The following is a 112,278-nucleotide window of genomic DNA, read 5'->3' as shown; positions in this document are numbered from 1 at the left end:
AAAGCGGGAAGCCGGCGTAGCTGTCGACGCCGAACGCCCTCAGCACCTCGTCATTGGGATAGGAGCACTGCAGGTCGCGGGGCACGAAATGGAAGCTGCGGCCGAAGACCTCGGCGCAGGGCGTGCCCTTGAGCCCATAGGTGGCGTTCGGGTGGAGCTTGCCGTCGTAGTAGAGCGCCAGGGTGGTCAGGCAGTGCGGCCCCTCGTCGCTGATGCGGCTGACGAAGGCGAAATCGGCGTTCAGCGAACGCACCATGTACCGCGCGATGGCCTCGAACACCTCGTTGCCGGTGGCCGCGGACACCCCCAGGGCGACGAAGCGCAACACCTCTTCCAGGGTCTTGCGCGAGCTGATGTCGGTGGAAATGCCACAGATGGCGCTGACCCGGCCATCACTGTCGAAAAGCGGGAACTTGCTCGACAGGTAAGTGCGGATGCCGCCCGCCATGGGCACCTGCTCCTCGAACTCCAGTTCATGGCCGAGCTGGGCCACGCGCAGGTCGTTGGCACGCAGCACATCGGCCATTTCCTTGGGGAAGAAGTCATGGTCGGTGCGCCCCAGCACCTGCTCGGCGCGCACCTTGAACAGCCGCTCGAACGCACGGTTGACCAGGCGCAGGCGGCCGTCGAGGTCCTTCACGTAGATTACCGCGCTGCTGTTGTCGACTATCTGGCGCAGGCGGTGCTCTTCGATACTGACGGCTTTGAGGCGGCTGGTCAGGGGCTGGCTCACCGATAGGCCCTCCGGGGGCTGGGCGGACAGCCTGAGTATAGAGACAGCCAGCCCCCGGCCGGAGGGGCTTGGCGGCGATTGAAACAATTGAAACAAAGCGCTGCCTTTGTGGGGGCGAATTCATTCGCCAAGGGCGGCGCAGTTGCCCCATCGCCGCCACGGGGCAGTCCTTCGGACTGCTTGGCGAATGAATTCGCCCCTACACCGGTCCTCAGCCCGGCACGAACATATAGCCCACGCCGCGCACGGTGCGGATGATCTGTGGCTTGTCCGGGTCCTGCTCCAGCTTGCGCCGCAGGCGGGCGATGCGGATGTCGATGGAGCGGTCGAAGGGGTTCCAGTCGCGGTGCTGGGTAAGGTTCAGCAACTGATCCCGGGACAAAGGCCGGTTGGGGCGTTGGGCGAAGGCCTGGAGCAGGTCGAACTCCATGGCGGTGAGGGGAATTTCCTCGCCCGCGGCGTCGAACAGCTGGCGGCTCTGCAGATCGAGGCGGCAGAGTCCGAGCTGCAGGCAGGCACTGGCGGGTTCCGGTTCCGGCTGGGCGGCGCTGGCCGGCGCACGGCGGTAGCGCCGCAGCACGGTCTTGACCCGCGCCAGCAGCTCGCGCGGGTCGAATGGCTTGGCCAGGTAGTCGTCGGCGCCCACCTCCAGGCCGACGATGCGGTCCAGCGGCGTACCGGCGCCGGAGACCATGATCACCGGCAGGTCGTGATGCTCGCGAAGGAACCGCGCCAGGCTGAGGCCGTCCTCGCCGGGCAGGCCGACATCCAGCAATACCAGGTCGGGCAGTGCCTCGGCGAGCCGCGCCCGCAGCTGGACGCTGTCGGCCACGGCCTGGACCTGGTAGCCCTGGCCGCCGAGGTAGTCCAGCAGCAGTTCGCGGATCGCCTCGTCGTCATCCACGACCAGGATGCTGATCAGTTCGGCCATGGGCCTGTGCCTCTCGCCAGTTTCAGACCCAGCGAATATAGCGCGCCACGGCGACGCGCGGGATCAGCGGACGGTGAAGCGTTGCTCGGTCAGCAGGCGATCACCCTGAAAGACCATGAAGTGCCACTCGCCCGGCACCACTTCGTAGTGCTCGGTGAACTCGAAGGCCATCACGTCCAGCGGCGCGCCGGGCGCCATTTTCTGCTCCACCACGAACTTGTCGTGGCGCTTGCCATCGGGGGTGACGACGCCGGGGGTGAGGTACAGCAGGGTCAGCGGCGTGTCCTTATCCTGCTTGCCGAGCAGCGTGTAGCGCATGCCGAACTTGGTGCCCAGCTTGGCCGGGATCTCGTCGGTGGGCTGGATCGCCTGGTCGCTGCGGGTCAGCACGCGCTCGCCGGGCTGGTAATCCTTGTACTGGGTTTCGAAGATGCCGTACTCCACCGGCCCGTCCACCCGCACATCGGCCAGGGCAACACCGGATACCAGGCCGAGGGCCATGAGTGCTGTCATTCGAAAGGGGATCATGTCGCGCTCCTTGTTTACGGTGGCGCGAGGTTATGACGCGGCCATGACAACCTCGTGACAGACTTGCTGCGCTCCCCGGCCCGCACGGGCGCACTCAGATGAAACTCAGGGCACCGCCCACGATGACCAACTGGGCCGTCAGGGCAAAGGCCAGAATCAGCGGTTTGAGACCAGCCTTGCGCAGGTCGGCGAGACGGGTACTGAAGCCGAGCGCGCCCATGGCTGCTGCCAGCAGCAGGTCGTCCAGGCCGACCATTGCCTGGTGCAGGCCTTGCGGCAGGGGCAGCCAGGAATTGCACAGCATGCAGACCACGAAACCGATGACGAAGAGCGGAACCCGAACCGGAACGACAGCGCGGCCAGGCTCGGACCGTCGCGCCAGCCAGAAACCCAGGCCAAGCAGGAAAGGCGCCAGCAACAGGACACGAATGAGCTTGGCCACTATCGCCGCCTCGGCGGCCTGCGGGTCCATGGCCTGGCCGGCAGCGACCACCTGGGCGACTTCGTGCAGCGTCGCGCCGGCGAACACACCGAAGCCGTGGCTGTCGCCGAAGAGCGTCGGCATGAGCGTGAATAACCAGGGATAGAGCAGCATGCCGAGGGTGCCGAACAGCACCACGCAGGCAATGGCGATGGCCACCTGGTCATTGCGCCCTTTAACCACGCCGGCACTGGCAAGGATCGCCGCTGCGCCGCAGATGGCATGGCCGGCGCCGATCAGGATCGCGGTCTCGCGCTCCAGGCGCAGGACCCGGGTACCCAACCAGATCGCCAGGCGCATGGTGGAGAGAATCAGCAGTGCATCGATGACGAAGGCCTGCACGCCCAGCGCCTGAACCTGCTGGACTGTCAGGCGCAGGCCGTAGAGCGCGACACCGAAGCGCAGTACCGGCTGCTTGCAGAACTGCAGGCCAGCCCCGAGCAGGTCGTGGATGCGCTCAGACGTCAGGTTCCCTGCCAGCAAACCCAGCAGCATGGCCAAAGTCAGCGCACCGATTCCCGTTCCCTGCAACGTCGCAGAGGTCGATAGCCAGAGCGACAATCCGGCCAGCAGAAAGCTGGTCCCGACTCCGGCAAGCAGGAAGAAAGGCGAACGTTCGGAGCGACTCAGGACTAGCATGGCGATACCTCGCTTGTGGTAGCGCAAGCTTGCCGTCGCATATAACCTAAACGAAGCAACCTATTCTTATTGGTCATATCAGGAATGCTGATATGCAATGCCGCATCACGCTCCGCCAGCTCGCCACCTTCATCGCCATCGCCGACCTGGGCAGCGTCACCCGCGCCAGCAAGGAACTCAGCCTCACCCAGTCGGCGGCCAGCATGTCCCTGCAGGACCTGGAACATCAGCTCGGTACGCGGTTGTTCGATCGCCATGGCAAGCGCCTGGTCCTGAACGAACACGGTCGTCGCCTTTATCCCCATGCCCAGGCCACCCTGGAAGGCGCCCAAGAGGTGGAGTCGCTGTTCCAGCGGCAGCTCACCTGCCACCTGCGCATCGGCGCCAGTACCACCATTGGCGGCTATCTGCTGCCGGAAAAACTGGCAGCCTTTCTCGAGGCGGAGCCGGACAGCCGGCTCGAACTGAAGGTGGAGAACACCGAGCGCATCGTCGAGTCGCTGTGCAACTTCACGGTCGACGTGGCCTTCGTGGAAGGGCCGGTGCAGCACCCGGACATCGATGTGCGGCCGTGGCTGGAAGACGAGCTGGTACTGATCGCCGCGCCGAGCCATCCGCTATCCCGGCAGCCCAAGCCGACCGCGGAGGAATTGGCGAAGGCTCGCTGGATCATGCGCGAACCGGGCTCCGGCACCCGGAACATGCTGGAACACCTGATCGGCCCTTGGCTGGGAAGCCCGCGCCAGCTGCTGGAGGTTTCCGACGGCGAGGCGATCAAGCGCTGCGTGATCGCCGGGGCGGGCATCGCCTGCGTGTCGCGCATGATGGTGCGCAGCGAACTCGCCCTCGGGCAGCTGTGCACCCTGCCCTCCCCCAGCGGCCCGCTGAAGCGCGTGTTCTATCGCGCCATTCACCAGGACAAGCAGCCGACCCGTGGGCTGAAGCGCTTCCTGGACTTCCTGTAGGGGTGACGCTCGGGCTCACCTTCGGCACAGTCCTGTAGGGGCGAATTCACAGGAGCCCAGGCGGCCCTCCCCGCCTGGCCTCCGATTCCTATTGAAGCGCCTGGTGCCGGCGGGGCAGCACCGCGAGGAAGTTGTCCCGCGCCACCTTGCGCGCCACCGCTTGCGGCAGGGCGTCGAGGAAGGGGTCATAGGCGGTCAGGTAGTCGCCCAGGCCGTCGAAGCGTCCCACCACATCGGAACCCAGCATGAAGCGCTCGGGGTAGCGCTCCACCAATTCCAGCCACTGGCGGTCGGGCTTGCCGTCCTTGTCCAGCAGATAGGGCCGCAGCACGCTCCAGGACAAATCGATGTAGAGGTTCGGGTAAGCCTCCAGCAGGCGCCCCAGGGTGGGCAGGAGAAAGTCCAGCCTCTTCTGGTGGCGGTGGATTTCCATGCTGGTGCCGGCATGGGCCCAGATGAAGCGGACGTGGGGGTGATTGCGCAGCGGCTCTTCCACTTCCTGCAGGTAGAGCGGGTTGCGTTCGCGCTGGCTGGTGATGTTGGAGTGCACCAGCACCGGCAGGTCGTATTCGGCCGCCAGGTGGTAGATGCGGCTCATGGCTTCGTTGTTGGCTCGGGGCGTGTCACCGTCGATCAGCGCAGTGAGGTCGTCGTGGCGGGTGAACACCTCGCCTATACCTTGCCAGAGCCCCGGGTCCAGCTCCAGCATGCGGCGGATATGGGCGTCGGAATTCTTGTCGTTGGGGTTGAAGCCGCTGAGAAAGGGGTGGAAGCGTCCACGCTGCTCGGCCGGCAACTGCCGCACCGCGGCGGCCACCAGCACATCGGTGGCGCTGTACCAGTACGCACCGGCATCGTCGCCGGCGTAGTAACGCGGGCGCTTGGGCTCGTCCTCGTGCCACTTTTTAGCGACCGGGACGCCGGAGATCATCACGTGATCGATGCGTCCCTTCTCCATGGCCTCCAGCAGGGGCCGCATGCCATCGCTTTCCTGGAAGAAGTCCACGTAATGCAGATGGGCGTCGCTGTAGCGGTAGTCGCGGGCTTCACCGGGCATGGTCGCAGCCAGTAGCAGTGCGGCGAGACAGGTCCTCAGTGGATTCAAGGCAACTCCTCCCGGGATGGGCTGGGGGACTGTAGACCGCCATTCACCTCTCGGCGTTCAGCCTGGCAATCGCCTGCCCGGCAACCTCCCTTTGCGCTAGCCTAGCTGGGATTTCCCCCCACCCTTCGGCCAGGAGGCCATTCATGACCATCCGTCTCACCCGTGATTCCGCCAACGGCACCCGGCAGCGCATCGAGCTTGCCGGCAAGGCCCCGCTGTTCACCGACCTGCCGCTGGATCTGGGCGGCGCCGGCGCGGACCCGGAGCCCCATGACTACTTCGACGCCGCGCTGGGCAGTTGCAAAGCCCTGACCGTGACCTACTACGCCCAGAAGAATGGCATCCCGCTGACCGGCGTAGACGTCGACGTCACTCGCGACGATAGCGAGGAGCGCAAGGGGCACTACCGCCTGGACGTCAAGCTGACCCTGCGCGGCGCCCTGACCGACGAGCAGCGCGCCACCCTGCTGCGAATCGCCGACAAGTGCCCGCTGCACAAGCTGATGACCCAAGTGGAGGTGAGCATCGAAACCCGCCTCGCAGAAGGCGACTTCAGCCAGTGAGCCAGGCTGGGCTTCCGGCGCGGAAGGGTTATGCTTCTGCAAACCCCGCGCAGGAAGCTCCAGCATGACCATCCTCACCATCCGCCCACGCGCCGAAGAGGTCGCCGGGCAACCCATCCTTCGCCCGTTGCCCTCAGCCCAGTGCCGCAGCGTCGGGCCCTTCGTGTTCTTCGACCACATGCTGGAGGCGGACTACGCCCCCGGCAGCGGCATGGACGTGCGCCAGCATCCGCATATAGGCCTCTCCACCCTCACCTACCTGTTCGAGGGCGAATTGCAGCACAAGGACAGCCTGGGCTCGGACCAGCGGGTCAGGCCCGGTGACGTCAGCTGGATGACCGCCGGCCGCGGCGTCGCCCACGTCGAGCGAACCCCCGCCGACCTGGTCGCCAGCGGCTCCCGCGCCCACGGCCTGCAGGTCTGGCTGGCGCTGCCGCGCGAACTGGAGGGCTGCGAACCCAGCTACAACCACTATTCGGCGGCCAGCCTGCCGCAGCAGGAATCCCTCGGCGTACGCATTCGCCTGATTGCTGGCAACGGCTTCTGCCTGGAGTCGCCGGTGCCGGTTCTCTCCCCTACCCTCTACGCGGACCTGCAGCTGGAGACCGGCGCCACGCTGACCATCCCCAGCGAGCACCCGCAGCGGGCCCTTTACCTGGTCGACGGCGAGGCGCTGCTGGACGACCAGCCGCTGGAGCCGCGCAGCATGGTGGTGCTGCCGGAGGGCGTGGAATACGTCCTCTCGGCCTGCAGCGGCTGCCAGCTGGTGATGATCGGCGGCGCGCCCCTGGACGGCCCGCGACGGATGAACTGGAATTTCGTCGCCAGCAGCCCGGACCTGATCGAGCAGGCGCGCAGCCGCTGGGGCGCCGGCGACTGGCCGGTGGTGCCGGGGGAGACCAGCCGCATCGAGCTACCGGCCTAGCCCCTCGGCATCGCGCGTGACCTCGCGCTCATTGGCTGGTGAAGACTTCGTCGAACAGGCCGTTCATGGCCTGATAGGCCCGTGCGGCAACCTTGGGATGGTATTCGTTGCGCCCCGCCACATTGGCCCCGCGCTCGGTAAAGGAATGCACCGCGCCGCCGTAACTGACCAGCTGCCAGTCGACCTTGGCGGCGGTCATCTCGGCGCTGAAGGCGTCCACCTGGGCCTTGGGCACGGCCGGATCGTCGGCGCCGTGCAACACCAGGATCGGCGCGCGGATATTGCGGGCATCGGCCGGATTGGGGGTGTCCAGGTTGCCGTGGAAAGACACGAAACCTTTCAGCGGCGCCCCGGACCGAGCCAGTTCGAGGACGCTGCCACCGCCGAAGCAGAAGCCGATGGCGCCCAGGCTGGCCAGGTCCAGCGGAACCTTCTGGCCCTGAGCCTTGAGCACCTCCACCCCAGCCTGGGCGCGTTTGCGCATCAGCGGCCGGTCGGCGCGTACGGCGGTAGCGGCGGCCTTGGCCTCATCCGGATTGGCCGGGCGGATGTCCTTGCCGTACATGTCGGCGATGAAGATCACATAGCGCTGACCGGCAATTTCCTTCGCCTGCTCGGCGGCAGCCGGCGTGACACCGAGCCAGTTGGGCACCATCAGCAGACCGGGGCGCGGAGTCTTCACCGAATCGTCATAGACCAGGGTGCCTTCGAAGGCCTTGCCGTCGATCTCGTAGGGCACGGCCTGGACGACCATCACGGCCGAGGCCGGCCCGGCGAGGGAAATGAGCAGCGGAGGCAGCAGCCATCTGTTCATGGGAAAGTCTCCTGTGCCTGTGGGGAGAGGTAAGGTTAGACCCGATGAGGGATTCACCTTCTCCCACTGTTAGTTGCAGGGAATTTCCGGGTCGGGCGCGTTGCTCATGGGCGAATTCATTCGCCAACCGGACCGCAGGTTCGGCCTGCAATGCTGCTGGGGCAGCTACGCAGCCCTTGGCGATTGAAATCGCCCCTACAAGTGAATCCGCAGACCATCAGGGCACGCCAAAGAAAAAGGCCCGCACATGCGGGCCTTTTTCGTTACAGCCAGCCGTTAGGCGGAGAGCTCCACCAACAGCTTGTTCAGCCGGCGCACATAGTCGGCCGGATCCTTCAGGCTGTCGCCGGCGGCCAGGGCGGCCTGGTCGAAGAGGATGTGGGACAGTTCGCCGAAGCGGTCTTGGTCCTGCTCGCCATCCAGTTTCTCGATCAGCGGGTGGGCCGGGTTGATCTCGAAGATCGGCTTGGAGTCCGGAACCTTCTGGCCGCTGGCCTCGAGGATCTGGCGCATCTGCAGACCCAGGTCCTGCTCGCCGATGGCGAGGATGGCCGGCGAGTCGGTGAGGCGGTGCGACACGCGTACTTCCGAAACTTCGTCACCCAGGGCGGACTTCAGACGCTCGATCAGGCCTTCCTTGGTCTTGGCGACTTCCTCCTGGGCCTTCTTGTCCTCTTCCGAGTCCAGCTTGCCGAGGTCGAGGTCGCCTCGAGCGACGTCCACGAAGCCCTTGCCATCGAAGTCGCTGAGGTAGCTCATCAGCCACTCGTCGATGCGGTCGGTGAGCAGCAGCACTTCGATGCCTTTCTTGCGGAAGACTTCCAGGTGCGGGCTGTTCTTCACCTGCGAATAGCTCTCGCCGGTGAGGTAGTAGATCTTGTCCTGGCCTTCCTTCATGCGACCGATGTAGTCGGCCAGAGACACGCTCTGCTCGCCGGCGTCGTCGCTGGTGGAGGCGAAGCGCAGCAGGCCGGCGATCTTCTCCTTGTTGGCGAAGTCTTCGGCCGGGCCTTCCTTCAGCACCTGGCCGAAGTTCTTCCAGAAACCCTTGTACTGCTCGGGTTCGTTCTTCGCCAGCTTCTCCAGCATGTCCAGCACGCGCTTGGTCAGGGCCGACTTCATCGAGTCGATCATCGGGCCCGATTGCAGGATCTCGCGGGAAACGTTCAGGGACAGGTCGTTGGAGTCCACCACGCCCTTGATGAAGCGCAGGTAGAGCGGCAGGAACTGGTCGGCCTGGTCCATGATGAACACGCGCTGCACGTACAGCTTCAGGCCGCGCGGGGCCTCGCGGTGGTACAGGTCGAACGGCGCGCGGGCCGGGACGTAGAGCAGCGAGCTGTACTCGAGCTTGCCTTCGACCTTGTTGTGGCTCCAGGACAGCGGGTTCTCGAAGTCGTGGGCAACGTGCTTGTAGAACTCCTGGTATTCCTCGTCCTTGATCTCGCTGCGCGGGCGGGTCCACAGCGCGCTGGCGCGGTTGACGGTTTCCCACTCCTGCTCGGCCGGAGCCTCTTCGCCGTGGTGTTCTTTCGGCAGCTCGATCGGCAGGGCGATATGGTCGGAGTACTTCTTGATCACGTTGCGCAGGCGCCAGCCGTCGGCGAATTCCTCTTCGCCGCTCTTCAGGTGCACGACGATGCGGGTGCCGCGCTCCGGCTTGTCGAGGGTGGCGACTTCGAACTCTCCCTCGCCCTTCGAGGACCAGTGCACGCCTTCAGCGGCCGAGAGGCCGGCGCGGCGGGTGAAGACGTCCACCTTGTCGGCGACGATGAAGGCGGAATAGAAGCCCACGCCGAACTGGCCAATCAGGTGGGAATCCTTCTTCTGGTCGCCGGAGAGGTTCTTCAGGAAGTCGGCGGTGCCGGACTTGGCGATGGTGCCCAGGTGTGCGATCACCTCGTCACGGCTCATGCCGATGCCGTTGTCCTCGAGGGTGACGGTGCGAGCGTCCTTGTCGAAGCTGACGCGGATCTTCAGCTCGGAGCCGCCTTCCAGCAGTGCAGGCGCCGCCAGCGCTTCGAAACGCAGCTTGTCGGCGGCGTCGGAGGCGTTGGAAATCAGTTCGCGGAGGAAGATTTCCTTGTTCGAATACAGGGAATGGATCATCAGGTGAAGCAACTGCTTCACTTCGGTCTGGAAGCCCAGGGTTTCTTTTTGAGTCTCCACACTCATGGTCTTCTAACTCCACGTCGATGGCTTGGGCCGCGCAAGGCGGCGGATGTCATCCAGATGGGGCCTTCGACAAGGATTTCAAGTGCTTAGAATGAATCGGCCAGGCTCGGCCCGACGAAGGAGTCAGGGTTCCAGCAGTTCGACTCGTTCGATTTCGTTCACTGCCAGGCTGAAGCTGGCCGTCCCTGCTCCACCCAGGCTGCGGTGGATCAGCAAGCGGCCGTCGCGATCGAGGCCGGCGAAGCGGCCTTCGGCGGTGCTGCCGCGCACCGTGAACACGCGCATGGCGAGGCCCTGGTAGTGATTGGGGTTGCTCAACAGGTGCTGCAGGGAGAATCGCTCGTGGCGGTCCACCGAGCGGGCGGGCTCGGCTGCGGGCGCCGTCTCCGGGCTCGCCTCGCTTTGCGCCACGGGCGCGGCGCCGGAAGCGGCCAGGGGCGGGAAGCTGTCGCGCTGCACCCGCCAGCCGCGGCCCTCGTTCTTGGAGAGTTGCAGCGGCAACCGCTGGACCTGGCCGTCGATCCGCGCCTCCACCTCCAACTCCAGTTCACGGGCCGGCAGGCTGAAGGCCGGCAACCGGGCCAGCTCCACATCGCGGGTGGCGAAACGGCGCTGCAGGTAGTCGCGGACCACGTAGGCCAGGGTGTCGCGGGAGTCGTAGGCGGTGTCGATCTGGCCATCGCGGTAGCGCAGGCGGTCGGTGAAGACTTCAAGATGCCCGGACAGGGTGGTGGCGAACTGGGGCGACAGCACCAGGTGGAAGTCGCCGGCAAGCCGGTTCGGCGCCACCGGCTGCAGGTCCAGGTGCAAGGTGTAGCCGCGGGGGATGCGTCGGGCCTCCGGCAGTTCCTGTTCCGGGAGCAACCAGCTGATCTCAACTTCAGGGTGCGGGCCTGCGTCCTGGGGGAGCACATCGAGGCGCAGCGCCCCCTCGGGCTGGCGCCCGAGGCGGATGCTCAGCTCGCGGCGGGCGTAGAAGTCCTGGCCCTCTCGCAGGCTGAGGATACCGTCCACCAATTCGGCCTCCAGCGGCACGAAACGCTGGCCGTTGAGCTCGCCGTTGAGGCGGATGTCCAGTTCGGACGCGACCTTTTCCCCCGCGCCTACCCAGCGCAGGCTGAGGATCGACTGCAGGCGCTCGGGCTCCTGGGCGGCCATCATGGTCAGGCCCACCACCAGCGGGATGAAACCCATGGCGCCGAGGGTCACGGCCTTGCGCGCGGTGCGCCAGTGGCAGAGCACATAGGCCAGGGTGACCGGCGGCAGCAGGCTACCGAAGCCCCAGAGCAGGCTGGTACCGAACGCGAGCATCACCAGCCAGACCAGGCCGGTAAAGATCAGCAGCAGGCCGCCGAGTATGAGTAACGCAACCATCGAGCATTCCTTGTGAGCGACCGCTCGCGGCGGATGCCGCGCCTCAGGGTTCGTCGACCTTGAAGTGGGCGCGGGCCGTGGCTATGGGTTCGGTCTGGGTGGTCTGCCAGGCGGTGATGGCGACGTTGGCGACGCGGCGGCCTTGCCGCCAGACCTGGCACTGGACGTAGGTGTCACGATAGTGTCCGGCGCGCAGGTAATCTATCGAGAAGTCGATGATTTTGGGCATATGTGGCGTGCCCATGAACATCAGCAGATGGAGCATGGCCGCATGCTCCATGAAGCCGGCGATCACCCCACCATGAATGGCCGGCAGGGTCGGGTTGCCGATGTTGTCCTTGTTCGCCGGCAGGCGGAAGACCATGTCGTCCCCCAGGCGCAGGCATTCGATGCCGAGCAGCTTGGCGTAGGGAATCAGACACACCAGCGGGTCGTAGTCGTTCTTCTCGTGGGCTTCGCGGACCAGGGCGTTGAGGTCGAGGCTCATGCCGCACCTCCCTGCATGAGCTGGCCGGGCTTGCCCATGCGCATGAAGGCGCCGACCACGTGGGCGATGGGCTGGGCCGGATCGTCCTGGTAGGCGTAGCCGCGGGTGAAGATGATGTTCGGGGTCACTCGGTAGCATTCGGCGAAACCGAACACGTCCTTGTGCGGCTCGGCCGGGTGCATGTAGTCGATGCGCAGATCCAGGGTCGGGCAAATCTCGAATTCCGGCAGTACACAGACGGTGGAGATGCCGCAGGTTGTGTCCATCAGGGTGGTGATGGCGCCGCCGTGGATCACGCCGGTTTCCGGGTTGCCGATGATCTGGGCGCTGTAGGGCAGCTTCAGGGTCAGGCCCGCGGGCGTTGCGTCGTGCACACGCATACCGAGCACCTGGCAATGGCGCAGCGCGGAAAGAAAGCGCTGGGCCCGTTCAATAAGAGAGTTGTCCGTCATGACTACGACCTTGGCGGAGAGTGGCGAGGGCCGGAATCATACCCTGCCGGAGGGGTCTTCCGCGCCGTAGACAAGCGCTCAGCGACGGGCTTTTTCGGCTGCCGATGGCCCTGCTGGAGCTGACATCAGGAATTAACGCTTTTTTCGCGCGAAAACATTGAACTTCGAATAAGCTCACACGTTCAAACGGCTATCGATGAGGAAAGCCACACATGGAGGCTCTATTTATGAAGAAAACCCTGTCTCTCGCCCTGCTGCTGGCCGCCAGCCTTGGTCTCGCTGCCTGCGACAAGAAGGAAGAGGCCCAGGCCCCGGCTGCACCGGCAACTGAATCCCAGCCGAGCGCACCCGCTACCGAGCCGACCCCGACTCCGGCTCCGGAGGCCACCCCGGCTCCGAGCGCGCCCGCCCCGGCCGCTCCGGAGACTGCACCGACCGAGGAGAAGAGCCAGTAAGCTCCCGGCAGCAGGAACAACAAGGCCCGCATTTTTGCGGGCCTTGTCTTTTGCGTGGCGGTCAGAGCGCCGGGCTGAGCATCAGCAGCAGGCAACAGACCAGACCAATGACCCAGACCGAGCTGCGCAAGGTGGCCTTGTCGTTCCAGTAGAGGAACAAGTAAAGGACCCGCGAGACGATGAAGAGAATCGCCAGCAGGTCGACGAACCAACCCTGGGTCTGGGTGACCTGAGCCACCAGCACGCCCGCGGCGAACAACGGAAAGATCTCGATGCTGTTCTGGTGCGCCGCGACCGCCCGTGCGCCGAAGCCGGTCAGCCGTGCCTGCTGCGCCCGCGGATTGCGGTTGTCGTAACCCCTGCCCTCCTCCCGCATAGCCTTGGCCACAGGGGCCTTGGCCAGGTAGATGAGCAAGGCCGCGAAGAACAGGCACCAGAACGGAATACTCATTCGACTTTCTCCTTGGGCGCCTCCAGCGCCTGGGTCGGGGTGTAGACCATTACATCCAGCACATCGGAATGGAATTCGCGGCGATACAGCACCAGCACCACGCCGGTGGTGACGATCATGAAGAACCAGGGATTGATGAACCAGGCCAGCATCGCCAGACCGAAATAGTAGCTGCGCAGGCCGAAGTTGAACTGGTTGGCCGCTAGGGAGATTACCCGCGCGGTGCGCTCGGCGAAGGCCTTGCGCTCCTGCTCGCTGATGTGTTTCTCGCCGATCATGGGCGCCGAGCCCACCAGGATGGCGGCGAAGTTGTACTGGCGCATGCACCAGCTGAAAGTGAAGAAGGCGTAGACAAAGACCACCGCCAGGCCCAGCAGCTTCAGCTCGGAGATGCCGGTGCTGGCGGGCTGCACGAATGGCAGGTCGGCCAGCACCGACACCGCGCGGTCGGTGGAGCCGAGCACGGTGAGGATACCGGCCAGGATGATCAGGGTACTGGAGGCGAAGAACGACGCGTTGCGCTCCAGGTTGCCGATCACGCTGGCGTCGGCGATGCGGTTGTCGCGCAGCAGCAGCCGGCGCATCCAGTCTTCCCGGTAGAGGTGCAGGACCGAAGCCAGGCACGCGGTGTCCCGGCCTTTCCAGATGGCGTAGCGGGTGTAGCCCAACCAGCAGCCGATGAACCAGATGATGGCCAGCAGATGCGGCCAATTGCGCAGAATGATCGACATGCGAATTCCTTGTAAGAACGCAGCGGATTATAGCGAACCGGCAACAACCCCCTATAGGCACGAATCGATTCGCGAAGAGGAGGATCCGCGAAGAACCATAAAAAAGGCCGCCCGAAGGCGGCCCTTTTTTGGCCTGAAGATATCAGGCGGCAACTTCCGCCGACTTGCCCAGCAGGCGGTCGCAAAGGCTGGCCACGGCCAGTGTTGCGACGGCCGGTAGCAACCAGGCCAGCCCCTGCTCGGACAGGGGCAGGTGGGCCAGCCACTCGGGCATCCAGCCGCCCAGTCCGGCGCCCTTCACGGCATCCACCAGACCGAACAGCAAGGACACCAGCATCACCGGTGCCACCACGCGGCCCGGGGAATGCCAGAGGCCCCAGCAGAAGCTCAACGCGACCAGCACGATGCAGGGCGGGTAGATGGCGGTTAGCACCGGCACCGAAACCTGGATCAGTTTGGTCAGGCCCAGGTTGGACACCAGCAGGCTGAAGGCGGCGAGGATGACCACCAGGCTGCGGTAGGACAGCGGCAGCAGGCGGCTGAAGTACTCGGCGCAGGCGCAGGTCAGGCCGACGGCGGTAACCAGGCAGGCCAGGGAAATCAGCGCAGCGAGGAAGCCGCTGCCGAGATTGCCGAAGGTGTGCTGCACGTAGGCGTGCAGGACCGCCGCACCGTTGGTGGCCTCCCCCGCGATGTCATGGCTGTTGGCGCCAAGACGGAACAGGCTGATGTAGACCAGTGCCAGGCCGACGCCGGCGATCAGGCCGGCGATGATGGCGTAACGGGTGATCAGCCGTGGCGATTCGACGCCACGGGAGCGGATGGCGTTGACGATGACGATGCCGAACACCAGGGCGCCCAGGGTATCCATGGTCAGGTAACCATTGATGAAACCCTGGGAGAAGGGCGCGGCCTGGTAGGCCGGCGTGGCGTCGCCGATCTCGCCCAGGGGCAGCATGAAGGCGGCGATCCCGAGCACCAGCAGCGCGACTATCTTCATCGGCGCCAGCACGCGGCCGACAGTGTCCAGCAGGCGGCCCGGGTAAAGGGAAACCGCGAGGACCACCAGGAAGTACACCAGGCTGTAGGCGAACAGGGCCAGCGGGGTATCGCCGGTCAGGGGCGCCAGGCCCACCTCGAAGGACACGGTCGCGGTGCGCGGGGTGGCGAACAGCGGGCCCACCGAGAGGTAGCAGACCGCCGCCAGCAGCACGCCGGCAGTCTTGCCGATCGGGCTGCTGAGGGAATCCATGGCGCCGCCGACCTTGGCCAGGGCGACCACGGTCACCACCGGCAGGCCGACGGCCGTGATCAGGAAGCCCAGGGCAGCCATCCAGACGTGGGGACCGGACTGCAGGCCGACTATGGGCGGGAAGATGATGTTGCCGGCCCCGACGAACAGGGCAAAGGTCATAAAGCCAAGCGCCAGGATGTCCTGGCCTTTCAAGGATTTCATCTGGGAATTACCACATCGCTGAAACAGGGTTTGCCGAAGGGGTTTCCCGTGGGGTCGGGGGAAACGTCATCCATCCGTTTGGGATTGATCGCTGATGCCCGACCTCTGCCCTTGTGGGGCCTGGCGAGCGGGGTAGTTGCAAGGCTACCGATTTTACCGGGGGAAGCACCTGACGTGGATCAGGCTGTCGGAGTAGCAACCATTTCTGTCGCTTAATCGACAAGCGGTTGCGCCATCGATGAAAAAGGTTGCACCCGAAACAACAAAGGCCACCCCGAGGGGTGGCCTTTGCGTGGGTCAGGAAGCCTTAGGCGTTCTTGACTTCCCAGCCGGTCAGCTCGGCCAGGGCCTTGCCGATATCAGCCAGGGAACGCACGGTTTTCACACCAGCGTCCTGCAGGGCAGCGAACTTCTCGTCCGCGGTGCCTTTGCCACCGGAGATGATGGCGCCGGCGTGGCCCATGCGCTTGCCCGGAGGGGCAGTCACACCAGCGATGTAGGACACCACCGGCTTGGTCACGTTGGCCTTGATGAAGGCAGCGGCTTCTTCTTCAGCGGAACCGCCGATTTCGCCGATCATGACGATGGCTTCGGTCTGCGGGTCTTCCTGGAACAGCTTCAGGATGTCGATGAAGTTGGAGCCCGGGATCGGGTCACCGCCGATGCCCACGCAGGTGGACTGGCCGAAGCCGGCGTCGGTGGTCTGCTTCACGGCTTCATAGGTCAGGGTGCCGGAACGCGACACGATGCCTACCTTGCCCGGCAGGTGGATGTGACCCGGCATGATGCCGATCTTGCACTCGCCGGGAGTGATCACGCCCGGGCAGTTCGGGCCGATCAGGCGCACGCCCAGCTCGTCGCACTTGACCTTGGCGTCCAGCATGTCGAGGGTCGGGATGCCTTCGGTGATGCAGACGATCAGCTTGATGCCGCCGTTGGCCGCTTCCAGGATGGAGTCCTTGCAGAAGGGAGCCGGAACGTAGATCACCGAAGCTTCGGCGCCGGTAGCTTCCACGGCTTCCTTGACGGTGTTGAACACCGGCAGGCCCAGGTGGGTGGTGCCGCCCTTGCCGGGGGTCACGCCGCCGACCATCTTGGTGCCGTAGGCGATGGCTTGTTCGGAGTGGAAAGTACCCTGGCTACCGGTGAAGCCTTGGCAGATGACTTTGGTGTCTTTGTTGATCAGGACGCTCATTACTTGCCCTCCGCGGCCTTGACGACTTGCTGTGCAGCGTCGGTCAGGCTGGTCGCCGCGATGATGTTCAGACCGCTCTCGGCCAGTACCTTGGCGCCGAGGTCAGCATTGTTGCCTTCCAGACGGACGACCACCGGGATCTTCACGCCAACTTCCTTCACCGCGCCGATGATGCCTTCGGCAATCATGTCGCAGCGAACGATGCCGCCGAAGATGTTCACCAGAACGGCAGCGACGTTGCTGTCGGAGAGGATGATCTTGAACGCTTCGGTCACGCGCTCCTTGGTCGCACCGCCGCCAACGTCGAGGAAGTTGGCCGGCTTGCCGCCGTGGAGGTTGACGATGTCCATGGTACCCATGGCCAGGCCGGCACCGTTGACCATGCAGCCAATGTTGCCTTCCAGGGCCACGTAGTTCAGTTCCCACTTCTGCGCATGGGCTTCACGAGCGTCGTCCTGGGACGGGTCGTGCATGGCGCGCAGCTTGGGCTGACGGTACATGGCGTTGCTGTCGATGTTGATCTTGGCGTCCAGGCAGTGCAGGTTGCCGTCGGCCTTGATCACCAGCGGGTTCACTTCCAGCAGGGCCAGGTCGTAGTCCTGGAACAGCTTGGCCAGGTTCACGAAGATGTGGGTGAACTGCTTGACCTGATCGCCTTCCAGGCCCAGCTGGAATGCCAGCTCACGGCCCTGGTAGGGCTGAGCGCCGACCAGCGGGTCAACGGTGGCCTTGAGGATTTTCTCGGGAGTGTCGTGGGCGACCTTCTCGATGTCCACGCCACCTTCGGTGGAGGCCATGAACACGATACGGCGGCTGGAACGATCTACCACGGCGCCCAGGTACAGTTCCTTGGCGATGTCGGTGCAGGATTCGACCAGGATTTTGCTGACCGGCTGACCATTGGCGTCAGTCTGATAGGTCACCAGGCGCTTGCCCAGCCAGTTGGCGGCGAAGGCCTTGGCATCTTCCTTGCTCTTGACCAGCTTCACGCCGCCCGCTTTACCGCGGCCGCCAGCGTGGACCTGGGCTTTGACAACCCATTCGCTGCCGCCGATCTTTTCGCAGGCTTCTGCGGCGTCTTCCGGGGTGTCTACGGCAAAGCCCTTGGATACGGGCAGGCCGTATTCAGCGAACAGCTGCTTACCCTGATACTCGTGGAGATTCATGCTTGTCTACCGTCTTCGTTTAGGTATTGCGCATTCGGCGCTGCATTCGTGGTGCCGCGCCACCTGTGACTGCTTGGAGGCAGTCCGGCGGGCTTTCCGCGGTGAGCCCCGAGAGGCTCACGGCACGGGCAGTCCGCCGTGGTTCTTCTTTGCTCTTAGCGCTTCTTGCGGTTGGCGATGTGGATGGCGTGGCCATTCACAGCGAGTGCCGCTTCGTGCAGTGCTTCGGACAGGGTCGGGTGCGAGAAGACCATCATGCCCAGGTCTTCGGCGCTGGTGCCGAATTCCATGCCGATGGCACCCTGCTGTACCAGTTCGGCAGCGCTCGGGCCGATCACGTGGACGCCCAGGACGCGGTCGGTCTTGGCATCGGCGATCACCTTGACGAAACCGGCGGTGTCGTTGGCAGCCATGGCACGGCCGCTGGCGGCGAAGGGGAAGGTGCCGACGTTGATCTCAACGCCTTCGGCCTTCAGGGACTGCTCGGTCTTGCCGACCCACGCGATTTCCGGGTGGGTATAGATGACCGACGGGATCAGGTCATAGTTCATCTGGGCTTTGTGGCCGGCGATGCGCTCGGCGACCATGATGCCCTCTTCCGATGCCTTGTGGGCCAGCATGGCGCCACGAACCACGTCACCGATGGCGTAGACGCCCGGAACGCTGGTCTTGCACTGGTCGTCGACGTAGATGAAGCCGCGCTCGTCCAGGGTCACGCCGCTGTCGGCTGCCAGCAGATCGGTGGTCACCGGGCGACGGCCCACGGCCACGATCAGCTTGTCAAAGGTCAGCTTCTGCTCGCCTTCGGCGTCGGTGAAGTTCACAGTCACCTGCTTCTTCTTCACTTCGGAACCGGTCACGCGGGCGCCCAGACGGATTTTCAGGCCCTGCTTGGTGAGGACCTTCATGGCTTCCTTGGCAACCTGCTCATCGGCGGCCGGGAGGAATTTTTCCAGGGCTTCGATGACGGTGACTTCAGCACCCAGACGGGCCCAGACGGAGCCCAGCTCGAGGCCGATCACGCCGGCGCCGATCACGCCCAGCGTCTTCGGCACGGCCTGGAAGTCCAGGGCGCCGGTGGAGTCGACGATAACGTCCTGGTCGACCGGGGCCGGCGGGATGTCGACCGGCTTGGAGCCGGAGGCGAGGATCACATTCTCGGCTTCGACGATCTGCACCTTGCCGTCGGAACCGGTGACTTCGACATGCTTGTTGGCCAGCAGCTTGCCGTGGCCTTCCAGCAGGGTCACGCCGTTGGCCTTGAACAGGGTGGCCACACCGCCGGTCAGGTTCTTGACGATGGTGTTCTTGCGGCCAACCATCGCCGGTACGTCGATGCTGACGCCCTTGGCTTCGATGCCGTGGATTTTGAAGCCTTCGTGGGCCTCATGGTACTTGTAGGAGCTGTCCAGCAGCGCCTTCGACGGAATGCAGCCGACGTTCAGGCAGGTGCCGCCCAGAGCGGTCTTGCCTTCCTTGTCCTGGTACTTCTCGATGCAGGCGGTCTTGAGACCGAGCTGGGCTGCCTTGATGGCGGCAACGTAGCCCCCGGGGCCCGCACCAATCACTACCACGTCGAATTTCTGGGTCATAACTCATTCCTTCTCGTATGAAACCGGACGGCCCCTGTATGGGGGGCCGCCGTTAAGAGAGACTGCCGATCAGATGTCGAGCAGCAGACGAGCCGGGTCTTCCAGCAGGTCCTTGATGGTGACCAGGAAGCTTACTGCTTCCTTGCCATCGATCAGGCGGTGGTCGTAGGACAGCGCCAGGTACATCATCGGCAGGATGACGACCTGGCCGTTAACGGCCATGGGGCGCTCCTGGATCTTGTGCATACCCAGGATGGCGGTCTGCGGCGGGTTGACGATCGGGCTGGAGAGCAGCGAACCGAACACACCGCCGTTGGAGATGGTGAAGGTGCCACCAGTCATTTCTTCGATGGTCAGCTTGCCGGCCTTGGCCTTCTTACCGAACTCGGCGATGCCGCCTTCGATTTCAGCCAGGCTCATGAACTCGGCGTTACGCAGCACCGGTACCACCAGGCCACGGTCGCTGGATACGGCAACGCCGATGTCCTGGTAACCGTGGTAGACGATGTCGCTGCCGTCGATCGAGGCGTTGACGCCCGGGAAGCGCTTGAGCGCCTCGGTGGCGGCCTTGACGAAGAAGGACATGAAGCCCAGGCGAACGCCGTTGTGCTTCTTCTCGAACAGGTCCTTGTACTTGGCGCGCAGGTCCATGATCGGCTTCATGTTGACTTCGTTGTACGTCGTCAGCATGGCCATGGTGGACTGGGCTTCGACCAGGCGCTCGGCGACCTTGGCACGCAGGCGGGTCATCGGGACGCGCTTCTCGACGCGATCGCCGATCGAGAAGATCGGCGCCTCGCCGGCCGGGGCTGCCGGCTTGGCGGCGGCTGGAGCGGCAGCCGGGGCGGATTTCTTGGCTTCAACGGCGGCGACCACGTCTTCCTTGGTCACGCGACCGCCCTTGCCGGTGCCGGCGATGCTGTTCGGGTCGATGCCGTTCTCTTCGGCCAGCTTGCGGGCGGCCGGAGAGAGTATGGCGTCGTCGCCGGCAGCGGCCGGAGCGGCAGCCTGGGCAGCGGGAGCTGCGGCCGGGGCGGCAGCAGCAGGAGCAGCGGCGGCGGCAGCACCACCGGCGTTCAGTTTGCCGAGCAGTTCGCCACTGAGGACGGTGTCGCCCTCGTTCTTGACGATTTCAGCCAGCACACCGTCGCTTTCGGCGAGGACTTCCATGACCACTTTATCGGTCTCGATGTCGACGATCAGCTCGTCGCGCTTGACCGCATCGCCAGGCTTCTTGTGCCAGGTGGCCACGGTGCCGTCGGCAACCGATTCCGGGAAGGTGGGGGCTTTGATCTCGATAGCCATTGTGTCGGGTTCCTATCTAATTCGGTTTCTTCTGCGCGAAGGCGTTAAACGGTAAAGGCATCTTGCAGCAGTTTTTCCTGCTGCTCGGCGTGCATGGAGGCGTAACCACAGGCCGGGGCCGCCGAACCTTCACGACCGGCGTACTCGAGGAACAGACCCTTCTTGTGGGCCGCCGCGACACGACGCATGTGGTGCTGGCTGCAGTACCAGGCACCCTGGTTCATCGGCTCTTCCTGGCACCAGACGATGTGTTTGAGGTTCTTGTACGGGGCAAGCGCCTCAGCCAGGTCGTCCTCGGGGAACGGATACAGCTGCTCGATACGCAGGATGGCGATGTCTTCGCGGCCTTCGGCACGACGCTTCTCCAGCAGGTCGTAGTAGACCTTGCCGCTGCACAGGACCAGGCGATCGACCTTCTTCGGATCGATCTGGTCGATCTCGCCGATGACGGTCTGGAAGGAGCCTTCGGCCAGGTCTTCCAGGGTCGAGATGGCCAGCTTGTGGCGCAGCAGCGACTTCGGCGTCAGGGCCACCATCGGTTTGCGCAGCGGACGGATCACCTGGCGGCGCAGCATGTGGTAGACCTGGGCCGGCGTGGTCGGCACGCAAACCTGAATGTTGTGCTCGGCGCACAGTTGCAGGTAACGCTCCAGGCGCGCGGAGGAGTGCTCCGGGCCCTGCCCTTCGTAGCCGTGCGGCAGCAGCATGGTCAGGCCGCAGAGACGCCCCCACTTGTGCTCGCCACTGGTGATGAACTGATCGACCACCACCTGGGCGCCGTTGGCGAAGTCACCGAACTGGGCCTCCCAGATCACCAGCGCATTCGGCATGGTGGTGGAATAACCGTATTCAAAGGCCAGTACGGCCTCTTCCGACAGGTAGGAGTCGTACAGGTCGAAATTCGGCTGGTCGGCGAACAGGTGCTGCAGCGGCAGGTAGGTGCCGGCGTCCTTCTGGTTGTGCAGTGCCGCATGGCGGTGCGAGAAGGTGCCGCGACCGACGTCCTGGCCGGTGATGCGCACCGGGTGGCCTTCGAACAGCAGGGTCGCGTAGGCCATGGTCTCGGCATAACCCCAGTTGATCGGCAGCGCACCGGCGCCCATCTTCTGGCGGTCTTCGAGGATCTTGGCGACCTGGCGCTGAACCACGAAGCCTTCCGGGATCTCCAGCAGCTTGGCGGAGAGTTCCTGCAGGGTCTTCAGCTCGAAGCTGGTGTCGTGACGCGCGGTCCAGGCGTGGCCCAGATAGGGGCGCCAGTCGACGAAGAGCTCCTTGTTGGGCTCCTTGACCAGGCTCTTGACCACGTGCTGGCCGTTGTCCAGCGCGGTGCGGTAATCGTCGATCTTGGCCTGGACCTTGGCGCTTTCGAGGGCGCCGGTCTGGATCAGGGCGTCGGCGTATAGCTCGCGGGTGGTGCGCTGCTTGGCGATCTGCTGGTACATCAGCGGCTGAGTGCCGCTCGGCTCGTCGGCCTCGTTGTGGCCGCGACGGCGGTAGCAGACCAGGTCGATGACCACGTCACGCTTGAACTGCATGCGGTAATCGACGGCCAGCTGGGTGACGAAGAGCACGGCTTCCGGATCGTCGCCGTTCACGTGCAGGATCGGCGCCTGGATCATTTTGGCGACGTCGGTGCAGTACTCGGTGGAGCGCGAGTCTTCCGGACGGCTTGTGGTGAAGCCCACCTGGTTGTTGATCACCAGATGAATGGTGCCGCCCGTCTTGTAGCCACGGGTCTGCGACATCTGGAAGGTTTCCATGACCACGCCTTGGCCGGCGAAAGCTGCGTCGCCGTGGATGGAGATCGGCAGTACCTTGTCGCCGGTCTTGTCCAGGCGGCGGTCCTGACGGGCGCGCACGGAACCTTCGACCACCGGGGAAACGATTTCCAGGTGGGACGGGTTGAACGCCAGCGCCAGGTGCACTTCGCCACCCGGGGTCATGACGTTGGAGGAGAAGCCCTGGTGGTACTTCACGTCACCGGAGGACAGGCCCTCGGTCTTCTTGCCTTCGAACTCGTCGAACAGGTCGCGCGGGTTCTTGCCGAAGGTGTTGACCAGGACGTTCAGACGGCCGCGGTGGGCCATGCCGATGACGATTTCCTTGAGGCCGTAGGAGCCGGAGCGCTGGATGATCTCGTCCAGCAGCGGAATCAGGCTCTCGCCGCCTTCCAGGCCGAAACGCTTGGTGCCGGGGTACTTGGTGCCCAGGTACTTTTCCAGGCCTTCGGCAGCGGTCAGGCGCTCGAGCAGGTGGCTCTGCACTTCCGGGGAGAACGCCGGACGGCCGCGCACGCTTTCCAGGCGCTGCTGGAACCACTTGCGCTGCTCGGAATCGACGATGTGGGTGAACTCGGCGCCAATGGTGCGGCAATACGTCTCGTTGAGGGTCTGCTGAATCTCGCGCAGAGTAGCCTCTTCCTTGCCGATGTAGAGTTCACCCGTGCGGAAGGTGGTATCGAGGTCGGCGTCGGTCAGTCCGTAGTGACGGATCGACAGATCGGCCGGAGCCGGACGCTGCCACAGACCAAGCGGATCGAGCTTGGAAGCCTGGTGGCCGCGCATGCGGAATGCCTGGATCATGCGCAGGACTTCAACCTGCTTCTTCTCATGCTCACTGCTTACAGCGCCAGCGGACACCGGCTGGGCGCGGCGCTGGTTCTTGGCGAGCAGAACGAAATGATCACGGATGGTGGAGTGCGAAACGTCGGTGGCAAGATTGCCGTCGGTCGGCAGCTTCTGGAAGTAGGTGCGCCACTCTTCGGGCACAGCGTTGGGATCGTGCAGGTAGAGCTCATAGAGCTCTTCCACATATGCAGCGTTGCCACCGGATAGGTGGGCGCTGTTCCACATGCGCTGCATTTCGCTTTCTTGCATGCTTTGTCACCCTCGATAAGGGGACGCCATCGGCGTGGACGCCACAGGGCTTCAAAGTCCTGGCACAGCGACTGAAGCCACCAAGGATCCCGCAGATAGTCCGGGCACCAGCCCGGTTGCCCCTGCTGGTCATCTATATATTTTTCAAATAAGGAACACGACTTTGTGAGCTGCGTTCCTGGTTTACTGCGGCACCGACAAAGCCGGCGCCGCAGGTGTTACGGGTACAGCAATCGAATCAGGTACCGCTCTGCAGCAGCATGTTGCGTACGTGGCCGATCGCCCTGGTCGGGTTCAGACCCTTGGGGCAGACGCTCACGCAGTTCATGATGCTGCGGCAACGGAACACGCTGAACGGGTCGTCCAGCGCGGCCAGCCGCTCTTCGGTCTTGGTGTCACGGCTGTCGGCCAGGAAACGGTAGGCCTGCAGCAGCGCGGCGGGACCGAGGAACTTGTCCGGGTTCCACCAGAAGGACGGGCAGGAGGTCGAGCAGCAGGCGCACAGGATGCACTCGTACAGACCGTCCAGCTTCTCGCGCTCTTCCGGGGACTGCAGACGCTCGATGGCCGGAGCCGGCGTGTCGTTCTGCAGGAAGGGTTTCACCTTCTCGTACTGCTTGTAGAAGATGCTCATATCAACGACCAGGTCACGGATGACCGGCAGGCCCGGCAGCGGGCGAATCACCAGCTTGCCACCCTTCAGGCCGGCGGCGGACAGCGGAGTGATGCACGCCAGGCCGTTCTTGCCGTTGATGTTCATACCATCGGAACCGCACACGCCTTCACGGCAGGAGCGACGGTAGGAGAAGCCCTCGTCCTGTTCCTTGATCAGCGCCAGCACGTCGAGGACCATCACGTCCTTGCCGCCGGTGTCGACCTGGAAATCCTGCATGAACGGAGCGCTGTCCTGGTCCGGGTTGTAGCGATAGACGCTGACAGTGAGAGTTTTGGCTTGCGACATATCGGCCACCCTTAATAAGTACGTACTTTGGGTTCGAACGCCGGAACGGTCTTCGGCGCGAAGTTGACGGCGCGCTTGGTAACGCGCTTCTCACCCGGGAAGTACAGGGTGTGGCACAGCCAGTTCTCGTCGTCGCGGTCTTCGAAGTCTTCGCGGGCGTGGGCGCCACGGGATTCCTTGCGAACTTCCGCGGCGATCGCGGTGGCCTCGGCCACTTCCAGCAGGTTCTGCAGCTCCAGCGCTTCGATGCGCGCGGTGTTGAAGGCCTGGGACTTGTCGGCGATCTTCACCTGGGCGATGCGCTCGCGCAGATCGGCCAGCTGGGCGATACCCTTCTGCATGTATTCGCCGGTACGGAATACACCGAAGTAGTTCTGCATGCACTGCTGCAGCTCTTTACGCAGCGGCGCCACGTCTTCGCCGCTCTTGCGCTCGTTTACACCGGACAGGCGCTTGAGGGACAGCTCCAGGTCGGTATCGGACGCAGCACGCTGGTCGATGCCTTCCTTGAGGGCCTTTTCCAGGTGCAGGCCGGCGGCGCGACCGAATACCACCAGGTCGAGCAGCGAGTTGCCGCCCAGGCGGTTGGCACCGTGGACCGATACGCAAGCCACTTCGCCCACGGCGAACAGGCCTTCGACGATCTTGTCGTTGCCGTTGGCGTCCTGGGTGATGGCCTGGCCATGAATGTTGGTGGCAACGCCGCCCATCATGTAGTGGCAGGTCGGGATGACCGGGATCGGCGCGACGACCGGGTCGACGTGCGCGAAGGTCTTGGACAGCTCGCAGATGCCGGGCAGGCGGCTGTGCAGCACTTCCTCGCCGAGGTGATCGAGCTTCAGCAGTACGTGGTCCTTGTCCGGGCCCACGCCGTTGCCGGCGATGACTTCCTTGACCATGGAACGGGCGACCACATCGCGGCCGGCCAGGTCCTTGGCGTTCGGTGCGTAACGCTCCATGAAGCGCTCGCCATGGGCGTTGATCAGGTAACCACCCTCACCACGGCAACCCTCGGTGACCAGCACACCGGCGCCGGCGATGCCGGTCGGGTGGAACTGCCACATCTCGATGTCCTGGACCGGTACGCCGGCACGCAGGGCCATGCCGACGCCGTCGCCGGTGTTGATCAGGGCGTTGGTGGTGGAGGCATAGATGCGGCCCGCACCGCCGGTGGCCAGGACCACGGCCTTGGAGCGGATGTAGACGGTTTCGCCGGTCTCGATGCAGATGGCGATGATGCCGACGATGGCGCCATCCTGGTTCTTCACCAGATCGACCGCGTACCACTCGTTGAGGAACGAGGTGCCGCTCTTCAGGTTGGCCTGGTACAGGGTGTGCAGCAGGGCGTGACCGGTACGGTCAGCCGCGGCGCAGGTACGGGCGGCCTGGCCACCCTTGCCGAAGTCCTTGGACTGGCCACCGAACGGACGCTGGTAGATGCGGCCCTGCTCGGTACGGGAGAACGGCAGACCCATGTGCTCGAGCTCGAACACGGCTTCCGGACCCACGGAGCACATGTATTCGATGGCATCCTGGTCACCGATGTAGTCGGAGCCCTTGACGGTGTCGTACATGTGCCAGCGCCAATCGTCGTTCGGGTCGGCCGAAGCGATGGCGCAAGTGATGCCGCCCTGGGCGGAAACGGTATGGGAACGGGTCGGGAAGACCTTGGTCACCACAGCGGTCTTGTGGCCGCCCTGGGCCAGTTGCAGCGCGGCGCGCATGCCGGCGCCGCCGCCACCTACGATGATGGCGTCGAAAGAAAGAGTACGAATGCTAGACATGGATCACACACCCCAGAGAATCTGCACGCCCCAGACGAAGAACGCGAACATCGCAATGCCGCATACCGCCTGGAACAGGAAACGCACGACAGTCGCCGACTTGCCCAGCGCCATGGGCGTCAGGTAGTCGGTGGAGATGGTCCACATGCCGACCCAGGCGTGAACGCTCAGGGCAACCAGGGCCAGCAGGCTGAAGATACGCATCGCGGTGTGGGAGAACAGACCGTGCCACTCGGCATAGGTCAGACCCGGATTGAACAGCAGGTAGCCCAGCAGGAAAAGGAAATAAGCCGCGAGAACGACCGCAGAAACGCGCTGGGCCATCCAGTCATAGAGACCCGAACGCGAGAAGTTCGTGACGTTGGTTACCATATCCACACCCCCAGCAGCACGATCAGCACCGCAGAAACTACGATGACGATTTTCGAGCCCAGCTTGCCGCCCTCGAGCGTCTCGCCGACGCCCGCATCCATTACCAGGTGGCGCACACCGGCGACCAGATGGTAAAGCAGCGCGGACAGGAGGCCCCAAACCACCAGCTTGGCCAGCGGACTGGTCAGGTACGCCTTAACCTGCTCGAAGCCTTCCTCTGAGCTCAGCGACTTGTCGAGTGCGAACAGCAGCACGGCAATGCCGAAAAAGAGGATGACGCCGGAGATACGGTGCAGGATGGACGTGTAAGCAGTGACGGGGAGTTGGATGGTCCTGAGATCTAGGTTTACAGGTCGTTGGCTATTCACGGCTTTTTTTTCACACTGAGGCCCCTAACAAACAGGGCAAGTTGTCGGGAAGTGCACTGATCAGGTACCCCTCACCAAAGGGAGTGCCGACCTCCAGAATACGGGCCCAAGGCCCCTGGCGATCGGGCGCTGAGTATAGACAGTTAGCTGACTAATGACAATGCGGACCCCTGCCCCTAAGGGTGGATTGCGCTACCTATATAAAAGGCGTAAATGGCCCCCCTTTTTCCGCCGAAAACCCCACGCAAACCCCGCTGGCACATGGGTTTCTTCAAATTGACTTTCGAATTTATAGCTCTATAGTGTCCCGGGCCCTGCGTGGGGGGCTGTCTGATGATTTCAAGCATAACTAGGAGGCCGCTATGGCTGACAAAAAAGCGCAGTTGATCATCGAGGGCGCAGCCCCCGTAGAGCTGCCCGTTCTGTCCGGAACCATGGGACCCGATGTAGTCGATGTGCGGGGCCTGACCTCCACGGGCTGCTTCACCTTTGATCCTGGCTTTATGTCGACCGCCTCTTGCGAGTCGAAGATCACCTACATCGACGGCGACAAGGGCGTACTGCTGCACCGCGGCTACCCGATCGAGCAACTGGCAGAGAAATCCGACTACCTGGAAACCTGCTATCTGCTGCTGAACGGCGAGCTGCCGAACGCTGAAGAGAAGGCCAAGTTCGTTGGCACCATCAAGAACCACACCATGGTTCACGAGCAGCTGAAGAGCTTCTTCAACGGCTTCCGTCGCGACGCCCACCCCATGGCGATCATGTGCGGCGTGGTCGGCGCTCTCTCTGCCTTCTACCACGACTCCCTGGACATCAATAACCCGCAGCACCGCGAAGTCTCGGCGATGCGCCTGGTCGCCAAGATGCCGACCATTGCGGCGATGGCCTACAAGTACTCCATGGGCCAGCCCATGATGTACCCGCGTAACGACCTGAACTACGCGGAAAACTTCCTGCACATGATGTTCAACACCCCGGCCGAGATCAAACCGATCAGCCCGGTGCTGGCCAAGGCAATGGATCGCATCTTCATCCTGCATGCCGACCATGAGCAGAACGCCTCCACCTCCACCGTGCGTCTGGCCGGTTCTTCGGGCGCCAACCCCTTCGCCTGTATCGCGGCCGGTATCGCTGCCCTCTGGGGCCCGGCTCACGGCGGCGCCAACGAAGCCGTGCTGAGCATGCTGGACGAGATCGGCGACGTATCGAACATCGACAAGTTCATCGCCAAGGCGAAGGACAAGAACGATCCGTTCAAGCTGATGGGCTTCGGCCACCGCGTGTACAAGAACTTCGACCCGCGCGCCAAGGTCATGAAGCAGACCTGCGACGAGGTTCTGGCCGAGCTGGGTATCAACGACCCGCAGCTGGAACTGGCCATGAAGCTCGATGAGATCGCGCGCAGCGATCCGTACTTCAAGGAGCGCAACCTCTACCCGAACGTCGACTTCTACTCGGGGATCATCCTCAAGGCAATCGGCATTCCGACCAGCATGTTCACCGTGATCTTCGCCCTGGCGCGCACCGTCGGCTGGATCTCGCACTGGAAAGAAATGCTCTCCAGCCCGTACAAGATCGGCCGTCCGCGCCAGCTGTACACCGGCTACGAGCAGCGTGACTTCGTGTCGCTGGAAAACCGCGACTGAAGCCGGTTGCAAAACGAAAAAGGCTGCCGATGGCAGCCTTTTTTATTTCCACTCGGTCTAGCGCTTCTCCGCGCGTGCGCGCATGGCCTTCAGAGTATTGAAGGGCGCGTCGACGACGAAGCTGTTCGCCAGCCACGACGGCACGCTGCCGCCCGGCTCGGTGTGCACCTGGTAGGTCACTTCCACCTCCCCTGCCCCCTTCGGCACCAGCTTCCAGAGCCCGTCCACCTCGGTGACCCGCACATAGCCCTCGGCCTCGGGCAGGTAGTCCGGTACCCCTTCGAGAATCCGCGTCACGCTGCCGTCCGCGCCCAACTGCGAGGTGACGTGCAGCACCGAATCCCGCGGCGTCACCGGCCAGGGCGTATTGAAACGGGTGTAGGTCCAACTCTGCGGCCCCTCGCTCTTGATCAGCTTCTGCTCCTTGCATTCGTGGATCCACACGCACGAACCCGCGACATCCTCCTGCAGCGCGCGTAGCGTGGCGATATCGGCCTTGATGGTGGTGATGCCGCGATAGGCCTTGTACTGGGAACCCGGCACCTCGCTCAGGTACACCCTGATGCCGTCTTCGTCCTTGGCCAGCTTCCACTCCTCGGCACGGGCGGCGGTCACCGCCAACAGACCCAGGGCGCAAAGCGCCACGACCTTGGTTCTCATGATCTCTCCTTGTTCAGCCAGGACCAGCCAAGGGGCTGGACAATGTGTTAGGCCACCGAGGTCGCCTGCTCCAGCCAGCCGAGCAGCCGTATCGCCTCCTCCCGGCTGTCGCCACAGACCTCGGGATCGGCGTCGAAGGCACCACAAACCGCCGGCCGACGCGGGTCACCGAACAGCAGGCAGAGGTTTTCAGCGGACAGGTGCAGGCATCGCTCCCCCGCAGCCTTGCCAGTCGGCATGCCGGGTATGGGGGAGCTTATGGATGGCGCTATGCAGCAGGCACCGCAGCCGGCGCGGCAGAGCATGGTGATGGACCTCGAACGATAGGGGCAGGGCAATGGAAAGGCGCATTTTACTTGGGCCCGGGCGCCGTTGGCAGAGTCCCGACCACTGAAGCCTGGCGCGCCAGCAGCACATCCTGGCTGTCGCCATTGTAGATGCGCGCCATTAACCGCCCCTCGTGGACCTCCAGCCCCACACGCTGCCCATCCCGCAGGTCGAACACCTGATAGGCGGCGGACTGGCTGTAGAAGGCGCGCAAACGGGAGGTGAAGTAGAAGCCGAGGGTCGCTCCGCCGCTCCCGCCGCCCTCCTCCACCGCGGCCGACTGCTGACTGCCGGCCCCGGCAATGGCAAGGCGGCGGCCGGACAGGTCGTAGGTGCCGGACCGCTCGCCAAAGCCGAAGAAATGCTCATCCGGATCCCGATGCCAGGCCAGGTAGAGGCGATTCAGCCGCGGTTCGCCCAGCGTGACGGAAAGCACCAGACCCCGCTCGCCATCGTCCTGCAGGGCCAGCGCATAGCTGCTCAGGCTGCCGTCGGCGCAGCGCAGGTGGCCCTTGAGCAGCAGCTGTAAACCGAGCCGCTCGAAGGCTTCCAGGCTCTGCTCGCGACAGAGCAGCTCGCGCCGGTCGCGCAACTCCCCCGCGCGCCAGCGACTGCCACCCTCGGCACGACCGACGCCCGCCGCCAGGAAGCCGCCCGTCGCGCCCCAAAGTGCTTTCTCCGGACGTCCCTGAGGATGCACGCGGAACCCCTGCCCGAGCCAGGACAGCCGGTAACGCCCGAAGTCGAAATCGCGCGCCACCGCGAAGGCCGGCGGCAGGTGCAGTTCCGCGATCACCGGCCTCAGGTGCCTGGCCTCCATGGTGCGCAGGGCCGCAACCAGCACCCCGAGCAGCACCAGAGCCGCGAAACCCAACCCACGCCAGACCGCCATGGCTCGCCCCTTTCCTTGAGAATCAGCCCCCGACCAGGCTTGTGCACCGCTCAGCACAGAGCCCCTCGTTCATGCCGGGGGTCGCCTGTTTCACCTTCCGGAGCTAGCCGGGTCTTTTCAGTCGGGCGATGAGGCTGGAAGTATCCCAGCGCCCGCCACCCATCGCCTGGACCTCGGCATAGAACTGATCCACCAGCGCCGTCACCGGCAACTGCGCGCCGTTGCGCGCTGCCTCGTCCAGGACGATGGACAGGTCCTTGCGCATCCAGTCCACGGCGAAGCCGAAATCGAAGGCGCCCTCCAGCATGGTCTGATGGCGATGCTCCTGCTGCCAGGACTGCGCGGCGCCCTTGCTGATCACCTCCATCGCCGCTGTGGCGTCGAGCCCAGCGCACTGGGCGAAATGCAGGGCTTCGGCGAGCCCCTGCAACAGCCCGCCCACGCAGATCTGGTTGACCATCTTGGTCAGCTGGCCGCTGCCCACCGGACCCATCCGGCGGACCATCTTGGCGTAGCTTTCGATCACCGGCGCCGCGCGGTCGTAGAAGGCCTGCTCGCCACCCACCATCACCGACAGCATGCCCGCCTCGGCCCCCGCCTGGCCGCCGGAAACCGGCGCATCGAGAAAGCCCAGTTCGCGCTCGGCGGCTAGGACCGCCATTTCCCGCGCCACATCCGCCGATGCCGTGGTGTGATCCACGAGCACCGCGCCGGGCGCCATGCCGGCGAAGGCGCCATCCGCGCCCAGGAGTACCGCGCGCAGGTCGTCGTCGTTGCCGACGCAGACCATCACGAACTCCGCCCCCTCTGCCGCCTCGCGCGGCGTGGCGAAGGCATCCCCGGCGAACTCGTCGCTCCACAGCTCGGCCTTGGCCGGAGAGCGGTTGTAGACCCGCACCGAATGACCTTCGCAGGCCAGGTGCCCAGCCATGTGGAAGCCCATCACCCCCAACCCGATGAACGCTACTTCAGCCATTGTTGTTCTCCTTCGTCGACTTGCCGGAAAGCCTAACACGCAGTTTGCCGACCCGCGAAAGCGCCACCATACTCGCTCCAGGCCGGCCAACCGTCCGCCCCCAAGGAGACCCGCATGCCGCACTGGCTGGTGATAGACCTGGAAGCCACTACCGAAGAAGGTGGCTGGCCTCTGGAAGAAATGGAGATTATCGAGATCGGCGCCACCCTGGTTCGCGCCGACGGCCATGAGGTGGACCATTTCCAGCGCTTCGTGCGGCCTTTGCGGCGCCCCTGTCTGACCGGTTTCTGCCGCCAGCTCACCCATATCAACCAGGCTGACGTGGATGGCGCGGCGAACCTGCCCCAGGTCTGGCCGGCCTTTGAACGCTGGCTCGGCCACCACGGGCCGCGCCTGGCGGGCTGGGCGAGCTGGGGCGACTACGACCGCCGCCAACTGGAGCAGGAATGGCACCTGCACGGCCTGGACAGCCTGCTGGCCGCGGTGCCCCACCTCAACCTCAAGCAGCGCTTCGCCGAAGTGCGCCAGCTCAAGCGCGCCGTTGGCCTGCATGCAGCGCTGCAACTGGCCGGCCTGAGCTTCCAGGGTCAGCAGCACCGCGCCCTGGAGGACGCGCGCAACACCGCTCGCCTGCTGCCCTTGGTGCTGCCGGCCTGAACCCTTGGCAACTAGTGACGCTGACACCCGCCTTGGGCATACTGTCGGGCCCTTTCAGACCCCATCCAGGAGCCCAGCATGTTCAAGGTCAACGAATACTTTGACGGCACCGTCAAATCCATCGCCTTCGCAATGAACGAAGGCCCGGCCACCATCGGCGTGATGGCCGCCGGTGAGTACGAGTTCGGCACCAGCCAGCTGGAAGTGATGCACGTCATCGCCGGCGCCCTGACCGTGAAGCTGCCGGGCAGCGATAGCTGGGAAACCTTCGCCGCCGGCAGCAAGTTCACTGTTCCGGCCAACAGCAAGTTCCAGCTGAAAGTGGCCCAGGATACCGCTTACCTCTGCGAATACCGCTGAGTCTCGGCAGCCCTGAAGAAGCCCCGCGATGCGGGGCTTTTTTTGTGGGAAAGGGGCGAACTGCTTTTCAGTAGGGGCGAATTCATTCGCCAAGCAGGCCGAAGGTCTGCCATCGGGAGACTGCAGGGGGCAGCTTCGCCGCCCTTGGCGAATGAATTCGCCCCTACAACGAAGGCCCCGCCCCCAACCGGCCACCATCAAAAAAACCGGCCATCAGGCCGGCTCTTTCGTCCCCTGTCGAATCCCGATCAAATCAGATTCGGCTCCATCTCCAGTTCCACCCCGAACTTCGCCACGATATCCGCACGAATGCGCTGGGCGAGCGCATGGAGCTGGTTACCGGTGGCGGCGCCGTAGTTCACCAGCACCAAGGCCTGCAGCCGATGCACGCCGGCATCGCCGTCACGGAAGCCTTTCCAGCCGGCGCGCTCGATCAGCCAACCGGCGGCCAGCTTCACCAGGCCATCGCCCTGGGGATAGGCCACCAGGTCGGGATGTTGGGACTTGAGCCGCTCCGCCAGCCCAGCGCTGACCAGGGGGTTCTTGAAGAAGCTGCCGGCATTGCCCAGCTCCATGGGATCCGGCAGCTTCTCGCTGCGAATGGCGCAGACGGCGCGACTGACATCCTTGGCAGTAGGTGCGGCAGTCCCTTCGGCTTCCAGGCGTTGGCGCACCGGGCCGTAGTCCAGGTGCAGTTGCGGCGCGCGGCTGAGGTTGAAACGCACGCGCAGGATCAGCCAGCGGCCCGGCTCGCGCTTGAACAGGCTATCGCGGTAGGCGAACTGGCAGTCGGCCAGGCCGAATTCCCGTAGCTCGCCGGTTTCGCGGTCCAGCGCGGTGAGCCCGCCAAACACATCCTTCAGTTCGACGCCGTAGGCGCCGATGTTCTGCATCGGCGCGGCACCGACGGTGCCGGGAATCAGACTGAGGTTTTCCAGACCGCCCAGCCCCTGCTCCAGGCTCCAGAGCACCAAGGGATGCCAGGGCTCTCCCGCCTCGGCTTCCAGCAGCACATCCACCCCATCATCGCTGAGCATGCGGATACCGCGGCTGGCCATGCGCAGCACCAGGGCATCGACATCACGGGTCAGCAGCAAGTTGCTGCCGCCACCAATGGGCAGCAGCGGCAGACCACGCTCGACAGCCAGGACCAGGGCCTCTCGCACCTGGTCGTCGTTGCCGGCTTCGGCGAACAGCCGCGCCTTCACGTCGACGCCGAAGGTGTTGTAGGGCTTGAGGGAAAGGTTCTCGTGCAGGACCAGGCTCACAGGCGCCCCTTTATTTCCAGGATCAGCGAGTCACAGGCCTGCTCCACCAGGTCGAGCACCGCCTCGAAGCCTTCCTCGCCGCCGTAATAGGGATCGGGGACCTCGTCCAGCGCCAACTGGTAACGGCGCAGGAAGAGATCCAGCTCAGCGCCGGCGCCGGCGGGCCGCAGACCACGCAGGTTGGCCAGGTTGTTTTCGTCCATCGCCAGGATCAGGTCGAAACGGCCGAAATCCTCGGCGGCCACCTGGCGCGCGCGCAGCTGCGAAAGGTCATATCCGCGACGCTGGGCAGCCACGCGGGTCCGGGCATCCGGCGCCTTGCCCACATGCCAGTCGCCGGTGCCGGCCGAGTCCACCTGCACCGCTGCGGCCAGGCCCGCTTCACGCAGTTTGTGCAGCAGCACGCCTTCGGCGGTGGGCGAACGGCAGATATTGCCAAGGCAAACGAAGAGAACGCGCATCAGGCCCCCAGCAGGCGCCGGACGCGCTCCAGGTCTTCCGGGGTATCGACACCGGCGGGCGGGGCGTCCTGGGCGTCGGCCACATGGATTCTTACGCCGTGCCAGAGCGCACGCAGCTGCTCCAGACACTCGGTGTTCTCCAGCCAGCAAGGCCCCCAGGCGACGAAGTCATGGAGGAAGCCGGCGCGATAGGCATAGATACCGATGTGACGGCGATAGGGCACGTCGGCGGGCAGTTGGTCGCGGCTGGCGGCGAAGGCGTCGCGGGCCCAGGGCAAGGGCGCGCGACTGAAGGTCAGGGCCAGGCCATCGAGGTCGGCGGCCACCTTGACCACATTGGGATTGAACAGCGCCTGGACGTCCCGGATCGGCTCGGCCAGGGTGGCAATGCCGGCTTCCGGATGGGCCGCCAGATTGGCCGCCACCTGGTCGATGATGGCCGGCGGGATCAGCGGCTCGTCGCCCTGCACGTTGACCACAATGGCATCGGCGGGCAGGCCCAACTGGCCGGCCACTTCGGCCAGGCGGTCGGTGCCGGAGTTGTGGTCGACACGGGTCAGCAGCACCTCGGCGCCGAAGGCCAGGCAAGCTTCGACTATGCGCGCATCGTCGGTTGCTACCACCACTCGCTGGGCGGTGCTGCGCCGCGCCTGTTCCCAGACGTGCTGGATCATCGGCTTGCCGGCGATGTCCTGCAGCGGCTTGCCCGGCAGGCGGGTGGACGCGTAGCGGGCGGGGATGACGACGGTAAAGGCCTGGGTCATTTGTCCAGCCGCTCGTCGACGTTGAGCGTGCGGGCCTCACCTTCCAGCATCACCGGGATGCCATCACGCACCGGGAAAGCCAGGGCATCGGCCTTGCAGATGAGTTCGCTCTTGTCGTCGGCCAGCTTCAGCGGGCCCTTGCACAGGGGGCAGGCGAGGATATCGAGGAGTTTCGGGTCCATGGGGCAATCCTTGAGGCGGCAGCCCGAGGGCTACCTGTAGTTAGAAGCGGTCCGGCAGCAGGCGGGCCAATTGCCCGTCGAACCAGGCGACGAATGCCGTCGAGGGGGCGGCATCGACCGCCAGGTACCACCAGTCGGCGGCGGCGAAGGCCCGGCACTTCACCGCATCCTTCTCGGTCATCAGCACTGGCAGCGGAGGCGCGAAATCCAGGGCGGCGGGGCTGTAGACAGCGTGATCGGCGAAGGCGTGCGGAATCGGCCGCCAGTTTAGCGCCTCCAGGGTCCTGAAGAAACGCCGGGGATTGCCGATCCCAGCGACCGCATGGACGGCCTGCCCGGGGGCGAAGTGATCCAGGCCGACGCGCTCGCCGCTGCGCAGATTGACCAACTCGGCTGGGTGCAATTGAAATGAGAAACCCTCGGCGGAATCGGCCTCGGCACCATTGCGCAGCACCGCATCCACCGACTCCAGTCGCTCCGGCGGCTCACGCAGCGGCCCGGCCGGCAGGCAGCGGCCATTGCCCAGGCCACGGGCAGCGTCGATCAGCACCAGTTCCAGGTCGCGGCCCATGCGGTAGTGCTGCAGGCCGTCGTCGCTGAGGACCAGGTCCAGCTCTTCCTGCTCGAGCAGGGCCTGCACCGCGCGGGAGCGATCCGGGTCAATCACCAACGGCACGCCACTGCGCCGCACGATAAGCAAGGGTTCGTCACCGGCCAGCTTGGCGCCCTGCTCGGCACGCACCCGCCAGGGCAGTTGCGGCGGCTTGGCGCCATAGCCGCGGCTGACCACGCCGACGCGCAGCCCGCGGGCCCGGCAGTGTTCGATCAGCCAGAGGATCATGGGCGTCTTGCCGGTGCCGCCGACGGTGATATTACCGACCACTATCAGCGGCACCGGCGGCCGGTAACCGCCCTGCCCCGCCAGGAAGGTGGCGCGCTTGCGTTGCGCCACCCGGCGATAGAGCCATTCCAATGGCCGAAGCAGGCCAAGGGCCGGATGGCCCTGGTACCAGGCATCCAGCAGACGGTCGGAGAGCGCCATCAGGGCTTGGCCGCGTCGTTCTCTATGGTGGTCATGCGCAGGTGGCTGAAGCCCAGCTTGCCGGCGGCATCCATTGCGGTTACCACCGACTGGTGCGTAGTGCGGGCATCGGCAGTGATGACCAGCGGCAGGCTGTTGTCACCCTCGGATTCGCGGCCCAGGGCGGCGATCAGGGTGGCCAGGTCGCTATTGACCAGGTTCTGGCCGTTGAGCGCGTACTGGCCATCGGCGGCGATGCTCAGCTCCAGGGTCTTCAGTTCGGTTTCCTGGGGCGGCGTGCCGCTGACGGCTTCAGGCAGCTCGATCTTCAGTTGGCTGGGCTTGCTGAAGGTAGTGGTCACCACGAAGAACAGCAGCAACACGAAGATCACATCGATCAACGAAGTCAGGTTGAGGAACACCTCTTCGCGGGCGACATTGCCCGCCCGGCGGCGGAACTTCACGCTTTGGCTTCCTCTGCGAAGTCGACTTCGCGGTCACCTTGGACCACTTCCACCAGCTTGATCGCCTCCTGCTCCATGGCCACCACCAGTTCGTCTACGCGGCGCAGCAGGTAGCGATGGAAGAAGACCGCCGGGATAGCGACTATCAGGCCCGCGGCGGTGGTCACCAGGGCCTTGGCGATACCGCCGGCCAGCACCGGGGCATTGGCCATGCCGTTTTCCATGAAGCCGCCGAAGATATCGATCATGCCGAACACCGTGCCCAGCAGACCCAGCAGCGGCGCCATGGCGGCGATGGTACCCAGGGCGTTGAGGTAGCGCTCCAGTTCATGGATGACCCGGCTGGCCGCCTCTTCGATGCACTCCTTCATGATCTCGCGACCATGCTTGGAGTTGGCCAGGCCGGCGGCCAGGACTTCGCCCAGAGGCGAGGAAGCGCGCAGCTCCTTGAGCTTCTGGCCGTTTAGTTGCTTGTCCTTGATCTGGCGCCAGACCTGGCCCAGCAGGTGCGGCGGCGAAACCCGGCTGATGCGCAGCGTCCACAGCCGTTCGGCAACGATCGCGGTGGCGGCGATGGAACACAGAATGATCGGCAGCATCATCCAGCCACCGGCTTTGACCAACTCCCACACGGTAGGAAATCCCCTTCGGAAAAGTGGCGCCACTCTAGCATAGGGTCGTGCCCGCGCCGACCGCCGCCGTTCTCATTTTTCCCTCCAGAACACAGACTTTTCTCGCTCGTTTTCAATCTCGCCATGGGCGCCCAGGCGCAGCAGCAGGGCCCCCTCAGCCGCCGTATCGTGGATTACTGCCGGCAAGGCGCGGATGCGTGAAACGACCAACGGATGGGGATGCCCGAAAGCATTCTGATGGCCGCGTGAGATCAGGACCTTTTGCGGCGCCACGGCACGCAGGAAGAAGCTGGAGGAGGATGTGCGGCTGCCGTGGTGACCCGCGACCAGCCAGCGCGCCGCGAGTGGCTGGCCACTGGCGATCCAGGCCGCCTCACCACGGGCGCCGATATCACCGCTGAGCAGGATGCGTTCGTCGTTGGCCTCGATGGCCAGCACACAGGAGCTTTCGTTGCTGTCACCGAACCAGGGCTGGTGCCAGACGCGGAACGACACCCCATCCCAGGTCCAGGCGTCCCCGGCCGTGCATGGCGTGGCGCCGAGTCCTTCCGGCAAGCGCCCGGCCTCGCCACTGAGCACCCTATCGACGACCAGCCCCCGCCTTACCGCCAGGGCACCGCCGGCGTGATCGAGATGGGCGTGGCTTATCAGCATCAGGTCCAGCCGGGTCACCCCCAGGCCGCGCAGGGCCGGCACCACCACCCGCTCGCCGATATCGAAGTCACCCTGGCGCGGCCCCGCGTCGTAGAGGAGCGCGTGCTCGCGGGTCCGCACCAGCACCGACAATCCCTGCCCTACATCCAGCACACGGACCTCCGCCTGGCCGGGCTCGGGACGGGCCAGCGGCGGGAATAGCATGGGCAACAGCAAGGCCAGGCCAAGGGTGCGCAGTGGCAAGCCGGCCGGCGCGATCACCAGCAGGGTGCCCAATGCTCCCAGCAACCACGCCCAGAGCGGCACCTGGGCCGGTATCCAGGCCGGCAGGCGCGCCGCCGCCCAGGCGAGCACCTGGAACTGCAGTTCCAGTGCACCCCCGGCCAGCCAGAGCAAGGCTTCGCCCACCAGCGGAATGGGCAGCAACGCCGTACCCAGGAGGGCCGGCGGCAGCACCACCAGGCTGACCCAGGGCACTGCCAGGAGATTGGCCAGGGGCCCGCTGAGACTGATGGGAAGGGCCAGGGCCAGCAGCAGGGGCATCAGCCCCAGCCCCATGACCCACTGGGCGCGCCACCAGGTCCACCACCAGCGCCAGGCGCCGAGGCGGCCGGCGAAGGTCAGGATCATCAGACCCACCGCACCGAAGGACAACCAGAAGCCCGGCTGCAGCACCACCAGGGGCTCGTCCAACAGCACGATGCAGAGTGCGGCGAGCAAGGGCGTGAGCAGGCCCAGATGGCGAAAACGCAGGCGCCAGAGCAGGACCACCGCGATCATCACGCAAGCCCGGCGGACCGGTACATCGAAGCCCGCCAGCAGCCCGTACCCGAGGGCGCCGGCCAGGCCCAGGGCACAGGCGCAGGGCAACCAGGGCAGGCGCCGCGGCCAGAGGCCGAATCGCGCCAAGGCGGCCACCAGGCCATAGAGCACGCCGGCGAACAGGGTGATGTGCTGGCCGGAGATCACCATCAGGTGGGTGGTTCCGGTGTCCTGCAACAGGCGCCAATCCCGGTCCTGCAGCCCGGAGCCATCCCCCAGCACCAGAGCGGCGAGCCCTCCCGCCCGACCATGGGGGTCCACCTGCAACAGGCGCTGGCGCAGGCCATCGCGCCAGGCGGCGGCGCCGCTGGCGGGCTGCAGCAGCTGGCCGGCCTTGACCGAGCCGCTAGCGCCTATCCGCCGCGCCAGCAGCCAGGCCTCATGGTCGAAAGTCGCCGGATTCACCAGCCCGCGTGGACGCTTGAGCCTGACCGCCAGGCGCCAGCGCTCGCCGGCCAGCAATGGCGGACCATCGCGCCAGGACAGTCGCAGGCGCGTCGGCAGCCGTGCCCTCGCGGACTCGATTTCCTCCAGTTCGAAGCGCACCACGCCATCAACTGCGCCGGGCAGGCCCACCACTCTGCCCTCCAGCCAGCGCACCTGGCCGTCCAGCGCCGGGTCCAGCCGGTCGTCGAGCGCCCACTGGGCGCTCAGGCAGGCCCAGCCGAGCCCGAGCAGGAAAAACCCCAGGCGCCAGGCGCGCCCCATGAGCAGCAGGAGACCGAGAAGCAACTGCAGATACAGCCACCAGACCGGCGGCAGGCTGGGCAACCAGCGCAATAGAAGAAGGCCGGCGGCAAGCGCGACCAGGCCCGAAACCATGGGCATTTCATTCCCCCTTCCCTGGGACGGGCGCCGTGGCAATTTCCTGCTCCACGGTGCGCCAAGCAATCCGGCTGGCGCTTCACCCTGTTAATCCGCCGACACAAAGTGACCCGGCGATGTCATATCTTTGCGTGCATAATACCCGGCGCTTTCGTCCGCCAGAGACCGCCCATGCCGCGTCGTATCTTCAAACGCTACATGCCGAATCCGGACACCATCAGGGAACACAAGTCCCTGCGTTTTCTCGGCAACCTGATCCACGACCCGAACCTCTGGCACCTCAATCGCCATTCGGTCGCGCGTGCCATGGCCATGGGCCTGTTCGCGGCCTTCGTGCCGATTCCCATGCAGATGCTGCTGGCCGCCGGCCTGGCCATCCTGGTCCGTGCCAACCTGCCGATCTCCGTCGGCCTGGTCTGGCTGACCAACCCCATCACCATGCCGCCGGTCTTCTACTGCACCTACAAGATGGGTGCCTGGATCATGCAGATTTCTCCCCGCGCCCTACCGGACCAACTGACGTGGGACTGGATCACCCAGGAGCTTTCCTCTCTCTGGCAGCCCTTTCTCCTAGGTTCCCTGGTCTGCGGCGTACTGGTCGGCGCCCTGGGCTACATGCTGACCATGCTTTATTGGCGCTGGTGGGTCGGACACAGCTGGCGCAAGCGCCAGAAAGCGCGACGGGAAGCCAGCCGCTGAAATGAAAAACGCCGCATCGAATGCGGCGTTTTTCGTTGCGTGCGCCAGCCCCTATTCGTAGCGAAGGGCCTCGGCGGGCTGGGTCTGGGCTGCGCGCCAGGCCGGGTAGAGAGTGGCGAGGAAACTCAGCACCAGTGCTGCGACGCAGATCAGCACCACGTCGCTCACCTGCAGCTCGGACGGCAGGTAGCTGACGAAGTAGACGTCGGAGCTGAAGATCTGCCGGCCGCTGGCGCGTTCCAGGGCGGCTATCCACTGGCTGACGTTGAGGGCGGTGATGATGCCCAGTACGGTGCCGATCAGGGTGCCGACGGTGCCAATTACGCTGCCCTGGACCATGAATACGGCCATGATCTGCCGCGGCGTAGCCCCCAAGGTGCGGAGGATGGCGATGTCCGCGCGCTTGTCGGCGACGACCATGATCAGGGTGGCGATGATGTTGAAGGCGGCGACGGCCACGATCAGCAGCAGGAGCAGGCCGATCATGGTCTTCTCCATCTTCATGGCGCTGAACAGGCTGCCCTGGGTGTGGGTCCAGTCGTCGGCGCGATAGCCCAGGCCCAGTTCGGCGACTATCTGCTGCGAGACCTCAGGGGCCAGGTAGAGATCCTTCAGGGCGATGCGCACGCTCTGCACCTGGCCCTCCTTCAGGCGCTGGATGGCCGAGGCGTCGGTGACGTTGATCAGCGCCAGGGAACTGTCCAGCTCGGCACCGACCTTGAACACGCCCACCACGTTGAGGCGCTGCATGCGCGGGGTGATGCCACCCGGTGCGCTGCTCACCTCGGGGACGATGAGGGTCAACTTGTCGCCGACATTGAGGCGGAAGCGCCGCGCGGTTATCTCGCCGATGACGATGCCGGACTCGCCCGGCTTCAGATCATCCAGGTCGCCTTGCACCATGTGCTGGCCGATGATGGAAACCTTGGTTTCCTGCTGGGGATCGATGCCGTTGATCTGCACCGGCTGCATCATGCCCTTGAACGAAAGCATGCCCTCCAGCTCGGCGAAGGGCACCGCGCCCACCACTTCCGGATGCTTCATGGCGGCATCGGCCACCCGCCGCCAGTCGTCCAGGGGCCGCTCGGCACTCAGCGTGGCATGGGAGACCATACCGAGGATGCGCGAACTCATTTCCTTCTGGAAACCGTTCATGACCGAGAGCACCACGATCATGGCCAGTACACCCAAGGCCAGGCCGATCATCGAGGTCAGCGAGATGAAGGAGATGTAGTGGTTACGGCGCTTGGCGCGGGTATAGCGCGTGCCGATGAAAATCGAGAGAGGTCTGAACATCTCAGGCAGCCACCAGTCGGCCTTCTTCCAGGCGCAGCACCCGGTCCATCTGGTGGGCCAGCTGCAGGTCATGGGTCACCACCAGGAAGGCGGTCTGCAAGGAGCGGTTCAGCTCCAGCATCAGCTCCTGGATGCCGTGAGCGGTGTGCTGGTCGAGGTTGCCGGTGGGCTCGTCGAGCAGCACCAGCGCCGGCCGGTTGACCAGGGCACGGGCAATGGCCACACGCTGGCGCTCGCCGCCGGACAGCTCGGCCGGCTTGTGCGACAGGCGATGGCCCAGGCCCACGCGCTCCAGTAGCGCCGTGGCCCGCTGGCGCGCTTCGCTGATGGCAGTGCGGCCGATCAGCAGCGGCATGCAGACGTTCTCCAGGGCGGTGAACTCCGGCAGCAAGTGGTGGAACTGGTAGACGAAACCCAGGGCGCGGTTGCGCAGCAGGCCGCGGGCGGTTTCGCTGAGGGAGGACAACTCCTCGCCGGCCAGCCAGACGCTGCCTTTGCTCGGGGTATCCAGGCCACCCAGCATGTTCAACAGGGTGCTCTTGCCGGAGCCGGAACTGCCAACGATGGCCACCCGCTCTCCCGGATGCAACTCCAGCTCGACGCCGGACAGCACCTCCACGGACTGCGGGCCTTCGTCGTAGCTCTTGCCCAGGTTGCGGCAACTCAGGACTGCCTTGTTACTCATAGCGCAAAGCCTCTGCTGGCTGGGTGCGCGCGGCACGCCAGGCGGGGTAAAGGGTGGCGAAGAAGCTCAGGACCAGTGCGGCCGAGCAGACCAGCACCACATCCTCGGCCATCAGTTGGGATGGCAGGTAATCGATGAAGTAGACGTCGGCGTTGAGGAACTTGTGCCCCAGCAGCCGCTCCAGCAGGGCGATGGCGTCGCTCACGTTCAGCGCCGCGAGGATGCCCAGCACGGCGCCAATCAGGGTGCCGACCACACCGATGACGGTGCCCTGGACCATGAACACACCCATGATCTGCCGCGGCGTGGCGCCCAGGGTGCGGAGGATGGCGATGTCACCGCGTTTGTCGGTCACCACCATCACCAGGGTGGAAATGATGTTGAAGGCGGCCACCGCGACTATCAGCAGCAGCAGCAGGCCGATCATGGCCTTCTCCATCTTGATCGCCTGGTAGAGGTTGCCGTGGGTACGGGTCCAGTCGCGGGCGTAGAAATCCTCGCCCCGGAGTTCGCCGGCAATCTGCCAGGCCACCTGGGGCGCTTGGAACAGGTCGCCGAGCTTCAGGCGCAGGCCCTGCGCCTGGTCAGGCTTCCAGCGCTTGAGGCGGGCGACGTCGGAGAGGTTGGCGATGGCCAGGTAGCCATCCAGCTCACCGGCGCCGACATGGAAGATGCCGACCACGGTGAAGCGCTTCATGCGCGGGAATACGCCGGCGGGGGTCACGGCCACCTCCGGCAGTACGAAGGTGACCTTGTCGCCCAGTCCGACCCCCAGCTTGGTGGCGGCCTTGTCGCCGATGACGATGCCGAACTCGCCGGCCTTGAGCTCCGCCAGGCTGCCCTGGCGGAAGAAGTCGCCAATGATGGAGACCTTGGCCTCTTCCTGCGGGTCGACGGCGTTGACCAGCACCTTCTGCACCTTGCCGTCGGCGGTCAGCAGGCCCTGGACCTGGGTGTAGGGCGCCACCGCCTTCACCTCGGAGTGGCGGGCGACGCCTTCGGCCAGCTTGCGCCAGTCATTGATGGGTACGGCGGACTCCACGGTGGCGTGGGGCACCATGCCCAGGACGCGGGTACGCATCTCGTGGTCGAAGCCGTTCATGACCGAAAGCACCAGGATCATCACCAGTACGCCCAGGGCGAGGCCGATCATCGAAGTGAGGGAAATGAAGGAGACGAAGTAGTTGCGGCGCTTGGCGCGCGTGTAGCGGGCGCCTATGTACAGGGACAGCGGTCTGAACATGGGAGTGAGGTTCGCTGGCGAAAGAAGAGACGTCCTTGTGGCGGGCCTTGGCGAGCAGCGTTTACACTCAAATTCTGTTCATGATCTGCTACGTCGCTGGGCGGCGCTGCAAACGGGCTCGCGAGATACTGAACAGCTCTTCGACCACCACTGCTGCCATGGGTTCGCCATGTCGACACGAGACGCGGATGACCGCCGCGAATACTACCGCATCGAAGATTCGATCGCACTGGAATTTCGCCCATTGCAACAGGGTGAAACAGCTGGGGAAGGCAGCGCCGACAACGCCTCGACGCTGTTCAGCCTGCTCAGCGATCTGCACGTGATGGACTTCGAATCCCAGCACCTGCTGCGGCATATCCACGAACGCGATCGCACCCTGGCCAGTTACCTCAAGGTGATCAACAAGCGCATCGACCTGCTCGGCCAGGCTCTGGCGCAGAGTCTGTTGCGCGACATCGGCCCGGCGCGTCAGGTGACCCTGTCCGAAGGCGGTGTCAGCTTCACCAGTCCGGAACCCATCGAACCCGGCACCCGGCTGGCGCTCAAGATGGTGCTGATGCCCCAGGCACTCGGCCTGCTGATGCAGGCCGTGGTGATCCACAGCCAGGTGCGCGCCGACGGCCAGTTCGACATAGGCACCGAGTTCGAAACCCAGACAGACGCCCAGCGCCAGCTGCTGGCGCGACACATATTGCAGAAGCAGGCCCAGCAGAGACGCGAGGCCCGCGAGCGCTCCTCCCCGCCCGCCTGAGACCTCGCATGACGCGCCCCGGCCTTTTGCTGAGCTGCCTCCTCCTCGCGTTGCCCGCCGCCGCCGGGACCATCGAGATCCCTGTCGGCGACCAGGGCGACCCGGGGCTTTCCCTGCCCGCCCGTGGTGAAAGCCAGCGCACCGTGCTGGAGCGTTTCGGCCTGCCCGACCAGGAACACCCAGCGGTCGGCAAGCCGCCGATCAGCCGCTGGGACTATCGTGAATTTTCCGTCTACTTCGAAAGCGGACAAGTCGTCGACAGCGTCCGCCACCATCAACCCAGAGCACCAAGGGAATACAAGTGACCCTGATATACGGCCATCGAGGCGCCAAGGGCGAATGCCCGGAGAACACCCTGGCCAGCTTCCAGCGCTGCCTGTCACATGGCGTGAAGCGCTGCGAACTGGACCTGCACCTGTCCCGCGACGGCGAGCTGATGGTGATCCACGACTCCAGCCTGAAGCGCACCACCGGGCGCCGCGGCAAGGTATCGGAACACGACGCCGAGGAGCTGGAGAGCTATGACGCCCGCCTGGGCGGTCCGGGCTGGAACCAGCCCTGCCCCGTCCCGCGCCTGGCGACCCTGTTCGAGCAGTGCGAGTTCGAACACTGGCAGCTGGAAGTGAAGAGCGCATCAAGGGTGCGGGCCGCGCGGACCGTGCTGGCGATCCAGGAGCTGGTCGAGCGTCATGGCCTGGCGGACAAGGTGACGGTCACCTCCAGTTCGCGCGAGGTCCTGCGCGCGCTCAACCGGCTGACGCCGAAACTGTCTCGCGGCCTGGTGGCGGAATATGCCTGGCTCGACCCGCTGAAGGTGGCCAAGAACCACGGCTGCGAGCTGCTGGCACTGAACTGGACCCTCTGCACCCCGGAACGCCTGCTAAAGGCGCAGAAGGAAGGGCTGCACGTGTCGGTATGGACCGTCAACGAGCCGGCACTGATGCGTCGACTCGCCGACTTCGGCGTGGACAGCATCATCACCGACTTCCCCGGATTGGCCAGTACCACCGTCGGGATTCGCTGAGGCCCCTCAGCCCCGGCACGCGCTTTATCAGTAGGGTGCGCCGCACCGATTTGGGTCTGACCCGGACTCTGTCGCGGTGCGCATGGCGCACCCTACGGTTCGGATCCGTGTTGTCCGGGTGGACTGTCCTTAACACGCACCCTACCAAGGCGTGCGCTGGCGGTGGAAATCCACCTCTTGGATTTCCCCCTACGCGGGCCCTGCAGGGCGGCCATCGCGCGCAATCAGGATCAGCTCGCCGCCACCCCAACCCTCAAAAGAAAAACCGGCCCGCAAGGGGCCGGTTTTCCTTTAGACGTCGCCTGATCAGAAGCTCTCCCGGTTCGGCCAGCGCCAGGTGCGCGGATCGTCGAGAGGGTCCCCCCCGGCCGGCTCAGGCGCCCGGCCGGTGCCGCTCAAAAAAGCCGGTTGAGGCCATCGAACGCCGCCACCCGATAGGCCTCGGCCATGGTCGGGTAGTTGAAGGTGGTGTTGATGAAGTACTTGATGGTGTTCGCCTCACCCTTCTGGTTCATGATCGCCTGGCCGATATGGACGATCTCCGAGGCCTGGTAGCCGAAGCAGTGCACGCCGAGGATTTCCAGGGTCTCGCGGTGGAAGAGGATCTTCAGCATGCCCACCGGTTCATGAGAAATCTGCGCACGGGCCATTCCCTTGAAGAAGGCCTTGCCCACTTCGTAGGGGATCTTCGCCTGGGTCAATTCGCGCTCGTTCTTGCCGATGGAGCTGATCTCCGGAATGGTGTAGATGCCGGTGGGCACGTCGTCGACGAAGCGCCAGCTGTCGTTCTCCACCGCACTACCGGCGGCCGAGCGCCCCTGGTCTGCGGCGGCACTGGCCAGGCTCGGCCAGCCGATCACGTCGCCAGCTGCGAAGATATTGCCGACTTCGGTGCGGTAGTACTGGTCGACGTTGATCTGGCCACGGCTGTTGACCTTGATGCCGATGTTCTCCAACCCCAGGCGATCGGTGTTGCCGGTGCGGCCATTGCACCAGAGCAACGCGTCGGATTTGATCTTCTTGCCGGACTTCAGGTGCAGGATCACCCCGTTCTCCAGACCCTCGATGCGCTCGTACTCCTCGTTGTGACGGATCAGCACGTTGTTGTTGCGCAGGTGGTAGCTGAGGGCGTCGGAGATCTCATCGTCGAGGAAGCTGAGCAACTGATCGCGGTTGTCGATCAGGTCAACCAACACGCCCAGACCGCTGAAGATCGAGGCGTATTCGGAGCCGATCACCCCGGCGCCGTAGATGATGATGCGGCGCGGCGTATGGGTCAGGCTGAGGATGGTGTCGCTGTCGTAGATGCGCGGATGGTTGAAATCGACATCCGCCGGGCGGTAGGGGCGCGAGCCGGTGGCGATGATGACCTGCTTGGCCACCAGCTTTTCTACTACGCCGCTGGCGCAGACGACTTCCACCGTCTGCTCGTCGGAGAAGCTGGCAGTGCCGAAGAACACGTCGACGCGATTGCGCGCGTAGAAGCCAGTGCGCGAAGCCACCTGCTTGGAGATCACCCGCTCGGCGCTCTTCAGCACGTCAGGGAAGGAGAACCAGCGTGGCTCGCCGATCTGGCGGAACAGCGGGTTAGTGTTGTACTGCATGATCTGCCGCACCGAGTGACGCAGGGCCTTGGACGGGATGGTGCCGAGGTGAGTGCAGTTGCCGCCGACCAGCGGGCGGTTGTCCACCACCGCCACCTTGCGCCCGGCCTTGGCGGCGTTCATCGCCGCGCCCTCACCCGCCGGGCCGGAACCCAGCACCACTACGTCGTAGTTGTAGACAGCCATGCTTACTCCTCATAACGGGCCGGGGCGCCCTCTGGCGCCCCCGGCAAGGTCCGCGGTGAACGACACCACGGAATTCGGAACCTGTTTCGGCGATCCGCCGGGGAATCTTGAACTGGCGTGCAGACTAGTCGAGCCGCTTGGCGCTGCACATTAGCGCTTGGTCGCGTCGTAGGCGAGCTTTGAATCCACTACATCGCCCTGCTGCGCTTCTTCGCACTTCTGGCGATCGCCGCCGCAGATGGAGCACTCCTTCTCGATGCCGAGGTTGGCGATGCCGCCACAGGACCCGGCGATGGGCTTGCGCCCCATGATCACGCCGACGGCCATGCCCAGCACCACCAGCAGCATGACCAGGAAAACCAGCAGGAAGGTCATGATCAGTTCTCCTGTTTGTCGAACAGCTGCCGGAAACGGCTGCTGCCATGGCTGACGAAAGCCTCGCCCTCCCGGGTCACGAACAAGGCGGCGATGTCGTTCGCTTCAGCGTAGTACTTGCCCGCCTCCGGCCCCAGCACCATCAGCAGGGTCGACAGGCCATCGGCACGCAGCGCCGATGGGTCCACCACCGTGACCGCCGCCAGCTTGTGGCTGATGGGAGCACCGGTCTTGGGATCGAGGGTGTGCGAATAGCGCTTGCCGCTCTGTTCAAAGTAGTTGCGATAGTCGCCGGAGGTGGAAACCCCGAGTCCGTCCAGCGAGACGATCCTCTGCGCCACCTGGCGATCGTCCCGTGGCGCCTCGATGGCGATGCGCCAGGGCGAACCGTCGGGCTTGCGCCCCACAGCCTTGAGCTCGCCGGTGATTTCCACCAGGGAGCCGGCGACGCCCAGTTCCGCCAGGCGCGCGCTGACCCGATCCACCGCGTAGCCGGCGGCGATGCTGTTGAAGTCCAGTTGCACCGCCGCATCCTTGCACAGCTCCTGCCCGCGGATGGACAGGTGCTGCTGGCCGACCTGGGCGCGCGCTTGCGCGATGGCTTCGGCGCTGGGGACCTGCTCGCCACGGGATTGCGGGCCGAAGCCCCAGAGGTTGAGCAGCGGCTCCACCGTCATGTCGAAGGCGCCGCCGCTGTCCTTCGACAGCTCGCCGGCGAAGGCCACCAGCTCCAGCATGGGCGCCGGCAGTGCCATGCAGCTGCCGGCCGGCAAGGCATTGAAGCGCTCCACCTCGGAGTCCGCACGGTAGGTGGACATCTGCCGGTCGATCTCCGCCAGGATTCCTTCCACCTCGCCGCGTGCCTGCTCCACCGTGGGGCCGGAAGCGCTGCGCACGTACTTCACCGAGTAGCTGCTGCCCATGGTCGGGCCGCCGAACTGCTCGAGGCGATCGCCGCAGCCGGCCAGCAACAGGCTGGCCGAGAGCAGCAGCACAGTCGTTCTAGCCACCGAAGTCGTCCAGCAGGATGTTCTCCCGTTCGACACCGAGATCCAGCAGCATCTTGATCACCGCGGCGTTCATCATCGGCGGACCGCACATGTAGAACTCGCAATCCTCGGGAGCCGGGTGGTCCTTGAGGTAGTTCTCGTAAAGCACGTTGTGGATGAAGCCCTTCAGGCCAGTCCAGTTGTCTTCCGGCTGCGGGTCAGACAGCGCCAGGTGCCACTGGAAGTTCGGATTCTCCGCCTGCAACCGGTCGTATTCTTCGGTGTAGAAGGCTTCGCGCAGGGAGCGCGCACCGTACCAGAAGCTGATCTTGCGCGTGGAATTGAGACGCTTGAGCTGGTCGAAGATGTGCGAGCGCATGGGCGCCATGCCCGCGCCGCCACCGATGAAGATCATCTCGGCGTCGGTGTCCTTGGCGAAGAACTCGCCAAAGGGCCCGTAGACTGTGACCTTGTCGCCCGGCTTGAGGTTGAACACCCAGGATGACATCTGCCCCGGCGGCAGGTCATCCTTGCCGGGCGGCGGCGAGGCGATGCGGATGTTGAACTTGACGATGCCTTTCTCGTCCGGATAGTTGGCCATGGAGTAGGCGCGGATCACCGTCTCCTCGACCCTGGACACGTACTTCCACTGGTTGAACTTGTCCCAGTCGCCACGATATTCGGGCTGGATGTCGAAGTCCTTGTAGGCCACCACGTGGGGCGGGCACTCCAGCTGCACATAGCCGCCGGCGCGGAAGTCCACGCTTTCGCCTTCCGGCAGGCGCAGGGTCAGCTCCTTGATGAAGGTGGCGACGTTGGGGTTGGACTCCACCGTGCACTCCCACTTCTTCACGCCGAAGACCTCTTCCGGCACTTCGATCTGCATGTCCTGCTTGACCGGGGTCTGGCAGGACAGGCGCCAGCCCTCCTTCGCCTGGCGCCGGGTGAAATGGGACTCCTCGGTGGGCAGCATCTCGCCGCCTCCGCTCTCGACAATGCACTTGCACTGGGCGCAGGTTCCGCCGCCACCGCAGGCAGAGGACAGGAAGATGTCGTTCGCCGCCAGGGTCTGCAGCAGCTTGCCGCCGGCGGGGACGGTGACTGTCCGCTCGCCATTGATCAGGATGTTCACGTCGCCGCTGGATACCAGCTTGGCGCGGGCTGCCAGGATGATCACCACCAGCGCGAGGACGATGGCGGTGAACATGCCGATGGCGAGGAAGATTTCGAAACTCAGCATGTCCGTTCCTTAGAGCTGCACACCGGAGAACGACATGAAGCCGAGGGACATCAGGCCGATGGTGATGAAGGTGATGCCGAGCCCTTGCAGGCCCTCGGGCACGTCGCTGTATTTCAGCTTCTCGCGGATGCCGGCCAGCAGTGCGATGGCCAGGGCCCAGGAGAAGCCGGAGCCGACGCCGTAGACCACGCTCTCGCCGAGGTTGTAGTCGCGCTCCACCATGAACAAGGAGCCAGCCATGATGGCGCAGTTCACCGTGATCAGCGGCAGGAACACGCCGAGGGCGTTGTAGAGCGAGGGCACGTACTTATCGAGCAGCATCTCGAGGATCTGCACGATGGCGGCGATCACGCCGATGTAGCTGAGCAGGCCGAGGAAGGAGAGGTCCACCTCCGGCAGGCCGGCCCAGGCCAGGGCGCCGTCCTTGAGCAGGAGCGTATAGAGCAGGTTGTTGGCCGGCACGGTAATGGCCTGCACCACGATCACCGCGATGCCGAGCCCGATAGCGGTTTCCACCTTCTTCGAGATGGCGATGAAGGTGCACATGCCGAGGAAGAAGGACAGGGCCATGTTCTCGACGAACACGGCCTTCACGAACAGGCTGACGTAGTGCTCCATCAGTAGGCCTCCTTGTTGGATACCTGGGGTGCGATGCGGTAGGCCGGCGCCTCTTTCTGCTCGGTCTTCCAGCTGCGCAGGGCCCAGATGATCAGGCCGATCAGGAAGAAGGCCGAGGGCGGCAGCAGCAGCAGGCCGTTGGGCTGGTACCAGCCGCCGTCGTTGATCACCGGCAGCACTTCGTGGCCCAGCACCTTGCCGGCGCCGAACAGCTCGCGAACGATGCCGAGGACGATCAGCATCGCGCTGTAGCCCAGGCCGTTGCCGATGCCATCGAAGAAAGACAGGAGCGGCGGGTTGGCCATGGCGAAGGCTTCCGCGCGGCCCATCACGATGCAGTTGGTGATGATCAGCCCGACGAACACCGAGAGCTGCTTGGACAGGCTGAAGGCGTAGGCCTTGAGCACCTGGTCCACGACTATCACCAGGGAGGCGATGATCACCATCTGCACGATCATGCGGATCGAGCTGGGGATCTGGCTGCGGATCATCGAGATGAACAGGTTGGAGAAGCCGGTCACCAATGTCAGGGCGATGGACATCACCAGCGCGGTCTTGAGGTTGGAGGTCACCGCCAGGGCCGAGCAGATGCCGAGGATCTGCAGGCCGATGGGGTTGTTGTGCAGGATCGGGTCCAGCAGGACCTGACGGATAGTGGGTTGCGCCATGCTTATGCCTCCCCGTTGTTCAGTTTGGCCAGGAAGGGGCCGAAGCCGTTCTCGCCCAGCCAGAAATGCAGCAGGTTGTGGACGCCCTTGCTGGTCAGCGTGGCGCCGGCCAGGCCATCGACCTGGTGGCTGGCGTTCGGCGACTGCGCGTCGACGCTGCCCTTGATGATCTGGATCGCCAGCTGGCCCTGTTCATCGAACAGGCTCTTGCCGTTCCACATCGCCTTCCATTTCGGGTTGTCCACCTCGCCGCCGAGCCCCGGGGTCTCGCCGTGCTGGTAGAAGCCGAGGCCGACCACGGTATTGAGGTCGCCCTTGAGGGCCAGGAAGCCGTAGAGGGTGGACCAGAGGCCATAGCCGCGTACCGGCAGGATCAGGGTCTCCAGCTTGCCGCCCTCCTCTACCAGGTAGACGGTGCTGAGGCGCTCGCGGCGCTTGATGGAGGCGATGTCCTGCTCGGCCGGCAAGGCATCCGAGAGCGCCGGGTCCTTGGCGGCTTTCAGCGGGTCGAAGCCGGCGGCCTGGATCTCGTCGCTGATGTCGCCACTGGCGAGGTCGACCACCTTGGCGGTGATGCGCTCGGCATAGAGCTTCCTGATCTCCTCGCCGGACATGCCGGGCTGCGCCAGGCCGGCGATGGCGAGGATGCTGCGCTGCTTGTCCAGCTCGCGGTTCTCCACCTGCACGGGCTTGAGCGCCACGGCGCCGCCGGCGACGAACACGGAACACACCAGGCAGACCACCAGGGCAACCATGAGCGTGCGGATTGTTGATTCTTGCTTAGCCATTGCGTGCCAGCCTCCGCTTGATATTGGCCTGGACGACGAAATGGTCGAGCAACGGCGCACACAGGTTGGCGAACAGGATCGCCAGCATCATGCCTTCCGGGAAGGCCGGGTTGACCACGCGGATCAGCACCGCCATCAGGCCGATCAAGGCGCCGAACAGCCACTTGCCGGTATCGGTCATGGCGGCGGACACCGGGTCGGTGGCCATGAACATCATGCCGAAGGCGAAGCCGCCCAGGACCAGGTGCCAGTGCCAGGGCATGGCGAACATGGGGTTGGTTTCCGAGCCGATGGCATTGAACAGCCAACTGGTGGCGATCATGCCCAGCATCACGCCAGCGACGATGCGCCAGGAGGCGATGCGGGTGATCAGCAGCACACCGCCGCCGATCAGGATGGCCAGGGTGCTGGTCTCGCCGATGGAGCCCTGGATGGTGCCGAGGAAGGCGTCCATCCAGTTGATGCCGTGACCGACGATGTTCTCTACGCCGCCCGCGGCGCCCAGGCTGAGCGAGGTGGCGCCGGCGAAGCCGTCCACCGCGGTCCAGACCTCGTCCCCGGAAATCTGCGCCGGGTAGGCGAAGAAGAGAAAGGCGCGGCCGGCCAGGGCCGGGTTGAGGAAGTTCTTGCCGGTACCGCCGAAGACTTCCTTGCCCAGCACCACGCCGAAGCTGATGCCCAGGGCCACCTGCCAGAGCGGGATGCTCGGCGGCAGGGTCAGGGCGAAGAGCACAGAGGTGACGAAGAAACCTTCGTTTACTTCATGGCGGCGGATGGAGGCGAACAGCACTTCCCAGAAACCGCCGACGATGAAGGTCACCGCATAGATCGGCAGGAACCAGGCGGCGCCCTGGATGAAGTTGTCCCACAGGCTGCCGGGATCGAAGCCCGCCAGGGAACCGATCAGCGCGAAACGCCAGCCTTCCTGGGCGGCCAGCAGCTCGGGGTTCTGGGCGAACACCTGGTTGGCCTGGTAGCCGACGTTCCACATGCCGAAGAACATGGCCGGGAAGGTGCAGAGCCAGACGGTAATCATCATGCGCTTGAGGTCGATGCCGTCACGCACGTGGGCTGTGGTGTGGGTCACGCTGCCCGGGCGGTAGAAGAAGGTATCCACCGCCTCATAGAGCGCGTACCACTTTTCATAGCGGCCACCCTGCTCGAAGTTGTGCTCGATCCGGTCGAGGAATTTGCGCAGGCCCATCTCAGCCCTCCTTTTCAATGCGGCTGAGGTTGTCCCGCAGGATGGGACCGTACTCGTACTTGCCGGCGCAGACATAGCTGCACAGGGCCAGATCTTCTTCGTCCAGCTCCAGGCAGCCGAGCTTCTGCGCCATCTCGGTGTCACCCACTATCAGGTAGCGCAGCAGGTGGGTGGGCAGGATATCCAGCGGCATCACAGCCTCGTAGTTGCCCACCGGCACCATGGCCCGCGGGCTGCCGTTGGTGGTAGTGCTGAAAGCCAGCTTGCGCTCGCCCAGCAGCCTGGAAACGAAGATGTTCAGCACCGAGTGCTTGTTCACCCCGGCGCGCAGGTAGTGCAGGAGCTCGCGGTCGTTGCCCTCGCGCAGGCAGGACAGCTGCAGATGATAGCGGCCGAGGAAGGCACAGGAGCCACGGGAAGTCCGGCCGCCCAGCAGGGAGCCGGACACCACGCGGTTGGCGCCGGGCTGCAGTTCGCCGGCGGTGAGTTCGTCCAGGTTGGCACCGAGGCGGGTGCGCAGCAGACGCGGCCGCTCGACCACGGGGCCGGCCAGGGACACCACGCGCTCGACCCAGAGCCGGCCGCCGGTGAACAGCTTGCCGATGGCGATCACGTCCTGGTAGCCGATGTGCCAGACGCTCTTGCTTGCGCTCACCGGGTCGAGGAAATGGATATGGGTGCCGGGCAGGCCCGCCGGGTGCGGCCCGGCGAAGGATTCGGCCTGGACCTGGGCCAGCCCCTCGCCCGGCAGGCTTGCGCCTTCGGCCTTGCAGAGGAAAACGCGCGCCAGGCGGGCGAGAGCCTTGAGGCCATGCTCGAAGTCCGCGGCCTGTTCGGCGATCACCACGGCCGGGTCGGCTGCCAACGGATGGGTATCCATGGCGGTGACGAAGATCGAGCTGGGGACGGCGTCGATGGCCGGCACCCGGCTGAACGGGCGGGTGCGCAGGGCGGTCCAGAGGCCGGACTGCGCCAGGTTGTCGCGCACCTGCTGGGCGTCAAGGCAGTCGAGTCGCTCGGCGGGGTACTGTGCGAAGCGGACCTCTTCGTCCCCATCGAGATCGATCACCACCGACTGCAGTACGCGCTGCTCGCCGCGGTGGATGGCGCTGATCACACCGGCACCGGGGGCGGTGTAGATCACCCCGGGGTTCTTCTTGTCGGAGAACAGCGGCTGGCCGAGCTTGACCCGGTCGCCCACCTGCACATCCATGGTCGGCTTCATGCCGTGGTAGTCGAAGCCGATGAGGGCAACGCTCCGAACCGGACGCCCGGCCTCGATACGCTGGACCGGCTCGCCCGCCACCGGCAGGTCCAACCCCCGCTTGATTCTGATCATAGATTTCGCCTGACACTGGAATTCTGCACGGAATGCCCTGGTCCGCGACCAAAGGAGCAGCGTCGCACCACCCTGGAGCGGTACGACTGTGCGGTATTCCGAACGATTGAAGGGCGAATTATAGGGAGCCCGTCCCGCCCTTGCCAGCCAAGCCCTTTCTTTTCAGCGACTTAGGATACAGAAGGCAATAACGGGTCAGCTTTCGAACACCGGGTCAACCCGTGCAAGGAGGACCACGCTTCACCGGTCCACCGGCTCTTACCTCAGGCTCGCCCCGCAGTACCCGGAAGTACCGAGCGGTGGAAATCCACTTCGCGGATTTTCACCCCACCCGCAGACCTGCACGGATGCGCCCAATGAAAAACGGGAGCCCCCGGCTCCCGTTTTCCATCCCACCATTCGCTTCAGTGAGCGGTCGCCCGCGCAGCAGATCGCTTGAAGAAGTAGCAGATGGCGATGAAGCCCAGCCAGAACGGAATGGCGTAGACCGACACATTGATGCCCGGGATCATCAGCATCACGCCGAGGATCAGCGCCACGAAAGCCAGGCACAGGTAGTTACCGACGGGATACCAGAGCGCCTTGAAGAAAGGCTGGATTCCCTGGGCAGTCAGGCTCTTGCGGAACTTCAGGTGGGACAGGCTGATCATCGCCCAGTTGATCACCAGGGCCGCTACCACCAGGGCCATCAGCAGCTCCAGGGCCTTCTGCGGCGCCAGGTAGTTGACGACCACACAGAGCAACGTGATCAGCGCGGAGAGGCCAATGGCAAGCACCGGCACGCCGCGATCGTCCACCTTCATCAGCGCCTTGGGCGCGTCACCCTGCTCGGCCAAGCCGTAGAGCATCCGGCTGTTGGCGTAGACGCCGCTGTTGTAGACCGAGAGGGCCGCCGTCAGCACCACGAAGTTGAGAATGTGCGCCGCCACGTCGCTGCCGATCAGCGAGAAGATCTGCACGAAGGGGCTGCCGCTGTAGGGGTCGCCCGCGGCGCCGAGGGTTTCCAGCAGCTTGTCCCAGGGGTAGAGCATCAGCAGCACGCTGAGGGCGCCGATGTAGAAGATCAGGATGCGGTAGATCACCTGGTTGATCGCCTTGGGGATCACCTTCTTCGGCTCGCTGGCCTCGGCCGCGGTGATGCCGATCAGCTCCAGGCCGCCGAAGGAGAACATGATGATGGCCAGCACCATCACCAGGCCTTCCAGGCCATTGGGGAAGAAGCCGCCATGACTCCAGAGGTTGTCGACCGCCGCCTGGGGGCCACCTTCACCGCTGACCAGCAGGTAGATGCCGAGGACGATCATACCGATGATGGCCACCACCTTGATCAGCGCGAACCAGAACTCCGTCTCGCCGAATGCCTTCACATTGGCCAGGTTGATCAGGTTGATCAGCACGAAGAAGGCCGCTGCCGACACCCAGGTCGGCACTTCGGGCCACCAGAACTGGATGTACTTGCCTACCGCGGTCAGCTCGGCCATGCCCACCAGCACATAGAGCACCCAGTAGTTCCAGCCGGAAAGGAAGCCGGCATAGCCCCCCCAGTACTTGTGCGCGAAATGGCTGAAGGATCCGGCCACCGGCTCCTCGACTATCATCTCGCCCAACTGGCGCATGATCAGAAAAGCGAAGAAGCCGGCAATGGCATAGCCGAGAATCATCGACGGCCCCGCCGACTTGAGCACCCCGGCCGAACCCAGGAACAGGCCGGTACCGATGGCGCCGCCCAGCGCGATAAGCTGGATGTGGCGGTTTTTCAGGCCCCTTTTGAGCGGCCCTTGGTGAAGGTGATGTCCTTCCATCTGGGTAATCCCCAAGCGATTCTTGTTATCCGATTACAGACGCAAAAATGAAAAACGGGAGCCCGAGAGCTCCCGTTTTAATGACGCATTGGCTTAGTTAGGGAAAGACGGCGGGTTGACCCCGGCCATGTCTTCCATCACGCGGACCACCTGGCAGCTGTAGCCGAACTCGTTGTCGTACCAGACATAGAGGACGACGCGGTTGTCGTTGCAGATGGTCGCCTCGGCGTCCACCACACCGGCGTGGCGGGAGCCGACGAAGTCCGAGGACACCACTTCCTGGGAGGAGACGTAGTCGATCTGCTTGTGCAGGTCCGAGTGCATGGCAGCGTTGCGCAGGTACTCGTTGATCTCTTCGCGAGTGGTGGCCTTCTCCAGGTTCAGGTTCAGGATGGCCATGGAGACGTTCGGCGTCGGTACGCGAATCGCGTTGCCGGTCAGCTTGCCTTTCAGCACCGGCAGGGCCTTGGCGGCGGCGGTGGCGGCACCGGTCTCGGTGATCACCATGTTCAGCGGAGCGCTGCGGCCGCGGCGGCTGCCCTTGTGGAAGTTGTCGATCAGGTTCTGGTCGTTGGTGTACGAGTGAACGGTTTCGACGTGGCCGTTGATGATGCCGAACTGATCGTTGACCGCCTTCAGCACCGGCACGATGGCGTTGGTGGTGCAGGAAGCCGCGGAGACGATGCGGTCTTCAGCGGTGATCTCGCCATGGTTGATGCCATGGACGATGTTCTTCAGCGCGCCTTTGCCCGGAGCGGTCAGGACCACGCGATCGATACCCGGGCACTTCAGGTGCTGGCCCAGGCCTTCGGCGTCGCGCCACTTGCCGGTATTGTCAACCAGCAGGGCGTTCTTGATGCCATAGGCGGTGTAGTCGATCGAGGCCGGATCGTTGGAGTAGATCACCTGGATCAGGTTGCCATTGGCGGTCAGGGTGTTGTTTTCTTCGTCGATGACGATGGTGCCGTCGAACGGACCGTGTACGGAGTCGCGGCGCAGCAGGCTGGCGCGCTTGACCAGGTCGTTCTCGGCGCCCTTGCGGACGACGATGGCGCGCAGGCGCAGGCCGTCGCCACCACCGGTCTTCTCGATCAGGATGCGCGCCAGCAGGCGACCGATACGGCCGAAGCCGTAGAGGACGACGTCGGTGCCTTCGCGGCCGGAGCCGTTCTGCTTGCCGACCACATCGGCCAGCTCGTCCTTGGTGAACTGCTCGATGCTGCGGCCATTACCTTCTGCCTTGAACTTGGCGACCATCTTGCCCAGGTCCACGGAGGCGGCGCCCAGTTTGAGCTCGCTCATGGCCTTGAGGATGGGGAAGGTCTCGTGGACCGACAGCTCGGCCTCGTCGGCCAGGCGATGACGCGCGAAGCGGTGGGCCTTGAGGATGGCAATCACGGAGCGGTTGATCAGGCCACGGCCATAGATCGAGGTGACAACGTTGTTGTTGCGATAAAGCTGGCCGATCATCGGAATCATGGCTTCCGCGAGGGCTTCACGATCGATCCATTCACCGAGACACTGGTCGGGCTTCTGAGTCACGGGCAGTACCTTCCACATATGTAGGGGATGAAAAAAGGGGCTACATTATGACGGCGCGCGTAGGCGTCGGCAATCAGTAGCAGCCTGAACACTGACATCCGCTAGTCGGGATAGTTACAATCCGCCGATCTTTTTTCCGACCGGAGCCCCCCCCTTGCCCGCGTCCGTATTGCGCCTCCCGCCCCTGCCCTCCACCGCCGGCAAACAGCACTGGGGCAACCTGCCCGGTGCCGCCCTGAGCCTGGCGATTGCCGAAGCGGCCAGCGCCGGCAAGCGCTTCACCCTGCTGCTCACCGCCGACAGCCAGACTGCCGAACGCCTGGAGCAGGAGCTCGGCTTCTTCGCCCCGGGCCTGGACGTACTGCACTTCCCCGATTGGGAAACTCTGCCGTACGACCTCTTCTCGCCGCACCAGGACATCATTTCCCAGCGCGTCGACAGCCTTTACCGACTGCCCGGGGTAAAGCGCGGCGTGCTGGTGGTGCCCATCACCACCGCCCTCCACCGCCTGGCGCCGACGCGCTTCCTGCTGGGCTCCAGCCTGGTGCTGGACGTCGGCCAGAAGCTGGACGTGGAACAGATGCGCCTGCGTCTGGAAGCCGCCGGCTACCGTTGCGTGGATACCGTCTACGAACACGGCGAGTTCGCCGTGCGCGGCGCCCTGATCGACCTCTTCCCCATGGGCAGCGACCTGCCCTATCGGATCGACCTGTTCGATGACGAGATCGAAACCCTGCGCACCTTCGATCCGGAGACCCAGCGCTCGGTGGACAAGGTGGAGTCGATCCGCTTGTTGCCGGCCCGCGAGTTCCCCCTGGACAAGAAGGCCGTCACCGACTTCCGCGGACGCTTCCGCGAGCGCTTCGACGTCGATTTCCGTCGCTGCCCCATCTACCAGGACCTGACCAGCGGCATCACCCCGGCCGGCATCGAGTACTACCTGCCGCTGTTCTTCGAGGAAACCGCCACCCTCTTCGACTACCTGCCCCAGGACACCCAGGTATTCTCGCTACCGGGCATCGAACAGGCCGCCGATCAGTTCTGGAACGACGTGCGCAATCGCTATGAGGAACGCCGCGTCGATCCCGAGCGCCCACTGGTGCCGCCCGCCGAACTGTTCCTCCCGGTGGAGGACTGCTTCGCCCGACTCAAGGGCTCACCGCGCCTGGTGCTGAGCCAGGACGACATCGACTCCGGGGTCGGCCGCGAACGCTTCTCCGCCCGCGCCCTGCCCGACCTGGCGATCCAGGCCAAGGCCACCGAGCCCCTGGCCGCCCTGCGCCGCTTTCTCGACGAATTCCCGGGCCGCGTGCTGTTCAGCGCCGAATCCGCCGGGCGCCGCGAGGTGTTGCTGGAGATGCTCGCCCGTCTCAAGCTGCGTCCGCAGGAAGTCGAGGGCTGGCCGGCGTTCATCGCCAGCGCCGAGCGCCTGGCCATCACCATCGCCCCGCTGGACGAAGGCCTGCTGCTGGATGATCCGGGCATTGCGCTGATCGCCGAGAGCCCGCTGTTCGGCCAGAGGGTGATGCAGCGCCGCCGCCGCGAACGCCGTGGCGACGCCGGCGACAACGTGATCAAGAACCTCGCCGAACTGCGCGAGGGTGCGCCCGTGGTGCACATCGACCACGGCGTCGGCCGCTACCTGGGCCTGATCACCCTGGACATCGAGGGCCAGACCGCAGAATTCCTCGCCCTGCAATACGCCGAGGAAGCCAAGCTTTACGTGCCGGTGGCCAGCCTGCACCTGATCGCCCGCTACACCGGCAGCGACGACGCCCTGGCGCCGCTGCACCGCCTGGGCTCGGAAACCTGGCAGAAGGCCAAGCGCAAGGCCGCCGAGCAGGTGCGCGATGTCGCCGCCGAACTGTTGGACGTCTATGCCCGCCGCGCGGCCCGCGAAGGCTATGCATTCAAGGACCCCAAGGCCGACTACGCCACCTTCGCCGCCGGCTTCCCCTTCGAGGAAACCCCGGACCAGCAGTCCGCCATCGAAGCCGTATTGGAGGACATGCTGACGCCCAAGCCCATGGACCGCCTGGTCTGCGGCGACGTCGGCTTCGGCAAGACCGAAGTCGCCATGCGCGCTGCCTTCGTCGCGGTGCACGGCGGCAAGCAGGTGGCCGTGCTGGTCCCCACCACCCTGCTCGCCCAGCAGCACTACAACAGCTTCCGCGACCGCTTCGCCGACTGGCCAGTGACGGTCGAAGTGATGAGCCGCTTCAAGTCGGCCAAGGAAGTGGAAAGCGCGGCGCAGCAGCTGTCCGACGGCAAGATCGACATCATCATCGGCACCCACAAGCTGCTGCAGGATGACGTGCGCTTCAAGAACCTGGGCCTGGCGATCATCGACGAAGAGCACCGCTTCGGCGTGCGGCAGAAGGAACAGCTGAAATCCCTGCGCAGCGAGGTCGACATCCTCACCCTCACCGCCACGCCCATTCCACGCACTCTGAACATGGCCGTGGCGGGCATGCGCGACCTGTCCATCATCGCCACGCCGCCGGCACGCCGGCTGTCGGTGCGCACCTTCGTCATGGAGCGGCAGAAGACCGCAATCAAGGAAGCGCTGCTGCGCGAGTTGCTGCGCGGCGGCCAGGTGTACTACCTGCACAACGAGGTGGCGAGCATCGAGAAGTGCGCCGCCGAGCTGGCCGAACTGGTGCCGGAGGCGCGTATCGCCGTCGGCCATGGGCAGATGCGCGAGCGCGATCTCGAACAGGTGATGAGCGACTTCTACCACAAGCGCTTCAATGTGCTGGTGGCCTCGACCATTATCGAGACCGGCATCGACGTGCCCAGCGCCAACACCATCGTCATCGAGCGTGCCGACAAGTTCGGCCTGGCCCAACTGCACCAGCTGCGCGGCCGGGTCGGTCGCAGCCACCACCAGGCCTACGCCTACCTGCTGACGCCGCCGCGCAAGCAGATGACCCTGGACGCGGAAAAGCGCCTGGAGGCCATCGCCAACGCCCAGGACCTGGGCGCCGGATTCGTCCTCGCCACCCACGACCTCGAAATCCGCGGCGCCGGCGAACTGCTGGGCGAAGGCCAGAGCGGCCAGATCCAGGCCGTCGGCTTCACCCTGTACATGGAAATGCTCGAGCGCGCGGTGAAGGCCATCCGCAAGGGCGAGCAGCCCAACCTGGAGCAGCCGCTCGGCGGCGGGCCGGAGGTCAACCTGCGGGTGCCGGCATTGATCCCCGAGGACTACCTGCCTGACGTGCATGCCCGCCTGATCCTCTACAAGCGCATCGCCTCGGCGGCCGACGAGGACGGCCTGAAGGAACTGCAGGTGGAGATGATCGACCGCTTCGGCCTGCTGCCCGAGCCCACCAAGAACCTGGTGCGCCTGACTCTGCTCAAGCTGCAGGCCGAGAAGCTCGGCATCCGCAAGGTGGATTCCGGCCCCCAGGGCGGCCGCATCGAGTTTGCTGCCGACACCTGCGTCGATCCGTTGGTGCTGATCAAGCTGATCCAGGGCCAACCCAAGCGCTACAAGTTCGAAGGCGCCACCCTGTTCAAGTTCCAGGTGCCCATGGAACGCCCGGAAGAACGCTTCAATACCCTTGAAGCGCTGTTCGAACGCCTGACCCCGCAGTAGTCTGCGGAACGATTGCCCATACCAAGGAACAACCCATGCGCGCCATCCGTAACTTCGCCCTGCTGCTCGCCCTGCTGGCCCCGACTGCCTTCGCCGACGGCCTCTATTCGGTGGAGATGATCATCTTCCGCCAGGCTGGCGACCCCATCCCCGCCAGCCAGCCCGCTCCGGACGACTGGGCGGCCGGCAGCCAGTCCATCGCCGGCAGCGAGCGCGGCACGGCGCTGGACGGCGAAGCAGCCAAGCTGAACCCCAACGCCGGTTATGAGGTGCTGCTGCACAAGGCTTGGTCCCAGGACCTCTCCGCCATCCCGAGCAAGGTTTCGGTGACCTCCGGCGAGCAGCAGCTGGGCCACTTCCCCGTTGAAGGCACGCTGGCCCTGGCCATCGACCGCAGCATCGACGCCCAGGCCGACTTCTGGATCAACCGCTTCGACGGCAGCGGCCTGATCAGCAGCAGCGAGCGCCTGCACCAGGGCAGCCGCCTGAAGAACGGCGAACTCACCTTCCTGGACCACGGCAATCTGGGCATCCTGATCCGCGTCAGCCCGCTCTAAGGCGCCATGAGCGTCCTGCTCGACCAGCTCCAGCAGATGGATTGGCGCCTGGACTTCGATCCAGGCGCCCTGAGCCGCGGCCTCGCCTACGCGAAAGAAGACCGCATCCGCCTGCTCAGCCTGAGCGACAAGGCCATCGAGACCAGTTGCGAAGGCTCCGCTGGCCACTTCTACACGCAACTTATCCGCCTGGCACCCAAGGGCCTGGGCGTGGTCGGCCGCTGCAGCTGCCCGGTGGGCTTCAACTGCAAGCACTGCGTCGCTGCCATCGCCCACCTGCTGTCTCTACCGGCCTCCGGCTGGCAGACCGTGCCACCACCCAGCGAGCGCCTGGTGGACGACCTGCAACCGGTTCCGCACCTGATACTCGGCAGCCATGCCCAGAGCCAGTACGACCTGCGCAGCGGCCGCATGGTGGGCAACCAGCAGCACCGGGCCGGCCTGGTGTTCGACTACGGCGGCGCCCTCACCCATGGCAAGCCGGCAAGGCCGGAGCGCCTGCACCATCGCGTCAATGGCGAGCGCCTGGCCATCGCCCGGCAATTCCGTATCGAACAGGCCTGGCGCGACGCATTGCGCCAGTTGGGATTCAAGGAAGCCCTGCGGCAGAGCCTGGCGCTGCCCGCCAACAGCGCGGAAATGTTCGAGCTGCCCGGCGACGAGCACTGGCTGCACTTCATGAAGCAGCAGCTGCCGCTCCTGCGCGAGCAAGGCTGGCAGATCGATATCCGCCCCGGCTTCCAGTTCGACCTGACCCAGGTCGAGGGCTGGTACGCCGAAGTGGACGAAGCGCCCGGCCGCGAATGGTTCGACCTGGAGCTGGGCATAGTGGTCGAAGGCCGCCGCATCAGCCTGCTGCCGGTGCTGTTGCGCCTGATCCAGCGCAACCCGGAACTGCTGGACGCGCACAACCTGCAACGGCGCAAGGACGACGAGGCGCTGCGCCTCCAGCTCGACGCCACCCGCGCCACCGATGGCCGGCCGCTCCAGGTGATGTTGCCCTTCTCCCGGCTGAAACCCTTGCTGGCCACCCTGGGCGAGCTCTACCTGCGCGACCAGGACCCCACCCAGACCCTGCGCCTCGCCCGCCCCGACGCGGCGCGCCTGAGCCATCTGGAGGGGATGGACCTGCAGTGGCAGGGCGGCGACGAACTGCGCCAGGTGGCGCACAAGCTGCGGGATAGCGGCAAAGCCGCGATTTCCCCACCCAAAGGCCTCCAGGCCGAGCTCCGGCCCTACCAGCTGGAAGGCCTGGCCTGGCTACAGACCCTTCGGGAAGTCGGCGCCGGCGGCATCCTTGGCGACGACATGGGCCTGGGCAAGACGCTGCAGACCCTCGCCCACCTACTCACCGAGAAGGCGGCCGGCCGCCTGGACCGCCCGGCCCTGGTGGTGATGCCCACCAGCCTGATCCCCAACTGGCTCGACGAAGCCGAGCGTTTCGCACCGGAACTCAGGGTCCTCGCCCTGCACGGCCCGGGGCGCAAGAAAGCCTTCGAACAGATGGCCGGGCATGACCTGCTGCTGACCACCTACGCCCTGCTGCCACGCGACCTGGAGCGCTTCCGGGACCTGCCGCTGCACCTGCTGATCCTCGATGAGGCGCAGTACATCAAGAATCCGACAAGCAAGGCTGCCCAGGCCGTACGCCAGCTGGAAGCGCGGCAGCGCATCTGCCTCACCGGCACGCCGCTGGAAAACCACCTGGGCGAACTCTGGTCGCTGTTCCACTTCCTGATGCCCGGCTGGCTGGGCGACAGCCAGCACTTCCTGCGCAACTACCGCAGCCCCATCGAAAAGCACGGCGACAGCACCCGTCTGGCGCACCTCAATGCGCGCATCAAGCCGTTCCTGCTGCGCCGCAGCAAGGAAGCGGTGGCCACCGAATTGCCCGCCAAGAGCGAGATCACCCAATGGGTCGAGCTCAGCGATCGTCAGCGCGACCTCTACGAAACAGTGCGCCTGGCCATGGACAGCAAGGTGCGCGAAGAAATCGGCCGCAAGGGCCTCGCCCGCAGCCAGATCGTGATCCTCGAAGCGCTACTGAAGCTCCGCCAGGTCTGCTGCGATACGCGGCTGATCGAGGAGAGCGGCACGCGCTCACCGCGTGGCAGCAGCTCGGGCAAGCTGGACAGCCTGATGGAGATGCTCGAGGAACTGATCGCCGAGGGCCGCAAGGTGCTGCTGTTCTCGCAGTTCACCAGCATGCTGGCCCTGATCGAGGACGAATTGCACAAGCGCGCCATCGACTATGTGCAGATCACCGGCGACACGCGCGACCGGCGCACCCCGGTCCAGCGCTTCCAGAAGGGCGAGGTTCCGCTCTTCCTGATCAGCCTCAAGGCCGGCGGCACCGGCCTGAACCTCACCGCTGCCGATACCGTGATCCATTACGACCCCTGGTGGAACCCGGCCGTAGAGCGCCAGGCCACCGACCGCGCCTACCGCATCGGCCAGGACAAGCCGGTATTCGTCTACCGATTGATTTCGCGGGGAACGGTGGAAGAGAAGATCCAGCAATTGCAGGCACAAAAGGCCGCACTGGCGCGCGGCATTCTCGAGGGACGCGAGAAGGAAGACTGGCGGCTGCACGACGAGGACATCGACGCCCTCTTCGCGCCCCTGCCCCGCTTCTCCTGAGCCCTGGGGCAATGATGGAAATCACCCGTAGGGGCGCCGTGCACATCGCAAACACCTCGGTGCGCGCGGCGTTCCCTGCACCCACTAGATTTCCGAGTCAGCCCTTCAGCACATGGGCCAGGACATTGCGCACCTTGCCGATGCCCTCATCCAAGGCAGCCTCGATCTCTTCCATGGTGATGATGCCTTCGGACTTGCCGGCGGCGGGATTCACCACCAGGGACAGGCAGGCGTAGGGCAGACCCAGCTCGCGGGCCAGGGCCGCCTCGGGCATGCCGGTCATGCCCACCAGGTCGCAACCGTCACGCTCCAGGCGGGTGATCTCGGCCACGGTTTCCAGGCGTGGGCCCTGGGTGCAGCCGTACACGCCGAAGTCGCTGTGCGGATAGTCGCACGCATTCAGCGCCGCCAGCAGCTTGCCGCGCAGTCCTTCGTCATAGGGATGGCTGAAATCGATATGAGTGACGTGGTCCAGGTCGCCCTCGAAGTAGGTGCCGATACGGCCATGGGTGTAGTCGATCAACTGGTGCGGAACCACCAGGTGCCCACTGCCCATTGCCGGATGGATGCCACCCACCGCGTTCACCGCGATCACCGCCTGGGCGCCGACATGCTTGAGCGCCCAGAGGTTCGCGCGGTAGTTCACCTGGTGCGGCGGAATTCGGTGCGGGTGGCCGTGGCGAGCGAGAAAGAGCACGTCGTGCCCGGCATACGCGCCATGGACGATGCCGGCCGAAGGCGCGCCATAGGGCGTGTCAGGGTGGAGCAGCGCTTTCATGCTCAGGCCTTCGAGCTGCGTCAGGCCTGTACCACCAATGATGGCGTAGACGGTCATGTCGGTTCCTCAATCGATCAACTGGGCTTCGCGCAGGGCTGCAACGGCTTGCAGCCAGCGGGGATCCTGGCGGTACTCGGTGCCGGGAAAGGCACGGCGGCGCATCCGCGAAAGGCTCGCCGGAGGCTTGGCGCCCAGGCGCTGCAGGCGCTCCAGGGCCAGCTCGGCGGAGGCGCGGTCATTGCACACCAGGCCCATGTCGCAGCCAGCGGACAGCGCGGCCTCGATACGCTCGGCGGCATCGCCCACCACATGGGCGCCGGCCATGGAGAGATCATCGCTGAAAATGACCCCGGAAAACTTCAGCTCGCCGCGCAGGATGTCCTGCAACCAGCGCCGGGAGAATCCGGCCGGCTGGTTGTCCACCTGCGGGTAGATGACGTGGGCGGGCATCATGCCGTCCAGCTCCGCAGCCAGGCGAGAGAAGGGAATCAGGTCGCTCTGGCGAATCTGCTCCAGGCTGCGCTCGTCGGTAGGAATCGCCACGTGGGAATCGGCCTCGGCCCAGCCGTGGCCGGGGAAATGCTTGCCGGTAGCGGCCATGCCCGCAGCTCGCAGCCCGCGGATGAAAGCGCCGGCCAGGGACGCGGCGCGCGCCGGGTCACCCTCGAAGGCGCGACTGCCGACCACGGCGCTGCGCTGGTGGTCGAGGTCCAGGACCGGGGCGAAGCTGATATCCAGCCCCACGGCCAGCACCTCGGTCGCCATCAGCCAGCCACACTGCTCGGCCAGTTGCTCGGCATTGGCGTTGTCGGCCAGGGCACGCATGGCCGGCAGGCGCAGGAAGCCCTGGCGCAGGCGCTGCACGCGACCGCCTTCCTGGTCGACGGCCAGGATCAGGTCCGGGCGCACCGCGCGAATGGACGCGCAGAGCTCGCGCACCTGGCGCGGGCTTTCGATATTGCGGGCGAAAATGATCAGACCGGCGACTTCCGGCTGACGAAGGATCTGCCGATCCTCGGCGGTCAGCCAGGTGCCGCCGATATCCAGCATCAGGGAACCTTGCATGGAAAATCCTTAGGAGAGTTCGGCCGCGGCCCAGTCGGGGCACGGCGCTTCGTCTATGCGTACCGCACAGTGGACGGGTACCCGGTCGAAGAGTTCCAGCACATCGGCATTGCGCAGACGAATGCAGCCGTGGGAGCGGGCTTCTCCCATGGGTTCGCTGTCCGGCGTGCCGTGCAGATAGATGTAGCGGCGGAAGCTGTCCACTTTCCCCAGACGGTTGCGGCCAGGCTCGCAGCCACTCAGCCAGAGGATGCGGCTGAGAATCCAGTCGCGCCCCGGAAAGCGCTCGTGCAGCTCGGCGCTCCAGACTTCACCGGTCCAGCGCCGGCCACGCAGCACGGCGCCGACTGGCAATCCGGCACCGATGCGCGCACGCACCTGGTGCAGGCCGCGAGGCGTGCAATTGGAGCCATTGGTTTCGCCCACACCGTTCAAGGCGGTAGACACGGGCAGGCGCAGAACCAGCCGCCCCTCGGCAAAGCCGTAGAGCTGCTGGTCAGCAATGGAGATATGCAGGAGATCGAGGGTTTGCATGGGCCGCAAGCTTAGCCGATCAGGCCAGTCGCGCCCATCGTTTTAAACCTTCGCGGCGGCGGACGGGGCCTTGTTGCGTGGCTTGAGCACCGCCTTGGCCAGCGCGTCGTCGGTGACGCCGGTTTCGGCGCGCATGCCGGCGGCGAGGAAGGGCACCATCAGGCGCATCACCTGCTCGATCGAGGTGTTCACCCCGAAGTCATTTTCCGCCATGGCGCGCAGCGCCTTGATGCCCGACATGCTGAACGCCGCGGCGCCGAGCATGAAATGCACCCGCCAGAACAGCTCCAGCGGCGGCACCCTGGGGGCGGACTCGTTCACCAGCAGCATGTAGCGACGGAAAACTTTGCCATAAACCTCTTCGAGGTACTTGCGCAAGTGACCCTGGCTCTGACTGAATGCGAGTCCGAGCAGGCGCATGAAGATCGACAGGTCATTGCCGCTGCGGGGCTTTACCGCCAGGGCCTGCTCGACGAGCATTTCCAGCAGCTCTTCGAGGCTGGGCTTGCTCTCTGTTTTGGCCTGGCGCCGATCGAGCTCGCGCTCGAGGCTCTGGCAGAAGGGACCGAGAAAGCGCGAGAAGACCGCCTGGATCAGCGCCTTCTTCGAGCCGAAGTGGTAGTTCACCGCTGCCAGGTTGACCCCGGCCTTGCTGGTGATCAGGCGCAACGAAGTCTCGGCGAAGCCTTTCTCCGCGAACAGCTGTTCCGCAGCATCCAGGATGCGTTCGACGGTTTCCGACTGGGCCATGGCTCCTCCGCCTGACAAACACTTGTTTGAAACATACGTTTCAGCCAGCCGACTTGTCAAGCCGCGCATCCCATTATCCGACGCAACTGCCACGCCTTCATCGGCCGGCCTCTCCAAGGCCGGTCCGGCCGGTAGCAACTCCCCCCACATCTGCAATCCAAAAAGAGGCGTTGCCAAGACCGGATCACTGTATATAATTCCAGTCACTGTATAAAAAGACAGAGCGCCGCCATGCTGAAACTGACGCCCCGCCAAGCCGAGATTCTCGCATTCATCAAGCGCTGCCTTGAAGACAACGGCTTCCCCCCGACCCGCGCGGAAATCGCCCAGGAGCTCGGCTTCAAGTCACCCAACGCCGCAGAAGAGCACCTCAAGGCCCTCGCCCGCAAGGGCGCCATCGAGATGACTCCCGGCGCGTCCCGCGGTATCCGCATTCCCGGCTTCGAGCCCGGCGCCAACGATGACGACGGCCTGCCCGTGATCGGTCGGGTCGCCGCCGGCGCTCCCATCCTCGCGCAACAGAACATCGAGGAATCCTGCCGTATCAGCCCAGACTTCTTCCACCCTCGCGCCGACTACCTGCTGCGCGTTCGCGGCATGTCCATGAAGGACATCGGGATCTACGACGGCGACCTGCTCGCCGTGCACAGCACCCGCGAAGTGCGCAACGGCCAGGTGGTAGTGGCGCGACTGGGCGATGAAGTCACGGTCAAGCGCTTCAAGCGCGAAGGTGGCAAGGTCTGGCTGATTGCCGAGAACCCCGAGTTCGCCCCCATCGAAGTGAACCTGGATGAACAGGACCTGGTGATTGAAGGTTTGAGTGTCGGCGTGATCCGCCGCTAAAGGAGGCGTTATGCAGTTCCCGCAATCGCTTGGCCGGTCCCAGCTCCCACTGTTCCACGACGCCATCCTGGCCAACCCCGTGGCGCCGATGCTGACCGAGGTGGCCGATGAAGCCCACACGGAAGAACCGGAGGCCTTCAGCGAATTGTCCCTGCGCGGCGCCTCCGGCCACTGCCGGCACCTGCTGGCCTCCGTGCTACGGGAACTGAGCGAAGAACAGGACGCGCGCTGGCTGACGCTGATCGGCGCCCCCGCCAGCCTGTCCCAGGCCTGGCTACGGGAGTCCGGGCTCAATCGCGAACGCATCCTGCTCTTGCAACCGCGAGGCGAGCAAAGCACGCTGGAACTGGCCTGCGAAGCGCTGCGCCTGGGGCGTAGCCATACAGTTGTCAGCTGGCTGCAACTGGGCCAGAAAGCCAGACGGCAGCTGGCGCAGGCTGCACGCCAGGGTGGCGCGCAAAGCCTGAACATTCTGCTGGGCTGAGAAGTAGTGGGCGCCGGGCAAAAAGCCTGGGCCTCATGACATCAGACGGTAACCGAATCAGCGGAAGATTCGGCACCGGGCCTCAATGCAGGACGCGCGGACCTTCGTTTTGGTCCATCTCGCCTTCGGCAAGCCGGCCAGCCATCTGCACACCGACATTCAGCATGGCCTTGGCGACTTCCAGGTGATGCCCCTGGAGGAAGGCCTTGGCATCGGCAGAGAAGTCCAGCGTCACCAACGCCTCCTCGTCCTCAGCCCGGCGCAGGATGATGCGCCCGTCAGGCAGTTCGACTATTTCCAGAAAGGACGTAGGCATAGGCTCAAATCTCCACGAAAGGCGTCCATTGTAACAGTCAGCCGCCAGCACGCCCTAGTCCGTCGATCAAATCAGCATTCGCTCAGGGTTTCCCGAAAGCGCAGCGCCAGGTCTTTCAGGTTCTGCCGCCAGGACTCCAGGGTTTCCCGAGAAAGCGGCGCCACTTCCTCTTCCACGCTTACCGCCGTAATCAGCGGCAGGGTCGGATCGACCTTGGCCTGTTTCGGCGCCTGCGGCGGCTGGAACAACGCCCGATAGGCCGCGAGCAGTTCGGCCAGCCAGGTTTCACCCTGCTGGGCCAACTCCACCAGTTCGGCCAGTTCCGGGCTGGGCGCAGCGGCCAGCACCTGCGGGGTCAGCAGCAACTCGACGCGCGGCGCATTGGCCTCGGGCAAGCGGTAGTAGCCGGCAATCTCGTGGCAAAGACCGAGCAGGGCGCCGTAGAGGTGAAAGAGCGACGCCTCGCGCTCGGACTGCACCAGCGCCTGCGCATTCATCGCCCTGCCCTCTTCAGCCTTGCGCCAGGACTCCAGCGACAGGCCGGCGAAGAACAGTTTCTGGTTGGTGCGGGTATAGAGCTCATGGGCCATGACGGCGCCCTCCACAGGGAACTCAGGCAGTATATGCGCGCCCGTTGCCGGGCGCGCAGCAGTCGGTCAGCGCTTGTCCTCGACCTTCCACTTGCCACCGTCGAAGAAGGCGCGCCAGCCGGTGGGCTTGCCCTCCACCTCGGTCTGCACGTACTGCTCCTTGGTCTTGCGGCTGAAACGGATCACCGCCGGACGCCCTTCGGGATCCTTGGCCGGCGCAGCCAGCAAGTAGTGGTACTTGGCGTCCAGTTCATCCTTGTGCGGGATCAGCTCCCGCACCAGCGGCGCACGGGTCTCGCGGTTCTTGGGGAACTGGCTGGCGGCCAGGAACAGGCCGGAAGCGCCGTCACGCAGCACGTAGATGTCGTCGACCTTCTCGCACTTCAGCTCCGGCATGCGGATCGGGTCGATCTTCGGCGGCGCCGCTTCGCCGCTCTTCAGCAGCTTGCGAGTGTTCTTGCAGCTGGCATTGGTGCAGCCGAAGAATTTGCCGAAGCGGCCGGTCTTGAGCTGCATCTCGCTACCGCACTTGTCGCACTCCAGGCTCGGGCCTTCGTAACCCTTGATGCGGTACTGGCCCTGCTCGATCTCGTAGCCCGAGCAATCCGGGTTGTTGCCGCAGATGTGCAGCTTGCGGGTCTCGTCCAGCAGGTAGGCGTCCATGGCGGTGGCGCAGATCGGGCAACGATGCTTGCCAAGCAACACGCGGGATTCGGACTCGCCTTCGTCGTCCGCGGCGATCTCGTCGCCCGGTACCAGGTTGATGGTGGCCTTGCAGCGCTCTTTCGGCGGCAGGCTGTAGCCCGAACAGCCGAGGAAGACGCCGGTGGACGCGGTCCGGATCATCATCGGCCGGCCGCATTCGCGGCAGGCGATGTCGGTCAGGGTCGGCTGGTTGGCGCGCATGCCCTTGTCGGCACCTTCGGCCAACTCCAGCTTCTTCTTGAAGTCGCCGTAGAACTCGTCCAGCAGGTGCTTCCAGTCGCGCTCGCCCTGGGCGACGTCGTCCAGATGCTCTTCCATGCCGGCAGTGAAGCCGTAGTCCATCAGGTTGGCGAAGCTCTCATTGAGGCGCTCGGTGACGATGTCGCCCATCTTCTCCGCGTAGAAACGGCGGTTCTGCACCGTCACGTAGCCACGCTCCTGGATGGTGGAAATGATCGCCGCATAGGTGGACGGGCGGCCGATGCCTCGCTTCTCCAGCTCCTTGACCAGACTGGCCTCGGAGTAACGCGCCGGCGGCTTGGTGAAGTGCTGGCTGGGCTCCAGCTGCAGCAGCTTGAGCAGCTCGCCTTCGTTCATTTCCGGCAGCACGTCGTCCTCACCCGGCTTGCTCTGTTGCGGCAGGACGCGGGTGTAGCCGTCGAATTTGAGGATGCGACCCTTGGCGCGCAGCTCGAACTTGCCGGCGGTGACGGCGACGCTGGTGGACAGGTACTCGGCCGGCGGCATCTGGCAGGCGACGAACTGACGCCAGATCAGGTCGTAGAGGCGCTCGGCGTCACGCTCCATGCCGGACAGTTGGGTCGGCTTGAGATTGACGTCGGACGGGCGGATGGCCTCGTGAGCCTCCTGGGCGCCTTCCTTGCTCGAATAGAAGTTCGGCTTGGCAGGCAGGTATTTCTTGCCGAACTCGCTGTCGATGAAGCCACGCACCATATCAATGGCGTCGGCAGACAGGTTGGTCGAGTCGGTACGCATATAGGTGATGTAGCCGGCCTCATAGAGACGCTGGGCCATCATCATGGTCTTCTTCACGCCGAAGCCAAGGCGGTTGCTCGCCGCCTGCTGCAGGGTGGAGGTGATGAAGGGCGCGGAGGGACGGCTGGAAGTCGGCTTGTCCTCGCGCTTGGCGACCGTATAGGCCGACGCCTTGAGCTTCTCCAGGGCCGCCATGGCCTGAGCTTCATTCAGCGGCTTGAAGGCCTCGCCATTCTCCCGCGCCACTTCGAAGCGCACCTTGGCGCCCTTGGCGGTGCCGAGGTCGGCGTGCACTTCCCAGTACTCTTCCGGCACAAAGGCGCGGATCTCGCGCTCGCGCTCCACTACCAGCTTCACCGCGACCGACTGCACGCGGCCGGCGGACAGGCCGCGGGCGATCTTCTGCCAGAGCAGCGGCGAGACCATGTAGCCCACCACGCGATCGAGGAAGCGGCGCGCCTGCTGGGCGTTGACGCGATTGATATCGAGGTCGCCGGGCTGGGAGAAGGCTTCCTGGATGGCCTTCTTGGTGATCTCGTTGAACACCACGCGCTTGTAGCGGCTGTCATCGCCACCGATGGATTCCCGCAGGTGCCAGGCAATGGCCTCCCCTTCGCGGTCCAAGTCGGTTGCGAGATAGATGGTGTCGGCATCCTTGGCCAGGCGGCGCAGCTCTTCGATCACCTTCTCCTTGCCGGGAAGGATCTCGTACTTGGCCTTCCAGCCATGGTCCGGGTCGACACCCATGCGAGCGACCAGCTGGCGCTTGGCCTTTTCCTTGGCGGACAGCGCCGGAGCCTCGGCAGCGGCCTTGCCACGCTTGGCCGGCTCCTTGGCGGTACTGGCCGAACCACTGGTAGGCAGGTCACGGATGTGGCCGATGCTCGACTTCACCACGTACTGGTTGCCCAGGTACTTGTTGATGGTCTTGGCCTTGGCCGGGGATTCCACGATGACCAGCGATTTGCCCATTGATCGGTGTATTCCTGAATGAAATATGTAAAAGGCGGGAGCCGCCCGTCGCGGCACCGCTATATATAGTGGCCAGCGCGGCGCGGTCAAGCTCGCCCCTGGCCGTAAAGCCCTCAGGGCTGCGGAAAGGGATCCGCCTCGGCACTCACCAGTGCGAAGCGCGCGATCTGCTCGCCATTCACCTGGACGGTCTCGGCGAACATGCTGAGCGGGCGTACCCAAAGGCCGTATTCACCATAGAGAGCCTGGTAGACCACCAGTTCCTCTTCGGTCTCGGAATGCCGGGCAATACCGATGACCCGGTACTGCTGCCCCTTGTAGTGACGATAGAGACCCGGTTGCAGGCTCATGGTTGCCTCACAGTGTTGATGCAGGCTATCCCGCAAAAGTTGCGCATGGTGCCGTTTCATTCGGCCCGAGGCCAGCCCTTGGTGGAAATTTCCTACGGCGGCATTCCACATAAAAGCAAAAACCGGGGCACTGGGCCCCGGTTTTTCATCTTCGCTACGCTCAGACGCGCTCGAAGACGGTGGTGATGCCCTGGCCGAGGCCCACGCACATGGTGGACACGCCCAGGGTACCGCCGTTCTGCTTCATCACGTTCAGCAGGGTGCCGGAGATACGCGCACCGGAGCAGCCGAACGGGTGACCCAGGGCGATGGCGCCGCCGTGCAGGTTGACCTTCTGCTCCATCTTGTCGAGGAGCTTGAGGTCCTTCAGCACCGGCAGGGCCTGCGCGGCAAAGGCTTCGTTGAGCTCGACGAAATCGATGTCATCCATGGTCAGGCCGGCGCGCTTGAGCGCCTTCTGGGTGGACGGCACCGGGCCGTAGCCCATGATCGCCGGGTCGACGCCAGCGACCGCCATGGCGCGAACCACGGCCATCGGCTGGATACCCAGGTCCTGGGCGCGCTGGGCGGACATGACGATCATGCAGGAAGCGCCGTCGGTGATCTGCGAGGAAGTACCCGCGGTCACGGTGCCGCCCTTCGGGTTGAACGCCGGCTTCAGGTTGGCCAGGCTTTCGAGGGTGGTCTCCGGACGAATGGTTTCGTCGAAGTCGAACACCTTCAGGAAGCCGTTCTCATCGAAGCCCTGCATCGGGATGATTTCATCCTTGAACTTGCCTTCGACGGTGGCCTTGTGGGCCAGTTGGTGCGAACGCACACCGAACTGGTCCTGGGCCTCACGGCTGATACCGTGCATCTTGCCGAGCATCTCGGCGGTCAGACCCATCATGCCCGAGGCCTTGGCGGCATACAGGGACAGGTGCGGGTTCGGGTCGACGCCGTGCATCATGCCGACGTGGCCCATGTGCTCCACGCCACCGATCACGAAGACGTCGCCGTTGCCGGTCTGGATCGCCTGCACGGCAGTGTGCAGGGCGCTCATGGAAGAACCGCACAGGCGGCTCACGGTCTGGCCGGCGCTGGTGTGCGGGATCTGGGTCATCAGCGACGCCATGCGCGCGATGTTCCAGCCCTGCTCCAGGGTCTGGTTCACGCAGCCCCAGATCACATCTTCGACTTCCGCCGGGTCGACCTTGGTATTGCGCTCCAGCAGCTTGCTGATCAGGTGCGCCGACATGTCTTCGGCGCGGGTGTTGCGGTGCATGCCACCCTTGGAGCGACCCATCGGGGTGCGGCCGAAGTCGACAATGACTGCATCTCTAGGATTCAGGCTCATATTCTTCACTCTCGCTCAATTAGCCAAAAAACTTCTGGCCGCTCTTGGCCATTTCGCGAAGCTTGGCGGTCGGGTGATACAGCGCGCCCAGGTCGGCGTACTTGTCGGCCAGGGCCACGAATTCGGCCACGCCGATGCTGTCGATGTAACGCAGCGCACCACCACGGAAGGGCGGGAAGCCGATGCCGTAGATCAGGCCCATGTCGGCCTCGGCAGCGGTCGATACGATGCCGTCTTCCAGGCAGCGCACGGTTTCCAGGCACAGCGGGATCATCATGAAGTTGATGATGTCCTCATCGGTGACTTCACGCTGCTCGGTGACGATCGGCTTGAGCACTTCGTAGGCGACCGGGTCAGTGACCTTCTTCGGCTTGCCGCGCTTGTCCATCTCGTAGGCGTAGAAGCCCTTGCCGTTCTTCTGGCCCAGGCGGTTGGCCTCGTACATGGCGTCGACGGCGGTCTTGCCTTCAACGGCCATGCGGTCCGGGAAGCCTTCGGCCATCACGTCGCGGCCGTGGTGCCCGGTGTCGATGCCAACCACGTCGGACAGGTAGGCCGGGCCCATGGGCCAGCCGAACTTCTCCATCACCTTGTCGATGCGCACGAAGTCGACGCCGAAGCCCAGCAGCTTGGAGAAGCCGCCGAAGTACGGGAAGAGCACGCGGTTGACCAGGAAGCCGGGGCAGTCGTTGACCACGATCGGGGTCTTGCCCATCTTCTTGGCGTAGGCGACGGTGGTGGCGATGGCGGTTTCACCGGACTTCTCGCCACGGATCACTTCCACCAGCGGCATCATGTGCACCGGATTGAAGAAGTGCATGCCGCAGAAGTTTTCCGGACGCTTGAGCGCCTTGGCCAGCAGACTGATGGAGATGGTGGAGGTGTTGGAAGTGAGGATCGCATCCTCCTTCACCACGCCTTCCACTTCGGCCAGCACGGCCTGCTTGACCTTCGGGTTCTCGACCACGGCCTCAACCACGATGTCGACATTGGCGAAATCGCCGTAGGACAGGGTCGGACGGATGGCGTTGAGGGCCTGGGCCATCTTGGCGGCCGGCAGCTTGCCGCGGGAAACGCGCTTATCCAGCAGCTTGCTGGCCTCGTTCAGGCCGAGCTGGATGGCTTCCTCGCGAATGTCCTTCATCAGGATCGGGGTGCCCTTGACCGCGGACTGGTAGGCGATGCCGCCACCCATGATGCCGGCGCCCAGTACGGCGGCCAGTTTCACGTCCTTGGCGGCCTCGTCGTACAGCTTGCCCTTCTTCTTCAGCTCCTGGTCATTCAGGAACAGGCCGATCAGGCTGGCAGCGACTGGGGTCTTGGCCAGTTTGACGAAGCCTGCGGCTTCCACTTCCAGCGCCTTGTCACGACCGAAGTTGGCGGCCTTCTGGATGGTCTTGATGGCTTCGACCGGAGCCGGGTAGTTCGGGCCGGCCTGGCCAGCGACGAAGCCCTTGGCGGTCTCGAAGGCCATCATCTGCTCGATGGCGTTGAGCTTGAGCTTTTCCAGCTTGGGCTGGCGCTTGGCCTTGAAATCCAGCTCGCCGGCGATGGCGCGCTTGACCAGGTCCAGGGCACCGGCCTGCAGCAGCTCGGGAGCGATCACGGCGTCGACGGCGCCGACTTTCAGCGCGTCCTCGGCCTTGTTCTCCTTGCCGGAGGCGATCCACTCGATGGCGTTATCGGTACCGATGATGCGCGGCAGGCGCACGGTGCCGCCGAAGCCCGGGTAGATACCCAGCTTGACTTCCGGCAGGCCGATCTTGGCCTCGGTGCTCATGACGCGATAGTCGGCTGCCAGGCACATTTCCAGGCCGCCACCCAGGGCGATGCCATTGATCGCGGCGACGGTGGGGACTTCCAGGTCTTCGAAGGCACTGAAGATCTTGTTGGCTTCGAGGTTGCCGGCCATCAGCTCTTCGTCGGGCAACTGGAAGTTGTCGACGAATTCGGTGATATCGGCGCCGACGATGAACACGTCCTTGCCGCTGCTGACGATCACGCCCTTGACCGAAGCATCGTCCTTGATGGCTACGACTGCATCGCGCAGTTCGTTGAGGGTGAGACGGTTGAATTTATTGACGGACTCACCCTTGAGGTCGAATTTCAGTTCGACGATACCGCCCTCAAGAGCCTTAACCGTGATGGCTTTACCTTCGTAAATCATCAACTGATCTCCACGGTTTGGGAAACTGGACTGTACGCATCGGAGCCGACCGGCGGACTCACCCCCCGGCGCTGCCGGAGCATAGTCCCAATCGGTCCGGCACACCCACCGACGCGATATTCGGGCTGGGTCAGGAGCGTCCGACAAGACAAACGCTCAATTCATACGCCCGTTTGATTTGGGTGAGCGGAGATTCAGGGAAAAGTCCTCGCTTGTCAATGACGCAGCGTGACCGGCCGGCCACGATTGAAAGGCTCTGCTGCTTGGCCTGCGGCGGGCCGCGGATAAAGGCGAAGACTCATTCGCCACGGCGATGACTACCCATCACCGACGCCATGGATGCCCGAAAGCGCCTCTGGAGAGGCGCTGGCAAATTGCCTTTGCCACAGGTACATTCGTGCCGATTCGACCCGTACCCGGCGCCGAGTCACAGAACAACAACAATCGAGGCCAATGGCCCACGGAGTAGCACCAATGACGAGCCGCCTGCTTGCCATTCTGCTGAGCACACTGCTTACCCTTCCCGCCTTCGCCACCCAGTCCACCTCGGCGGACAGCCTCCTCAAGCTGCACCAGATGCGCCTGGCCGCCCAGCGTAGCCTCGGCGACTTCTATATGTACAACGGCATGGAAGGCGACCAGCGCTACGCGCGCATGATCGACGAGTCGGTGCAACAGGCCGACGCGCGCCTCAAGGAACTGGGCGAGATGCCCGGCGAAGCGTCCAAGGCCCTGAGCGCGCAGTTGACCCGGGAATGGCAGAACTACCATGGCGAGCTGTCCGGACTGGTCACCGCGCTCAAGCAGGCGGGCTTCACCGACCTGCAACCGGTGGCGGACCTGACCGACCGCAACAAACGCCTGATGGAGCTCTGCAACGAGCTTTACGCCAAGATCCAGCAGGAAGGCGCGGCCCAGGTGCCGCCGCTGACCCAGCGCAGCCGGGAACAGAGCCTGCTGATGCAGACCATAGCGGTCGACTACGCGTCGCGCAGCGCCTCGGTAGGTGGCAGTTTCATGGGCGGCAGCGGCGGCAAGGCCATCGACGAGCTGGCCAGCGACTTCGCCACCCAGCTGGCGAGCATGGAGCAGGCGCCGCAGAACACCCCGGAAATCCGCCAGGCGCTGGATGGCATCAGCACCAAATGGCGCTACATCGAGAAATCGCTGAAGAACTACAACGAAAAAAGCGTGCCTTTCCTCATCAACAAGTACTCCGATCGCATCATCGACGGTCTCGAGGACGTCTCCGCCCGCTACTCGGCAGCCCAGAGCTGAGCCCGCGGCGAGCAGCGCGACAGCGGGCTCGTCGCGCTGCCACTCAGGCCAGCGCCTTGAGCGTGTCGGCGATGCGCTGGAGGTCTTCCGGCGTGCCGCGCTCCCCCCAGTAAAGGGCGATCATCTGCGAACTTGCCTCGATTTTGTAGACATCCTTCGGCAACCCAGCCAGGTGAGCCAACACGAACGCATCCTCGCAAGGCTCGCGCCACTGGTTCACCCAGTGTCCCGGCTCGCTCTGCCAGTAGCACCAGGCTTCGTGCCCGCGCAGCCGTGGCCGGTGGTACTGGGCGCAGGAATGCGGCGGCTCCTGGGCCAGCCAGTGGGGCCAGTCCTGGCGCGACAACTGCATGGCCAGCCCCATTCGCCGCGCCTGCAGGCGCAGCTCCATGCGGCCACGCTGTCCCTTCGACGGAACCAGCCAGACCAGCGGGCTGAGCGCCGCCAGGAGGAGCAAGAGGACGATCCAGAGGGTCATATAAGTAATCCCTGCGCAAAAGCCTGTGTTAAACGTTGCGGACAGCCATACTTGTGATCATGCGTAACCTTAAGGAGGAGTCACCCATGTCCTACCAGCACATTCTGGTCGCAGTCGACCTGACCGATGAATGCCACCCGGTGGTGCGTCGTGCCCAGGCGCTGGCCCAAGGCAGCAATGCCAAGCTGTCGCTGGTGCACATTGTCGAACCCATGGCCATGGCCTTCGGGGGTGACGTACCCATGGACCTCTCGATGCTGCAGCAACAGCAGTTCGAACAGGCCCGCGAACGGCTGCAGGCCTTCGCCGGTATCTACTCCGAATTGCATGCCGATCAGCGCCACCTGGCCTACGGCCAGCCGCGCCAGGAAATCCACCGCCTGGCCGAGGAACAGGGCTGCGACCTGATCGTGGTCGGCAGCCATGGCCGCCACGGCCTCGCCCTGCTACTCGGATCGACCGCCAACGATGTACTGCATGGCGCGCCCTGCGACGTGCTGGCGGTACGCCTGAAGAAACCCGAATAGCACAAGTGAAACGCGCCGGCGCAGGCTTCAGTCGAAGCCTTCGCCGGCGCTCATCACCAGGGGACGGATCTTCTGCAACTGGGTTTCCAGCGAGTAGGTCATGCTGGAGGCCATGGAGAAGAAGGTCAGGAAGGCCTTGAGGTTCGAATCCCCTTCGCAGGTATCGTGGATGCGCTGCCAGAAAGCCTGGTTCACCAGCTGCAACTGCTGGAACAACCGCACCAGCCCTTTCAGCTCCCAGTCCGCATGACGCCCTTCACGGAAGTTGAAGTACTGCCGCGCCAGGTAGAGCGACACCGCCCGCAGGATGAACTCCTGGTTGCTGGCGAACGGCAGGTGCTGCTGGGCCATCGGCTTGAGCTTGCCCAGTACCGGGCAGGCGCTGGTGGCCATGATCACGCCCAGCAGGGCCCGCAAGCCCTCTTCCAGCCCCACCGACTTGGCGTACTCGCGCTCCGGGGTCCGCACCCACACCTGCACTTTCTTGAAGGCTGGCAAACCCTGGAAATCCTCGATCACCCGGTGCAGGTCCACCGCGGCCGGACAGTGGCTGTAGGCCTCCCGGCTGAATGGGCAGTTGCTGCACTGCTGGTGTTCGAGGCGCGTCCATTTCGGCGCGGCCACGGCTCGCGCCGGGTCGTAGTCACGATCCAGCTCGATGCGATAGCTGAACTCGTGCAGGTCATCCAGGGTGATGCGGTATTCGATGGCCATGGGCTCTCCGGCTCACTTCCTCAACTGTCTTCCAGCTCCGCCCAGCGCTCGATCAAGCGGTCCAGTTCCTTCTGCACACCATCCAGTCGCTCCAGTACCGCACGGGTTTCCTCTGCCGGACGCTGGTAGAAGGTTGGCGCGGAGATCTCTTCCTGCACCTTGGCCTGCTCCGCCTCCAGGGCTTCGATCTGCCCGGGAATCGCCTCGAGCTCACGTTGCAGCTTGTAGCTCAGTTTCTTCTTTTGCGTCTCTGCCGGGGCCGCCTGGACCAAGGGTGCCGGTTCGGCGGCTTTCGGCGCCTCAGCCTTGCTCTCGCGGCTGTCGCCCACACCCAGCAGGCGCGGCGAGCCGCCCTGGCGCAACCAGTCCTGATAGCCGCCGACGTACTCGCGTACCCGGCCCTGACCTTCGAAAACCAGAGTGCTGGTGACCACATTGTCGAGGAAGGCCCGGTCGTGGCTGACCATCAGCACGGTGCCGGGGAAGCTGAGCAGCACTTCTTCGAGTAGCTCCAGGGTTTCCACGTCCAGGTCGTTGGTCGGCTCGTCCAGCACCAGCAGGTTCGCCGGTTTGCTGAACAGCTTGGCCAGCAACAGGCGTGCCCGTTCGCCGCCGGACAGCGCCTTGACCGGCGTGCGGGCACGCTGCGGGCTGAACAGGAAGTCGCCGAGGTAGCTCAGTACATGGCGGTTCTGGCCATCGATGGTGATGAACTCGCGGCCTTCGGCGAGGTTGTCGATCACGGTCTTTTCCAGATCGAGCTGGTGACGCAGCTGGTCGAAATACGCCACTTCGAGGCGAGTGCCTATCTCGATGGTGCCGCCGGTGGGCTGGAGGTCGCCGAGCAGCAGCTTGAGCAGGGTGGTCTTGCCGGTGCCGTTGGCGCCGAGCAGGCCGATGCGGTCGGAGCGCTGCAGCACCAGATTGAAATCGCGAATCAGCGGCTCGCCGCCCGGATGGGCGAAACTGACGTTCTCCGCCACCATCACCTGCTTGCCGGACTTCTCCGCCGTCTCCAGCTGGAAGCTGGCTTTGCCCTGGCGCTCGCGACGCTCGGAACGCTCGCGGCGCATTTCCTTCAGCGCGCGCACCCGGCCTTCGTTGCGGGTGCGGCGGGCCTTGATGCCCTGGCGGATCCACACTTCTTCCTGGGCCAGGCGCTTGTCGAACAGCGCGTTGGCTGTCTCTTCCGCCGCCAGCTGCTGCTCCTTGTGCACCAGGAAGCTGGCGTAGTCGCCGTTCCAGTCGATCAGGTTGCCGCGGTCCAGTTCGAGGATGCGCGTAGCCAGGTTCTGCAGGAAGGAACGGTCGTGGGTGATGAACAGCACGGCGCCGTTGAATCCCAGCAGTGCCTCTTCCAGCCAGGCGATGGCGCCGATGTCCAGATGGTTGGTCGGCTCGTCGAGCAGCAGCAGGTCGGGCTCGGCCACCAGGGCCTGGGCCAGCAACACGCGGCGGCGCCAACCGCCGGACAGCTCGGCGAGGGTCTTGTCCGCCGGCAGCTGCAAGCGGCTCAGGGTGCTGTCCACCAGTTGCTGCAAGCGCCAGCCGTCGCGGGCCTCGAGCTCCTGCTGGACGCGGGTCAGCTTGGTCAGGTCAGAATCGGACTGGATGTGCTGGCTGAGGTGGTGGAACTCGGCGAGCAGCGCTCCGACCCCCGCCAGCCCCTCGGCCACCACGTCGAACACAGTGCGATCGTCAGCGGGCGGCAGCTCCTGCGGCAATTCGCCAATCTTCAACGCCGGTGCACGCCAGATCTCGCCGTCGTCGGCGAACTGGTCGCCCTTGACCAGGCGCAGCAGGCTGGACTTGCCAGTGCCGTTTCGGCCGATGATGCACACCCGCTCGCCGCGGGCGATCTGCCAGGACACCTTATCCAGCAGCGGCATGGCGCCGTAGGCGAGGGATACGTCGGTGAACTTGAGCAGTGTCATGGGGGGCCTCCGGGATCAGGGCGCGCATTCTACCCGGTTTGCCGGGCCGCCTCTCGGGCATTTTTTACCGCCGATTTCGCCGGCTGGCGCAATGCTTTCACCGCTCCTGGCTAACGGCTAAGCTAGGCGCTATTCGATGCCCGCAATGGAGCATCCACAACGATTTATCTGCCCTCGGAAGTGTCATGCGCGGTCGTCTGCTCAGCCTGTTTTCCTGCTTGCTCCTTTCCACGGTCGGCCTGGAAGCCGCCCAGGCCTCCTCGGTGCCACTCGCCCAGCAACGATCGATGTACGACGAGGCCAAGCGCGCCCTGGCCAAGGGCGATTCCGGTCCCTACCGCCGCTATGCCAATGCCCTGCGCGACTATCCGCTGGAACCCTATCTCGCCTACGACGAGCTGACCGCCCGTCTGAAATGGGCGAGCAACGAAGAGATCGAGAAATTCCTCGCCGAACACGGCGACCTGCCTCAGGCGGGCTGGATGAAGCTGCGCTGGTTGCGCTGGCTCGCCGAGCGCGGTGACTGGAAGACCTTCGCCAACTACTACGACCCCAAGCTCAACTTCACCGAACTGGACTGCCTCTTCGGCCAGTACCAGCTCAAGCACGGTATGAAGACCGAGGGCTACGCCACGGCGAAGAAGCTCTGGCTGGTGGGCAAGTCGCAGCCTGAAGCCTGCGACGTGCTCTTCGGCATGTGGAGTGCGCAGGGCCAGTTGACCGAGGAGCTCCGCTGGAAGCGCGCCAAGCTGGCGGCCGAGGCACGCAACTATGGCCTGGCCAAGCACCTGGTGAAGACCATGCCGCGCCTGGGCGCCCAGGGACAACTCATGGTGGAGGTGGCGCAGAAGCCCCAGCTGCTCAGCCAGACCGGCCGCTTCGCCCCCGCCGACCGGCACATGGCCGATGCCGTCGGTCTGGGCCTGCGCCGCCTGGCGCGCCAGGAGCCGGAGAAGGCCCTGAGCCTGCTGGACGTCTATGCCACCCGCCTGCCCTTCTCCAAGAGCGAGAAGGTGGCCATTGCCCGCGAGATCGGCCTGACCCTGGCCAAGCGCTTCGATTCCCGCGCCCTCAAGGTGATGACCCAGTACGACCCCGAACTGCGCGACAACACCGTCAGCGAGTGGCGCGCGCGACTGCTGCTGCGCCTCGGTCAGTGGCAGGACGCCTACCAGCTTACCCAGCGCATGCCCGAGGAGCTGGCGAAGACCAACCGCTGGCGCTACTGGCAGGCCCGCAGCCTGCAACTGGCCGAGCCGCAGAGCCAGCAACCGATCCCGCTGTACCAACCGGTGGCCCGCGAACGCGATTTCTACGGCTTCCTCGCCGCCGATCGCATCCAGGCGCCCTATCAGCTGAACAACAAGCCGCTGGCGCTGGACCCCAAGGTGATGCAGAAGGTGCGCAACACGGCCGGCATCCGCCGCGCCCTGGAATTCCATGACCGCGGCGAGATCGTCAACGGCCGCCGTGAGTGGTATCACGTCAGCCGTCTGTTCAACCGCGACGAGATGGTGGCGCAGGCCAAGCTGGCCTACGACATGCAATGGTATTTCCCGGCCATCCGCACCATCAGCCAGGCCCAGTACTGGGACGACCTGGACATCCGTTTCCCCATGGCCCACCGCTCCGCTCTGACCCAGCAAGCCAAGGCACGCGGGCTGCATTCGAGTTGGGTGTTCGCCATCACCCGACAGGAAAGCGCCTTCATGGCCGACGCCCGTTCCGGTGCCGGCGCCATGGGTCTGATGCAGCTGATGCCGGCCACCGCCAAGGAAACCTCGCGCAAGTTCGGCATTCCGCTGTCTTCGCCGCAGCAGGTGCTCAACCCCAACGTCAACATCCAGCTCGGCGCCGCCTACCTGAGCCAGGTGCACGGCCAGTTCAACGGCAACCGCGTGTTGGCCTCGGCCGCCTACAACGCCGGCCCCGGCCGTGTGCGCCAGTGGCTGCGTGGCGCCAACCACCTGTCGTTCGATGTCTGGGTGGAAACCATCCCCTTCGACGAGACCCGCCAGTACGTGCAGAACGTGCTGTCCTACTCGGTGATCTACGGGCACAAGCTCAACGCCCCGCAACCGCTGGTGGACTGGCACGAGCGGTATTTCGACGATCAGTGACATGAAAAAGGGCGCCTGGTGGCGCCCTTTTTCATTGGGACCGGAACCTATTCCAGCACCTCGACCTCCATCCCCACTTCCAGCACCCCGGTGCCCCTGTTGATCAGGTTCTGGCCGAAATACACCTCGCCCTCGCGCTCGCGGTAGGTCTTGAGGGTGGTGAGCGGCTCGCGGTCGGCGCTGCGCTCGCCGGTGGCCGGGTCGATGGTGGTGAGGATGCAGCGGCTGCAGCCCTTGGCCACGCTGAACTCGATGCCGCCGATGCGGATGCGCTTCCAGCCGTCCTCGGCATAGGCCTCGCTGCCTTCCACTACCAGGTTCGGGCGAAAGCGCAGCATCTCCAGCGGTCGCCCTACCCTCTGGCCGAGGTCTTCAAGGGAGGCCTGACCGATCAGCAACAGCGGGAAGCCATCGGCGAAGCCCACCTTCTCCTCGGGCAGCAGGCTGCCGGGAATGTCCCGCGCACGGTGCTCGGGCACGTGGACCAGGCGGCACGCCTTGCCGATGAAGCTGCTGAGCCAGTCCGCCGCTTCGTCGCCGGCATCCGGCACGAACATGGAGGCGCCCCAGACAAAGGCACCGCGCAGGTTGGCATCGGGCTCCGGCAGCGGCACCTGCAACGTCGGCATGCCCTCGGTGCTCAGGGTCAACCCACCGGATTCGTTCCAGCGTGCCGATAGCTGGGACATCCGGGAAAACGCTCGCTGGGTCAGGAAACGGCCGTTCTCGGCGTCCACCAGCATCCAGCGGCGATCACCCTCGAGACCCAGGGCATCGAGCTTGGCCCGCCGCAGGCTTTCGCCAGTGGCGGACTTCATGGGGAAACGGTAGAGGGACGAGAGACGCAACATGGCCAGCTTCCTGATCGGCGTTCGAGCGAAGCCCCCTTATACGCAGCCGCAGGCCTTCAGCTCAAGTTCAGCGGTCCCGTTGCAAGCGGTCCAGCACCACGTCCACCAGCTTGTCCGGCTGGAACTTGGAGAGGAAGTTGTCGCAGCCGACCTTCTTCACCATGGCGTCGTTGAAGCTGCCGGAAAGCGAGGTGTGCAACACCACGTAGAGATTGCGCAGGCGCGGGTCGTTGCGGATCTCGGTGGTCAGGCGGTAGCCGTCCATCTCGGGCATTTCCGCATCGGTGAAGATCATCAGCAGCTTCTCGGTCATGTCCATGCCGCTGTCCGCCCAGGCTTTGAGCATCTTCAGCGCCTTAAGGCCGTCGCTGGCCACACGCATGCGCATGCCCAGTTGAGCGAGGGTTTCCCGCAGCTGGGTCAGGGCAACCGTGGAGTCGTCCACCAGCAGCACCTCGCGGCCCACCGCCATCTGCAGCAGCGGGTTGTCCAGGCGGTCGGCGGATACGCGGGTGCTCATGGGCACGATATCGGCCAGCACCTTCTCGACGTCGATGATTTCCACGATCTGCTCGTCCACCTTGGTGATGGCGGTCAGGTAATGCTGGCGGCCCGCATCACCGGGCGGCGGCATGATGGACTCCCAGTTGAGGTTGAGGATGCGGTCCACGCCGCCCACCAGGAAGGCCTGCACCGAGCGGTTGTATTCGGTGACGATGATGGTGCTGCGCTCATCCGGCACCAGCGGGCGCATGCCAACGGCCTGGGACAGGTCGATCACCGGCAGGGTCTGGCCGCGCAGGTTGACCACGCCGCAAACCACCGGGTGGCGATGGGGCATCAAGGTCAGCTTCGGCAGTTGCAGCACTTCCTGCACCTTGAACACGTTGATGGCGAAGAGCTGGCGGCCGCTCAGGCGGAACATGAGGATTTCCAGCCGGTTCTCACCCACCAGCTGGGTGCGTTGGTCGACTGTGTCGAGAATACCGGCCATGGGAATTCCTCTGCTGCGGTTGCGATGGGGGCAGGACTGCCATGGCAGCGTGTCGGCAGGAACCGGACAAACTGAAGATATGGCATTGAGCCATCATGCCGCAGTCAATCCCATGGTGCCAGTCGCCTGGCTTTCAGGCCGGCGACAACAGCGGCGAGTCCGCCGGCAAGTGCACCCGCAGCGCCCGCTCCCGTGCAGCAATGCGCAAACTGGCGCTTTCCATGGGTTCACCGTCGAGGTTGAGGTCCAGTCCCTCCGGTGCTTCCACTTCTATCCAAGGCAGCCGTGCGCAGATGGACACTGCTTCCAGGCCGAGGATGCCCCCCGACAGCAGCGTAGTCAGGGTGCCTACCACGTCCTGCGCCGCAGGGACAATGCAGAGGTCCAGCAGCCCGTCATCCACCGCGGCCTGCGGGCACAGGGGATGGCCTCCGCCCGCCTGGCGCCCGTTGCCGATTCCAAGAGCGAGGAATTCGCCTTCCCAACTGAAACCCGGGCCGTGGAAGCGGCCGAAGGCCGAATGCACTTCGGCGAAATGGGTCAGGCCGGTGAGGAAGTAGGCGGCCCCGCCGAGTACCTTCTTCAGGTCCTCGGAAGTGTTGGCGGTGATCTTCGAACCGAAGCCACCGGTGGCCATGTTGAGGAACAGATGACCATTGGCGTCGCCCAGGTCGATGGCCCGGGGTTCCGCATCCAGCAGCGCCAGCGCCCCATCCGGCGCCTGGGGAATGCCCGCGGCGCGGGCGAAATCGTTGGCGGTGCCCAGCGGCAGCAACACCAGGCTGGCGTCGCTCCTGGCCAGGGCCATGGCCTCGGCCACCTCGCGCAGAGTACCGTCACCGCCCCCGGCGATCAGGGTCCGGTAGCCCGCGGCCAGGGCTTCGTCCACCAGGCGACGGGCGTCGCCGCTCTCCCAGGTAACCCGTACCGCCAGGTCCCAGCCCGCGTCACGGCGCGCCTGCACTGCCGCACGCACCTCGTCATTGGTGGCCTGCTTGCCATGCAGGATCAGCAAAGCCTTGCGCTCCCCCATGCTCACCTCCATCGATCCGGATTCGCCCGAGTATAGGACCGCGCCCTTGCCGGAATGGCGTCATCACACGGCCATCGGCCCATTAATCTATCGAAATAAGAGATAGGAAAGCTGCACATATTGCGCTTTTACAGGGCTATATGATGATTGATCATGCACGCCATTCCTCTCGGAGAAGCCCCTCCGCGAGCAGACAGGAGACCCGAACATGATCGAAGTACGCCCCTTCGCCGAACTGGGTGGTGCTCACCACGGCTGGCTCAATGCCCGCCACCATTTCTCCTTCGCCGGCTACTACGACAACCAGCGGATGAACTGGGGCCAGCTGCGCGTCTGGAACGACGACGAGATCGCTCCTCAATCCGGCTTCCCGCCGCACCCGCACCAGGACATGGAGATCATCACCTACGTCCGCGAAGGTGCCATCACCCACCAGGACAACCTGGGCAACAAGGGCCGCACCGAGGCCGGCGACGTGCAGGTGATGAGCGCGGGCACCGGCATCGCCCACAGCGAGTACAACCTGGAGGACACGACCACCAGGATCTTCCAGATCTGGATCATGCCCACCGAGTATGGCGCCGCGCCCTCCTGGGGTGCGCGGCCGTTCCCCAAGGGCGAGCGCGCCGGCAGCTTCGTGACCCTGGCCAGCGGCATAGATGAGGGCACCGACGCCCTGCATATCCGCGCCAATGCACGGCTGGCAGCCGCCACGCTCAAGGCCGGCCAGAGCGCCGAGTATCGCCTGGAGAAGGGTCGCAAGGCCTACCTGGTGGCCGCCACCGGGCGTTACGAAGTCAACGGTGTCGCCGCCGAGGCCCGCGACGGCGTGGCGGTCCGCGATGTGGAGGTGCTCAGTTTCACCGCCAGCGAGGACAGCGAAATCGTCCTGGTGGATGTGGCCTGAGGCGAGTTCTTGCAGGAGCGAGCGTGCTCGCGAAGGAGCTTTGAGCCGTACCTTTCGCGAGCAAGCTCGCTCTTACGCCGGATAGCCCGTGATATCGCGAATCTTCCGGTACAGCGGCCGCAGCTGCTTGTACATCCCCTGGTAGACCTCCCGATACAACTGCTCGTAGGTCCGCTGGGCCTGCGGATCGGGCTGGAACACCTGCCCCACTCGCGTCATGGCGCGGATCGCGGTGGGGAAATCCGGGTGCAAACCCAGGCCTACCGCGCAATCGATGGCCGCGCCCAGGCCCGAGGTTTCGTAGACATGGGGCCGCTCCGCCGGCAGGCCGAAGATATCCGCGGTCAGTTGCATGGCGGCATCACTCTGCGAACCGCCGCCCGACACCCGCAGCCGGGTCACCGGCGTGCCGGAACGTTTCTCGATCTGCTCCTTGCCCTGGCGCAAGGCGTAGGCCAGGCCTTCGAGGATGGCGCGGTAGAGGTGAGCCCGGGTATGCACGTCGCCGAAACCGATGATCGAGCCCTTGGCCTCCAGCCCCGGCTCGCGGATGCCCGGTGACCAGTAGGGTTGCAGCATCAGCCCCATGGAGCCGGGCGGCACGCTGTTCACCAGTTCGTCGAACAGGGCCTCGGGCTCCACGCCCAACTCCTGCGCCCGCTGCATCTCGCGCAGGCCGAACTCCTGCTTGAACCAGCTGACCATCCAGAAGCCCCGGTAGATCATCACCTCAGTATTGAAATGGTCGGGAATGGCCGCCGGATAGGGCGGGATCAGCGGAATGGTTTCCAGATACTTGCGCCGGGTGGTGTTGATGGTCGCCGTGGTGCCGTAGGACAGGCAGGCGACACTGGGCTCCACCCCACCGGCGCCGAGCACCTCGCAGGCCTTGTCGGCGCCGGCGGCGATCAGCGGCAGACCTTCCGGAATCCCGGTATGGCGACTGGCCTCGGCGGTAATGCTGCCCAGGCGCTCACCGGGCTTGAACAGCTCCGGCAACTGCTCGCGGCGGACCGGCATGGACTGCCATTTCCAGTCCCGCGGCGCAGCCCATTGCAGGCGCTTGTAGTCGAAAGGCAGGTAAGCGACCTGGCAGGCCACCGAATCGACGAAGCGGCCGCACAGACGATGGCTGATGAAGCCGGAGAGCAACAGCACCTTGTGGGTCCGCGCCCAGATTTCGGGCTGATTCTGCGATACCCAGTTGGCCTCGGCCTGGGCGCGGAAGTAGTCCACGGTGGCCGTGAGTCCGATGGCCTTGAACAGCCAGCCCCAGGGTCCCTCGATGCGCCCGCGCACCTCGGCCTGGCGCTGGTCCAGCCAGAGAATGGCCGGGCGCAGAGCCTTGCCCTGTTCATCTACATTGATCACCGTGCCGCGCTGGGTGGTAAGGGACACGCCGCGAATCAGCCGGCGGTCGATGTCCACCGACGCCCAGAGCAGGCGGCAGGCCTCGCCCAGGCATTCCCAGTAGTACTCGGGGTCCTGCTCCGCCCAGCCGGGCTGCCTGGAATAGTAGGCCTCGAGCGGCACTTTGCCCTTGCCGACCAGGTTGCCCTCCAGGTCGAACAACAGGGCCCGCACGCTCTGGGTTCCGTTGTCGATGGCCAGCAGATAGCTCTTTTCGCTCACATTGCGTCCTTGTTCTTTTTCTTGTCAGGTCGGCAGGCTGTAGCAGCGCTGCCAGAGCGCCAGGTAGCAGGCCTCTTCCCGGGCCCAACGGGCATCGTCCCAGCCCAGCAGTGGCTGGCACAGGGCGCGGATGCGCGGCAGCTCGGCGTGGGCGCCCCGGGGCAACAGGAGGCCGAGCCGGGTACGGCGCAGCAACAGGTCGTCCAGGTGCAGTACCAGCTCGCCCTCAGCAGCCCAGGCCAGTTCGGCCCAGAGGGTTTCGGTGGGTCCGACCCGCTCGTTGCCCAGCAATCCTACCCAGCGCGCCAGTTCGGCCTGGGCGCGCCCATGGCGGCCCGCCAGGCGCAGGCGCTGACTGGGTGAAAGCCCGGGCGTAGCGGGCGCCTCGCAGGGCGCGAAGACCGCGCTGCCGTGATCCTCCAGGCTGCGGCCGACGAAGTTGGCGCAGGCTTGCAGCACTTCCAGGGCCAGCAAGCGGAAGGTGGTCAGCTTGCCACCGGCCAGGGTCACGCAGCCCGGCTCCACCCAGAGGATATGCTCACGCTTCTCATCCGATGGCTTGAGCCGCGTCTCTCCGTTGCCCACTACCGGACGCACGCCTGCCCAGGTGGACAGCACATCGTCGCGGCCGATCCGCGCCGACGGGAACTGCAGGGCGCAGGCCGCCAGCAGATAGTCCACTTCCGCTTCGCTAATGCGCGCATCCTGGTCCAGCCCATCCTCGTGGTCGAGGTCGGTGGTCCCGATCACCGTCGCGCCTTCCCAGGGGAAAACGAAGACCGGACGCCCGTCGGCCGGGTGCATGAAGCTGATGGCGTGGGCCAGCGGCAGACGCCAGCCGGGCAGCAGCAGATGACTCCCGCGCAGCGGGCGGATTTGTTCCGTGCCCTGGACATCGCGCAGGCGGTCGGCCCAGGCGCCGGTCGCCAGGGCCACGGCGCGGGTACGGAAGCTGAAACGCTGGCCGCTTTCCACGTCCTCGGCCTCCAGGCCGTTCACCCTGCCCTGCTCCCGCCGCAGCGCCAGCGCACGCATGCCGTTCAGGGCCTCGCCGCCTTCCGCCCGGGCTTCGCCCAGCACCCGCAGCACCAGCCGGGCATCGTCGGTGACCGCGTCGAAGAACCGCGTACCGCCCAGCAAGCCACCCTCGGTCAGACCGGGCACCAGATAGCGCAGTTGCTGCAGCGGGTAATAGAGATGATTGCGTCGCCCGGCCAGGGCGTCGTAGAGCGCCAGCAGGCCGCCGAACACCTTGGGCCCCGGGAAGCCGCCGCGATGGGGCATGACGAAGCTCAAGGGCTCCACCAGTCCCGGCGCCTCGGCCAGCAGGCGCTGGCGCTCGCGCACCGAGGCGCGGGTGAGCGCGAACTGGCCCTTGGCGATATAGCGCAGGCCGCCGTGAACCATCTTCGAGGAGCGGCTGGAAGTGCCCCAGGCGAAATCCCGCTGCTCCAGCAGCAGGCATTTCCAGCCCCGGCGCGCCGCTTCGCGGAGGATGCCAGCGCCGCAGATACCGCCGCCGACCACTATCAGGTCCCAGTCGCGGCTGGCCAGCTCGGGCAACGCCGCGGCGCGCCAGTCGGCATTCCAGGTGCTCATCGTCAGTCCTCGAGCAGCACGCCGGGGGCCAGGCGCCCCTCGGGGTCGAAATGCCGCGCCATGGTGCGCAGCGCGGCCATGCCCAGCGGGCCTTTCTCGGCCGGCAGCCAGGGCGCGTGGTCGCGGCCGACGCCGTGCTGGTGGCTGATGGTGCCGCGGTTCCGCGCAATCACCTCGCTGGCGGCCGACTTCAGCTTGCGCCAGCGCGCCAAGGCCTCGGCGTAACTGCCGCCCGGCCGGTAGACGTAGGTGGTGTAGATACTCGAACCCTCGCCATAGACGTGGGACAGGTGAGTGAATACATGCACCCGCTCGCCCTCCTCCGCCAGGCCGTTGCGCAGGCTTTCCTCGACCCGCCCGAGCAGGTTGTCGACGTTGACCCAGTCGGTGGCGGTTTCCAGAGTGTCCACCACGTAGCCGGCACTCCACAGGCCGTGACGCAGGTAGGGGAAGCGAAAGCGGTTCTCCGCCCACTTCCTGCCCAGTAGCGTGCCGGTGAAGACGCCGCCGAAGCCCTTCAGCAAGCGCTTTGCCTGTTTCAGCGAGGCGGCGTTCTGGGTGCGACTGCCGGTGACCCCGAAAGTCAGCATGCACTTGCCTGCCGCGGCACCGCGCAGGGCCAGGTACTTTTCCAGCAGGGCGATCTGTCCCGGGTGGCCGGCCAGGGCCAGTTGGGTCTCGGTTTCGATGGCGTTGGATAGGCGCAACATCGACAGCGGTACCCGCGCCTGGGCCAGGCTGCGGATACCCTTGAGCGCCCGCTCCCAATTGGGCATGAAGACCGCGTAGAAAGACTCCTGCTCGGCCAGTCGGCTGACCCGCACCCGCACCTCGGAGATGACCCCGAAGCGCCCTTCCGAGCCCAGCACCAGCTCGCGCAGGTCAGGGCCCGCCGCGGAAGCCGGGAAGGTGGGCAGTGCCATGGACCCGGCGAAGGTTTCCAGGGTGCCACCCGCGAACAACTGCTCGATGCGGCCATAGCGCAACGACTGCTGGCCGCTGGAACGGCTGGCCACCCATCCGCCCAAGGTGGACAGCTCCCAGGACTGCGGAAAATGGCCAAGGGTGTAGCCCCTGGCCCGCAGCTGGCTTTCCACCTGCGGGCCACTGGCGCCTGGGCCGAAGGTGGCGATCAGGCTTTCTTCATCCAGTTCGAGGAGGCGGTTCATGCGCTCCAGGGAGAGGGTCAACACCGGCCGCTCGCCGGCCTGGGGATTGATATGCCCGGCCACCGACGTGCCGCCGCCGTAAGGAATCAGCACCAGGTCGCGTTCGGCGGCCAGGGCCAGCAGCTGGCGGATCTGCTCCGGGGTTTCCGGAAAGGCGACGCCATCGGGGAACTGGCCGAACTCACCCTCGCGCATCGCCAGCCAGTCCGGCAGGCTCTGGCCACGGGCGTGGCGCACACGGGTTTCGACATCCAGGCTGATCAGCGGATGGGCATCCAGCCGCGAGGCCGGCACTCGCGCCAGCACCTGCGCCAGAACGGCGTCGACCAGGGGCTGTCCGGCGCCTATGCGTTCGGCCAGGAAAGCCGCTCCATGGGCGGGCAACTCCACCACCGTTGCCTCATCGCCCCAGCCATTCCAGCGTCGCATGCCGTTCTCCTTGTTCGGGTTGTTTCGAAGGCTTTCGATGATTGCCTATACTAGCCAGCCGCCCAAGGGCGTCACTGTCGGATCCGGACAGTAGCCATCGCCAATCAGGACATAACAAGAAAACACATGCACTCGCTCGGCTATACCTCGGTTCCCGCCCTCCTGAAATACCTGCGCCATGCCGAACAGTTGGGCCTCGACCAGGCCACCACCCTCGCTGCCGCCGGCATCCGCGCCGAGGACCTGGCGGACAACGGCCGGCGCTTGCCCAGCGAAGCCCATGAACGCCTGCTCGGCCACCTGATCCGCGAATCCGGCGATGCCCTGTTCGGTCTGCATTCGGCGCGCTACGTGCAGCCGGGTTCCTGGAGTGTGCTGGGCTACATCACCATGAACTGCGCCACCCTGGGCGAAGCCATGAGCCGCATCGCGCCCTACGAGAAGCTGGTGGGAGACATGGGCGTGAGCCGCATGGAGGCCGACGGCGAACTGGTGCGGATGATCTGGAGCTGCCGCCATCAGGACCCGGCCATCCGCCGCCATATGGTGGAAAACGTGCTGGCGTCCTGGCTGCTCTATGCGCGCTGGATCGCCGACATGCAGCGCTCGCCGCTGGAGGTCTGGCTCGAGCACGCCCAACCCGAGGCGACGCGAGTCGAGGAATACGAAGAGGTGTTCGGCTGTCCGGTGCGTTTCGAACAACCCTGCAACGCCCTGCTGGTGCCCCTGGATTACCTGGCCGTGCCCTTGCGCCAGGCCGACGCCAACCTGCTGCGCACCCTCGAAGAACACGCGCTGGCGCTGATGGCCGGGCTGGATAACGACGAGCCGCTGCCGCAGCGGGTGAAGAATGCCCTGCGCCTGCTGATGAAGGACGGCCTGCCACGCAAGGAACGGGTGGCGGAGAAGTTCCACATGACGGTGCGCACCCTCCAGCGCCACCTGCAGCAGGCCGGCACCAGCTACCAGCAGATACTCGACGAATTGCGCCGCGAGCTGGCCGAGCACTACCTGCTGCGCAGCGACCTGCCGATCCAGGACATCGCCTGTTACCTGGGCTTCACCGAGTCCCGCTCCTTCCACCGCAGTTTCAAGGCCTGGACCGGGCAGACGCCGGGGGAGTATCGGGAGGCGAAGCGGCAGGGTTGAAGACAGGGGCGGGAAAATCTTGTAGGGGCGAATTCATTCGCCCCTACAGGTGATGCACTCGTCCGGACGCGCTAGGCCTGCAACTCACTCAAGGGAATGAAGCGCAGGCTGTCGCCCTCGGCCAGCGTGGTGCCTTCCAGCACCTCCACCAGCCCCTCGGCCCAGGCCGCGCTGCGCAGCACGCCGGAGCTCTGGTTCGGGTAGATCACCGCCCGGCCGTTCTCCATCCGCGCGCGCAGGTACTCCCGGCGATTGCCCGGCTTCTTCCAGGTGAAGCCGGCGGGCACCGCGAAGCCCAGCGGCTCCACCTCCACCACGCCGAGGCGGCGCAGCAGATAGGGCCGCGCCAGCAGGCCGAAGGTCACCAGGGTGGAGGCCGGGTTGCCCGGCAGGCCGATCACCGGCACCCCACGGAAATGCCCGAAGGTCAGCGGCTTGCCCGGTTTGATCGCCAGCTTCCACAGCGCCAGTTCGCCTTCCTCGCGCAGGGCCGCACCGAGGAAGTCCGCCTCGCCTACCGAAACACCGCCGGTGGAGAGGATCAGGTCCACCTCCGCCAGTCCGGCCAGGGCCTGGCGGGTCAGCTCCAGATCGTCGGCGAGGATGCCGGCATCCACCACCGCGCAGCCGAGGCGCTTGAGCCAGGCGATCAGCAGACTGCGGTTGCTGTTGTAGATCTGCCCCGGCCCCAGGGGCTGGCCGGGCGGCACCAGCTCGTCGCCGGTGGAGATGACCGCTACTACGGGCCGGCGGCGCACGCTGAGTTCGGCGGCCCCCAGGGACGCGCACAGGCCCATTTCAATGGGCCCCAGGCGGGTGCCGGCGGGCAGCACGGTTTCACCCGTACGGGTTTCCTGGCCACGCGGGCGCACGTTCTGTCCGGCCTTGAGGGGCTCCTGCAAACGCACCCGGCCATCGGCCAGGACCTCGACGTTTTCCTGCATCTCCACCACATCCGCGCCCTCGGGCAGCGGCGCTCCAGTGAAGATGCGCGCGCAAGTGCCCGGCTGCAGCGGCTGCGGCGCGCTGCCGGCGAGGATGCGTTGGCTCACCGATAGCGGCTCTCCCTGCCAGTCGGCCAGGCGCAGGGCGTAACCGTCCATGGCGCTGTTGTCCCAGGGCGGCAGGTCCAGGCCGGCCACCAGCGGCGCCGCCAGCACGCGGCCATCGGCCTCGGCCAGGGCGACGCGTTCAATGGCCTCGATGGGTGCCGCCTCGGCCAGCGCCAGCAGGCGCGCCAGGGCGTCATCCACCGGCATCAGGCCGGGATGGTCGCAGCCACTCATCCGCGGCTCTCGCAGGCCTCGGCCTGCTTCAGGTGCGGGACGAAGTTGCAGGGACGGTGACGGTTGTCCAACTGCTCGGCGAAGATGCCGTCCCAGGCGGTGCGGCAGGCATTGGTGGAGCCCGGTAGGCAGCACACCAGGGTGCCATTCGCCAGCCCGGCCAGGGCGCGGGACTGCATGGTGGAAGTGCCGATATCGGCCACGGAAATCTGCCGGAAGTATTCGCCGAAGCCTTCCACCTGCTTGTCCAGCAAGCAGGCGACCGCCTCGGGAGTACTGTCGCGGCCGGTGAAGCCGGTGCCACCGGTAATCAGCACCACCTGCACGCTGTCGTCGGCGATCCAGGTAGCGACCTGGGCGCGGATCTTGTACAGGTCGTCCTTCAACAGCACCCGTGCGGCCAGGTTGTGTCCCGCCAAGGTGAGGCGGTCGACGAAGAGCTGGCCGGAGGTGTCGGTCTCCAGGCTGCGGGTATCACTGACGGTAAGAACGGCGATATTGAGCGGCACGAATACCGCCTCGGCCTTGTGACTCATGGCAGGCTTCCAGTTGTTAGAGTGAATGCCTGGTGTTATATCACAGCGCCGCCCCGGAGACCGCGCCATGCCCGACATGCCTTTGCCGCCCTGCTCTATCCTGCTGCTTTGCGGCGGGCGCGGGCAACGCATGGGCGGCCGCGACAAGGGTCTGCTGGAGTGGCAGGGCCGGCCATTGATCGCCTGGCTGCACGAGCGCGTGCGCCCCCTCACCGACGACCTGATCATTTCCTGCAACCGCAATGCCGAGCGATACGCCGCCTGGGCCGACCAGTTGGTGCAGGACGACAGCCCGGACTACCCCGGCCCCCTCGCCGGCATCCGCGCCGGCCTGGCGGTGGCCCGCCACGAGCAGGTGCTGGTCCTGCCCTGCGACGCGCCGCTGGTGGATGACGCGCTGATCGACAGCCTGCTGCACGCCGCCTGCGAGCGGCCCGTCATGCTGCGCCAGGGAAAATTCTGGGAGCCGCTGTTCTGCGTCCTGCCCCGCGCCTTGCTACCCGCCCTGGACGCCGGCTGGCGGGCCGGAGAACGCAGCCCACAACGCATTTTTCGCCAACTCGACCCGGTGGCGGTGGACTGCCCCGAAGGCGATCCGCGCCTGGCCAATATCAATACGCCGGAGCTGCTGGGCGACAACCAGCTGAAGAATTGAAGCAGTTCGCTGGAACTTTGGACGGATGTCTCTCGTCTGAAACGTCGTACAACCAGCGTAATCATCTAAGGAGATGACAAATGAACCAGCGGATAGTCCCCGCTTTCCTGCTCGCAATGGGTCTTATCACTCTCGCCGGCTGCTCCTCGCCGAGCGTGATCACCCTCAATGACGGACGCGAGCTCCAAGTCGTGGACACTCCCGAATACGACGAGGACACCGGTTTCTACCAGTTCGAGCAACTCGACGGTAAACAGGCCAAGGTGAACAAGGATCAGGTCCGCACCATCAAGGAACTCTGATCCTCGCGGCCCGCTCCTGCACTTCTTGCTGAGCGGGCCCTCGCCTCCCCCGCCAATCCCCGCGCCACTCGCAGCCTCCCGCCTTCAGCCTGATCCCAGCGCAAAGAATTTAAAAAAATTTTCGCTAACCCCTTGTAGGCCAAAAGTTTTTCTGTAGAATGCGCGCCACACAACGGAGCGTAGCGCAGCTTGGTAGCGCGTCTCGTTCGGGACGAGAAGGTCGCTGGTTCGAATCCAGTCGCTCCGACCAAATCCCGAAAAACCCGCCTTTAAAGGCGGGTTTTTTATTGCCTGGGATTTTTCGTGAGGGGCCCGGGGCGCTCGAGCAAGCAGGTTTGCCGCTGATCCCGGGCCAACAATCACCGCCAGTTCGCCGCAATCACCGACGACAGTTCAGTCTGATAGCTAGCCGGCAGGGTGGTTTGTGCCGATCCAGGCGGGGCGAAGGCAGCCATCGCATTCACCAGGTTCTGTACCTGCCCATCCAACTGGGTAATGCCGTCTGTCGTGTTGAACACCTCCAGGTCATTCGCCGCCCCGACAGACCAGTCCCTGATCGTCAGCTTGTCGGAAGTACCCAGTAGCTTGATGTTCAGGCTGTTTGCAGAGCTCTCTGTTGGGCCGCTCTCGAGCGTGGCCTCGAGGCTATGGCTGTGCCCCAGGTCATAAGGGGCAGTGCCCGCACCGCTGGCAACCACGCTATCGCCTCCGTTACCGGTGGCGCCGTACAGCATCCGTGCTGGATCAGGCCCCACACCTTTCTGCTTGGGATTCGACTGCGCCCATGCGGAAAGCTGATCGCGGCTCCACTGGCTACCGTCAGCAAACTCGACATGGCTCAAGCGGTGATAGTCGGTATAGCCATAGGAGGCCAGGAACCAGCCGCCGATCGTGACCTGATCCTCGCCATTGCGATGCTGCAATACCAGGCTATCGCCCTCCCGACTGACCCCGATGTCGGCCGCCACGATGCCGGCGCCGAACTTCAGGACGTCGGTGTTCCACATGGCTTCCACCTCGATGATGGTGTCGTGCCCGTCGCCCAGATTGAAAAGATAGGTGTCGCTGCCGGTGTGGCCGTACAGGCGATCATCCCCAGCCCCTCCGATGAGGGTGTCGTTGCCCGCGCCACCATCGAAAGTATCGTTGCCGCCATACCCCTTCATTACGTCATCAGCGTCACTCCCGGCGAGCGTGTCATTGCCGTCACTGCCCCTTATTGCCGATGCCGCCCACAGGGAGAGCTGCTCGCGGCTCCACTGGATACCGTCGGCAAACTCGACACGGCTCAAGCGGTGATAGTCGGTGTAGCCATAGGAGGCCAGGAACCAGCTGCCGATAGTGACCTGATCCTGGCCATTACGATGCTGCAACACCAGGCTATCGCCCTGCCGACTGACCTCAATGTCGGCTGCCACAATACCGGAGCCGAATTTCAGGACATCGATGTTCCACATGGCTTCGACTTCGATGATGGTGTCGTGCCCGTCGCCCAGATTGAACAGATAGGTGTCGCTGCCGGTGTACCCGTACAGCCTGTCATTGCCGGTTCCGCCGTTGAGGGTGTCATTGCCCAGGCCACCGTCGAGGGTATCGTTGCCCAGCCCGCCGTCCAGATAGTCCTGGCCCACTCCGCCCAGTAGGGTGTCATCGCCATCGCCGCCGTGGAGCCTGTCGTCGCCAGCCAACCCATCGAGGTTGTCGTTGCCACTGAAGCCCTTCAGCACATCATGGGTGTCCCCTCCGATGAGCCTGTCGTTGCCGCTACTCCCCCTTACCTCCGATACCGCCCAGTTTGAAATCTGATCGCGGTGCCACCGGGTACCGTCGGCAAACTCGACACGGCTCAAGCGGTGGTAATCGGCGTAGCCATAGGAGGCGAGGAACCAGCCGCCGATGGTGACCTGATCCTCGCCATTGCGATGCTGCAATACCAGGCTATCGCCCTCCCGACTGACCCCGATGTCGGCCGCCACGATACCGGCGCCGAACTTCAGGACGTCGGTGTTCCACATGGCCTCCACTTCGATGATGGTGTCGTGCCCGTCGCCCAGGTTGAACAGGTAGGTGTCGCTGCCGGTGTACCCGTACAGCCTGTCATTGCCGGTTCCGCCGCTGAGGGTGTCATTGCCCGCGCCACCATCGAGGGTATCGTTGCCGCCAAACCCCTTCAGCACGTCATGGGTGTCACCTCCAATGAGCGTGTCGTTGCCATCACCAACGGAAAGATGATCGCGGCGCCACTGGCTACCGTCGGCGAACTCGACGCGGCTCAGGCGGTGATAGTCGGTGTAGCCATAGGAGGCTAGGAACCAGCCGCCGATGGTGACCTGATCCTGGCCATTTCGATGCTGCAGCACCAGGCTGTCCCCCTCCCGCTTGACATCGATGTCGGCTGCCGCGATACCGGCGCCGAACTTCAGGACGTCGGTGTTCCACATGGCTTCCACTTCGATGATGGTGTCGTGCCCGTCGCCCAGGTTGAACAGGTAGGTGTCGCTACCGGTATAGCCGTACAGCCTGTCTGTGCCGGCGCCGCCGCCGAGGGTATCGTTGCCGGCGCCGCCGTTGAGCAGGTTGTTGCCACGGTTACCCATCAATACGTTGTCCAGGCCGTTGCCTTGGCCATCGATGTCCTCATTCCAAAGTTTCAGCGGCTCGATGGTGTAGATCGCATAGCTGCCGGCGACATTTGCAGCCAGTCGGAACTTCTCCAGGCTCACAAAGCGGGTCATGTCGCTGACCCTCTGCCGGCCAGAGTCGGCAATGTAGAAGCCCAGCAACTTGCCGCTCGTCTCGCTGTAGGCAGCGCCGGTTACGGTCACCACATGGTTTACCGCGCCATCCGCCACCTGGGTCGGGTCATCCCACAGTACGCCTGCATTGACCGCGAGGATGACGCCGCGCCCGCTGCGAATCAGGTTGGCAACACCCTGCTCGTTGTAGCCGGCCAGCAGTTCGTTGCGGATGCCGTAGCGGTCGAGGATCGCCTGCTGCTGAGCGAAGTTCGAGCCACCACGTTCATGGGCCGGCCGAGCCGCGTCGCTCACAGTCCAGCGGTTGTCGATAGCCAGTTTGACCACCTCGCCCTCGGTCGTCGGGCGGTCGGACTGGGTCAGCAGGTTGGCGATCGCCGTCAAGGCACAGGTGCCGTGGAAATCAGGCACGGCATCGCCCTGCATGTAATCGAGTTCATATCGCTTCGGGTAGCCGTACACCAGCGTACGCTCGCCATCCACCAGGCCTTTCTCGGCCTTGGCAAAGTCCAGCAGGATGAGGTTTTCCACGTTGGCCGCCAGCGCATGGCTGATGCTGCTCTGCACCGTGTCCACACCGTCTCCGGCCAGTTCGATGACCTGGTCACCGACATTGTCGACGTAATAGGTATCGTCGCCGGCGCCGCCGATCATGATGTCCTTGCCCGTGACGCCATCGAGGATGTTGTTGCGGCTGTTGCCGATCAGCTTGTTGTCCAGGGCATTGCCGGTGGCATGGATGTCGAAGCCCTCCACCAGGCGCAGCTCCTCGATATTGGCATTGAGCAGGTAGTTGGCGCTGCTGATTACGGTGTCGTAGCCCTCGCCGGCATGTTCGAGGATGACGTCGTTGACGCTGTTAACGATGTAGGTGTCGTTGCCCTTGCCGCCCTCCATCAGATCGCTGCCGGCACCGCCATCCAGGTAGTCGTCGCCGAGACCGCCGAGCAGGGTGTCGTTACCCGCTCCGCCATACAGCCAGTCATTGTCCGTCTCACTGCCCCCCAAGCTCTGCTTGCTTTCATTGTCCGCGGTGAAGCCCACCAGCAGATCGTCGCCGTCACCGCCATAGAGCACGTCATTGCCCACCTGGCCAAACAGCCGGTCGTTGCCCTCCCCGCCGTAGAGCAGATCATGGCCATCGCCGCCTTGCAGCTCGTCGTTACCCGTATCCCCAAACAACGTGTCGTTGCCCAGGCCGCCAAGCAGCAGGTCATTACCAGCGCCGCCGTGGAGGGTGTCGTCATCGGTTTCACCGGCCGACAGGCTTTGCTTGGCCTCGTTGCTACCAGTGAATCCCTTCAGCAGGTCGTCGCCATCGCCGCCCCATAGGATGTCGTTGCCGGCCTGGCCGAACAGTCGGTCATTACCCTCCTCCCCCAGCAACTGATCATGACCATCGCCGCCCTGCAGTTCATCGTCGCCCGCGCCGCCAAACAGGCTGTCATGGCCTTCGTTTCCGGCCAGGAAGTCATTCTCCGTGCCGCCATCGAGCAGGTCATTGCCCAGGCCGCCATAGAGGCTGTCCGCGCCGGCACCGCCGAAGAGCTGATCGTCATCGCTTTCGCCCGGAAACAGACTCTGACTCGCCTCGTTGAACGCGTTGAAACCGATCAGCAAATCATCGCCGGCAGCACCCCAGAGGACGTCGTTGCCGGCCTGGCCGAACAGTCGATCGTTCCCGGCCTCCCCCAGCAGTTGGTCATGGCCGTCACCACCCTGCAGTTCGTCATGGCCATCTCCGCCAAACAGAATGTCGTTACCCGCCTCGCCCAGCAGCTGATCATTGCCCTCCCCGCCATCCAGCAGGTCGTTGCCCAGGCCACCAAGGAGGAGATCGTCGCCGCGGCCACCATACAGGCTGTCGTCCCCCGCCTCGCCGCTGAGCCCGTCATCGCCATCGGCCCCATGCAGCACATCATTGCCATTGCCGCCGAACAGCTTGTCATTGCCTATGCCGCCGTCCAGGTAGTCGGCGCCGTCATGGCCCTGCAGCTCATCGTCCCCTTCCTCGCCGTACAGGCTGTCGTCGCCGGCGTAGCCGAGCAGAAGGTCGTTGCCGGTACCGCCCCAGATGCTGTCGTTGCGTACACTGCCACCGACAACGTCATTGCCCCCGCCACCGAGGAAGTTCACCAGCAACGCGCTGTTGATGAAGGCGTACTGGGCGTAGTAGTTGGCATCGAAGCGGTCGTCGCCGTCGGTACCGATCAGGTAGGTCTGGTTCTGGAAATTGACTTTGACCTGAGTGGGCTTCCAGATGACCAAGGCCGCTTTGCTATTGAATATCTGATCCGTATCCCGCAATGCCCGATAGTTGCTGCCCGGCACAGGCCTCGTGTGATCGGGCTGGGCCGGTACGCCGACATGCTCGTTTGGCCGGCCCGGTGTCGCAGGATTCCAGGCAATGCGGGCGTTGCCACGGGTGTAGAAGCCGTAATCGGTTTCGCGGACCAGCGATAGCCCTGACTTGCCGAGGCTCTGCAGTTCCCCCGTGTCGATCACCCCGTTTTCATTGAGGTCCGCCCAGGCCCGCAGCGACCCCAGCTCATCGCCACTCAACCTGCCATCGCGATTCGCATCCAGCGCGGCCAGCGTCGCAGCCGACTGGGCGTTGCCGGCGCTGTCGAGCAGCACCGGGGTCTTGCTGGCAATGGAGGGGGCATTGTCGGTGGCCGGCGTGCGTGATTCGTAGAAAGCGCCTATGGGCGTGTAGCGCAGGCCGCTAGTGTCGAGTTTGAAATCAAAACCTGGAGACTTGGAACCCTTGAAGGAGTTGACCAGTGTGGTGGAGAACCACTTGGTGAAATCGTTATACAACCCCTGGCCGATCTGAGCGGTTTTGTACCACTTGCCAGCTTGGTACTCGACATCTAATGCCTTTGCCAAGGAGAACCGGTTATTGGGTGAGGACAAGTGCTCCATGGACACTCGGATTATCTGCTCATAGCCACCGAGCCATATGCAGGACTTTGCATCCTTGTCTTCGTAGTACTCACCTCGACGCTTCAGGTCGTCGCGAATAATAGTCGCACCATAATTCATGAATAGCTCATTGAGTTTTCCAACATTATCGGCAGGAAATAATTTCCCTTGAAAACCCTTTTCATTATAACCAATCGCCTTTAGTGATGAGTAAGCAAAATCAACACAACTATTTTTCAGGAGATGATATTCATCGCCATTAAAGCCAAACGCCTTTGGGCTATTCGAGAACGAAAGCAATATATCATACTGCTCCTTAGACAAATCCAAAGTAACTTCATACACCGTTTGCTGATATCCCTTGTCGTCATACGGCGTAACGCGACCAGGGCCAAAAATCTCTTCCCGCTCCGAAGAGAACCCAAAACTTTTTTTGTTGACCCCATCACTCAGGCTATACCACATGTGCCCACCCGAGGATGAGTGTTCGTCGCCTACCTTATGACCATTACTATTTTCCTGATATATATATCTGCTTCCCACAGCAGCAACCTTATAGGTAACTGTGTATCTTTTACCATCCATCGCCTCTCAACCTCTCCATGAGCATTTATATTTTCGGCTTGTAATACGCAAATTTTATATAGCTCTCACCTCCGGCAAACTCCTTAATATCTATAACCGTCCTAACCTCTACAAAATAATTCCCCGGCTCAAGGGAAATATTTTTTATTAGCCTACCCGCTGCACTCTTCGAACTCCCCTCATACTCAAAAGATTGGTAGTACGCCACCCCCGATGTGTCCACGCGCTCCTCCAAAAGGAGCGTCCCATCTTTGACCAATCGAAGATCCAGCGGAATCGGAACACCCTTATTCCCCTCAAAATTCGACTCACCCATCTCTATAGGCACACCACCACTTCCGAAAATCTCCTCCTGCTCTTCCATCTCACGCAGGCTGTCCTTCCAGACGAACAACAAAGAAAACTGATAGTCACCCTCCTTCTTTATAAGAAAATTAGCCATGACAACCTGACTGCTCTTTGAAACATCAAATGGCTTTATAAGCCACAACTTCTCAGAGCAACCCGCCAGCAGCATCGAGTAAGTCAGAAGTGCAACCATAAATGCTTTTTGGGGAGCAATTCGACCCCAGAAACAACCCTCACCAGAGCTCATATACGCCACCTCCTTCACCCCACTAATCTGACCTCACACCAACGCAGAAGGGATATAATTCATTTGAATTTTATTTCGCACCACTGCACCCACATAAGGAAACAAATGCCTACAATTGATGTTCAACATCATCCTGCTCCCGCGTATATTTCTTCACATACTCCATGGCCTCAAAAGCACCTATCATACTGAACCTGGCATTTTTGAAATGGCCATCCGTGACTGATATCGAAATACCTAGGAAACCGTCCCGCTTCCAGATTTCATGTATCTCGCCCTGATCATCAGCCACCAACTCCGTTGAACTTTCGGCATCCCGACAAGAAAAGCCCATGGCACGGGAATTCGTGCCACTGCTGACAAGCACGGGATAACTCACGTCGGCCTGGCAACTGGAATTGACCGAAAGAACATGCAGGCATCGCTGCTCCTGGACCAGGCAGCGAAGGGCGATATAGTTCCCGTAGTTATCGAGCGTAACCGCCATCAAATTCACGCTTTCCTGTACCCATAGCACGCTCCAGTCGCCAAACGTCCTGACAGGCGCAGGTCCCTGCGCTTTCGCCGGTGCAGCCAGCGACAACAACAGGCACGCGAGCGTGGCGCGATATATCAACTTCCCCTCTCCAATCGGAAGCATCCTGATTGCCAAGTTCCCCTCCGGCATTTCAACAGCCCACACATCAACGCTCCACCAGACCTTCACTGGCGTATTGCTGCAGCGGGCTTAGGAAATATTCGATCACCCGGCGTTTGTCGGTTTTGACTTCCGCCCGAATCGCCATGCCCGGCGATAACGCGATGGTGTTTTCACCGACTCGGATGCTGTTTTCCCTGAGCTGAATCCGGGTGCTGTAGACGAGGCCAAGTTTTTCGTCGTCGATGGCGTCGCTGGAAATGCTCTGCACGGTGCCGTGCACCACGCCGTACTTGGTGAAGGTGAAGGTCTCGACCTTGATCTCAACGTCCTGCCCAGGCCGAACGAAGCCGATGTCCTTGTTCTCCAGCATGGCTTCCACTTCCACCGGTTGGTCGCTGGGTACGATCACCATCAGTGGCTGGGCTTCGGTGACCACGCCGCCGTCGGTATGGATCGCCAGTTGCTGGACGGTGCCGTCCACGGGGGCGATCAGGCGCATCAGGCGGTTGCGCTGCTCGGCCTTTTTCAGTTCCTGGGTCAGGGCCGCGATCGTCTGGGCGGATTCATGCTGCAGGTCGAGCATGGCGCGACGGGTCTGGGCAATGACGCTTCGCCGGCCATGCTCGGCCTCCTTCCTGGCGGCCGTCAGTTCCTGCAGCCGCGCGTGCTGCACCTGGAGTTCGCGCTCTTGCTCCAACCGCGCCTGCTCTTTCTGCAACCAGGCATGCTTGCCGACGATGCCCTTGTCCAGCAGCCTCTTGTAGTCGGCCGAAAGCTGCCGGGCGATGGGCAGGCTTTCCCGCAGGGAGGCGATGCTGGCGTCGGACGCCCGGATTTCGGCTGCGCGCTGGTCGATCTCGGCGGCTCCCTGTTCGAGGGTGCTGCGCAGCTCCAGGTACTGCCCTTGCAGCCAGCGTTGGGCAGCCTGCTGTTGTTGGGGCGTGGCTTGGGGAATGAACTCGGCCAGGGAGGCCGGCTCGCGTTCGTGTTGTATGGCGTCAAGCAAGGCGCGGGCCCTGGCGTTGTCCACCTGGGCGGCCAGCAGGTCGCTTTTCAGGCGTTCGACATCCGCAGCGGTGATCTGGGCATCCAACTCCACCAGCAGGTCCCCGGCCTTGACCCACTGGCCGTCGTGGACATGGATGGCCTTGACCACCGCCACGTCGCTGGACTGGATGACCTTGCTCTTGCCGTTGGGGACTATCCGTCCGGTGGCAGTGGCCACCACGTCTATCTCGCCCAGGCAGGCCCAGAGCAGCGCCAGGGCGGCAAATGCCATGATGACCCACTGGATGTAGCGAGGAGCCGGATGGACCGGCTGCTCCTGCAGCGCCAGCGCGGCGGGGAGGAACTGTATTTCGTGGGCCAGGCGCGGCGGGGCATCCATGGCCTTGCGGCTGCGCCAGGCATGGCGCCAGGCGCGGCGGTAAAGGCGTAGAAGCTCGCGCGTCGCGGAGGACGTGTTCATGCGGCGCCCCCTTGCAGACGGTGCAGCCGCGCGTAATGGCCGGCCTGGTGGGCCAGCAGCTCGGCATGAGTGCCTTGCTCGACGAGCTGGCCGCGGTCCAGTACCAGGATGCGGTTGGCATTGCGCACCGTGGAGAGGCGGTGGGCGATGATGATCACCGTGCGCCCCTTGCAGATAGCCTGCATGTTCTGCTGGATGACCCGCTCGGACTCATAGTCCAGCGCGCTAGTGGCCTCGTCGAAGATCAGGATGCGCGGATTGCCCATCAGTGCGCGGGCGATGGCGATGCGCTGCCGCTGGCCGCCGGACAGCGAAGTGCCGTGTTCCCCCACCACAGTGTCGTAGCCTTCCGGCAGCTCGAGAATGAACTCATGGGCGCCTGCCAGCCGGGCTGCCAGGATGACAGTTTCGATGGGGGCGCCGGGGTCGGCGAGGGCGATGTTTTCGCGGATGCTGCGGTTGAATAGCATGTTCTCCTGCAGTACCACGCCGATCTGCCGGCGCAGCGAGGAGACATCCGCCAGGGCCAGGTCCATGCCATCCACCAGCACCCTTCCCCGCTCGGGGGCATAGAGACGCTGCAGCAAGCGCGTCAGGGTGCTCTTGCCCGAACCGGAACGGCCGACCACGCCAATCACTTCGCCCGCCTGGATCGTCACGCTGATGCCACGCAGCACTTCGGAGGTATCGGGCCGATAGCGGAAGTGCACCTGGTCGAACTCGATTCGTCCACGCAAGGGTGGCAATGCCGAACGCGAAGCCTGCGACAGCTCGCTGCGGGTATCGAGGATATCGCCCAGACGCTGGATTGAGACGCCGGTTTGCTGGAAGTCAGTCCACAGCTGCGCCAGGCGCATGATGGGCTGCGCCACCCGACCGGCCAGCATGTTGAAGGCGATCAACTGGCCAACGCTGAGCTCCCCGTCGATGACCAGGCGCGCGCCGAGCCACAGGGTCGCCACGGTCACCAACTTGCCGATCAGCGATACGCCTTCATTGGCCAGCGTCGACAGGGTCCGGGTCCTGAAACTGGCAGCCACATAGCCCGCCAACTGGTTATCCCAGCGGCGGTTGATCTGCGGCTCTACGGCCATCGACTTGAGGGTGTCGATGCCGTTCATGGTCTCGACCAGGAACGCCTGGTTCTCCGCGCCCCGGTTGAAGCTTTCCTGAAGGCGCGCCCGCAGTGGCGGCGTGATGAACAGGGAGAGTACGAAATAAAGGGGCAGCGACAGTACCACCACCAGCGTCAGCCAGCCGCTGTAGAAGCACATCACGGCGATGAACACCACGGAGAACAGCACGTCCAGCAGCAAGGTGATGGCGTTGCCGGTCAGGAAGTTGCGGATATTTTCCAGCTCCCTGACGCGCGCCACCGAGTCCCCTACCCGCCTGGCCTGAAAGTAGGCCAGCGGAAGGGTCACCAGGTGGCGGAAAAGCCTGGAGCCCAGTTCGACGTCGATCCGGCTGGCGGTATGGGCAAAGACGTAACTGCGCAAACCGCTGAGCAGCGTTTCGAACAGCATGATCCCCAGCAGGCCGACTGCTATCACGTCCAGCGTGGAAAGGCCGCGATGGACCAGCACCTTGTCCATCACCACCTGGAAGAACAGCGGCGTTAGCAAGGCGAATATCTGCAGGACGAACGACACCAGCAGCACTTCGCCCAGCAACTTGCGGTATTTGACGATGGCCGGGATGAACCAGGTGAAATCGAACCTGGCGAGTTCGCCCGCCAGGGAAGCTTCAGAACGGATGAGTAGCAACTCGCCCGCCCAGCGCTCATCGAAGGCTCCGTTATCGAGGACTTCCGGCTGCCCGGTGCGGGGGTCGTGGATCAGCGCCTTGTTGTCGTCCAGGCGCGCCACGATGAAGAAATCACCCGCCCTGGAGATGGCGATGGCCGGTAATGGCGTGTGGCTCAAGCGCTCGCGCCGGGTACGCACCCGTTTGGCCTTCAGCCCCAGCCTGCGCGCAGCCATTAGCAGTTCGGTGGCACTCAGCGTGTCGCCAGCCTCGGCAAACTCATGGGCCAGTTGTTCGGCGGAGGCTGCAACGTTGTGGAAACGCGCCAGCATCACCAGGCAGGCCAAGCCTGTATCCAATGGCGCGGCACCCTCCGTCGCCTGTGCCTCCGACGCCCCTGCATCCTTGTTCTGCATTTCCCGCTTCCGTGGCAGATCCTTTCCGACCGTCTGTACTTCGAATGAGCAATGACGGTTGCCTGCCATCGAAAATTAGTGATTCAGGTTTGCATTCTCGACGGCAGCAGAAATCTATTGACGGTACCTGAAGGCTCACAAGACCCTTTGCTCGTATGAAATTTCACAATGAGTGTGAGACAGAGGCAGCGCCTCCACGGCGGCCAGCTTGCCGATACCAGGACGAGGTCAAGTGCGAGAACAGCCGGAACAGTGCCGGCTCGTAGGGAAGGTGGTATTGCCTGATATGTGCAGCGGCACGCCTTGGCTCAGGCGGGATGGCTCAGTTGGAAAGGAAGGACGCCACCGCGGTCGCATCGAAGGGCCAGCCCAGTTCGCTGCCGTTATCGCAACGGCGCAGGACGGGAATGCGCAGGCCGTAGGCCTGGACCCACTCTTCCCGGTCGGCGATATCCACCAGCTCCACCATCAGGCCGCGCTCGACGAAGGGCATGAGCACGCCTTCCGCCACCTCGCACAGGTGACAGCCAAGGGTGCCGAAGAGTTGGCATTCAGGAAGCATCGGGAAGCGCCTCGGAGATCAGCGAGGCGCGAATTCTAGCACGCGCTCAAGCTGCCGGGGACTGCCCCTGGGCCTTGTCCTGCAAGGGTTGCAGGCCATCCAGCAGGCCCTTGTTGAGCGTCTCGGCCTGGGCGCGATCGAAGGCGTCGGCCAGTGCTTGCTGGGCATCCACCTGGTTGCGCGACATGGCGGCGGCGAGGCCGGGGAAGGCACCGCGGTGGGCGGAAGGTGCGAGAGAGGCCAGGGCAATCATGGCGGGGATCCGAGGTCGACGGTGCCCCCTCTGTTGCGGCCGATGGCCGAGGAGCTTGAGCCAGCCCCGACCAGTGGATCGAGACTCAGGCCCCGGCGGCGCGCAACAGGATGGCGGCCGCGTCCTTGGCTTCCAGCGCCTGGTCACCCGGCCCCTGCATATGGGCCATGGTGATGGCCCCTTCCATCAGGTATTGCAACTGGCGCGCGAGGCGCTCGGGCTCGGCGACCTCCAAGCGCTCCAGGGCGATGCGGAAATGCCGCTCGGCGTTGGCCTTGTGGCTCGCGGCGACACAATGGATGGGGTGCTCGCGGTCATGGAACTCGGCGGCGGCGTTGACGAAGGCGCAACCGAAGAACTCGCCGTCGTGGATCAGTGCGTGCAGCCCGTCGAAGACAGCGAAGATCGCCGCTTTCGGCGAGAGATTGTCCAAGGCCCAGGCCATACGCTGCCGGCTCGGTTCCAGGCGCTTCTGCAGGGCCGCCTCGATCAGCTCGTCCTTGGACTTGAAGTGCTTGTAGAGGGTCATTTTCGCCACACCGGACTCGGCGAGGATCCGGTCGATGCCGGTGGCATGGAAACCGTCGCGGTAGAACAGCGCGATGGCGGTGTCGATCAACTGATCGCGTTTGCTTGAAGCCATGTGAACCTCCTGGACCGACGCATTATGCGCAACCGCCCGCGCCGGCTCAAACCCGCGCCACACAAGCCCCGGCGAGGTTCGAGTGAAATCGACCTTGAAATATACAGACCTGTCTGTCTAGTATTCGACACCATAACCCACAACAAAGGACGCCGCCATGCAACTCCACGACTTCCCCCTTTCCGGCAATTGCTACAAGGTGCGCCTGTTCCTCGGCCTGATCGGCCAGCAGGCCGAGGTGGTGCATGTCGACCTGCCCGCCGGCGCGCAGAAGCGCCCGGAATTCCTCGCCATCAACCCACGCGGCCAGGTGCCGGTACTGGTGGACCAGGACCAGCCGGTGGCCGACTCCCAGGCCATACTTGTTTATCTGGCACGGCGCTACGCACCCGCCTGGCTCCCCGAAGACGCCCTGCAGCAGGCCCATGTCGCCAGTTGGTTGAGCTATGCCGCCAATGAAGTGCACCAGGGCCCTGCCTCGGCGAGGGTGATCCATCTGTTCCGCCGCCCCGGCGACCTCGAAGGCGCGCAGGCCAAGGGCCGCCAGGTGCTGGAACTGGTGAACACGCATCTGGCCGACCGCACCTGGCTGGTGGGCGGGCAACCGAGCATCGCCGACGTGGCGGTCTACCCCTATCTCGCCATGGCCGAAGAAGGCGGACTTACACTGGCGCCCTACCCCCATCTGCAGGCCTGGTTCGCGCGCATCCGCGCCCTGCCCGGCTACCTCGAACTGCCCCGCCTGTGACGGGCCCGGAGGCTATATGAGCAGCCCCTTCCATCCTGGCGAGCAGAGCATCCAGACTCGCCTTGGCGTTCGCGAGCAACTGGAGGCGGTGGGCAGCCGGGTAATCCGCGACCACATGCCGGAACAGCACCGCGAGTTCTTCGCCCTGCTGCCCTGGCTGCTGGTGGGCAGCCTGGATGCGGATGGCCAGCCCCAGGCCTCGGTGCTCTGGGGCAAGCCGGGCTTCGCCCGCTCCCCGGAAGCGACCTTGCTACGCGTCAATGCCCGGCCCGAGGCGGACGATCCATTGGCCACCAACCTGCACAGCGAGGCACGCCTCGGCCTGCTCGGCCTGGAGCTGCCGACGCGGCGGCGCAACCGCATGAACGGCCCGCTGGTGGAGAGCGACGGCGAAGGTTTCACCGTCGCCGTCCAGCAGTCCTTCGGCAATTGCCCGAAGTACATCCAGGCCCGCGACTGGCGCTGGGAAGTTCGCCCGGCAGGCCCACTTGAACAGGGCACCGGGCCCGACCCGCGCTGGCTGGAGCTGGTGCAGCGCAGCGACACCCTGTTCATCGCCAGCCAGCATCTCGACCCGCACAGCGGCGGCGTGGACATCTCCCACCGCGGCGGCGCACCGGGTTTCGTCCACCTGGGCGAGGGCGGCCGACTCTGGCTGCCGGACTACAGCGGCAACCTGATGTTCAACACTCTCGGCAACCTGCTGCTGGAGCCCCGCTGCGGCCTGCTCTGGGTGGACTTCGACAGTGGCGACCTGCTGCACCTGGAAGCCCGCGCGCAACTCTACTGGCCGGAGCCGGCCGCGCAGGTCGATTTGCCGGCGCTGCCCGGCGCCGAGCGCCTGCTGGCTCTCACCCCCGGCCGCTGGCGCCTGCGCCGCAACCGTTTGCCGCTGCGCTTCGACGTAGCGCGGCCCTCCCCCTTTCTGCCCCAAGGAAACTGACCATGCGTTTGCGTTCGCTTTTCCTGTTGGTCCTGCTCGGCACCTGCGGCCTCGCCGCCCAGGCCGAGGGCCTGCGTTTCGCCCTGGTGAAGACCGCCCAGACCGAAACCCTGGACGCCTTCACCGTGGCGGACGGCAAGTGGACCGAGAAGGTGACCGTCAACCACGTGGCGGTGCTGATCCAGCACCACGCTGCCACCCTGCTCTTCGATACCGGCCTGGGCCGTCAGGTGGACGCCCAGTTCGACAAGGAGATGCCCTGGTGGGACAAGCCGCTGATGAAGTACGGCGCGGTCACGCCGGCCCGCGACCAGTTGGATCGCGACGGCATTCGCGTCGATCGCATCTACCTCAGCCATGCCCACTGGGACCACGCCTCGGCGCTGGCGGACTTTCCCGAAGTGCCGGTCTGGGCGCCCTATGAGGAAATCGAGTTCAGCGAAATCGCCACTCCGCCGGCAGTGTTGCCCAGCCAGTTCGCCCATGGGGTGAAGTGGCGGCCCTTCCTCTTCCTGCCAATACCCTTCATGGGCTTCGAGGAGAGCCTCGACCTCTTCGGTGACCGCAGCCTGGTGCTGGTGCCCCTCAGCGGCCATACACCCGGTGCGGTGGGCCTGTTCGTGACGCTGGAAGATGGCCGTCGCTTCTTCTTCACCGGCGATGCCAGCTGGCGCCTGGAAGGTTTCACCGGGCCGAAGGAAAAGTTCTGGATCAGCCGGCGCATGGTGGACAACGACCGCGAAGGCACCCGCGCCCAGTTGCAGAAGGTCCACGAGCTGCTGCAGCGCGAGCCCGGGCTCACCGTGATTCCGGCCCACGACGCCCGTGTACAGGACAAGCTCGGCTACTACCCACAGTGGATCCAGTGAGCGGCCGACCATCGTCTAACTGCAGAATCTGTAACGAAATGCTTTAGTCACCTCGTTGTAACAGGACGACCCGACCGACCTGCACCCCACGAGGAGACAATAACAATGAGCAAGACCTCGCTTGCCAAAGCCGTGGCCCTGGCCACGCTTGGCGCCAGTATCACCCTGCCGGGCATCGCCCAGGCCGAATTCATCAAGGACAGCAAGGCCAGCCTGGAACTGCGCAATTTCTACTTCAACCGCGACTTCCGCCAGGACAATGCGCCCCAGGCCAAGGCCGAGGAGTGGGCCCAGGGCTTCCTCCTGCGCTATGAATCCGGCTTCACCGAAGGCACGGTCGGCGTCGGCGTCGATGCCCTCGGCCTGCTCGGCGTCAAGCTCGACTCCAGCCCCGACCGCAGCGGCACCGGCCTGCTGAAACGCGACCGCGAAACCGGCCGCGCCCAGGACGAATACGGCGAACTCGGCCTCACCGCCAAGCTGCGCGCCTCGAAGAGCGTGCTCAAGGTCGGCACCCTGTTGCCCAAGCTGCCGGTGGTCCAGTACAACGACTCGCGCCTGCTGCCGCAGACCTTCCAGGGCGGCCACCTGAACTCCCTGGAACTCGACGGCCTGACCTTCGACGCCGGCCAGCTCAAGCAGGTCAACCAGCGCGACTCCTCCGACTACGAGGACATGACCATCGCCAACGGCGGCGCCCGCGGTATCAGCTTCCGCCGCGGCACCACCAGCGATGCCTTCAACTTCGCCGGCGCCAGCTACAAGTGGAACGACAGCCTCAGCACCGGCTACCACTACGGCGAGCTGGACGACTTCTACAAGCAACACTATGTCAGCGCCGTGCACCTGCTGCCGCTGGGCGACAAGCAGTCGCTGAAGAGCGACCTGCGCTTCGCCCGCTCCACCGACGAGGGCACCAGCAACGTCGACAACAAGGCCTTCGGCGCCATGTTCACCTACGCCCTCGGCGGCCATGCCTTCGGCCTCGGCTACCAGAGCATGAGCGGCGACACCGGCTTCGCCTACATCAACGGCACCGACCCCTTCCTGGTCAACTACGTACAGATCGGCGACTTCGCCAACAAGGACGAGAAATCCTGGCAGGCCCGCTACGACTACAACTTCGCCAGCCTCGGCATTCCCGGCCTGACCTTCATGACCCGCTACCTGTCCGGCGACAACGTCGACCTCGGCGCCAACCGCGAAGACGGCAAGGAATGGGAACGCAACACCGACATCGCCTACGTGTTCCAGGACGGCCCGCTGAAGAACTTCGGCATCAAATGGCGCAATGCCAC

104 protein-coding genes and 1 tRNA gene (1 of these 105 only partly in view) are annotated in these 112,278 nt (G+C 64.5%); 28 read left to right on the top strand and 77 right to left on the bottom strand.

The features are described 5' to 3' along the window. The 4 genes from E8F12_RS12975 to E8F12_RS12960 all read right to left on the bottom strand — a co-directional run. Positions 1-733, bottom strand: partial view of a PAS domain S-box protein gene (locus tag E8F12_RS12975; protein WP_280325653.1) — the 5' end (the start) only. 2,096 nt of this gene lie to the left of the window's left edge; only the first 733 of its 2,829 coding nucleotides appear in the window; its start codon is at positions 731-733; the stop codon falls past the left edge of the window. Between the two features lie 211 nt (positions 734-944). Next, complete coding sequence (locus E8F12_RS12970; RefSeq protein ID WP_280325652.1) at positions 945-1,664, bottom strand: response regulator; 720 nt, start codon at positions 1,662-1,664, stop codon at positions 945-947. Positions 1,665-1,727: 63 nt separating this feature from the next. Next, positions 1,728-2,192, bottom strand: a complete 465-nt coding sequence (locus E8F12_RS12965) for a DUF3859 domain-containing protein (protein WP_280325651.1) — start codon at positions 2,190-2,192, stop codon at positions 1,728-1,730. A 94-nt stretch (positions 2,193-2,286) separates the two neighbouring features. Continuing rightward, a complete protein-coding gene (locus E8F12_RS12960) occupies positions 2,287-3,312 on the bottom strand; it encodes a putative sulfate exporter family transporter (protein WP_280325650.1) in 1,026 nt (341 codons plus the stop codon). Positions 3,313-3,404: 92 nt separating this feature from the next. Here E8F12_RS12960 and E8F12_RS12955 point away from each other — a divergent pair, with 92 nt between their 5' ends. Further along, entirely contained in the window at positions 3,405-4,277 is an 873-nt protein-coding gene (locus E8F12_RS12955) for a LysR family transcriptional regulator (RefSeq protein ID WP_280325649.1), read from the top strand. An 88-nt stretch (positions 4,278-4,365) separates the two neighbouring features. On the opposite strand, the gene E8F12_RS12950 is transcribed toward E8F12_RS12955, so the two are convergent. Then, positions 4,366-5,334 (bottom strand): amidohydrolase family protein, encoded by a 969-nt coding sequence (locus E8F12_RS12950; RefSeq protein ID WP_280325673.1) that lies wholly within the window; start codon positions 5,332-5,334, stop codon positions 4,366-4,368. 191 nt (positions 5,335-5,525) lie between these two features. Here E8F12_RS12950 and E8F12_RS12945 point away from each other — a divergent pair, with 191 nt between their 5' ends. Together E8F12_RS12945 and E8F12_RS12940 are read left to right on the top strand one after the other, a co-directional pair. Beyond that, complete coding sequence (locus tag E8F12_RS12945; protein WP_280287335.1) at positions 5,526-5,945, top strand: OsmC family protein; 420 nt, start codon at positions 5,526-5,528, stop codon at positions 5,943-5,945. A 64-nt stretch (positions 5,946-6,009) separates the two neighbouring features. Further along, positions 6,010-6,870 (top strand): pirin family protein, encoded by an 861-nt coding sequence (locus E8F12_RS12940; RefSeq protein WP_280325647.1) that lies wholly within the window; start codon positions 6,010-6,012, stop codon positions 6,868-6,870. A 28-nt stretch (positions 6,871-6,898) separates the two neighbouring features. Here the strand turns inward: E8F12_RS12940 and E8F12_RS12935 are convergent, their stop codons facing one another. The 5 genes from E8F12_RS12935 to E8F12_RS12915 form a co-directional block, all read right to left on the bottom strand. After that, a complete protein-coding gene (locus tag E8F12_RS12935; RefSeq protein ID WP_280325646.1) occupies positions 6,899-7,684 on the bottom strand; it encodes a dienelactone hydrolase family protein in 786 nt (261 codons plus the stop codon). Positions 7,685-7,960: 276 nt separating this feature from the next. Beyond that, positions 7,961-9,859, bottom strand: a complete 1,899-nt coding sequence (htpG, locus tag E8F12_RS12930) for a molecular chaperone HtpG (protein ID WP_280325645.1) — start codon at positions 9,857-9,859, stop codon at positions 7,961-7,963. A 123-nt stretch (positions 9,860-9,982) separates the two neighbouring features. Beyond that, the gene (locus tag E8F12_RS12925) at positions 9,983-11,233 is read right to left on the bottom strand and encodes an MFS transporter (protein ID WP_280325644.1); all 1,251 of its coding nucleotides are present in this window, start codon (positions 11,231-11,233) and stop codon (positions 9,983-9,985) included. 43 nt (positions 11,234-11,276) lie between these two features. Beyond that, positions 11,277-11,720, bottom strand: coding sequence for a PaaI family thioesterase (locus E8F12_RS12920; RefSeq protein ID WP_280287330.1), 444 nt, complete (start codon positions 11,718-11,720; stop codon positions 11,277-11,279). Further along, a complete protein-coding gene (locus E8F12_RS12915) occupies positions 11,717-12,172 on the bottom strand; it encodes a PaaI family thioesterase (protein ID WP_280325643.1) in 456 nt (151 codons plus the stop codon). Before E8F12_RS12915 ends, E8F12_RS12920 begins: the two co-directional genes overlap by 4 nt. 227 nt (positions 12,173-12,399) lie before the next feature. Here E8F12_RS12915 and E8F12_RS12910 point away from each other — a divergent pair, with 227 nt between their 5' ends. Then, entirely contained in the window at positions 12,400-12,627 is a 228-nt protein-coding gene (locus E8F12_RS12910; protein WP_280287328.1) for a hypothetical protein, read from the top strand. A gap of 61 nt (positions 12,628-12,688) precedes the next feature. Here the strand turns inward: E8F12_RS12910 and E8F12_RS12905 are convergent, their stop codons facing one another. The 12 genes from E8F12_RS12905 to sdhC all read right to left on the bottom strand — a co-directional run bounded on the left by E8F12_RS12905 (position 12,689) and on the right by sdhC (position 26,884). Beyond that, complete coding sequence (locus E8F12_RS12905; protein WP_280325642.1) at positions 12,689-13,078, bottom strand: MAPEG family protein; 390 nt, start codon at positions 13,076-13,078, stop codon at positions 12,689-12,691. Then, positions 13,075-13,809: a DUF599 domain-containing protein gene (locus tag E8F12_RS12900; RefSeq protein WP_280325641.1), complete on the bottom strand. Its 735-nt coding sequence runs from the start codon at positions 13,807-13,809 to the stop codon at positions 13,075-13,077. Before E8F12_RS12900 ends, E8F12_RS12905 begins: the two co-directional genes overlap by 4 nt. A 142-nt stretch (positions 13,810-13,951) precedes the next feature. Next, on the bottom strand, positions 13,952-15,265 hold the full coding sequence (gene brnQ, locus E8F12_RS12895; protein ID WP_280325640.1) for a branched-chain amino acid transport system II carrier protein: 1,314 nt from the start codon (positions 15,263-15,265) through the stop codon (positions 13,952-13,954). A gap of 307 nt (positions 15,266-15,572) precedes the next feature. Beyond that, positions 15,573-16,460, bottom strand: coding sequence for a succinate--CoA ligase subunit alpha (sucD, locus tag E8F12_RS12890; RefSeq protein WP_028629428.1), 888 nt, complete (start codon positions 16,458-16,460; stop codon positions 15,573-15,575). After that, positions 16,460-17,626 (bottom strand): ADP-forming succinate--CoA ligase subunit beta, encoded by a 1,167-nt coding sequence (gene sucC, locus E8F12_RS12885; RefSeq protein ID WP_280287324.1) that lies wholly within the window; start codon positions 17,624-17,626, stop codon positions 16,460-16,462. The genes sucD and sucC overlap by 1 nt, the downstream gene beginning before the upstream one ends. Positions 17,627-17,781: 155 nt before the next feature. Then, positions 17,782-19,218 carry a dihydrolipoyl dehydrogenase gene (lpdA, locus tag E8F12_RS12880; RefSeq protein WP_280325639.1) on the bottom strand — a complete coding sequence of 479 codons (1,437 nt, stop codon included), beginning with the start codon at positions 19,216-19,218 and terminating at the stop codon, positions 17,782-17,784. A gap of 69 nt (positions 19,219-19,287) precedes the next feature. Further along, on the bottom strand, positions 19,288-20,523 hold the full coding sequence (gene odhB, locus E8F12_RS12875; RefSeq protein WP_280325638.1) for a 2-oxoglutarate dehydrogenase complex dihydrolipoyllysine-residue succinyltransferase: 1,236 nt from the start codon (positions 20,521-20,523) through the stop codon (positions 19,288-19,290). A gap of 44 nt (positions 20,524-20,567) precedes the next feature. After that, positions 20,568-23,399 carry a 2-oxoglutarate dehydrogenase E1 component gene (locus tag E8F12_RS12870; RefSeq protein ID WP_280325637.1) on the bottom strand — a complete coding sequence of 944 codons (2,832 nt, stop codon included), beginning with the start codon at positions 23,397-23,399 and terminating at the stop codon, positions 20,568-20,570. A 238-nt stretch (positions 23,400-23,637) separates the two neighbouring features. Continuing rightward, on the bottom strand, positions 23,638-24,360 hold the full coding sequence (locus tag E8F12_RS12865) for a succinate dehydrogenase iron-sulfur subunit (RefSeq protein WP_280325636.1): 723 nt from the start codon (positions 24,358-24,360) through the stop codon (positions 23,638-23,640). Positions 24,361-24,371: 11 nt separating this feature from the next. Continuing rightward, the gene (gene sdhA, locus E8F12_RS12860) at positions 24,372-26,144 is read right to left on the bottom strand and encodes a succinate dehydrogenase flavoprotein subunit (RefSeq protein ID WP_280325635.1); all 1,773 of its coding nucleotides are present in this window, start codon (positions 26,142-26,144) and stop codon (positions 24,372-24,374) included. A 3-nt stretch (positions 26,145-26,147) separates the two neighbouring features. Further along, complete coding sequence (sdhD, locus tag E8F12_RS12855) at positions 26,148-26,516, bottom strand: succinate dehydrogenase, hydrophobic membrane anchor protein (protein ID WP_271411849.1); 369 nt, start codon at positions 26,514-26,516, stop codon at positions 26,148-26,150. Beyond that, positions 26,510-26,884 (bottom strand): succinate dehydrogenase, cytochrome b556 subunit, encoded by a 375-nt coding sequence (sdhC, locus tag E8F12_RS12850; protein ID WP_280325633.1) that lies wholly within the window; start codon positions 26,882-26,884, stop codon positions 26,510-26,512. The genes sdhD and sdhC overlap by 7 nt, the downstream gene beginning before the upstream one ends. A gap of 362 nt (positions 26,885-27,246) precedes the next feature. Between sdhC and gltA the strand changes: the two genes are divergently transcribed. After that, positions 27,247-28,533 (top strand): citrate synthase, encoded by a 1,287-nt coding sequence (gene gltA / locus E8F12_RS12845; RefSeq protein ID WP_280287317.1) that lies wholly within the window; start codon positions 27,247-27,249, stop codon positions 28,531-28,533. A 57-nt stretch (positions 28,534-28,590) separates the two neighbouring features. Here gltA and E8F12_RS12840 read toward each other — a convergent pair whose 3' ends face one another. From E8F12_RS12840 to E8F12_RS12825, 4 genes are all read right to left on the bottom strand, one after another. Further along, complete coding sequence (locus E8F12_RS12840; RefSeq protein ID WP_280325632.1) at positions 28,591-29,193, bottom strand: START domain-containing protein; 603 nt, start codon at positions 29,191-29,193, stop codon at positions 28,591-28,593. Between the two features lie 47 nt (positions 29,194-29,240). Further along, complete coding sequence (locus tag E8F12_RS12835; protein ID WP_280325631.1) at positions 29,241-29,498, bottom strand: YkgJ family cysteine cluster protein; 258 nt, start codon at positions 29,496-29,498, stop codon at positions 29,241-29,243. 47 nt (positions 29,499-29,545) lie between these two features. Continuing rightward, positions 29,546-30,412 (bottom strand): hypothetical protein, encoded by an 867-nt coding sequence (locus tag E8F12_RS12830; protein ID WP_280325630.1) that lies wholly within the window; start codon positions 30,410-30,412, stop codon positions 29,546-29,548. A gap of 103 nt (positions 30,413-30,515) precedes the next feature. Continuing rightward, positions 30,516-31,388 (bottom strand): NAD(P)-dependent oxidoreductase, encoded by an 873-nt coding sequence (locus tag E8F12_RS12825; protein ID WP_280287313.1) that lies wholly within the window; start codon positions 31,386-31,388, stop codon positions 30,516-30,518. 114 nt (positions 31,389-31,502) lie between these two features. On the opposite strand from E8F12_RS12825, the gene E8F12_RS12820 reads away from it, so the two are divergent. Both E8F12_RS12820 and E8F12_RS12815 read left to right on the top strand, forming a co-directional pair. After that, positions 31,503-32,045: an exonuclease domain-containing protein gene (locus E8F12_RS12820; RefSeq protein ID WP_280325629.1), complete on the top strand. Its 543-nt coding sequence runs from the start codon at positions 31,503-31,505 to the stop codon at positions 32,043-32,045. A gap of 78 nt (positions 32,046-32,123) precedes the next feature. Next, entirely contained in the window at positions 32,124-32,405 is a 282-nt protein-coding gene (locus E8F12_RS12815; protein WP_280325628.1) for a pyrimidine/purine nucleoside phosphorylase, read from the top strand. 248 nt (positions 32,406-32,653) lie between these two features. Here E8F12_RS12815 and murB read toward each other — a convergent pair whose 3' ends face one another. The 8 genes from murB to E8F12_RS12775 form a co-directional block, all read right to left on the bottom strand. Next, positions 32,654-33,673 carry a UDP-N-acetylmuramate dehydrogenase gene (gene murB / locus E8F12_RS12810; RefSeq protein ID WP_280325627.1) on the bottom strand — a complete coding sequence of 340 codons (1,020 nt, stop codon included), beginning with the start codon at positions 33,671-33,673 and terminating at the stop codon, positions 32,654-32,656. After that, positions 33,670-34,134 (bottom strand): low molecular weight protein-tyrosine-phosphatase, encoded by a 465-nt coding sequence (locus E8F12_RS12805; protein WP_280325626.1) that lies wholly within the window; start codon positions 34,132-34,134, stop codon positions 33,670-33,672. Before E8F12_RS12805 ends, murB begins: the two co-directional genes overlap by 4 nt. Next, positions 34,134-34,898, bottom strand: a complete 765-nt coding sequence (kdsB, locus tag E8F12_RS12800; RefSeq protein ID WP_280325625.1) for a 3-deoxy-manno-octulosonate cytidylyltransferase — start codon at positions 34,896-34,898, stop codon at positions 34,134-34,136. The genes E8F12_RS12805 and kdsB overlap by 1 nt, the downstream gene beginning before the upstream one ends. Next, a complete protein-coding gene (locus tag E8F12_RS12795) occupies positions 34,895-35,080 on the bottom strand; it encodes a Trm112 family protein (RefSeq protein WP_077525327.1) in 186 nt (61 codons plus the stop codon). Before E8F12_RS12795 ends, kdsB begins: the two co-directional genes overlap by 4 nt. Before the next feature lie 40 nt (positions 35,081-35,120). Further along, positions 35,121-36,122 (bottom strand): tetraacyldisaccharide 4'-kinase, encoded by a 1,002-nt coding sequence (lpxK, locus tag E8F12_RS12790; protein WP_280325623.1) that lies wholly within the window; start codon positions 36,120-36,122, stop codon positions 35,121-35,123. Beyond that, on the bottom strand, positions 36,122-36,565 hold the full coding sequence (locus E8F12_RS12785; protein ID WP_280325622.1) for a biopolymer transporter ExbD: 444 nt from the start codon (positions 36,563-36,565) through the stop codon (positions 36,122-36,124). The genes lpxK and E8F12_RS12785 overlap by 1 nt, the downstream gene beginning before the upstream one ends. Then, entirely contained in the window at positions 36,562-37,197 is a 636-nt protein-coding gene (locus E8F12_RS12780; protein WP_179059993.1) for a MotA/TolQ/ExbB proton channel family protein, read from the bottom strand. Before E8F12_RS12780 ends, E8F12_RS12785 begins: the two co-directional genes overlap by 4 nt. Positions 37,198-37,269: 72 nt before the next feature. Then, positions 37,270-39,501, bottom strand: a complete 2,232-nt coding sequence (locus E8F12_RS12775) for a DNA internalization-related competence protein ComEC/Rec2 (RefSeq protein WP_280325621.1) — start codon at positions 39,499-39,501, stop codon at positions 37,270-37,272. Positions 39,502-39,669: 168 nt separating this feature from the next. On the opposite strand from E8F12_RS12775, the gene E8F12_RS12770 reads away from it, so the two are divergent. Beyond that, complete coding sequence (locus E8F12_RS12770) at positions 39,670-40,197, top strand: DUF2062 domain-containing protein (RefSeq protein ID WP_280325620.1); 528 nt, start codon at positions 39,670-39,672, stop codon at positions 40,195-40,197. Between the two features lie 51 nt (positions 40,198-40,248). Here the strand turns inward: E8F12_RS12770 and E8F12_RS12765 are convergent, their stop codons facing one another. The 3 genes from E8F12_RS12765 to E8F12_RS12755 are packed head-to-tail and all read right to left on the bottom strand — an operon-like array spanning position 40,249 to position 43,421. Continuing rightward, complete coding sequence (locus E8F12_RS12765) at positions 40,249-41,493, bottom strand: lipoprotein-releasing ABC transporter permease subunit (RefSeq protein WP_280325619.1); 1,245 nt, start codon at positions 41,491-41,493, stop codon at positions 40,249-40,251. A gap of 1 nt (position 41,494) precedes the next feature. Continuing rightward, positions 41,495-42,178, bottom strand: coding sequence for a lipoprotein-releasing ABC transporter ATP-binding protein LolD (gene lolD / locus E8F12_RS12760; RefSeq protein ID WP_280290778.1), 684 nt, complete (start codon positions 42,176-42,178; stop codon positions 41,495-41,497). Continuing rightward, entirely contained in the window at positions 42,171-43,421 is a 1,251-nt protein-coding gene (locus E8F12_RS12755) for a lipoprotein-releasing ABC transporter permease subunit (protein ID WP_280325618.1), read from the bottom strand. The genes lolD and E8F12_RS12755 overlap by 8 nt, the downstream gene beginning before the upstream one ends. Before the next feature lie 169 nt (positions 43,422-43,590). Between E8F12_RS12755 and E8F12_RS12750 the strand changes: the two genes are divergently transcribed. Genes E8F12_RS12750 through E8F12_RS12740 form a run of 3 tightly spaced genes read left to right on the top strand, consistent with a single transcriptional unit; the run spans position 43,591 to position 45,199 of the window. Beyond that, positions 43,591-44,175: a PilZ domain-containing protein gene (locus E8F12_RS12750; RefSeq protein WP_280325617.1), complete on the top strand. Its 585-nt coding sequence runs from the start codon at positions 43,591-43,593 to the stop codon at positions 44,173-44,175. A gap of 8 nt (positions 44,176-44,183) precedes the next feature. Next, positions 44,184-44,480, top strand: a complete 297-nt coding sequence (locus tag E8F12_RS12745) for a phosphodiesterase (protein WP_280325616.1) — start codon at positions 44,184-44,186, stop codon at positions 44,478-44,480. After that, positions 44,477-45,199 carry a glycerophosphodiester phosphodiesterase gene (locus tag E8F12_RS12740; RefSeq protein WP_280325615.1) on the top strand — a complete coding sequence of 241 codons (723 nt, stop codon included), beginning with the start codon at positions 44,477-44,479 and terminating at the stop codon, positions 45,197-45,199. Before E8F12_RS12745 ends, E8F12_RS12740 begins: the two co-directional genes overlap by 4 nt. Positions 45,200-45,594: 395 nt before the next feature. Here the strand turns inward: E8F12_RS12740 and sthA are convergent, their stop codons facing one another. The 11 genes from sthA to E8F12_RS12685 form a co-directional block, all read right to left on the bottom strand. Then, positions 45,595-46,989: a Si-specific NAD(P)(+) transhydrogenase gene (gene sthA, locus E8F12_RS12735; protein WP_280325614.1), complete on the bottom strand. Its 1,395-nt coding sequence runs from the start codon at positions 46,987-46,989 to the stop codon at positions 45,595-45,597. Positions 46,990-47,139: 150 nt separating this feature from the next. Then, entirely contained in the window at positions 47,140-47,364 is a 225-nt protein-coding gene (gene nqrM / locus E8F12_RS12730) for a (Na+)-NQR maturation NqrM (RefSeq protein ID WP_280325612.1), read from the bottom strand. 2 nt (positions 47,365-47,366) lie between these two features. Then, the gene (locus E8F12_RS12725; protein WP_280325611.1) at positions 47,367-48,374 is read right to left on the bottom strand and encodes an FAD:protein FMN transferase; all 1,008 of its coding nucleotides are present in this window, start codon (positions 48,372-48,374) and stop codon (positions 47,367-47,369) included. Next, positions 48,367-49,593, bottom strand: coding sequence for an NADH:ubiquinone reductase (Na(+)-transporting) subunit F (gene nqrF / locus E8F12_RS12720; protein ID WP_280325610.1), 1,227 nt, complete (start codon positions 49,591-49,593; stop codon positions 48,367-48,369). Before nqrF ends, E8F12_RS12725 begins: the two co-directional genes overlap by 8 nt. A gap of 9 nt (positions 49,594-49,602) precedes the next feature. Then, positions 49,603-50,211 carry an NADH:ubiquinone reductase (Na(+)-transporting) subunit E gene (gene nqrE / locus E8F12_RS12715; protein WP_280325609.1) on the bottom strand — a complete coding sequence of 203 codons (609 nt, stop codon included), beginning with the start codon at positions 50,209-50,211 and terminating at the stop codon, positions 49,603-49,605. Further along, a complete protein-coding gene (locus E8F12_RS12710) occupies positions 50,211-50,885 on the bottom strand; it encodes an NADH:ubiquinone reductase (Na(+)-transporting) subunit D (RefSeq protein ID WP_280325672.1) in 675 nt (224 codons plus the stop codon). The genes nqrE and E8F12_RS12710 overlap by 1 nt, the downstream gene beginning before the upstream one ends. Beyond that, entirely contained in the window at positions 50,882-51,667 is a 786-nt protein-coding gene (locus tag E8F12_RS12705) for a Na(+)-translocating NADH-quinone reductase subunit C (protein ID WP_280325608.1), read from the bottom strand. The genes E8F12_RS12710 and E8F12_RS12705 overlap by 4 nt, the downstream gene beginning before the upstream one ends. Beyond that, positions 51,660-52,871 carry an NADH:ubiquinone reductase (Na(+)-transporting) subunit B gene (locus E8F12_RS12700; protein ID WP_280325607.1) on the bottom strand — a complete coding sequence of 404 codons (1,212 nt, stop codon included), beginning with the start codon at positions 52,869-52,871 and terminating at the stop codon, positions 51,660-51,662. Before E8F12_RS12700 ends, E8F12_RS12705 begins: the two co-directional genes overlap by 8 nt. A gap of 1 nt (position 52,872) precedes the next feature. Further along, positions 52,873-54,210, bottom strand: coding sequence for a Na(+)-translocating NADH-quinone reductase subunit A (locus E8F12_RS12695; protein ID WP_280325606.1), 1,338 nt, complete (start codon positions 54,208-54,210; stop codon positions 52,873-52,875). Positions 54,211-54,614: 404 nt separating this feature from the next. After that, positions 54,615-56,012 carry an amino acid permease gene (locus tag E8F12_RS12690; RefSeq protein ID WP_280325605.1) on the bottom strand — a complete coding sequence of 466 codons (1,398 nt, stop codon included), beginning with the start codon at positions 56,010-56,012 and terminating at the stop codon, positions 54,615-54,617. A 93-nt stretch (positions 56,013-56,105) separates the two neighbouring features. Then, positions 56,106-57,572: a glyceraldehyde-3-phosphate dehydrogenase gene (locus E8F12_RS12685; protein WP_280325604.1), complete on the bottom strand. Its 1,467-nt coding sequence runs from the start codon at positions 57,570-57,572 to the stop codon at positions 56,106-56,108. A gap of 136 nt (positions 57,573-57,708) precedes the next feature. Between E8F12_RS12685 and mfd the strand changes: the two genes are divergently transcribed. From mfd to E8F12_RS12670, 3 genes are read left to right on the top strand one after another with little or no spacing between them, the layout of a single operon-like run. Further along, complete coding sequence (gene mfd / locus E8F12_RS12680; protein ID WP_280325603.1) at positions 57,709-61,155, top strand: transcription-repair coupling factor; 3,447 nt, start codon at positions 57,709-57,711, stop codon at positions 61,153-61,155. A gap of 35 nt (positions 61,156-61,190) precedes the next feature. After that, complete coding sequence (locus E8F12_RS12675; RefSeq protein ID WP_280325602.1) at positions 61,191-61,712, top strand: CsiV family protein; 522 nt, start codon at positions 61,191-61,193, stop codon at positions 61,710-61,712. A 6-nt stretch (positions 61,713-61,718) separates the two neighbouring features. Continuing rightward, positions 61,719-64,352: a DEAD/DEAH box helicase gene (locus E8F12_RS12670; protein WP_280325600.1), complete on the top strand. Its 2,634-nt coding sequence runs from the start codon at positions 61,719-61,721 to the stop codon at positions 64,350-64,352. Positions 64,353-64,449: 97 nt separating this feature from the next. Here E8F12_RS12670 and E8F12_RS12665 read toward each other — a convergent pair whose 3' ends face one another. From E8F12_RS12665 to E8F12_RS12650, 4 genes are read right to left on the bottom strand one after another with little or no spacing between them, the layout of a single operon-like run. Continuing rightward, entirely contained in the window at positions 64,450-65,187 is a 738-nt protein-coding gene (locus E8F12_RS12665) for an S-methyl-5'-thioinosine phosphorylase (protein WP_280325599.1), read from the bottom strand. Positions 65,188-65,196: 9 nt separating this feature from the next. Further along, positions 65,197-66,195, bottom strand: a complete 999-nt coding sequence (gene nagZ / locus E8F12_RS12660) for a beta-N-acetylhexosaminidase (protein ID WP_280325598.1) — start codon at positions 66,193-66,195, stop codon at positions 65,197-65,199. Between the two features lie 9 nt (positions 66,196-66,204). Next, positions 66,205-66,729: a L,D-transpeptidase gene (locus tag E8F12_RS12655; protein ID WP_280325597.1), complete on the bottom strand. Its 525-nt coding sequence runs from the start codon at positions 66,727-66,729 to the stop codon at positions 66,205-66,207. A gap of 42 nt (positions 66,730-66,771) precedes the next feature. Further along, positions 66,772-67,479 carry a TetR/AcrR family transcriptional regulator gene (locus E8F12_RS12650; protein ID WP_280325596.1) on the bottom strand — a complete coding sequence of 236 codons (708 nt, stop codon included), beginning with the start codon at positions 67,477-67,479 and terminating at the stop codon, positions 66,772-66,774. A 231-nt stretch (positions 67,480-67,710) separates the two neighbouring features. Here E8F12_RS12650 and lexA point away from each other — a divergent pair, with 231 nt between their 5' ends. Together lexA and sulA are read left to right on the top strand one after the other, a co-directional pair. After that, positions 67,711-68,322: a transcriptional repressor LexA gene (gene lexA / locus E8F12_RS12645; protein WP_280325595.1), complete on the top strand. Its 612-nt coding sequence runs from the start codon at positions 67,711-67,713 to the stop codon at positions 68,320-68,322. Between the two features lie 10 nt (positions 68,323-68,332). Further along, the gene (gene sulA, locus E8F12_RS12640; protein ID WP_280325594.1) at positions 68,333-68,806 is read left to right on the top strand and encodes an SOS-induced cell division inhibitor SulA; all 474 of its coding nucleotides are present in this window, start codon (positions 68,333-68,335) and stop codon (positions 68,804-68,806) included. An 82-nt stretch (positions 68,807-68,888) separates the two neighbouring features. On the opposite strand, the gene E8F12_RS12635 is transcribed toward sulA, so the two are convergent. From E8F12_RS12635 to fadB, 6 genes are all read right to left on the bottom strand, one after another. Next, positions 68,889-69,122: a hypothetical protein gene (locus E8F12_RS12635; RefSeq protein ID WP_280325593.1), complete on the bottom strand. Its 234-nt coding sequence runs from the start codon at positions 69,120-69,122 to the stop codon at positions 68,889-68,891. 71 nt (positions 69,123-69,193) lie between these two features. Further along, positions 69,194-69,712: a DUF6586 family protein gene (locus E8F12_RS12630; protein ID WP_280325592.1), complete on the bottom strand. Its 519-nt coding sequence runs from the start codon at positions 69,710-69,712 to the stop codon at positions 69,194-69,196. 66 nt (positions 69,713-69,778) lie between these two features. Next, positions 69,779-72,385 (bottom strand): type I DNA topoisomerase, encoded by a 2,607-nt coding sequence (gene topA, locus E8F12_RS12625; protein ID WP_280325590.1) that lies wholly within the window; start codon positions 72,383-72,385, stop codon positions 69,779-69,781. 113 nt (positions 72,386-72,498) lie between these two features. Then, the gene (locus E8F12_RS12620; RefSeq protein WP_280325589.1) at positions 72,499-72,735 is read right to left on the bottom strand and encodes a DUF1653 domain-containing protein; all 237 of its coding nucleotides are present in this window, start codon (positions 72,733-72,735) and stop codon (positions 72,499-72,501) included. Between the two features lie 160 nt (positions 72,736-72,895). Beyond that, on the bottom strand, positions 72,896-74,071 hold the full coding sequence (fadA, locus tag E8F12_RS12615) for an acetyl-CoA C-acyltransferase FadA (protein WP_280325588.1): 1,176 nt from the start codon (positions 74,069-74,071) through the stop codon (positions 72,896-72,898). 19 nt (positions 74,072-74,090) lie between these two features. Beyond that, a complete protein-coding gene (gene fadB, locus E8F12_RS12610; RefSeq protein WP_280325587.1) occupies positions 74,091-76,238 on the bottom strand; it encodes a fatty acid oxidation complex subunit alpha FadB in 2,148 nt (715 codons plus the stop codon). Positions 76,239-76,712: 474 nt separating this feature from the next. Between fadB and E8F12_RS12605 the strand changes: the two genes are divergently transcribed. Next, on the top strand, positions 76,713-77,516 hold the full coding sequence (locus tag E8F12_RS12605; RefSeq protein ID WP_280325586.1) for a hypothetical protein: 804 nt from the start codon (positions 76,713-76,715) through the stop codon (positions 77,514-77,516). Positions 77,517-77,559: 43 nt separating this feature from the next. Here E8F12_RS12605 and E8F12_RS12600 read toward each other — a convergent pair whose 3' ends face one another. Further along, positions 77,560-77,994, bottom strand: coding sequence for a hypothetical protein (locus E8F12_RS12600; RefSeq protein WP_280325585.1), 435 nt, complete (start codon positions 77,992-77,994; stop codon positions 77,560-77,562). An 86-nt stretch (positions 77,995-78,080) separates the two neighbouring features. Here E8F12_RS12600 and E8F12_RS12595 point away from each other — a divergent pair, with 86 nt between their 5' ends. Continuing rightward, the gene (locus E8F12_RS12595) at positions 78,081-78,521 is read left to right on the top strand and encodes a universal stress protein (protein WP_280325584.1); all 441 of its coding nucleotides are present in this window, start codon (positions 78,081-78,083) and stop codon (positions 78,519-78,521) included. 27 nt (positions 78,522-78,548) lie between these two features. On the opposite strand, the gene E8F12_RS12590 is transcribed toward E8F12_RS12595, so the two are convergent. Then, positions 78,549-79,235, bottom strand: coding sequence for a hypothetical protein (locus tag E8F12_RS12590; protein WP_280325583.1), 687 nt, complete (start codon positions 79,233-79,235; stop codon positions 78,549-78,551). 20 nt (positions 79,236-79,255) lie between these two features. Then, complete coding sequence (locus E8F12_RS12585; RefSeq protein WP_280325582.1) at positions 79,256-81,169, bottom strand: ATP-binding cassette domain-containing protein; 1,914 nt, start codon at positions 81,167-81,169, stop codon at positions 79,256-79,258. Positions 81,170-81,354: 185 nt separating this feature from the next. On the opposite strand from E8F12_RS12585, the gene E8F12_RS12580 reads away from it, so the two are divergent. Continuing rightward, positions 81,355-83,289: a transglycosylase SLT domain-containing protein gene (locus E8F12_RS12580; RefSeq protein ID WP_280325580.1), complete on the top strand. Its 1,935-nt coding sequence runs from the start codon at positions 81,355-81,357 to the stop codon at positions 83,287-83,289. A 47-nt stretch (positions 83,290-83,336) separates the two neighbouring features. Here E8F12_RS12580 and E8F12_RS12575 read toward each other — a convergent pair whose 3' ends face one another. The 3 genes from E8F12_RS12575 to yegS form a co-directional block, all read right to left on the bottom strand. After that, a complete protein-coding gene (locus E8F12_RS12575) occupies positions 83,337-84,140 on the bottom strand; it encodes an MOSC domain-containing protein (protein WP_280325579.1) in 804 nt (267 codons plus the stop codon). A gap of 67 nt (positions 84,141-84,207) precedes the next feature. Continuing rightward, the gene (locus tag E8F12_RS12570; RefSeq protein WP_280325578.1) at positions 84,208-85,134 is read right to left on the bottom strand and encodes a chemotaxis protein CheV; all 927 of its coding nucleotides are present in this window, start codon (positions 85,132-85,134) and stop codon (positions 84,208-84,210) included. A gap of 133 nt (positions 85,135-85,267) precedes the next feature. Next, positions 85,268-86,167 (bottom strand): lipid kinase YegS, encoded by a 900-nt coding sequence (yegS, locus tag E8F12_RS12565; protein ID WP_280325577.1) that lies wholly within the window; start codon positions 86,165-86,167, stop codon positions 85,268-85,270. A gap of 208 nt (positions 86,168-86,375) precedes the next feature. Here yegS and E8F12_RS12560 point away from each other — a divergent pair, with 208 nt between their 5' ends. Next, entirely contained in the window at positions 86,376-87,074 is a 699-nt protein-coding gene (locus E8F12_RS12560) for a pirin family protein (protein ID WP_280325576.1), read from the top strand. A 72-nt stretch (positions 87,075-87,146) separates the two neighbouring features. On the opposite strand, the gene E8F12_RS12555 is transcribed toward E8F12_RS12560, so the two are convergent. From E8F12_RS12555 to E8F12_RS12545, 3 genes are read right to left on the bottom strand one after another with little or no spacing between them, the layout of a single operon-like run. Then, a complete protein-coding gene (locus tag E8F12_RS12555; RefSeq protein ID WP_280325575.1) occupies positions 87,147-88,706 on the bottom strand; it encodes an FGGY-family carbohydrate kinase in 1,560 nt (519 codons plus the stop codon). A gap of 24 nt (positions 88,707-88,730) precedes the next feature. Beyond that, positions 88,731-90,305, bottom strand: coding sequence for a glycerol-3-phosphate dehydrogenase/oxidase (locus E8F12_RS12550; RefSeq protein ID WP_280325574.1), 1,575 nt, complete (start codon positions 90,303-90,305; stop codon positions 88,731-88,733). Between the two features lie 2 nt (positions 90,306-90,307). Then, entirely contained in the window at positions 90,308-91,903 is a 1,596-nt protein-coding gene (locus E8F12_RS12545; RefSeq protein WP_280325573.1) for an FAD-binding oxidoreductase, read from the bottom strand. A 126-nt stretch (positions 91,904-92,029) separates the two neighbouring features. Between E8F12_RS12545 and E8F12_RS12540 the strand changes: the two genes are divergently transcribed. After that, the gene (locus tag E8F12_RS12540; RefSeq protein WP_280325571.1) at positions 92,030-93,052 is read left to right on the top strand and encodes an AraC family transcriptional regulator; all 1,023 of its coding nucleotides are present in this window, start codon (positions 92,030-92,032) and stop codon (positions 93,050-93,052) included. A gap of 71 nt (positions 93,053-93,123) precedes the next feature. On the opposite strand, the gene glp is transcribed toward E8F12_RS12540, so the two are convergent. Further along, positions 93,124-94,338 carry a gephyrin-like molybdotransferase Glp gene (gene glp / locus E8F12_RS12535; RefSeq protein WP_280325570.1) on the bottom strand — a complete coding sequence of 405 codons (1,215 nt, stop codon included), beginning with the start codon at positions 94,336-94,338 and terminating at the stop codon, positions 93,124-93,126. Further along, positions 94,335-94,874, bottom strand: coding sequence for a molybdenum cofactor biosynthesis protein B (moaB, locus tag E8F12_RS12530; RefSeq protein ID WP_280325568.1), 540 nt, complete (start codon positions 94,872-94,874; stop codon positions 94,335-94,337). The genes glp and moaB overlap by 4 nt, the downstream gene beginning before the upstream one ends. A gap of 67 nt (positions 94,875-94,941) precedes the next feature. Here moaB and mobA point away from each other — a divergent pair, with 67 nt between their 5' ends. The 3 genes from mobA to E8F12_RS12515 all read left to right on the top strand — a co-directional run bounded on the left by mobA (position 94,942) and on the right by E8F12_RS12515 (position 96,081). Next, positions 94,942-95,529, top strand: coding sequence for a molybdenum cofactor guanylyltransferase MobA (gene mobA, locus E8F12_RS12525; protein WP_280325567.1), 588 nt, complete (start codon positions 94,942-94,944; stop codon positions 95,527-95,529). An 80-nt stretch (positions 95,530-95,609) separates the two neighbouring features. Further along, positions 95,610-95,831, top strand: coding sequence for a YgdI/YgdR family lipoprotein (locus E8F12_RS12520; protein WP_280290734.1), 222 nt, complete (start codon positions 95,610-95,612; stop codon positions 95,829-95,831). 173 nt (positions 95,832-96,004) lie between these two features. Next, a tRNA-Pro gene (locus E8F12_RS12515) sits at positions 96,005-96,081 on the top strand. A 109-nt stretch (positions 96,082-96,190) separates the two neighbouring features. Here E8F12_RS12515 and E8F12_RS12510 read toward each other — a convergent pair. The 8 genes from E8F12_RS12510 to E8F12_RS12475 form a co-directional block, all read right to left on the bottom strand. Next, positions 96,191-101,977 carry a calcium-binding protein gene (locus E8F12_RS12510; protein WP_280325565.1) on the bottom strand — a complete coding sequence of 1,929 codons (5,787 nt, stop codon included), beginning with the start codon at positions 101,975-101,977 and terminating at the stop codon, positions 96,191-96,193. A gap of 145 nt (positions 101,978-102,122) precedes the next feature. After that, the gene (locus tag E8F12_RS12505) at positions 102,123-102,692 is read right to left on the bottom strand and encodes a DUF5625 family protein (RefSeq protein ID WP_280325564.1); all 570 of its coding nucleotides are present in this window, start codon (positions 102,690-102,692) and stop codon (positions 102,123-102,125) included. A 109-nt stretch (positions 102,693-102,801) separates the two neighbouring features. Next, positions 102,802-103,398 carry a hypothetical protein gene (locus E8F12_RS12500; RefSeq protein ID WP_280325563.1) on the bottom strand — a complete coding sequence of 199 codons (597 nt, stop codon included), beginning with the start codon at positions 103,396-103,398 and terminating at the stop codon, positions 102,802-102,804. Further along, positions 103,376-104,800, bottom strand: coding sequence for an HlyD family type I secretion periplasmic adaptor subunit (locus E8F12_RS12495; protein WP_280325562.1), 1,425 nt, complete (start codon positions 104,798-104,800; stop codon positions 103,376-103,378). The genes E8F12_RS12500 and E8F12_RS12495 overlap by 23 nt, the downstream gene beginning before the upstream one ends. Continuing rightward, complete coding sequence (locus E8F12_RS12490; RefSeq protein ID WP_280325561.1) at positions 104,797-106,962, bottom strand: type I secretion system permease/ATPase; 2,166 nt, start codon at positions 106,960-106,962, stop codon at positions 104,797-104,799. Before E8F12_RS12490 ends, E8F12_RS12495 begins: the two co-directional genes overlap by 4 nt. 322 nt (positions 106,963-107,284) lie before the next feature. Next, a complete protein-coding gene (locus tag E8F12_RS12485; protein ID WP_280325560.1) occupies positions 107,285-107,524 on the bottom strand; it encodes a glutaredoxin family protein in 240 nt (79 codons plus the stop codon). Between the two features lie 46 nt (positions 107,525-107,570). After that, a complete protein-coding gene (locus E8F12_RS12480) occupies positions 107,571-107,777 on the bottom strand; it encodes a hypothetical protein (protein WP_280325559.1) in 207 nt (68 codons plus the stop codon). An 85-nt stretch (positions 107,778-107,862) separates the two neighbouring features. Further along, the gene (locus E8F12_RS12475) at positions 107,863-108,420 is read right to left on the bottom strand and encodes a TetR family transcriptional regulator (RefSeq protein ID WP_280325558.1); all 558 of its coding nucleotides are present in this window, start codon (positions 108,418-108,420) and stop codon (positions 107,863-107,865) included. Positions 108,421-108,577: 157 nt separating this feature from the next. On the opposite strand from E8F12_RS12475, the gene E8F12_RS12470 reads away from it, so the two are divergent. The 4 genes from E8F12_RS12470 to E8F12_RS12455 all read left to right on the top strand — a co-directional run. Continuing rightward, positions 108,578-109,168 (top strand): glutathione S-transferase family protein, encoded by a 591-nt coding sequence (locus E8F12_RS12470; protein ID WP_280325557.1) that lies wholly within the window; start codon positions 108,578-108,580, stop codon positions 109,166-109,168. A gap of 16 nt (positions 109,169-109,184) precedes the next feature. Continuing rightward, positions 109,185-110,111, top strand: coding sequence for a pyridoxamine 5'-phosphate oxidase family protein (locus E8F12_RS12465; RefSeq protein ID WP_280325556.1), 927 nt, complete (start codon positions 109,185-109,187; stop codon positions 110,109-110,111). A gap of 2 nt (positions 110,112-110,113) precedes the next feature. Beyond that, complete coding sequence (locus tag E8F12_RS12460; RefSeq protein ID WP_280325555.1) at positions 110,114-110,980, top strand: MBL fold metallo-hydrolase; 867 nt, start codon at positions 110,114-110,116, stop codon at positions 110,978-110,980. A 105-nt stretch (positions 110,981-111,085) separates the two neighbouring features. Beyond that, a partial coding sequence (locus tag E8F12_RS12455) for an OprD family porin (protein WP_280325554.1) occupies positions 111,086-112,278 on the top strand: 1,193 nt, incomplete at its 3' end.

This window comes from Pseudomonas sp. BN102 (genome assembly GCF_029871245.1).
GTDB lineage: Bacteria > Pseudomonadota > Gammaproteobacteria > Pseudomonadales > Pseudomonadaceae > Metapseudomonas.
This window is presented reverse-complemented; position numbering and strand designations above follow the sequence as displayed.

Excerpts from the sequence above, each read along its gene's own strand:
- E8F12_RS12970 (WP_280325652.1), bottom strand. The coding sequence starts at position 1,664 with ATGGCCGAACTGATCAGCATCCTGGTCGTGGATGACGACGAGGCGATC.
- E8F12_RS12965 (WP_280325651.1), bottom strand. The coding sequence starts at position 2,192 with ATGATCCCCTTTCGAATGACAGCACTCATGGCCCTCGGCCTGGTATCC.
- E8F12_RS12960 (WP_280325650.1), bottom strand. The coding sequence starts at position 3,312 with ATGCTAGTCCTGAGTCGCTCCGAACGTTCGCCTTTCTTCCTGCTTGCC.
- E8F12_RS12955 (WP_280325649.1), top strand. The coding sequence starts at position 3,405 with ATGCAATGCCGCATCACGCTCCGCCAGCTCGCCACCTTCATCGCCATC.
- E8F12_RS12950 (WP_280325673.1), bottom strand. The coding sequence starts at position 5,334 with ATGCCCGGTGAAGCCCGCGACTACCGCTACAGCGACGCCCATCTGCAT.
- E8F12_RS12945 (WP_280287335.1), top strand. The coding sequence starts at position 5,526 with ATGACCATCCGTCTCACCCGTGATTCCGCCAACGGCACCCGGCAGCGC.
- E8F12_RS12940 (WP_280325647.1), top strand. The coding sequence starts at position 6,010 with ATGACCATCCTCACCATCCGCCCACGCGCCGAAGAGGTCGCCGGGCAA.
- E8F12_RS12935 (WP_280325646.1), bottom strand. The coding sequence starts at position 7,684 with ATGAACAGATGGCTGCTGCCTCCGCTGCTCATTTCCCTCGCCGGGCCG.
- htpG (WP_280325645.1), bottom strand. The coding sequence starts at position 9,859 with ATGAGTGTGGAGACTCAAAAAGAAACCCTGGGCTTCCAGACCGAAGTG.
- E8F12_RS12925 (WP_280325644.1), bottom strand. The coding sequence starts at position 11,233 with ATGGTTGCGTTACTCATACTCGGCGGCCTGCTGCTGATCTTTACCGGC.
- E8F12_RS12920 (WP_280287330.1), bottom strand. The coding sequence starts at position 11,720 with ATGAGCCTCGACCTCAACGCCCTGGTCCGCGAAGCCCACGAGAAGAAC.
- E8F12_RS12915 (WP_280325643.1), bottom strand. The coding sequence starts at position 12,172 with ATGACGGACAACTCTCTTATTGAACGGGCCCAGCGCTTTCTTTCCGCG.
- E8F12_RS12910 (WP_280287328.1), top strand. The coding sequence starts at position 12,400 with ATGAAGAAAACCCTGTCTCTCGCCCTGCTGCTGGCCGCCAGCCTTGGT.
- E8F12_RS12905 (WP_280325642.1), bottom strand. The coding sequence starts at position 13,078 with ATGAGTATTCCGTTCTGGTGCCTGTTCTTCGCGGCCTTGCTCATCTAC.
- E8F12_RS12900 (WP_280325641.1), bottom strand. The coding sequence starts at position 13,809 with ATGTCGATCATTCTGCGCAATTGGCCGCATCTGCTGGCCATCATCTGG.
- brnQ (WP_280325640.1), bottom strand. The coding sequence starts at position 15,265 with ATGAAATCCTTGAAAGGCCAGGACATCCTGGCGCTTGGCTTTATGACC.
- sucD (WP_028629428.1), bottom strand. The coding sequence starts at position 16,460 with ATGAGCGTCCTGATCAACAAAGACACCAAAGTCATCTGCCAAGGCTTC.
- sucC (WP_280287324.1), bottom strand. The coding sequence starts at position 17,626 with ATGAATCTCCACGAGTATCAGGGTAAGCAGCTGTTCGCTGAATACGGC.
- lpdA (WP_280325639.1), bottom strand. The coding sequence starts at position 19,218 with ATGACCCAGAAATTCGACGTGGTAGTGATTGGTGCGGGCCCCGGGGGC.
- odhB (WP_280325638.1), bottom strand. The coding sequence starts at position 20,523 with ATGGCTATCGAGATCAAAGCCCCCACCTTCCCGGAATCGGTTGCCGAC.
- E8F12_RS12870 (WP_280325637.1), bottom strand. The coding sequence starts at position 23,399 with ATGCAAGAAAGCGAAATGCAGCGCATGTGGAACAGCGCCCACCTATCC.
- E8F12_RS12865 (WP_280325636.1), bottom strand. The coding sequence starts at position 24,360 with ATGTCGCAAGCCAAAACTCTCACTGTCAGCGTCTATCGCTACAACCCG.
- sdhA (WP_280325635.1), bottom strand. The coding sequence starts at position 26,144 with ATGTCTAGCATTCGTACTCTTTCTTTCGACGCCATCATCGTAGGTGGC.
- sdhD (WP_271411849.1), bottom strand. The coding sequence starts at position 26,516 with ATGGTAACCAACGTCACGAACTTCTCGCGTTCGGGTCTCTATGACTGG.
- gltA (WP_280287317.1), top strand. The coding sequence starts at position 27,247 with ATGGCTGACAAAAAAGCGCAGTTGATCATCGAGGGCGCAGCCCCCGTA.
- E8F12_RS12840 (WP_280325632.1), bottom strand. The coding sequence starts at position 29,193 with ATGAGAACCAAGGTCGTGGCGCTTTGCGCCCTGGGTCTGTTGGCGGTG.
- E8F12_RS12835 (WP_280325631.1), bottom strand. The coding sequence starts at position 29,498 with ATGCTCTGCCGCGCCGGCTGCGGTGCCTGCTGCATAGCGCCATCCATA.
- E8F12_RS12830 (WP_280325630.1), bottom strand. The coding sequence starts at position 30,412 with ATGGCGGTCTGGCGTGGGTTGGGTTTCGCGGCTCTGGTGCTGCTCGGG.
- E8F12_RS12825 (WP_280287313.1), bottom strand. The coding sequence starts at position 31,388 with ATGGCTGAAGTAGCGTTCATCGGGTTGGGGGTGATGGGCTTCCACATG.
- E8F12_RS12820 (WP_280325629.1), top strand. The coding sequence starts at position 31,503 with ATGCCGCACTGGCTGGTGATAGACCTGGAAGCCACTACCGAAGAAGGT.
- E8F12_RS12815 (WP_280325628.1), top strand. The coding sequence starts at position 32,124 with ATGTTCAAGGTCAACGAATACTTTGACGGCACCGTCAAATCCATCGCC.
- E8F12_RS12805 (WP_280325626.1), bottom strand. The coding sequence starts at position 34,134 with ATGCGCGTTCTCTTCGTTTGCCTTGGCAATATCTGCCGTTCGCCCACC.
- kdsB (WP_280325625.1), bottom strand. The coding sequence starts at position 34,898 with ATGACCCAGGCCTTTACCGTCGTCATCCCCGCCCGCTACGCGTCCACC.
- E8F12_RS12795 (WP_077525327.1), bottom strand. The coding sequence starts at position 35,080 with ATGGACCCGAAACTCCTCGATATCCTCGCCTGCCCCCTGTGCAAGGGC.
- lpxK (WP_280325623.1), bottom strand. The coding sequence starts at position 36,122 with ATGGCGCTCTCCGACCGTCTGCTGGATGCCTGGTACCAGGGCCATCCG.
- E8F12_RS12775 (WP_280325621.1), bottom strand. The coding sequence starts at position 39,501 with ATGCCCATGGTTTCGGGCCTGGTCGCGCTTGCCGCCGGCCTTCTTCTA.
- E8F12_RS12770 (WP_280325620.1), top strand. The coding sequence starts at position 39,670 with ATGCCGCGTCGTATCTTCAAACGCTACATGCCGAATCCGGACACCATC.
- E8F12_RS12765 (WP_280325619.1), bottom strand. The coding sequence starts at position 41,493 with ATGTTCAGACCTCTCTCGATTTTCATCGGCACGCGCTATACCCGCGCC.
- lolD (WP_280290778.1), bottom strand. The coding sequence starts at position 42,178 with ATGAGTAACAAGGCAGTCCTGAGTTGCCGCAACCTGGGCAAGAGCTAC.
- E8F12_RS12755 (WP_280325618.1), bottom strand. The coding sequence starts at position 43,421 with ATGTTCAGACCGCTGTCCCTGTACATAGGCGCCCGCTACACGCGCGCC.
- E8F12_RS12750 (WP_280325617.1), top strand. The coding sequence starts at position 43,591 with ATGTCGACACGAGACGCGGATGACCGCCGCGAATACTACCGCATCGAA.
- E8F12_RS12745 (WP_280325616.1), top strand. The coding sequence starts at position 44,184 with ATGACGCGCCCCGGCCTTTTGCTGAGCTGCCTCCTCCTCGCGTTGCCC.
- sthA (WP_280325614.1), bottom strand. The coding sequence starts at position 46,989 with ATGGCTGTCTACAACTACGACGTAGTGGTGCTGGGTTCCGGCCCGGCG.
- nqrM (WP_280325612.1), bottom strand. The coding sequence starts at position 47,364 with ATGACCTTCCTGCTGGTTTTCCTGGTCATGCTGCTGGTGGTGCTGGGC.
- nqrF (WP_280325610.1), bottom strand. The coding sequence starts at position 49,593 with ATGCTGAGTTTCGAAATCTTCCTCGCCATCGGCATGTTCACCGCCATC.
- nqrE (WP_280325609.1), bottom strand. The coding sequence starts at position 50,211 with ATGGAGCACTACGTCAGCCTGTTCGTGAAGGCCGTGTTCGTCGAGAAC.
- E8F12_RS12705 (WP_280325608.1), bottom strand. The coding sequence starts at position 51,667 with ATGGCTAAGCAAGAATCAACAATCCGCACGCTCATGGTTGCCCTGGTG.
- E8F12_RS12700 (WP_280325607.1), bottom strand. The coding sequence starts at position 52,871 with ATGGGCCTGCGCAAATTCCTCGACCGGATCGAGCACAACTTCGAGCAG.
- E8F12_RS12695 (WP_280325606.1), bottom strand. The coding sequence starts at position 54,210 with ATGATCAGAATCAAGCGGGGGTTGGACCTGCCGGTGGCGGGCGAGCCG.
- E8F12_RS12690 (WP_280325605.1), bottom strand. The coding sequence starts at position 56,012 with ATGGAAGGACATCACCTTCACCAAGGGCCGCTCAAAAGGGGCCTGAAA.
- E8F12_RS12685 (WP_280325604.1), bottom strand. The coding sequence starts at position 57,572 with ATGTGGAAGGTACTGCCCGTGACTCAGAAGCCCGACCAGTGTCTCGGT.
- E8F12_RS12675 (WP_280325602.1), top strand. The coding sequence starts at position 61,191 with ATGCGCGCCATCCGTAACTTCGCCCTGCTGCTCGCCCTGCTGGCCCCG.
- E8F12_RS12670 (WP_280325600.1), top strand. The coding sequence starts at position 61,719 with ATGAGCGTCCTGCTCGACCAGCTCCAGCAGATGGATTGGCGCCTGGAC.
- E8F12_RS12665 (WP_280325599.1), bottom strand. The coding sequence starts at position 65,187 with ATGACCGTCTACGCCATCATTGGTGGTACAGGCCTGACGCAGCTCGAA.
- nagZ (WP_280325598.1), bottom strand. The coding sequence starts at position 66,195 with ATGCAAGGTTCCCTGATGCTGGATATCGGCGGCACCTGGCTGACCGCC.
- E8F12_RS12655 (WP_280325597.1), bottom strand. The coding sequence starts at position 66,729 with ATGCAAACCCTCGATCTCCTGCATATCTCCATTGCTGACCAGCAGCTC.
- E8F12_RS12650 (WP_280325596.1), bottom strand. The coding sequence starts at position 67,479 with ATGGCCCAGTCGGAAACCGTCGAACGCATCCTGGATGCTGCGGAACAG.
- lexA (WP_280325595.1), top strand. The coding sequence starts at position 67,711 with ATGCTGAAACTGACGCCCCGCCAAGCCGAGATTCTCGCATTCATCAAG.
- sulA (WP_280325594.1), top strand. The coding sequence starts at position 68,333 with ATGCAGTTCCCGCAATCGCTTGGCCGGTCCCAGCTCCCACTGTTCCAC.
- E8F12_RS12635 (WP_280325593.1), bottom strand. The coding sequence starts at position 69,122 with ATGCCTACGTCCTTTCTGGAAATAGTCGAACTGCCTGACGGGCGCATC.
- E8F12_RS12630 (WP_280325592.1), bottom strand. The coding sequence starts at position 69,712 with ATGGCCCATGAGCTCTATACCCGCACCAACCAGAAACTGTTCTTCGCC.
- topA (WP_280325590.1), bottom strand. The coding sequence starts at position 72,385 with ATGGGCAAATCGCTGGTCATCGTGGAATCCCCGGCCAAGGCCAAGACC.
- E8F12_RS12620 (WP_280325589.1), bottom strand. The coding sequence starts at position 72,735 with ATGAGCCTGCAACCGGGTCTCTATCGTCACTACAAGGGGCAGCAGTAC.
- fadA (WP_280325588.1), bottom strand. The coding sequence starts at position 74,071 with ATGAGCCTGAATCCTAGAGATGCAGTCATTGTCGACTTCGGCCGCACC.
- fadB (WP_280325587.1), bottom strand. The coding sequence starts at position 76,238 with ATGATTTACGAAGGTAAAGCCATCACGGTTAAGGCTCTTGAGGGCGGT.
- E8F12_RS12605 (WP_280325586.1), top strand. The coding sequence starts at position 76,713 with ATGACGAGCCGCCTGCTTGCCATTCTGCTGAGCACACTGCTTACCCTT.
- E8F12_RS12600 (WP_280325585.1), bottom strand. The coding sequence starts at position 77,994 with ATGACCCTCTGGATCGTCCTCTTGCTCCTCCTGGCGGCGCTCAGCCCG.
- E8F12_RS12595 (WP_280325584.1), top strand. The coding sequence starts at position 78,081 with ATGTCCTACCAGCACATTCTGGTCGCAGTCGACCTGACCGATGAATGC.
- E8F12_RS12590 (WP_280325583.1), bottom strand. The coding sequence starts at position 79,235 with ATGGCCATCGAATACCGCATCACCCTGGATGACCTGCACGAGTTCAGC.
- E8F12_RS12585 (WP_280325582.1), bottom strand. The coding sequence starts at position 81,169 with ATGACACTGCTCAAGTTCACCGACGTATCCCTCGCCTACGGCGCCATG.
- E8F12_RS12580 (WP_280325580.1), top strand. The coding sequence starts at position 81,355 with ATGCGCGGTCGTCTGCTCAGCCTGTTTTCCTGCTTGCTCCTTTCCACG.
- E8F12_RS12575 (WP_280325579.1), bottom strand. The coding sequence starts at position 84,140 with ATGTTGCGTCTCTCGTCCCTCTACCGTTTCCCCATGAAGTCCGCCACT.
- E8F12_RS12570 (WP_280325578.1), bottom strand. The coding sequence starts at position 85,134 with ATGGCCGGTATTCTCGACACAGTCGACCAACGCACCCAGCTGGTGGGT.
- yegS (WP_280325577.1), bottom strand. The coding sequence starts at position 86,167 with ATGGGGGAGCGCAAGGCTTTGCTGATCCTGCATGGCAAGCAGGCCACC.
- E8F12_RS12560 (WP_280325576.1), top strand. The coding sequence starts at position 86,376 with ATGATCGAAGTACGCCCCTTCGCCGAACTGGGTGGTGCTCACCACGGC.
- E8F12_RS12550 (WP_280325574.1), bottom strand. The coding sequence starts at position 90,305 with ATGAGCACCTGGAATGCCGACTGGCGCGCCGCGGCGTTGCCCGAGCTG.
- E8F12_RS12545 (WP_280325573.1), bottom strand. The coding sequence starts at position 91,903 with ATGCGACGCTGGAATGGCTGGGGCGATGAGGCAACGGTGGTGGAGTTG.
- E8F12_RS12540 (WP_280325571.1), top strand. The coding sequence starts at position 92,030 with ATGCACTCGCTCGGCTATACCTCGGTTCCCGCCCTCCTGAAATACCTG.
- glp (WP_280325570.1), bottom strand. The coding sequence starts at position 94,338 with ATGAGTGGCTGCGACCATCCCGGCCTGATGCCGGTGGATGACGCCCTG.
- moaB (WP_280325568.1), bottom strand. The coding sequence starts at position 94,874 with ATGAGTCACAAGGCCGAGGCGGTATTCGTGCCGCTCAATATCGCCGTT.
- mobA (WP_280325567.1), top strand. The coding sequence starts at position 94,942 with ATGCCCGACATGCCTTTGCCGCCCTGCTCTATCCTGCTGCTTTGCGGC.
- E8F12_RS12520 (WP_280290734.1), top strand. The coding sequence starts at position 95,610 with ATGAACCAGCGGATAGTCCCCGCTTTCCTGCTCGCAATGGGTCTTATC.
- E8F12_RS12510 (WP_280325565.1), bottom strand. The coding sequence starts at position 101,977 with ATGTGGTATAGCCTGAGTGATGGGGTCAACAAAAAAAGTTTTGGGTTC.
- E8F12_RS12505 (WP_280325564.1), bottom strand. The coding sequence starts at position 102,692 with ATGAGCTCTGGTGAGGGTTGTTTCTGGGGTCGAATTGCTCCCCAAAAA.
- E8F12_RS12495 (WP_280325562.1), bottom strand. The coding sequence starts at position 104,800 with ATGAACACGTCCTCCGCGACGCGCGAGCTTCTACGCCTTTACCGCCGC.
- E8F12_RS12490 (WP_280325561.1), bottom strand. The coding sequence starts at position 106,962 with ATGCAGAACAAGGATGCAGGGGCGTCGGAGGCACAGGCGACGGAGGGT.
- E8F12_RS12485 (WP_280325560.1), bottom strand. The coding sequence starts at position 107,524 with ATGCTTCCTGAATGCCAACTCTTCGGCACCCTTGGCTGTCACCTGTGC.
- E8F12_RS12480 (WP_280325559.1), bottom strand. The coding sequence starts at position 107,777 with ATGATTGCCCTGGCCTCTCTCGCACCTTCCGCCCACCGCGGTGCCTTC.
- E8F12_RS12475 (WP_280325558.1), bottom strand. The coding sequence starts at position 108,420 with ATGGCTTCAAGCAAACGCGATCAGTTGATCGACACCGCCATCGCGCTG.
- E8F12_RS12470 (WP_280325557.1), top strand. The coding sequence starts at position 108,578 with ATGCAACTCCACGACTTCCCCCTTTCCGGCAATTGCTACAAGGTGCGC.
- E8F12_RS12465 (WP_280325556.1), top strand. The coding sequence starts at position 109,185 with ATGAGCAGCCCCTTCCATCCTGGCGAGCAGAGCATCCAGACTCGCCTT.
- E8F12_RS12460 (WP_280325555.1), top strand. The coding sequence starts at position 110,114 with ATGCGTTTGCGTTCGCTTTTCCTGTTGGTCCTGCTCGGCACCTGCGGC.